The sequence below is a fragment of the Devosia indica genome (genome assembly GCF_003056405.1).
Taxonomy (GTDB): domain Bacteria; phylum Pseudomonadota; class Alphaproteobacteria; order Rhizobiales; family Devosiaceae; genus Devosia; species Devosia indica.
Genome location: NZ_PYVZ01000020.1, coordinates 1 through 95,271, shown reverse-complemented (window position 1 = coordinate 95,271; position 95,271 = coordinate 1). Strand labels below are relative to the sequence as shown.

Sequence of the window (95,271 nt, the reverse complement as noted above, 5' to 3'; positions counted from 1 at the left end):
CGGCGTCGATCCGCATGCCTGGCTGACCCGGACCCTGCAGCGCATCGCCGGCGGCTGGCCAAACGGCCAGATAGCTGACCTCATGCCTTGGAACTTCAGGCAGTAACGGCCTCGGCTACGCGCTTACACCTAACCTCCCCCTGATAGGGGGAGGGACCGATCCAGTGCGCTGCGCTGTTGGTGATACGCCACTTCTCCTCCCCCTATCAGGGGGAGGCCGGGTGGGGGTTGTTTTGGGTCGCGCGACAGGCAGTGCAGAGCCCTCGGGTCAAGCCCGAGGGTGACGACCTCGGATGGGACGAGCGCTGCGGCTCTCGCCCTCGTGGTTCGAGGCTTCGCACCTCACCATGAGGGCTGCAGGAGACAGTGGGCTAGGAAACTTCGCCTTCCAGCGTATCCAGTTCCATCTCCCGCAACCGCCTGACTTCGTCCCTGAGCCGCGCCGCCTTTTCAAACTCCAGGTTCGTGGCCGCCTCGCGCATTTCGCGTTCGAGGTCCTTGATGACAGTCGCGAGATTGTCGCCAGTAACCGTCTTTTCCTTGCCGTCCTTGCCTTTGCCTTTGCCGATGCTGACGGTGACGTGGTCTTTTTCGTAGACGCTGTCGACGATGTCGTTGATGCGGGCCTTGACGCTCTGGGGCGTGATGCCGTGTTCGGTGTTGTAGGCGATCTGTTTTTCGCGGCGGCGGTTGGTTTCGGCCAGGGCGCGTTCCATGGAGCCGGTGGTGCGGTCGGCATAGAGGATGACCTTGCCGTCGACGTTTCGCGCGGCGCGGCCGATGGTCTGGATCAGAGAGGTTTCGGAGCGGAGGAACCCTTCCTTGTCGGCGTCGAGAATGGCGACGAGGCCGCATTCGGGGATGTCGAGGCCTTCGCGGAGGAGGTTGATGCCCACCAGCACGTCGAAGGCGCCCAGGCGCAAATCGCGGATGATTTCAATGCGCTCGATGGTGTCGACGTCCGAATGCATGTAGCGCACGCGGATGCCCTGTTCGTGCATATATTCGGTGAGGTCCTCGGCCATCTTCTTGGTGAGGACGGTGCACAGGGTCCGGTAGCCGGCCTTGATGGTGGTGCGGATCTCGTCGATGACGTCGTCGACCTGATGGGTGGCCGGGCGGATTTCCACGGGGGGATCGATCAGCCCGGTGGGGCGGATGACCTGTTCGGCAAAGACGCCGCCGGTCTGGTCCATTTCCCAACTGCCGGGGGTGGCCGAGACATAGACCGATTGCGGGCGCATGGCGTTCCACTCCTCAAAGCGGAGGGGGCGGTTGTCCATGCAGCTCGGCAGGCGGAAGCCGTATTCGGCGAGCGTGGCCTTGCGGCGGAGGTCGCCGCGATACATGGCGCCGAGCTGGCCGATGGTGACGTGGCTTTCGTCGACAAAGACCAGGGCATTGTCGGGGAGATATTCGAACAGGGTCGGGGGCGGCTCGCCGGGCTTGCGGCCGGAGAAATAGCGCGAATAGTTCTCGATGCCGGCGCAGGAGCCGGTGGCTTCCATCATTTCCAGGTCAAACAGGGTGCGCTGTTCGAGGCGTTGGGCTTCCAGGAACCGGCCGGCACCGTTGAGCTCCTGCAGGCGCGCGGCCAGCTCGGAGCGGATCAGCTTGATCGCCTGGTTCATGGTGGTGCGCGGCGTCACGTGGTGCGAGTTGGCGTAGACGCGGATGAAGGTGAGGTCGGCGGATTTCTTGCCGGTGAGGGGATCGAATTCGGTGATCGACTCGATCTCGTTGCCGAACAGGGTGACGCGCCAGGCGGCGGCCTCATAGTGGGCCGGGAAGATTTCGACGGTATCGCCGCGCACCCGGAAGGTGCCGCGGACAAAGCCGGTGTCGCCGCGCTTGTATTGCAGGGCAACGAGCTTGGCGAGGAGCTGGCGCTGGTCGATCTGCTGGCCCTTCTGCACGTCGATGGTCATGGCGGTGTAGTCTTCCACCGAGCCGATGCCGTAAATGCAGGAGACCGAGGCGACGATGATGACGTCGTTGCGTTCGAGGATCGCGCGCGTGGCCGAGTGGCGCATGCGGTCGATCTGCTCGTTGATGGTGGATTCCTTCTCGATATAGGTATCGGTGCGCGGGACGTAGGCCTCGGGCTGGTAGTAGTCGTAGTAGGAGACGAAATATTCGACCGCATTGTCGGGGAAGAAGCCCTTGAACTCGGAATAGAGCTGGGCGGCGAGGGTCTTGTTGGGCGCCAGGATCAATGCCGGGCGCTGGGTGCGGGCGATGACCTGGGCGGCAGTGTAGGTCTTGCCCGAGCCGGTGACGCCGAGCAGGACCTGGTCGGTTTCGCCGTTCTCAATGCCTTCCACCAATTCGGCAATGGCGGTGGGCTGGTCGCCGGCGGGCTCATATTCGGTGTTGAGGCGGAAGGGGCGGCTCTCGGCGGATTTGGCGGGGTGCTCGGGGCGGTGCGGCACCCAGGGGGCGGAGCCTTCCACCTCCTTGCGGCCATGCAGGATGATCTGTTCGAGCGCCTTGACGGTGGCGGTGACGCCGACAGTGGAGGCGTTTTCGAGGGATTCGTTCTTGCGAGCCTTGTTCTTTTTCACCGAGGCATCAAGCGCTTCGCGGAGCTTGGCCTGGGTTTCGGGATCGGCGGCGGCGGTGCGGGAGATCTCGCGGGCGGTGAGCTGCCGGTCACCGCTGGTCGCGCTACGCGACGACGATGGCACATGGCCGAAGCCGGCCTGCGGGGCTTCCCCCATGCCATCGAAATCGACGCGGTCGACCGAATTGATCTTGGTCTTGCCGGACTTTTTCGCCATGCCGGTGGCCGTGTCGTGGCTCGACTTGGTGGTGCGGCGCTTTTCGAGGGCGGATTTGGGCTCTTTCGCGGCTTTTTCGGCAGCCTCGGCGCGGTCGAGGGCGCGCTTGTTCTTCATGCGCTCGGCATAAAGCGGCTTGGATGCCTGAATGTCCTCGGCCTTCTCGATCTCGGCGAAGAAGTCATCGATGGAGAATTCGGCTTTTCCCGGACGTGTGGATTTGGGGGCCATGGCGCTGATCTCGGGGGCTGGGGAAGCGACTCAGATGGGAAACGAGGCGCGCAGATGCAATGTTCCGTCGCACATTAGCAAAGCCTGAACGGAGAGGGAACGGGGGCTGCTGACAGCGGGCGTCAGCAATGGGTGATCAGCGGCCGGGGCACCCAGATGGCGCTGGCCGCATCGCCAAAGGGGTGAGCGGCGCCGTCGATAACCGTGGTGGCGACCCAGGCGCAGACAACGGCGTCCAGCGTGTCCTCGAATGCCTTGAGGGCGCGCAAGGGCGCGTCGACCGGCGGCAGCGGCAGGTGTTCGGCGCTGCCTTTGAGCACGGTTTCGAGGGCCGCAACGATGGCGGACCATTGCGCAAGGAGAGCCTGGCGGCGCTCGGCTGCCGAATGCAGCGGCCAGTATTTGCCGCGATTGTGCACCTTGTAGGGCAGGCGGCGCGCGGCGCCGGTCAGTTCAATCAATGCCGGGTGCGGATAGACCTCGATAGTGCCGGGGCCGGTGACCGGGTTGTCGCAGAGCAGGGGAAAGCCGGCGCGGGTGAGGGCCGTGAGCATGTCGACGGCCAGGGGACCGGGCCGCAATGCGCTGGGGCTGTGCGTTCCGGCGGCCCTGGCGCCATAGACGGCGGAAATGGCGTTATCGCTGACCCGGCGGGCGGTGATCAGCTCGCCCATGATCGGCATGTCGAGCGCCACCAGGCCAGGCGGCGTGCCAGCGAGGCGGGTCGTGTCCTGGAGCAGGCGTTCGGCATCGAACTTATCGGTCGGATCACTCCCCGCCAGGGCATGAAAGGCAGCATAGGCGGGGGCCGCCGCGACCAGATGCCAGCCATCGCCGCAATCTGCAGCGACGGCAACACCGCTGGGATTGCGGATAGTCCAGGCGGCGTCAATACCAAGAACGGAGCGCATGGCATTGACTATGGCGCAGGCCGGCTGCGGCGTCACCGTGTCTTGTGTCGGGAGATGGCTTGCCGCACGTGGCCAGGGCTGTTGTGCGGGTGGTTCAGTTCAACGGCCGGGTTTGGTTGCGAACCAGATGAGATGCCGTCCGCCCTTGCCATTGCTGCGTTCGCGCACGGGGATTTCCTCGATGGTCATGCCGGACTGGCGGAGGCGCTTGGTGAAGGGAGCGTCGGTATAGGCGGACCAGACGGCCAGATGACCGCCAGGGGTCAGGGCGGCCTTGGCCGCGCCCAGTCCGGAGGCGCTGTAGAGACGGTCGTTTTCGGGGCGGAACAGGCCATCGGGGCCATTGTCGACGTCGAGCAGGATGGCGTCGAAGGGTTTGCCTGAGGTGATGGCGGTGGCCACGTCGCCCTGGTGGATGGTCACCCGCGGATCATCAAGACTGGTACCATGGATCGGTGCAAGCGGGCCACGGGCCCAGGCGATGACGGCGGGGACCAGTTCGGCAATAACGATCTGACAATCGGGGCCGAAGGCGGAGAGGGCGGCGCGGAGCGTAAAGCCCATGCCCAGCCCGCCAATGAGAATGCGGGCCTTGGGCCGCTTGCCGATGCGGGCGGCCGAATGGGTGGCCAATTGTTCCTCAGAGCCACTCATGCGGCTGTTCATCAGGCCGATATTGTTCGACATGATGGAGAACTCGGTGCCGCGCTGCATAAGCTTGAGCACGCCGCCGCCGGGCATGATGGTCTCGTCGAGTTTCTGCCAGGGGATCATTGGGGGTCCTGTGGGCGATGGCGTGGCAGTGCCGTAGCGGAAGCGCGCGGAACCAGCAAGGGCCAGCGGTGTTTCGCCGGCCCTTACCGTGGCTGCCGAGTCCGGGAACAAACTAGCAGGCGGGAATTGGGTTGCTCGCCCAGGCCGCGGCCATCGTTGCGACTGCGGGCAGATGCGAGGTGCCGGCCGGATCTGCGAGGCCGTGGTCGAGCGCCGGAAACTCCCAGTAGGTCAAGTGACAGAGACCCTCTTCGGCAAAGGTCTTGAGGGTGGGGCGAGACGCGACTTCGGGGGCCGAGGTGTCGCGACCGCCCTGGATCAGCAGGAAGGGTGTTGCGTTGGATCGCATATGGTCCAGCGGGCGCAGATCGAGGCTATCGGCCCAAAAGCGATAGGTGGAGCCGCCATGCAGCTCGGTGCTTTCCGGGCTGGCGCGGGCGGCATCGAAGCCGGCACGGACGGGGCCCTGAGCTTCTTCCGGCACGGTGGAGAGGACCATGTCGCCAAAGGTTTCTCCGGTAGCGGTGGAGAGTAGAATGGCGGCGGTGACGGGCAGACGTTCGGCCAGAAGGGCCATAGCCAGGCCACCTTCGGAGCCACCGAACAGCACGATCTTGTCGGTGGACACTTGCGGGTCGGCGGTAAGGGCCGCCAGGACGATCTGGTAGTCGGCGACGCGCTGGCTGACGGTGTAGTTGTCGAGGTACTGGGCTGGACAGCCGGTAATCGGATCGGTGATTTCGACATCCGGCGCAATGCCGACCTTTTCGACGATCAGGGCGGCGTAGGTGGGAAAGGCCGCGCGGACGGTGGCCAGATTGACGCTTTCGGCGGCGCGGGCGCAGCCGGAACCCTGGCTGAGCACTACAAGGCCGGTGACCGGGCCTTCGGGCTGATCCAGCGTATAGTGGATGGGCGTGCCGTCTGACCTTGGGATTTCAGAATAGTCGATGGCGTAGGCTTGCGGCAGGGCGAGCAGAGTCAGCGCGGCGAGCGCGTTGTATCGGTTAAGCATTGATTGTTTCCGTTAGCGGCGAATGGAGGTTGGGAGCAGGACGAGCGTGCCTATTACCAGCAAGGGCAGCAGCGCCGGGAACCCGATGGCGACACTGATTTCACCAGGCTGATCGGGCAGGGAGGGCAGCACATTGATGGTGATCATGGCGGCCAGGACAGCGCTCGCAAGAGCGCCGGCGACAGGCCATGACTGCGACGCGCGGCGCCGGTGCGAGAAGGTGAACAGCGCTATGGCGAGGACGATCGGGGCGGTGTAGGTGAGGAGCCTCAAGCCATGGCCAAGATCGATGATAACCGCGCGAAGCGGCGTTTCGGTCGCCGCGAGAAGCACGCCTAATCCGACCGCCACCAGGATCAACTGGCAAAGCAGGGGAAGCGCGAGATAGAAGAGCGCCGGCCAGCGGGCCGCCAGGCTTCTGAAGCGGCGATCGGCCAGCATCGGCAGCAAGAGAGCGTCGTTGCTCCCCAAGCGGCGATCCGCTTCCGCCCAGGCCAGATGTGGTTCTGCGCCTTTTGCGATCAAATGCGCCACGATGTCGTCCCGATGCTCTGTCAATTCGCGCAGGTAGCGATGGACATGGGCCGGTGACAGGCCTGCCTTGAGCAGATCTTCGCGCATGACTTCCAGACGATCAGGCATGGCGGGGCGTCTCAACGATCGTTGCGATGGTGCTGTGGACACGCTGCCAATGGGCCAGCAAGGCGTCGAACCGGTCTTTGCCGGTGGGGGTGACCGAATAGTACACGCGGCTTCGGCCATTGACGGTCTGCCGCCGGGTGGACAATGCACCGTCGCGCTCAAGGGCGTGCAGGACGGGGTAAATGACGCCTTCGGCAAAGGTCAGTTTGTCGTTGCTGGCGGCGCGGATGGCTTCGACCAGTTCGTAGCCGTACATTTCCCTATCGCGCAGCAAGCGCAGGACAAGCAATTCGGGCACGCCATTGAGAAACTGAGAAGTGGTGGTGGGCATTGATTCATTACCTATTGTCTCTAGGTATGATGCCTAGAGGCAATAGGTAATGCAAGTGGTTTGCGTAGCCTTGTCGAATTTCTCGCGTCACCTTCGTCGCCGACATTGGGACAGCAGGACGCTGTTGGTGTGTCGAGGAGTACGAAACATGAGAATTGCGGGTTGGGTCTTGAGTGCCCTGATCGGGCTGTTCCTGGCGATTGCGTCGGCGGCGCCGAAGTTGCTGGGGCTGGAAGCGGCGCTGGAGCCCATGCAGGTGGTGGGTTGGCCGGTGAAATACCTGGTACTGATCGGGGCGATCGAGGTGGGGTGCGCGGTGTTGTTTCTCACACCGCGCACCGCTTTGCTCGGGGCCGTGCTGACGACCGGACTGCTGGGGGCGGCGCTGGCGGCGAATCTGCGGGTCGACAATCCGCTGTTCAGCCACACCTTGTTCTCGATTTATCTCGGGGTGGCGGTGTGGGTGGCGCTATGGCTGCGCGAAGACAAGGTGCGGGCGGTGTTTCCATTCGTACGGTAGCCAGGAGAACCGGCGCCACCACCTCAGGGTCGCGCCGGCCTTGGTTGCGATTGGCGATCAGAAGACCTGATAGCTTGATACCGTGTTGTTGTAGCTGCCCATCAGGGGCTTGTCGGCACCATAGGTGGTGCAGGCGCCGGCATACCAATTGTTCTTGCATACGGTGACCTTGGCGCCGCCCTGCAGACGGATGGAGGAGATGGAATTGTTCCATCCGCCTGGCAGGTGCGGGTCGTCAGTACCGACGGCAACGCAGAACTGGGCGCCGGTAAAGTTGTTGCCCTTGAAGAAGCACGCCTTGGCCGGGGCGGGCGGCGCGGGCGGAGGCGGCGGGGCATCGCCGATGCCAAAGGAAAAGCTGGGGCCACCCGGGCCGACGGTGACGCCGAAATTGAACGGAATGTCCTCCTCGGCTTCCCCGCCACCACCACCGCCACCGCCTTCAGCAGGTGCGAGGTAGTTCTTGGAGACCCAGCCATCGGTGCCCGAGGCGCGGTCGACAAAGCACCAGGACCCCTGGCACTGCTTGACGTCGACATATTCGCCGGCGGGCAGGACGCCGACCTTGGCATAGCCGGTGCCGGGGCCGGTGCGGACATTGACATTGCCGGTGGCGACACCGGGGGCGGCCGAAGCGGCCAGGGTGGTCAGGAGAGTGATGGCAGCCAGGCTGGCGCCGAAGAGCTTGCGATTGCTGGACATGGGATTTCCCTCATCTGTTGCGGTGCGGAGGCGCTTTTGCGGTCCGCTTTGTGAGGGGATTAGGCGCTATTCGCGCTGAACCGGCGCTGAATGCGGCGTTTAGGCAGCAAGGGCGGGACGCCCGGATTCCAGGCGATACCATGCGCTGAACCTGAACGGGCCCGGACAATGCGGTGTGTACTTGTACCGTGTTCCGCCCGCAATCTGCGGGAGGAACTCATTCGGTCTGAGGCGCCGAAGGGGCCCGATGGTCAGTACATGCGGATTGAGGAGAGATTGTCGCGCAGATATAGGTGAAGCACGGGCTGGCTCTCGGCGATGCGTTCGCAATAGGACTGGAAGAAGCGGTCGCGGCAGATGGCGGCGCTGGTTGGTGTCGTCACCTGGATCGAGGAAATGGCGTTGTCCCAGCCCCAGGTGGCCAGATCCTGGAAGACGTCGCCAGAATCGGCGCAGAACGAGCGGCCCGTGTAATGCGTGCCTTCGAAGAAGCACATTTCGCCACCGGCCAGGTCGGGCCAGTTATTGTCGGGGTCCAGGATCGGCCAGTGCGGATCCTTGCCGAAGTCGATAGCGGCCTTGCCGGTCCAGCCGCGGCCACCGGGGCCGTCGACATTGCACCAGAGCTTCTGGCAGCGGAGGATCTTGATGGCCTGTTCGCCGGCAATCTCGCCGGTGATGGCGTAGGCATCCCCCGGGCCGGCGCGCAGGATCAGAGCGGTACGGCTCCAGCCATGGCTGCCCGAGGCAGTGGCGGCAAATGCAGGAAGGCTGGGGAGAAGCGAGACGGCGAGGGCGAGTGCGAGGGCGAAAAGCGAGCGCATGGCGGTTTCCATCTGTGTGTGCGGCAGGAGGTTAACCTGCCTTGGCAGATGTTGCAAAGCAAAGCGTCGCCCAGTTTCCGGGCGGCGCGAAAAACACCAGACGAGTGGTCCTAGCGGACGCGAACCGAGGCGATGTAGTCGTCGTAGTCTCCCAGCGACGAGGCGCCGGTGGTGTAGGTGCGGCAGAAGCGGAAGTTCTCCTGCGAACAAACCTGAACGGTCAGGCCGGCCGGATTGTCAAAGGAGGAGATGCGGTCGGTCCAGTCGCGCAGATCCCGGACGGATTCGCCTTCTTCCATGCAGAAGCTGTCACCACGGAAGCGGGTGCGGTCATAGAAGCAGACTTCGTCATAGACGGGCTGGATGACTGGCGGGCGCGGGGGACGGGGCTGAGGATTGTTGCCATTGCCCACGCCAATGCTGATCTGCGGGCCATCGGGGCCACCAATGGTGAAACCGAAGGATATGCCGGGATTGGACGGATTGACCGGGCGGCCGCCGGCGCTGAGATAGTTTGCCGAGACCCAACCATCGGGACCGGGCTTGACCACATAGCACCAGGACGACTGGCAGCGCTGCACATCAACCTGTTCGCCGCGGCGCAAGGTGTCGACCACGGCATAGCCGGTGCCTGGACCAGAGCGCACATTGACATTGCTGGTGGCGGTGCCGGGCGCGGCTTGTGCTGCGGGCAGGAAGACCACCACGGCAGCGGCGGCCACGGCGATGCCGGTGGCCAGATTCAGAAGATTTCTGCGGGTCTGACGATGCATGATATGCTCCCTCCGGCTCGATCTTTCCGGCCCCGGACATCCGGGGCGACGCACTTCGGCGATCGCGCCATTTGTTTATGACTTCAGAAACGAAGTCTTAGCGCAAAGAGTTCCGGCCTTGTCGGGGAGAGCATTCGAATGGTGAATAGTCCCGGGCCGGGTCGCTGCGCCGGGGTGAGTAATGCAAATGCTGTCTGAACGCAGTCTGAACGGGGTTGGGCCGGGTTACTGCGGCGGGATCGGGCGCTTCTGGCCGTTTTCGTCCAGGGAGACATAGACGAAGCGTGCCTCGGTGACCTTGGTGCGCTCGTCGAGCCGGTTGCGGCGCACCCAGGCCTCAAGGCCCACCGTGATCGAGGTATTGCCGATGCGTTCGATATCGGCATAAACGCAGAGCACGTCGCCGACCTTGACCGGGGCAATGAAGGTCATGGCTTCCACCGCCACGGTGACCACGCGACCCTTGACCCGTTCGACGGCGGCGATGGCGCCGGCAATATCCATCTGGCTCATTACCCAGCCACCAAAAATGTCGCCGGCCGGATTGGTATCGGCCGGCATGGCCAGGGTACGGATGATGAGAGCGCCGGTGGGTTCAGTTGCGTCGGACTGCATGTCTATCGTCCTTGTTCTGGGCCTTTCACAGGCCAGCGGCCAAAGGCCTCTTCCCAGTGCTTGCGGCAAAGCGAGACGTAGTCGGCCTTCTCCGGGGCAATGGTATTGCCGTCGGTTTGTACACGTCCATTGGCATCTCGCCGAACCACCATGGTGGCTTTTGACCCGCACCAGCAGATTGTCCGAATCTCGCGAAGCGTATCGGCGATGGCCAGCAGTTCCACGGAACCCGGGAAGGGACGGCCCAGAAAGTCTGTACGCAGGCCATAGCACATGACCGGGATGTCCAGGCGATCCGCGACACGCGCCAATTGCCAGACATGCTCGTGGGTCAGGCATTGTACCTCGTCGAGGAAAACGCAGTCGACCTTGGATTCGAGGGCATAATCGTGGATGCGCACATATAGATCGACGTCGTCGTCGTAGAGTTCTGCGGGTTCGGAAATCCCCAGTCGCGAGCTGATAATGCCGGGTTTTCCGCCGGCATAGGCCGCGCAGGTGAACAACAGGACGCGCATGCCGCTCTCGCGGTAGTTATGGGCTGCCTGCAGCAGCAAGGTGGACTTGCCGGCATTCATTGCCGCATAGGAAAAATAGAGCTTGGCCATGGTCGCGCCTGAAACGGGGCTTTTGTTGTGGCGCAGGGACGAGCCAGGTGCGAGGCAAAATGCGGCGCGGTCCACAAAAAAAGGCCGCCCTGAGGCGGCCAGGACCGATCTTGTCGGTCGGGAAGGCCGGGGGTTGGCGGTCCGGGCCCTCCGATGCCGGCGCGGCGTTGGGGACGCGGGGCCGGCAATCCTGGCCAATGGGGGGAGCCGGGATAGGCGGACCCTATTAAGCCAAGATGACAGGGCAGTGACGACACTATTGCAGTGCCTGATTTATTGTCTTGCCCCGGCTTGTTCAGCTTGGGTTCAGGTGGTGGAGACAAGATTTGAAAGCACAGAACTTGCAGAGGATTACCATGCCGAGATTTTCCCGTTTGATCGCCGCCCTTGTTTTGTCCTGTGCGGCGGCCATGCCGGCAGTGGCCTCGCCCGCCGGCGTGTGGGAGCTGGAAACGCGCGACACCCGGTTTGCGCTGGACCTGTGCGGTGACGGCACGCAGCTTTGTGGCGAGTTGGTCTGGCTGTCCGACGCCGACTACAACGATCAGTACAAGCCCTATCTCAATCGGCCCATGGCGCAGGCGCTGGCGCCCACCGGACCGGGAAAATGGAAAGGGACGTTGCATCTGTTCGGTCACCGGATGAGCGGGACGATCACCCAGCATAGCGAGAACCATATGACGCTGTCCGGCTGTGCCTTCCTGGTGGTCTGCAAGACCTATCAGATGTACCGGCACACGCCGTGATGCGGGCGGTCCTGGCCCTGATGTCCGGGCTGGTGGCGGTGGCGCCGGCCTTTGCCTCGCCGGTCGGGGTGTGGGAAATCGAAACGCGGGATTCGCGCTATGACGTGAGCCTGTGTGGCGACGGCACCCAGCTTTGCGCCGAGCTGATCTGGCTGGGCAATGGCGCAGACAGCGCGGAAAACCTGCCCTATCTTAACACCTTGCTGATCGACCATGCGGTGCAGACCCGGCCGGGCGAGTGGAAGGGCGAACTGCACATTTACGGGCAGAGCGCGGCCGGCACAATCACCCAGGTCAGTGCCGACCAGATCACGCTGACGGGCTGCGTGGCGCTGGTGATTTGCAGGAGCTACCAAATGTTCCGTTATGGCGGGTAAGGACCGCTAGTTCACGGTTCGCGGCACATGCACCTTGCGGCGGGCCCAGAGCGGCGGAATGGCTTCGACGAGCAGGATGGCCGCAAAGATCAGCGTCGCGCCGGCGTAACCGATCAGCGGCAGGCGCTCGCCCAGCACCACGGCGGCCCCCAGGGCCGCGAACAGGCTTTCTGCCGAGAGGATAATGGCGGCGTTGGCCGCCGGCACGTGCTGCTGGCCGACAGCCTGCAGGGTGAAGCCGACAGCCGTGGAGAGAACTGCGGCATAGGCGATTTCTACCCAGCCGGCAGAAATGGCTGCCAGGGTCGGGGCTTCGGTCGGCAGGGCAATGGCGCTGGCCGCGATCCCGGCGAACAGGAAGCTTACCGAAGACACAAAGATGGGCAGGCCAGTCATTTTTGCGACATGGCCGAGCAGCAGCACATGCAGGGCCCAGAACACGGCACTGCCGATGATGATCCAGTCGCCGAAGTTGAAACTGTCGAGGCCCCCGCCATTGAGGAAATAGATGCCGACCAGAGCCAGTGGCACGCCGGCAAAGACGATCGGGTGGGGGCGCATCCTGAACAGTGCGAAGCCGAGCAGCGGCACAAAGAAGACGTAGAGGCCGGTGAGGAAGCCGCCATTGGTGGCGGTGGTGGTGAGCAGGCCAACCTGCTGCATCCATGAGCCGAGGAAGAACACCGTGCTCATGGCCATGATGAAGAACCAGTGGGTACCAGTGAGCCTGACGGCCTTGCGCCGCAGTTCATGCAGGGCCAGCGGCAGGATGAGCAGGCCGCCGATGAGAAAGCGGACGCCGGCAAAGGTCAGCGGCCCCATGGCGTCCATCGCGGATTTCTGCGCGATGAAGGCAAAGCCCCAGAACATGGTGCAGAGCAGAAGCAGGAGGGAGGCGAGGGGACGGGACATTGGGGGTAACTCGAATTTTCTAGAAAGTACCCCTCATCCGCCCTTCGGGCACCTTCTCCCACAAGGGGAGAAGGGAAGGGAGGCGCATCGGATTTTACAATTCGGCGTCGAGCGCTGTGATGAGTTGCTGGATTTCGTCAGGGGTCGTGTAGTGCACGAAAGAGAGGCGGAGGACGCCGTGATTGTGCGGGTCGATGCCCAATGCTTCGAGGAGGCGCACGGCGTAGAAATTGCCGCCCGAGGCCATGACGCCGTGGCGGGCGAGGCGTCGGGCGATGTCGATGCCCGGTTCTTTTGCCAGCACGGCAATGGTGGGCGCGCGGGTGGTGGCGTCGGCGGGTCCGATGAGGCGGAGGTCATTGCGGCTGCGCAGATAGTCGAGCAGGGGGGCGGCCAGCGCCACTTCCTGGGCGCGCATGGCGGCATGGGCGCGGCGGAATGGCTCGGCGCCCTCGATCGAGGCGGGCGCCAGCGCGGCGATTTGTTCGAGATAGTCGACAATGCCGGCAGTGGCGGCGATCTGGGCGTGGTCGGGGCCGGCCGGGGTCAGGCGGTAGCGCAGCTTGGTGTCGTTGAAGAAATGCCCCTGATTGGGGAGAGCGCGGGCCAGGTCGGGCCGGATGGCCATGACGCCCTGGTGCGGGCCATAGGTCTTGTAGGCGGAAAAGAAATAGATGTCGGCGCCCAGCTCAGCAAGATCGGGCAGGCCATGAGGCGCGTAGCTGACGCCGTCTATAGCCACGACGGCGCCAACGGCATGGGCCCGGGCGGCAATCTCGGCTACCGGGTTGATGTCCCCGACAATGTTTGAGCAATGCGGCGCCGCGACGAGCCTGACCTTGTCGTCGAGCAGGGCGTCGAGGCTATCGAGCGAGAGGCGGGCGGTTTCTATATCGACCTGCCATTCGCGCACTTCGATGCCGCGCTCGGCCAGGCGGCGCCAATTGCCGGTATTGGCCTCGTGGTCCTGATTGGTGACGATGATGGCGTCACCGGGCTTCAGCCAATCGGCGAAGGCCTTGCCCAGCACATAGGTATTAGCGGAGCTTGAGGGGCCAATATGGATCCAGTCGGTGGAAACATTGAGGGCCTGGGCGAGACGTTCATAGGCGCGGTCCATGGCCTGACCGGCGGCCTCGGAGGCGGCATAGACACCATAAGGCTGCACCTTGGTGGCGCGGTAATAGTGGTCCAGAATGTCGAGCGTCGCCTGGGCGGTGTAGGATCCCCCCGCATTCTCGAAAAAGGCCTGGCCGTTGAGGCTCGGCTCGGCAAAGGCCGGGAACAGGGCGCGAATGCGCGCCGGGTCGAGAGGAAGAATGGTCATGGTTTGCCCGCAACAGATTACGATCACACTGGTAATCGAGCCGTCGGCAAAAGCAAACCCCGGCTGTTGAGAGCCGGGGTCGGCGGCGCCTGCCAAGGTCTGGGGGCGAGAGGCAGACACCGCTGGGGCGACCTGCCGACGAAGGAGCGCGGCAGCTCGGGTCTGGAGGTCTGGTGTCCGGCCGGCCTTAGCGGTTGCCCGGCCCCATGGGGCGCTGGCCGCCATGCTGGCCAGGGCCGCCGTGCTGCTTGCCCATGCCGGCCATGCGGTCGCCGCGCTGGGGGACAAGGTCGGCCTTCTGTTCGTCGGTCAGGCTATCGAAAAAAGCGGTGAAGGCGGGCTGCACGGCTTCGAGAGCATCAAGGCGGGCCGTCTCCATGGCGATACGGTTGTTGAAACGCTCGGAAATGTCCGGGCGCTCGGCGGTTTCGCCTTCGGCCGGCGGGTTCGGGCGCAGGCCGTCGGTTGCGGCTTCGAAGGTTGCCGCGGCGGCCAGTGCATCGGTCTTGAGCGCTTCGAGCAGGACGGTCTGCTCATCGGTCAGCTCGATGGCGTGGCTGAGGCGCACAATGGCAATCTCGATGGCTTCGGCGCCGCGCTCGATGTTGAGCAGGCCACCTGCACCGCCGCCCTGGCGCATGCCCGGGCCGTTGCGGAAGCCGCGTTCAGCGCCTGCGAGGGGCTCTGCGGGCTGGGACTGGGGGGCGGCCGGTGCGGTGGTAGCCTGGGCCGCCGCGGGGGCAATAGCGCCCAGACCGATGGCGGTGGTCATCAGGGCCACGATGGCGGTGGTGGAAAACGTCTTCATGGTCGTTCATCCTTTGCATGGGATATCGCCGGTAACCGGCACAGGTGAGACCATAGGGAGGGCCATCTCTTCACGACCTTGCGGATGGATGAAGAGTTGGAGAGGTTGGTAAGGTGGAGGGGCTGGCTTGATTGAGTATGTCACCAATCCGTTTCCGGATGCGGGGGCGCTGGATGATTTCTGGCGCCGTGCCTGGGGCGGGCCGCAGCCAGCCAATTATGGCCAGGTTCTTGGCCGAAGCCTGGCTCATCTGGGAGCCATGGACGGGGACCGGATGATCGGCTTTGTCAACATCGCCTGGGATGGCGGGGTGCATGCCTTCATTCTCGATACGGCAGTCGATGCGGCCTATCGGCGGCGCGGCACTGCGAGCGAGCTGGTGCGGCGCGCCGCAGAGCTGGCGCGGGAGCGCGGCGCCACATGGTTGCATGTGGACTTCGAGCCGCATCTGGAGGGGTTTTACCGCGCGTGCGGCTTTGGGCCGACGGCGGCCGGGCTGATGCGGCTGTCGCCCTGATCTCAGCTCGAGATATATTCGCGCAGAGCTTCGGCCTCATGCTCGACTTCGGCGATCTTGAGCTTGACCACATCGCCGATGGAAATAATGCCCACCAGCTTGCCGTTCTCGGCAATCGGCATGTGGCGGATGCGCCGCTTGGTCATGGACTCCATGACATCGTCGATGGTGGTGGTGCGCTCGGCGGTAACAACGCCCTTGGTCATGCAATCGGCAATGGAAAGCTTGAGGGCACCGGTCGGGTTCTTGCCAAGCTGGCGGACGATATCACGTTCGGAAAGAATGCCGACAATGTGCTGCTTGTCGTCGGTGATGACGACGGCGCCGATATTATGGGTGTTGAGCAGGGTGACGGCGTCGGCCAACGTGCCGGTCTTGGGCAGGGTGTGGACCACGACGCCCTTGGTCTGCAGGATGGTATCGACATGCATAGGTCAGTCCTCCTGTGAGAGACCATGAGTTTGAACCTGCCCCGGGCGCTCGGCAATAGGCCGAAAGTCAAAAAAAATGGCCGGCGTAGGGCCAGCCAGTTGGTCGTCAGGGGGAAACATTGTCAGGGGCTCGTCGCGCCTTTGTCCGCGGCCGACCAATCGGGTCGACGTCTTGGGCGGGCAGGGGCTTGAACCGGCAGGGGCGCGCGCCAGGCAAAGCGCGCAACCTCGAAAAGCAGGGCCAGGACCAAAAGCGTGAGCGGCACCATGAACACCGCAATCTGGGTATCCGGCTGGGCGGCGAAACTGGCCGCCTGGGCGGGGGTGACACCAATCATCAGTGCCGCTGCGCTCAGGGCGGTGCCAATGGCGCCAAAAACAGCCACGAGCCTGAAACTTTTGCGCCTGGGGGACGTAGATATGTGCATGGGATCGACGTCTTGTCCTCGCTTCCGATGCTGACAGAAAAGCACCGAAAAGCGGTTCGACTATGAACCAATGGGGGTCGGCTCGGGACCATTTGAGGGCAGAACTGTGGCGGGCTGGGCCTGTCCGAAATGGGAGAGAGACGATGCGTGTTCTCTGGGTTCTTGTCTTGAGTGTTTTTCTGATGATGCCGGGCACGGCGCAGGATGCGATGGAGCAACCCTGGCGCGACAGCGTGACCGGCCAGATCGAGGCGCTGCGCAGTGCCGATGGCGAAACGGCGCTGTCCTTCGCCGGGGCGGCCTTTCGTGCCAGTTATCAAAGCAATCCGCAGCGCTTTGCCGAAGACGTGGCGCGGTCGGGCTATGGTCCGATCGGAGAATCACGCTCGCACAGCTTCGGGACCTTCCGCGAACTTTCTCCCGGCGTAGTGCTGCAGGAGGTCGAGCTTATCGATGCCGATGGCCGGGTCTGGGAAGCGGTCTATCAGCTTGCCGATGAGCGCGACGAGGGCTGGCGTGTGCAGGGCGTGGTGCTGCGCAGCACCCCAGGGCTCGGCATCTAGCAAATAGGCAGCATAGGGCTTTTCGCGCCCTGGGGCTTGCACTAAACCCATTGCCGTCCAGCAAGGGAGGCGATGATGGGTTTTCTGTCCGAGGCTTTGGGGCGCGTGGCGCCGTCCGCGACCGTGGCGATCAGCCAGAAGGCGCGGGTGATGGCGGCCGAGGGCAAGGATATCATCGCGCTGTCGGCCGGTGAGCCGGACTTCAACACGCCCGAACATGTGCGCGAGGCGGCCAAGCGCGCGATGGACGAGGGCAAGACGCGCTATACCAATGTGGATGGCATTGCCGAGCTCAAGGAAGCGGTGGCAGCCAAGTTCCGCCGCGACAACGGGCTGGACGTCACGGCAGCGGATTGCTTCGTCGGTTCGGGCGGCAAGCAGATCATCTTCAATGCGCTGATGGCGACGCTCAATCCGGGCGACGAGGTGGTGGTGCCGGTGCCCTATTGGGTGAGCTATCCCGAAATCGTGCGGCTATGCGGCGCCGAGCCGGTGTTCGCCGTGGCCGATGCCTCGACGGGGTTCAAGCTGACGCCCGAAGCGCTGGAAGCGGCGATTTCGGAAAAGACCAAGTGGCTGATCCTCAATACGCCGTCCAATCCGACGGGGGCGGCCTATTCGGCCGAGGAATTGAAGGGGCTGGCGGCTGTGCTGATGCGGCATCCGCATGTGCACATCCTGACCGACGACATCTATGAAGTGCTGGTCTATGACGGCAAGACCTTCGCCACCATCGCCCAGGTGGAGCCGGAATTGCAGGCCAGGACCCTGACGATGAACGGGGTGAGCAAGTCGCACGCCATGACCGGTTGGCGCATCGGCTATTGCACGGGACCGAAGCCCTTGCTGGCGGCAATGACCAAGCTGCAGAGCCAGTCGACCACCAATGCCAGCTCGATCTCGCAATGGGCGGCAGTGGAAGCGCTGAACGGGCCACAGGGATTTCTGGCCGAATGGCGCGACGTATTCCAGGCTCGGCGCGACATGGTGGTGGCCGGGCTCAATGCCAATACCGGGCTCGACTGCCTGACGCCGGAGGGGGCGTTCTATGTGTTTCCGTCGTGCCAGAGGCTGCTGGGCAAGACCAGTGCGGGCGGCGCGAAGCTGGTGACCGACGAGGATTTCGTCATGGCGCTGCTGGAGGAAACCGGGGTGGCGCTGGTGCATGGCACGGCGTTCGGCCTGCCGGGGCACTTCCGGCTCAGCTATGCGGCGAGCAATGCGGAGCTGGAAGAGGCGGTGAAGCGCATCCAGGGGTTCTGTGCGGGGATCCGTTGAGCGGTCCCGAACTGCCGGATTGATCTTACTGACCGCCTAACAGGGCCGCGAGACTGTCGCCGCCGGCACTGCCGCTGGTGGCCTGGCCGAACATTTCCATCAGCTTGGAGGTGCTTGCATAGCTTTCCATGGCGGCCTGGTAGAGCTGGTCGGACCAACCCACGGCCTGGCGCTCTTCGGGGCTGAGAGAGGAATAGGCGGAGATGATGTTCTGGCTGAAGGCGGTGGGGTCGCCCGACTTGTTGGCGGACTGGAAGCCGGCGAGCAGGGTGGCGCCGCTCTTGGCCTGCAGCACCGACTGGGCCGCCCGGACTTCCTCTCCGGTGAAATTGCCTTCGCTATCGAGCACCATTGCTGACAGGGCGCGGCTGGAGAAGCCGGAAATGTCGATATAGGTGCCGACGGTGGTGGCGCGATTGAAGGTGGGCACGCGCCCATTGGCCACGGCCTCGGCATACATCTTGTCGAGCGTGGTACGGGCATTGCTGGCCAGGTCTGTCATTGAGGGCGGCTCGGCGGTGTCGCCGGCCTCGCTCAGGACCCGGTAGAGCGCCACCGGGTCGCTGGGACCGGCATCCGGCAGTTCGGCTGGGTTGTCCTTGAGTTGTTTCAAGCCCTCGGTGACGGCAGCGCGGCCGGCCTGCCAGTCGGCGCTGGCGCGCTCTTCGGTCCCCAGGGAATCCAGATAGGCCGCGGCGGCCTTGTAGAGACCGGTGAAGTCGCCGGTGACGTTGGTGATAGCAGCAGGGCCGGCCAGTGCAGCCTCGAAGCGGCGCTGCATTTCCAGGCTCGCAGCCTCCCGCTCATCGGCGGTGAAGCTGTCATCGCTGGACATGGCGTAGAGTTCGCGCTGGTCGAGACTGGACAGGTCCAGGGCCAGTTGGCCTCCGCTGAGCGGGCTGGTGCGGCCGGCGTCTTCGAGCAATCGGGTTAGCTTGCTGCGCGCGTCGACCAGAACGGTCGCCAGATCGCGTTCTGCCAAGGCGGCCCGGGCGGCATCGGAGAGGGTGACATCGGTGGCCGCGGGATTGGCAGCGCCGATTGACGTTGTCGCCGTCGCCGCCTTGGCGGTGCTCACAGTGCTATTGGCCGTGCCATAGCCCTGATAGGCGGCGTAGGCGGATGTCGAGGTGATGGCAACCATGGCTGTCTCCCGGTCTTCGGGTGCGGGGTTGCAAATGGCGTGCCGGAGAAAGGCCATTGTTTTCAATGGACTTTTTGGAACTGTGGGTGTCAGGGGAAAAATGTGCCGGGCAGGAAGTGCCGTTGGCTCGAAGGTCCTGCGGAACAAAAAGGCCCCGCCCGAGGGGATGGGCGGGGCCGTTCGGTCTTTGGCCGGAGCCGCTGACCTTGGAGGAGGCGGGTTCACCACGAAGCCCGCCGTTGATCGCAATATCCGATATGGGCGGCTGCGGCACAAACGCACAATCGGAAGTGCTGCCATGCAGATTCGCATGGAGATGGATGGCTGGCCGGACGGAGCAATGGCGCAAAAAAGAGGCTCCAACCGAAGTTGGAGCCTGATGATAGGGCCGAAGCCAAATCGCAAGTGATGGCCCGGATGCAAGGGAGGAGGATTTGCACCAGACCGGTGGACCGTCGCCGCGGGAGGAGGATGCGGTTTCGATCCGGTGTCGCAAGAAGCGGGTCCGAGGGAGGAGGATACGGAGCGGCTTCACCAGCGACAAAGCCAATATAGGTTTTGACCTTTTGGTCAGCAATGCATTTGGTGACATAACAGCCATGCATTAGGCACAGCGACAATCTGTCCAACAAATAGGCAGATTGACAGCTTGGTGACAGGTTGCGTGGGTGCAGAAAAAAAGGCCCCATCCGAAGACGGGGCCTGATGATAGGGCCGAAGCCAAATCGAAAGTGGGGCAGAGAGCAAGGGAGGAGGAGTATGCCGCTCTGCCATGGACCTTGGATCAAGGGAGGAGGAAATGATCCTTAGTCCGGTATCGCGATGCGGGGTCCGAAGGGAGGAGGAGATCGGAGCGCGCCTCAGCGATGGCTCCTATATGAACTCTACTGATCTGATAGACAATCCCGAAACTGACATGTCAGCCATGCGTTTTTGCGAGGGATCGATATGCATCAGAACAAAAAAGAAAGGCCCCGCTCGAGGGGAGAGCAGGGCCCTAAGGAGGACAGGTCAGGAACCTGTCAGGAGGGAACGCAGCGGGCGCAAGGGAGGGAGGAGAAACACCCGCTGTGATGACTGGGCATATAGGGGTGCCGGCGCGGCGCGCCAATCCACCAATGGTTATGCCAGCCATGCAAATCTTGCATAAGGTTGGAAAAAAGCCAATAAAATCAACGGTCGGGGGCGGGGGTGCGGCCGCCTGTCGCGGCCGGGAGCGTGATTTTCAGACTGAAATTCGGGCGCCATGCCGGAATTTGGAGCAGCTGCTGAACTTTTTTTAGGCGTAGAATCGAGCCGGCAGGGGCCTGGACTTACGATTCCCGGCGGCTGGTTTCGCTGGATTCGAAGCGGTTGATGGCCTGTTGCAGTTCGCCCAGATGGCCGATGCGGGCGTAGCGCGGCTCATTGGCGGGCTCGTCAGCGTGCTCGTAGGACCAGGTCAGGTCATGCGGGACATAGGCGGCGAAAGCGCCGGCCGCCAAAGCGGGCAGAATGTCGGATTTGAGCGAATTGCCGGCCATGATGGTGTGTTGGGCACCTTCAGTGTGGCGCTCGAATATGCGGCGATAGACCGGCTCGGTCTTGTCGGAGACCACTTCGACAGCCGCGAAGTATTCGGCGAGACCGGATGCGGCGAGCTTGCGCTCCTGGTCGAGCAGATCGCCCTTGGTGATCAGGATCAGGCGATATTTGTGCTGCAGGTGCTCAAGGGCCGCATCGACATAGGGCAGGGTTTCGAGCGGGTAATCGAGAAGCTCGCGGCCAGCGGCGAGGATTTCGGCAATGACGGTGCCGGGAACGCGGTGCTCGGTGATTTCAAGCGCCGTTTCGAGCATGGAGAGCGTGAAGCTCTTGGCGCCGAAGCCGTAGAATTGCAGGTTGCGGGCGGTTGCCGAAATGAGGCGCTCGGTGAGGTCCGGCGCGTCGGTGTAGTCGCGCAGCAGATCGGCAAAGCGCTGCTCGGTCAGGCGGAAGAACTGCTCATTCTGCCAGAGAGTGTCATCGGCATCGAGGGCGATGGTGGTGATGCGGGGCATGGGCAGTCCTCGAAAGGCTTTCGGAGTGAGTACCCCCACCCAGCTCTGCTACGACCCTTTGGGTCTAGCGACGCTACCCTCCCCACAGGGGGGAGGGAGGCGATGAACAGTGGCGGCTCGGTCCTGCGCCTCCCCCTTGATGGGGAGGGAATGAGGGTGTGGTGTCCCCCGCGCCCGGGATTGACGTTGGTCTAGAACGACCACTCGCGGGCCTTGGACACCAGGAAGTCGCGGAAGACGCCGACGCGCTTGGAGTTCTTGAGAGCCGGCGGATAGACGAAATAGGCCTCATAGGCCGGCAATTCGATCTCGGGCAGGATCTGGACCAGGCCATCTTCCTTTTCCGTGACATAGTCGGGTAGCATGGCGATGCCGATGCCGGCGCGGCAGGCCTGCATCATGCCGTAAATGGCATTGACGCGCAGCGCGGCGCGGCGCGGGCTTGAATCGGCGCGACCCATGCGCTCGAGATAGTTGATATCGCCCAGATAGGAGGGCACCGGCTCACCGAAGCTGATGATCCGGTGGTCATCCAGATCCTCGGACTTATGCGGCATGCCGTGTTCGTCGATATAGGTGTTGGCGGCGTAGAAGTGATTGTGCACCGTGAACAGCTTGCGCTGGATCATCTCGGACTGGTTGGGGCGGTGCAGGCGGATGGCCACGTCGGCCTCGCGCATGGCCAGATCCAGTTCGGCGTCATTGAGGCGGATTTCGAGCTGGATCAGCGGATAGAGTTTTAGGAATTCGTCGAGCCGCGAGGAGAGCCAGGTGGAACCGATACCCACGGTGGTGGTGACGATCAGCGGGCCGGTGGGGACGTCCTGGCTTTCGGACATCTGGGTTTCGACCTGCTGCAATTCCCAATGCATGCGATGGGCGGTGCGGAAAAGTTGCTCGCCCACTTCGGTGAGCACCAGACCGCGGGCGTGGCGGATGAACAGCTTGAGGCCCAGGTCGTCTTCAAGCGCGGAAATCTGCCGGCTGACGGCCGACTGGCTCATGCCCAGCTTTTCGGCGGCATGGGTGAAACTGCCCGACTCGGCGGCGGTGTGGAAAATCCGTAGCTTGTCCCAGTCGAGCATGTTGGCGACGCTTTCTTTTGTGTGTTCTCAGCCAGGTCGGACCGCGACCCTCACCAGCGGCGAGGGAGGCGCAAAAATTGTGACAGCAGCGTGACTTATGCGCGAGGTTTGCACCACTATTCCGCTGCCTCGGCCAGTTCATGCGCCGCCAGGTACCGCTCGGCATCGAGCGCAGCCATGCAGCCCATGCCGGCGGCGGTGACGGCCTGGCGATAGACATCGTCGGTGACATCGCCCGCGGCAAAGACGCCGGGCACATTGGTTTCGGTGGTGCCTGGCTTTACCTGCAGATAGCCGCCGGGCTTCATATCGAGCTTGCCGGCGAAAATAGCGGTGGCGGGGGCGTGGCCGATGGCGACAAAGACACCATCAATCGGCTGTTCATAGGTTTCGCCGGTGGTGGTGTTGCGCAGGGTGACCGCATTGACCGAGGGAGGCATGGGCGTGCCACCGACTTCGGCGACCTCGGTGTTCCAGCGCACTTCGATCTTGGGGTTCTTGAACAGGCGGTCCTGCAGGATGCGTTCGGCGCGGAATTCGTCGCGGCGATGCACGACGATGACCTTTTCGGCGAAATTGGTGAGGAACAAGGCCTCTTCAACGGCGGTATTGCCGCCGCCGACGACCAGCACCTGCTTGCCGCGATAGAAAAAGCCATCGCAGGTGGCGCAGGCGGAGACGCCAAAGCCCTGGAACTGCTGTTCGGAGGGCAGGCCGAGCCATTTGGCCTGGGCGCCTGTGGCAATGATCAGGCTATCGGCGGTATAGGTGTCGCCACTATCGCCGTGCAGCACAAAGGGACGCTTGTCCAGGTCGACGGAGGTGATGATGTCATTGACCATGCGAGTGCCGACATGTTCGGCCTGCGCCTTCATCTGGTCCATCAGCCAGGGGCCCTGGATGACATCGGCAAAGCCGGGATAATTCTCTACATCGGTGGTGATGGTGAGCTGGCCGCCTGGTTGCAGGCCCTGGATCATCACGGGTTCGAGCATGGCACGGGCCGCATAGATCGCGGCAGAATAGCCGGCCGGGCCGGAGCCAATGATGATGACTTTCGCGTGCATCGCGACGCCTCTCCAATAGGTCAGGAAAACTCCCTCGCCCTTACTTAAGAGGCGAAGGCAGATGGTTTCAAGGCAAACTCACTCCCGCAGGCGAGATGCCCGCGGGAGTGGACAGGAAAGACACAGGAATTTCGGCTGGTGCCTAAAGTTTAGGCGCTAGATATAGCGGATCTTGACGATCTCATAGCTCTTAGAGCCGCCCGGGGCGGCAACCTCGAACGAATCGCCCTCTTCCTTGCCAATCATGGCGCGGGAGAGGGGCGAGGAAATCGAGATGCGTCCGGCCGAGGCGTCGGCCTCGGGATCGCCCACGACCTGATAGGTCTTTTCTTCCTCGGTGTCCTCGTCAATGAAGGTGACCGTCGCGCCGAACTTGACGGTGGCGCCGCTCAGCTTGGTGACATCGATGATGTCGGCCAGCGCCAGGAGCGTCTCGAGCTCCTTGATGCGGCCTTCATTGAGGCTCTGCTGCTCCTTGGCAGCAGAATATTCTGCGTTTTCAGACAGATCGCCGTGGGCGCGGGCTTCAGCAATGGCGTCGATGATACGACGGCGTTCATTGCTGGTGCGGTGCTCGAACTCAGCAGAAAGGGCCTTGTGGCCCTGAACCGTCATCGGAACCTTGTCCATAATCGTGCTGCCTCCAATCGGCTCGGCATAACAAATGCCGCCGCGTGACCGGATTCCCGGTCCGCGACAGGCTATCAATTGATGTTGGCCCTGCCCGGGGCGTTGTGGCCACCCGGCATGGTCTCCCCCTGCCAAACTCCGTTCGGCCAATGCTTCACGACAAGTTTAAGTGGGAGATCACACCAGCTTGCCCAACCGCCGCGTTCCGGTCAAGCCAGTGTGCTCCAAGCAGATAGTGCGTGTGCACAAGCTGGCAAGGGCTGTGACCAAAGAAAGCCGGCCTGGTGCATTTGGGGCAGTGCGCCGTGTCCAAGGCAGTGATGCCTTCGGGCGCGGACCAATCAATTTTGATGCAAGGAGATCGTTTATGCGGGACCGGATCAGACTTCTCTTAGGCGTAGTGCTGGCCAGCGTGGTCGCCGGAGTGCCGGTGATGGCGCAGGAAACCAGCCAGAGCAGCGCCGGGACGCTGACGGCCACAACGATTGCCGACGGGCTCGAACATCCCTGGGCGCTGTCCGTGCTGCCCGATGGGCGCTTTCTGGTGACCGAGCGGCCGGGGCGGTTGCGGGTGATTGCCGATGGGGTGGCTGGTGAACCCATTGCGGGCGTGCCCGAGGTGGTGGCGCGCGGGCAGGGCGGATTGCTCGACGTGACGCTGGCCCCTGATTTCGCCGAAACCGGACAGCTTTTTCTCAGCTATGCCGAGCCGGGCGAGGGCGGCACCGGTACGGCGGTGATGTCGGCGCGGCTGGAGCTGGAAGGCAATAGCGGCCGTCTGGTCGACCAGACCGTGATCTTCCGGATGAATAATTTCGACGGCTCGACGCGGCATTTCGGTTCGCGCATCGTTGTTGGCAATGACGGGAACCTGTTTGTGACGCTGGGCGAGCGTGGCAGTGAAAACCGTGCGCAAGACCCGGCAGACCTGGCCGGCGGGGTGGTGCGCATCGCCCCGGACGGGTCGGTGCCTGAGGATAACCCGCAGATTGATGGCTGGGCGCCGGAATTCTGGAGCATCGGGCACCGCAATCCGCAGGGCGCGACGCTGCGCGAGAGCGATGGTGCGCTGTTCGCTGTCGAGCATGGTGCGCGTGGGGGTGACGAGGTCAATCTGGTCGAGGCCGGCAAGAATTATGGCTGGCCGGAAATCGCCTATGGCACCAATTATGACGGCAGCCCGATCGGCGTGGGCGAGACGCAGCCGGGGCTGGAGCAGCCATTGCATTACTGGGACCCTTCGATTTCGCCATCGGGGCTGGACTTCTATGAAGGGTCGCTGTTCCCGGAGTGGGAAGGCGATCTGCTGCTCGGTGGATTGAGCGGGACCGTATTGGTGCGCCTCGACATGGATGGCGATGCCGTGGTGGACGAGGAGCGGCTGTTCGACGGTGTGCTGGGGCGCATTCGGGATGTGAAAGCTGGGCCGGATGGTGCGCTTTACCTGATTACCGATGCGGGCAATGGGCGGTTGGTCCGGGTGGCCCCGGAAGGGTCATAGACAAAAAAAGGGCGCGCCCGGTTTCGGACGCGCCCCAATTCCGTCCCTGATCCGAGGATCAGGAGGGCGTCAGATTGTCGGCGGCGGATTTGCCGGTCCGCTTGTCCTTGACGATCTCGTAGCTCACCTTCTGGCCTTCATCCAGGCCATTCAGGCCCGAGCGCTGAACAGCGGAAATATGGACAAAGACGTCCGCCCCGCCTTCATCGGGCTGAATGAAGCCATAACCTTTTTGGCCGTTGAACCATTTAACGGTGCCAGTTGCCATGTTGCGCGTTCCCTCGTGCATTCGCTGCTGGTGCGGTCCCGGCCGTGCACCCGGCCAGAACCTAGTTGATATCGAAATATCGGAAGATGACGTCAGCAATTGCGAATGGAATTCGCGTCTTCAGATCAGTCGGCCGCAATATTCGATGGTGCGAAGCCTAGCCTGAAATTCGGGAGGCATCAATATGCCGTGTGGCCAAGCGAAAACGCCCGGCAGAACGGCAGGTTCTGTCAGGAAATCAACGGTTTGGTCTCAAAAATATCCGGCATCTGGATGATGGCCGGACAGGCTGGCGCACGCTGCGCCGCCACCAATTGGCAAGGGCGACTGGGGTCGATCACCATTGGTTGGACGCTATTCTAGTCGAGTCGTGGCGATTGGAAAGTGAACATTTGGTCACAGCAGACCAGGGCCGGCACGCATCCGGTGTCAAATCGCTTGCCTTTGGCCGCGCTTTGCGGCAAATCCCGCGCGCCGCGCCAGATGGGGCCGGTTTTCTCGAAAGCATTTCGTCTTGACCAAGGCGTTCTTTTCTTCCGGCGATGTGATCGCCGACCGGCGCGCGGATTATGCCCGCATGCTGGACGAGCAGGGTGACTGCGCGGCGGCGGCTGAACTGATGGATCAGGCGCTGGAAATGGTGCCGGACTGGGCCGCCGGGTGGGATCTGGCAGGCATTTTTCACGAGAAGTCGGGCAATGTTGCAAAGGCCATAGCGGCCTGGCGTCGGCTGGAGGCGCTGGACGATGCCGGCGTGTTCGGCGCGCGGCTCAAGCTGGCTGCGCATGACGCCGGCCCGGCGGGCGAGGGGACGGCGGTCGGCTATGTCGAGGCGCTGTTTGACCAATATGCGCCGCAGTTCGAAGAATCGCTGGTGGGCAGACTGGGCTATCGCGTGCCGGACCTGCTCGATGCGCTGGTGGCCGAGGAAATGGCGCGGCTGGGGCTTTCCAGCTTTGAGCGGGCGCTGGATCTGGGCTGTGGCACCGGGCTGATGGGCGAGCGGCTGCGGGGAAAGGTCGGGCATATCGAGGGGGTGGACATTTCCGCAGCGATGATTGCCGAGACCGCGCGCAAGGGAATTTATGACAGTCTTGCCAAGGCCGAACTGGTGGCGACGCTCAATGCGCGCCGGGCCGATGTGGACCTGGTCACGGCGGCGGATGTGCTGATTTATTGCGGGGCTTTGCAGCCGGTGCTTTCAGCGCTGATGCCGGCCATGCGCCCGGGCGGGCTGGTAGCTTTCTCGCTGGAGGCGCATGAGGGCGAAGAGGCCCTGTTTCTGCGGCCCAGCCTGCGCTATGCGCATGGCGTTCAGGCGACGCGCGATGCGCTGGTCGTCGCCGGGCTTGAGGTGCTGCGCTTCGAAACCGCGGTGCTGCGGTTCGATCGCGGGGCGCCGATTACCGGCATTCTGGTGGTGGCACGCAAGCCTGCCGTGGATCTGACGGCGGCCAATGATGAAGCCGAGGGCGGCGACGTCGCGGCCTAGCTTTTTGTCCTCGGGCTTGGCAGAAGGGCACTCCTAAAAGGAGCCTGCCATGAATGCCATTCGTCACGACTTCCGATCCGACACGGTCACCAGGCCCAGTGCCGGGATGCGAGCGGCCATGGCCGCCGCCGAGGTGGGCGATGACGTGTTCGGCGACGATCCGACAGTCAATCTGCTCGAACAGCGCATGGCCGGGATGCTGGGCAAGAATGCGGCACTGTTCGTGCCCTCGGGGACGATGTCGAACCTGCTGGCGCTGATGAGCCATTGCGGCCGGGGCGATGAATTCATCGCCGGGCAGAATGCGCATTGCTACAAATATGAGGCGGGCGGGGCGGCCGTTCTGGGCTCGATACAGCCGCAGCCGATTGCGCATCAGGCCGATGGCACCATGGCGCTGGGCGAGATCGAGGCCGCCATCAAGAGCGGCGACAACCATTTTGCCACGACGCGGGTGATTGCACTGGAAAACACGTTTGGTGGTCGCGTGCTGCCGGTGGACTATATGACGGCCGTAGCGGAAATCGCGGCGCGGCATGGGCTGGGCCTGCATCTGGATGGCGCGCGGGCGTTCAATGCGTGCGTGGCGCTCGATCTTGATATCAAGGATTTCGTGGCGCCGTTCGACACGGTTTCGATCTGCCTGTCGAAGGGATTGGGCACGCCGGTCGGGTCGGTGCTGGTCGGGCGGCAGGATCTGATCGAGACAGCGCGACGCCATCGCAAGATGCTGGGCGGCGGGCTGCGGCAGTCGGGCATCCTGGCGGCAGCGGGGCTCTATGCCCTGGAACACAATGTTGGCCGGCTGGCCGAGGACCACCGGCGGGCCAAAGCGCTGGCCGAGGGGCTGGCGCGGCATGAGGCACTGCGGGTCACCATGCCCGACACCAATATATTGTGGGTCGATATGGCGGCCGATCTGGGCGAGCGCTTCACCGCCTATCTGGGTGAGCATGGCGTCGGCGTTACGGGCCGCTATGGCCAGCAGCGCTGGGTGACACATCTTGACGTTGCTGATGAGGATGTCACCCAGGCGCTGGCATTGGTGGACCGGTTTTTCGCAGGCTAAAAGGGACCGCGTCTAGCGCGGTGTGGCGGCGCCGAACCAATAGGTCGCGCCGGGCAGCTCAAGCCGACGGAAGGCCATGGCCGACAGGGAATCGTCCATGAGCTGGGTTTCCTGCCAGACCGCGTCGATGGCCGCTTCCTGCCCCAGATTGCGGTCGATGCCGATGAAGCGCCAGGGGTGGAAATAGTCAGCCGATTCCGGGCGCTCTCCGCCGGTCCATTGATAGGCGCCTGATTCCACATTGGCCGACCAGCTTATGACTGCCAGTTCGGCGGCGGCATGGGCGGGCGTGGCGATCAGCCCATCGCTTTCGGAGTATTGGCGCGGCCAATGGGGGGCAGACATGTCGGTTTCTGCCCAGTCGGCGATGGCGTCGAAGGGATAATCGAGGTCCATGCAGGGCCGGCCCGTACAGTCCTGATCGTAAGCGATATCGGGGTCGATGACGGTTCGGGCTGCATCGACCAGAACGGCGGTGTTGCCCATGAGCGGCATGAAGACAAAGCGCCAGCCGAGATGCTCGCCCTCGCCAAATTCCGAAGCGTCTGCCGTGTTGTCCGCGCCATAGGCCTCAATTGCCATGTCGCGGATTGCCGGCCCCATATTGTAGTGGCGAAGCTCGATGAAGCTGAGCCTGCCGTGCTGTTCGTCGTACAATTCGCCATAGGCAAGGGCAGTCCGGGTCCGCTCGGACGGGATAGCGCCAGTGGCAATCAGCAGGGCCTTCTCGATGGGCCCGACTGCGCCGCCGGGGCTGATGGTGGTGGTGTCGAGCCAATAGTCCTGCAAGGACTGTTCCAGTGCCTCGATATCAACCCGCTCATAGCCGGGCGGGGCAAGGAACTGATCGATCGCGGTTTCGAGGTCGTTGGCGGTAGCGATGCCGGTGCTGGCGAGCAGCAGGGCAGTGGTGGCAAGTGTGCGGATCATGGCGTCCCCCTCAGTGGTGATGCGGCTTGGTAGCAGGACCAGTCTGAACGGCAGATGAGCGGAGGGGGAAGAGGTGCGGTGGTGCGCCGGGCGGATTTCGTGTCCGCCCGGCGCCGTAGCGTTAGTTTTTCTGCCAGAAGGCGTAGAGGCCCGCGATGTCCGCGGAGGTCAGCAAGGGTATTGCTGCGCTCAGGCGTTCGATCGGCCAGTCCCACCAAGCCGATTCGAGCAGCATGGCAATCTCGGCGTCGCCAAACCGTTTGCGGATCGGCTTGGCAGGATTGCCGCCGACAATGGCGTATGGTTCGACGTCCTTGGTCACCAGGGCTCGGGTGCCGATGACGGCGCCGTGGCCGATGGTGACGCCGGGCATGATGATGGCTTCCGAACCGATCCAGACATCACTGCCGATGATGGTGTCACCAGCGGGCCGAAAGGCATTGTTCGCCGAGGCGAATTCTGGCGCGTCGGGGACGAACGCGAAGGGAAAGGTCGAGACCCAATCGTTCCGATGACCCTGATTGCCGGCCATAATGAAGGCGGCGCCCGAGCCGATGGAGCAAAAGGCGCCGACGATCAACCGGTCGACGCCGGGCTCGGTCATCAGGTAGCGGGCGCAGTCGTCAAAGGAATGGCCGTGATAGTAGCCCGAGTAGTAGCTGTATCGGCCCACCACGATATTGGGATTGGTGACCTGGCGGTCGAGCGGAATACCCAGAAAAGGGCTATCAAAATAGTTGGACATGATTGTTCCATGAAGTGGCGCCCATTGCGGGCGGAAATGCACAGAGCCGAATGCGCAGCAGCCATCGCCGGCGCGGCGGCCGGTGTAAGGGCGCTTCCTCCCGCTTGATTTGCGGGCAGAAGCGCTATGCGCTGGTTCGGTCTGCGGACTTCATGGTGGAGTGGTTTTAGGTGAGCTGATTGGGCGTGTCGAGCCTTTGGGCACACCCCACCCAGCTTTGCTGCGGCCCTTCGGGCCCAGCGACGTCTCCTCCCCCTGAAGAAGGGGAGGAGACAGGTCGAGGGTCGGCTCTAGGCCGCGAAATAGTCCTGCAGGGCGCGGACCTGGAGGCTGCCCTGCTTGAGGGCGATGATCCCTTCGACGGCCGCGAGGGCGCCGTCGATAGTGGTGTAGTAGGGGATCTTGGACAGGAGTGCGGTGCGGCGGATGTCGCGGCTGTCGGAGATCGATTTGAGACCATCGGTGGTGTTGATGACCAGCTGCACGCCGCCATTTTTCATCGAGTCGACGATGTGCGGACGGCCCTCGAGCACCTTGTTGATCTTGGTGGCCGCGACGTTGTTATCGACCAGATAGCGCTGAGTGCCGCCGGTGGCGAGGATTTCGAAACCGGCTTCGACGAGATGGCGGGCCATATCGACAATATCGGGCTTGTCGCTGTCGCGCACCGAGATGAACGCCTTGCCCGAGGTCGGAACCTTCTGGCCGGCGCCCATCTGCGACTTCGCGAAGGCCATGGCGAAATCGGTGTCGAGGCCAATGACTTCGCCGGTCGACTTCATTTCCGGGCCGAGTACGGTGTCGACGCCGGGGAAGCGGTTGAACGGGAAGACGGCTTCCTTGACGGCGATGTGCTTGAGTTGCTTTTCCACCAGATTGAAGCTGGCCAGGCTCTCGCCGGCCATGACGCGGCTGGCGATCTTGGCGATGGGTTCGCCGATGACCTTGGCCACGAAAGGCACGGTGCGCGAGGCGCGCGGATTGACCTCGATGAGGTAGATCGTGTCGTCCTTATAGGCGAACTGCACGTTCATCAGGCCACCGACCTTGAGGGCGAAGGCCAGTTCACGGGTCTGGCGCTTGAGCTCGTCGATGATGGCGGGCGGCAGGGTGCGCGGGGGCAGGGAACAGGCCGAGTCACCTGAGTGAATGCCGGCTTCCTCGATATGCTCCATGATGCCGGCCACGAACACGTCCTTGCCATCGCACAGGCAATCGACGTCGATTTCGGTGGCGCCGGAGAGATAGGCGTCGAACAGCAGCGGGTTGTCCGACAGGACCGAGTTGATCTGGCCGGTCTTGTCGTTGGGATAGCGCTGGAGAATATCGGGCGGGACGAGGCCGGTCAGCGTGTCCTGCACATAACGCTCGAATTCGCTGGCGGAATGAACGATGGCCATGGCGCGGCCGCCCAGCACGTAGGACGGGCGGATGACCAGCGGGTAGCCGAGGCGCTCGGCGACGAGACGGGCCTGTTCGAGTGAGTAGGCAATACCGTTCTTGGGCTGGGTCAGTTCGAGCTTGTTCAGGAGCTTCATGAACAAGTCGCGGTCCTCGGCCAGGTCGATGGCTTCGGGCTGGGTGCCCAGAATCGGCACGCCGGCCTTGGCCACAGCCTCGGCCAGGTTCAGCGGGGTCTGGCCACCGAACTGCACGATGACACCATGCAACGTCCCGTTCTGCTTTTCGGTGAGCAGGATTTCGATGACGTCTTCCTCGGTCAGCGGCTCGAAATAGAGGCGGTCCGAGGTGTCGTAGTCGGTCGAGACGGTTTCGGGATTGCAGTTGACCATGATGGTCTCATAGCCGGCCTCGGCCAGCGCGAAGGCGGCGTGGCAGCAGCAATAGTCGAACTCGATGCCCTGGCCGATACGGTTAGGGCCGCCGCCGAGAATGACGACCTTCTTGCGGTCGGTGGGGCGGGACTCGTCCGCAACCTTGCCGGCAAAGGGCGTTTCATAGGTCGAATACATATAGGCGGTCGGAGAAGCGAATTCGGCTGCGGAGGTGTCGATGCGCTTGTAGGCCGGGCGTACATCGAGGCTGTGGCGAAGCTTACGCACGTCGGAGACCTTGAGATTGGCCAACTGTGCCAGGCGCGCGTCCGAGAAGCCCATGGATTTGAGCATGCGCAGGCTGGCTGCGTCCTGGGGCAGGCCGAATTCCTTGACCTTGGCTTCCATGTCGACGATGCCGCGCATCTGCTCGATGAACCAGGGGTCGATCTTGCAGGCGTCGTAAATGTCTTCGTTGGAGACGCCCAGGCGCATGGCCTCGGCCACGTGCAGCAGGCGTTGCGGTGTGCCGGTGCCCAGGGCCGCCTTGATGGCGTTCTTGTCCTCGCCTTCGCCCAGGCCGGGAATGCCGACTTCGTTCAGTCCGGTGAGGCCGGTTTCGAGGCTGCGCAGGGCCTTTTGCAGCGATTCCTGGAAGGTGCGGCCAATGGCCATGGCTTCGCCCACCGACTTCATGGAAGTGGTCAGGCGATTGTCCGAGCCGGGGAATTTTTCAAAGGCAAAGCGCGGGATCTTGGTGACGACATAATCGATGGTCGGCTCGAAGCTGGCCGGGGTGGCGCCGCCGGTGATGTCGTTTTCGAGTTCATCGAGGGTGTAGCCGACGGCAAGACGTGCGGCGACCTTGGCGATGGGGAAGCCGGTGGCCTTGGAGGCCAGCGCCGAGGAGCGCGAGACGCGCGGGTTCATCTCGATAACGACCATGCGGCCGTCCTTGGGGTTGATGCCGAACTGGACGTTGGAGCCGCCGGTTTCCACCCCGATCTCGCGCAGCACTGCCAAAGAGGCGTCGCGCATGATCTGGTATTCCTTGTCGGTCAGCGTCAGGGCCGGAGCGACGGTGATGGAGTCGCCGGTATGGACGCCCATCGGGTCGATATTCTCGATCGAGCAGACGATGATGCAGTTGTCCTTTTTGTCACGGACAACCTCCATCTCGTATTCCTTCCAGCCGAGCACGCTTTCCTCGACCAGCACTTCATTGGTGGGCGAGGCGTCGATGCCGCTTTCGCAGATGGCGAGGTATTCCTCGCGGTTATAGGCGATGCCGCCGCCGGTGCCGCCCAGGGTGAAACTTGGGCGAATGATGGCGGGCAGGCCGATCACTTCGAGCGCCTGCAGGGCTTCGATGGTGTTGTGGGCAAGCATGGAGCGCGGGGTTTCGAGCCCGATCTTCTTCATGGCATCGCGGAACAGCTCGCGATCTTCGGCCTTGTCGATGGCCTCGGCAGTGGCGCCGATCATCTCGACATTGTATTTTTCGAGCACGCCCATCTTGCGCAGCGAGAGGGCACAGTTGAGCGCGGTCTGGCCGCCCATGGTGGGGAGCAGCGCGTCGGGGCGCTCCTTCTCGATGATCTTGGCGACGACCTCGGGGGTGATCGGCTCCATATAGGTGGCGTCGGCCAGGTCCGGATCGGTCATGATCGTCGCCGGATTGGAGTTCACCAGAATGATCCGGTACCCCTCTTCCCTGAGTGCCTTGCAGGCCTGGGTGCCCGAATAGTCGAACTCGCAGGCCTGCCCGATAATGATCGGGCCCGCACCGATGATGAGGATCGATTTGATGTCGGTACGCTTTGGCATTCGGGGCTCGCTCTGGCTCGTTCAACTTGACTGCCGGACGAGGGAGAGAATCGCCCGGACACACCCGTCCGCACGAAACCCGCGCTGCAGTTGAGCACTGCGCCGCAGGGGAAAAGACCGAACATGGTGGTTAAGCGGGCGGTTTAGCGGAAGAGGAGGGGAAAGGGAAGGGGGTGGGCGGACCTCACTCAAGATAGTGGCGAGGAGGCAGCATAGATCGTCCACCACGCTTAAAATCTTTGAGCACAGATACGTAGGCAGGTGACTGGGGCAGGGGGCCTTCATTTAGTCGAATGAACTGAAAACAGTGTGGAACACGATTGATCATCAGTTGGCTTAACTTCAGCCAGCCTTCGCGAGTAAAGTTCCCGGCCAGGGACCGTCGCATTGCGTTGACGAGTATGTCGACCGCTTCAAGTCCGAACTCGCTCTCATCCGAGAATCGAAAACTCTCATCCATCAAGAGACGAAGGTCAAAAAACTCGCCTGGGGTTGAAGTGGGAGCGAACTGTCGCTTCCAATCGCTCACAGTCGTTCTGAACCGAGCGAGGCCACTATAGTCACCTCCCTCTACCTGCATGAAAGGCGCCCGGAATGTGTGCGACGCCAGCATAGGTAGTGTGGCTGTGCGCCACCAGTCTTCCCACGGGGTAATTTTGCTCCCATTGTGCTTCGCGTCAACGATCCAGTGGTAGTTTTTTAGTTCCGCCGGACTTCTAAAAGCGTAGTACGTCTGCGCGTTATTAATTGTGTGATATACTAGATTTTCCATCGCGACCGCTTGCACATATAGTTGAATCGGCATCCGCTCTAAGTCGCTACGCAGGTTCCATACCGTGTGCTTGAAGTCTGGGTGGTGTTCATCAGTCAGATGGGCGGTGATTGCGACGGCCTGTCTAGCGCGATGGGCTTCAAGTTGTTCGAGGGAATGCATCGCGAGGTCGATCAAGACGACCTCGAAGATGCCTCCAATCTTGCGCAGCACTTCCACAACTTCGCCAACTTCTTTTTCGCCCAGCAATCGCCCTTTCACCTGACCATCGGATTTAGGCAGCGTACGTCGGATACGCCCATACAGTTTCTCGAATCCACGCATACTATGATCGGGAATTGTCAGGCTACCGACCGCTGAAATGCTTGCTGGTTTCGTGGAAAGCGCAAACGTGCCCGACTCGTCGATGAATATGTGCATGCAGTAAAGTACCGCACAAAGGCAGTAGGGTGGAACTTCCCCGTCCTGACATTCGGGATGCCCTAGAGAGGCAGCGCCAGCGGCATGGCTTGGACACTTCTCGCGAGGCAGGTCGTGTGCGAAACACCCCCACCTAGCTCTGCTACGGCCCTTTGGGCCTAGCGTCGCTACCTCCCCCTGTTCAGGGGGAGGTGAAGAGGGGGATTCGTCTTGTCTCTATGTCGCCCCGCACACTGGTCGTCACCCTCGGGCTTGACCCGAGGGCTCTGTACTTCAGATGGCATCTAGGGGGCCGCAATCATGGACGCCCAAATGATGTTGTTGGCGCGTGCGCTGACGCGCCAAGTGAAGAGCCCTCGGGTCAAGCCCGAGGGTGACGCGCAGTGGGGTGGTAGATGTGGTGGCCATTCCACTCACCCAATCCCGACAATCTCCACCTCTGCCTCGCCCAACACCGCCACGTCACCCACGCCCTTACCCATCAGCGCCCGCGCCAGGGGCGAGGCGAAGGAGAGCGTGCCGGATTTGGGGTCGGCTTCGTCTTCGCCGACGATGGTGTAGGTCTGGGTGCGGCCGTCGTCGCGTTCGATGGTGACGCGGGAGCCGAAGGCGACGATGTCGTTGCTTTCAGGCGGCGGCACGAGTTGGGCGGTGCGGAGGCGTTCGTTGAGGTAACGCAGGTCGCGGTATGGATTGGCGGAATGGCGGCGGCGTTCGTTGATGTCTTCGATGGCGAGGGCGGTTTCATAGGCGGCACTGGCCTTGGCCAGTTGACGCTGCAGTTCGGCCAGCCCATTGGCGGTCACGAGATTGGGGCCCGGGGGAACGGGTTTTTCCGGCAGCATGGTTTCGGCGGCCGTCTCGGCGCTGTCTTCCTTGGTAAAGGCTACGCTCACTGAACACTCTCCTGCTGACGACGACATGAAGGCCGCTGCCCGACGCAGCCTGGCTTTGCCAATATGTAGGCATGCTCGTGGCGAAGTGAAACGGCCAGTGAGGCAGCCCCGACTATGGCGCGGGCCGGCGCAATATCTTTTCCATCTTCTTTCCCTTCGCCAGTTCGTCCACCAGCTTGTCGAGATAGCGCAGTTCGCGCATCAGGGGGTCTTCGATGGTTTCAACGCGGATGCCGCAGACGACGCCGGTGATGAGGGCGCGGTTGGGGTTGAGCTCTGGGGCGTTGGCGAAGAAGTCTTCGAAGGTGGTCTTGCTGGCCAGTTCGGCTTCGAGCGAGGCCTGATCGTGGCCGGTGAGCCAGCGGAAGATTTCATCGACCTCGGCCTTGGAGCGCCCCTTCTTCTCCGCCTTGGCGATATAGAGCGGATAGACGCTGGCGACGCTGGTGGAAAAGATGCGGTGTCCGGCCATGGCTGTGTCCAGATCGATTGGTGCCGATGGGCCGAAGCTAGCATGGATGGAGGCACAAAAAAGCCCGGTCAATGACCGGGCTTTTGAGAGGGCGGCTGGCCGCCTAGTTCACGCGGCTCGACCAATCATCGACTTCCTTGCGGACCTCGTCCTTGGTCTTGCCGTAGCGCTCCTGAAGCTTGCCTTCGAGCTGCTCGCGGTTGCCGTTGATCTGGGCGATATCGTCATCGGTCAGCTTGCCCCACTGTTCCTTGGCCTTGCCCGTGAACTGCTTCCAACTGCCTTCAATGCGATTCCAGTCCATTTTCATCTCCTTGGTGGTGTGAGAGATAAACGTCTGACGCCCGTGACCGTTCCCACAAAGCGATCGGTTCAGGCTGCAGAACGGCGGCGACGGGCGCCGAAGCGATCGAGCAGAAGCCCGATTAGCACCGCGAGCAGGATGGCCAGAGCCATGCCCAGCAGCGGCTGGTCGTGGAACCATTGTCCGGCGAGATAGCCCATGGTGACGTTATAGGCGGCCCAGACCACACCGGCGATGAAGCAGAATGGAGCGAAGCGTGCATAGGCAAAGCCGGTGCTGCCGGCGGTGAGATTGACGGCCAGGCGGGCAAAGGGAATGAAGCGGGCAGTGAGCACCACCATGCCGGCACGCGGCCCCAGGCGCCGGCTGGCCCAGCGCAGCAGGCGGGCCAGGGGGCGAAAGCGGGTGGCTTGAAGGCGGCGAACGCCGACAAGACGGCCCAGTGCATAGGTCAGGCTGTCGCCCAGCATGGCGCCGAGCGAGGCGGTCAGCAGCAACAGGATAATGTCCGGGACAGCATTGGAAGCGGCAAGCGCCGCCAGGCCGACCACGACCACTTCACTAGGAAAGACAGGAAAGACCCCGTCGAGCACGACCAGCAACAGGGCGACCAGATAGACCCAGGGGGAGGTTGCAAGGGGCAGGACGATATCGTTGAGAATGTCCATGTCGGTCCGGCAGTTGAGACGGCCGGCAGGATAGCGGCAGGCGGCAACGGGCGTGTGACAGGACGCAGGCGGGCCATCTCTGGCAACGGGACGTCATCAACTCAGGCTTCGGGCTCGTTCCCGCCGCTCGAGCCACTCGCCGCCAAAAGGCCCAAGAGCGGCCATAGGTCCGCCCTGTTCTTGGCCTCACATTGCCGTGATCCAAATCGGATCGGAGACGAACACAGAGGTTGAAATGAAGAATCTGCGACTTGCCGCGATTGCCGTTGCAACCGGCCTGATACTTGCTGCCTGCGGTGACGCCCCACCACCAGCCGATGCGGCCGGCTCAACGACAGAGGCGCCCGCAACCGATGCCCCCGCCAGCCAATAGGCGTCCAATCCATCAGTAGGAGCCCCGGTTCATGCCGGGGCTTTTTTCATGCAGCGCGCGATAAGGAATTCCGTTGCAGCGCGGACAGGATGGCGTTGACCGCATAGGGTTTGGGGATGAACACGGCCCCGGGCGGCAGATCGGCAGGCATGGGCCGCACGCCGCCGGAGACGACGATGATGGGCAGACCAGGCCGGCCCTGAGCGGCGAGGCGTGCCAAGGCAAGGCCATCGGGGCCGTCGCCGAGTTCGATATCGGTAATCAGAGCGTCGATGCGGGCGTCGAGCAGGCGCGCAGCCGTTCGGGCGCTGCCGGCCGTCAGGACGTCGTGGCCGCATTGGGTCAATTGATCGGCCAGATCGAGCAGCAGGAGCGGCTGATCTTCAACGGCCAGAATGCGCAAAGCGTTGGACATTTGGTTGGCCTCCATACGCGGTTACGGGGAAAGCTTGGAAGAGGAAGCGCTGGCGTGGCGGATCGTTGCATGCGGAGGACGCATGGCTGATCACATGGTTAGGATTTGGTTCAAATTGGATGGATCGGCGGGGGGCGGCCGACACCGGATCTGGGTATTGCCTTAAGGATTTTGCCATAGGCTGGGCGGCACGAAAGGGGAGTGCCGTGGCCGAACGCGAAGTGGTGTATCTGTCCGAAGTGGTGGGGGCGCTCAGCTTTGCGCTCGACATTACCGAGGGACAACCCGTTGGACACAGCCTGCGGTGCTGCTGGATCGGCATGCATCTGGGCATGAGGTTGGGACTGAGCCAGGCCGAGCTTTCGGATCTCTACTATACGCTGCTGCTCAAGGATATCGGATGCAGCTCCAATGCCGCGCGGATCTGCCAGCTCTATCTGGCCGACGATCTGAGCTTCAAAAGCAATTACAAGGTGGTCGACACCAAGCTGCCCGAGATCCTGCGTTTTCTGATTGCCAATACCGGCCGCCGGTCGGGCTTTGTTGAGCGGCTGCAGACGCTGGTGCATATTGCGCGCAATGGCGGGGAAATCTCCAAGGAACTGATCGAGACGCGATGCCAGCGGGGTGCGGTGATCGCCCGGTCCATGCGGTTTTCCGAAGCCGTGGCGCAGGGCATTCTCGATCTCGACGAGCATTGGGACGGAAGCGGGCAGCCAGTGGAGCTGGAAGGCGAAGCAATTTCGCTGTTTGCGCGCATTGCGCTGCTGGCGCAGGTGGTGGACGTATTCTTCATGCGCGGCGGAGCCAAGGCGGCACTGGCCGAGGTAACCGAGCGGTCCGGGCGCTGGTTCGATCCGCAACTGGTGGCCCTGCTGGCCGGGATGATAGACGATGCCGGGTTCTGGCAGGCCATGCTGAGCAATGACCTGCATGAGCGCGTGATGGGGCTGGAGCCGCGGGCGCTGACGCGGGCGGTGGATGAGGACTATCTGGACGATATCGCGGCCGGCTTTGCGCAGGTGGTCGACGCCAAAAGTCCGTTTACGGCCGGTCACAGCGACCGGGTGGCGCTGTTCACCGACCTGATTGCCGAGGAAATGGGCTATGCGCCCGAGCGGCGGCGCTGGCTCAAGCGCGCGGCCCTGCTGCACGATATCGGCAAGCTGGGCGTCTCCAACAGCGTGCTCGACAAGAACGGCAAGCCGGATGATGACGAGTGGGCCGAAATCAAACGGCACCCGGAGCTGGGGCGGGTGATCCTGTCCAAGATCGCAGCATTTCAGGACATGGCGCGGATTGCCGGGGACCACCACGAAAAGCTCAATGGCCGGGGCTATCCGCATGGCATCAAGGCGGACGCAATCGACCTCGATACGCGGATTGTCACCGTGGCCGATATTTTCGACGCGCTGACGGCAGACCGGCCTTATCGCAAGGCGATGCCGGTGTCTGCGGCGTTCGAAATCATGGAAAAGGAAGTCGGGTCGGGGCTCGACCCGGATGTGTTTGCCGCTCTGCGGCGTGGCTTTATGCGGCTTGAAGACGTGGCGGGTTCAGAGGGGGAACGCGCGGCTTAGGGGGAGGAACGCCCCACCTAGCCTCCCCCTGATAGGGGAGGGGCGCTACGCGTTCGTCTGAAAACCTAAAGCCTGGACCGATAGAGCCCGACGCGGATGCCGCCGTGCAGGACTGGTGGCAGTGGCGGTTCGAAGCCGAGGCCGGTCGACTGAGCCAGTTGCCGGTCTGCCGTGATGATGCCGACGCGCCAGCCGGAGAAGCGCGTTTTGAGAACTGTGCCCAGGGTACGGTGCAGACCGATGAGTGGGCCCTTTTCGCCCACGCGGGTACCATAGGGTGGATTGACGATCACAAGGCCCGGCGCGCCTTCGGGCGGGGTCAGGTCTTCGATGGATTGCTGGGCAAAGCCGGTGCAGTCCGAAACGCCTGCGCGGGTGGCGTTTTCCGATGCCATGCGGATGGCGCCGGGATCGCGGTCGAAGCCAAGAAAGCGCATTGTTGTCGGGGCTGGGGCGGCAGGTTCGCGGAGTTCTGCCCAGGCCTTGGCGTTGAAACAGGGAAGCTGCTCGAAGGCGAAGGTTCGCGTGCGGCCAGGATGCAGGCCGAGGGCGATTTCGGCGGCCTCGATGACGAAGGTGCCCGAGCCGCACATGGGGTCGAGCACTGGTTCGGTGCCGGTATAGCCACATTGGGTCAGGAACATCGCCGCCATAGTTTCGCGCATCGGGGCCTTGGCAACGCCTTCCTTGAAGCCGCGCTTGTGCAGGGACTCGCCGGATGTGTCGATGCTGATGGTGACCAGATCGTCCTCGATGCGGACCATGATGCGGAGCACGGCATCCTCGGCGATGGGCGCGCCCAGTTCCTCACTGATGGCGGTGGCGACACGCTGGGCAGCAGCACCGGCGTGATAGATGCGCGAGCGCTTGCAACTGGCCTCGACGTGGACGGGCACGTCGGGACGGAGGAGTTCGGCCCAGGGCAGCTTTCGCGCGCGCTTGTCGAGCTGGGCCAGATGCAGGGCGCGGAAGGAGGCGATGCGCGCCAGGACGCGGGTGGCGCCGCGCAGCACCAGATTGGCACGCCAGACATCGGGCCAGGTGCCGGGAAAAGTGACACCGCCATCGGTGATTGTCGCAAGGCTGAAGCCGGCGGCGCGCGCTTCATCGGCCAGCGGGGCTTCAAGGCCGGGGGTGGCGACCAGAAAGATATCGAAAGGGGGCGTGTTCATGGGCGAGCAGTAGCCCCGGGCGCGGGGGCTGGCAAGTTTGCTGATAGGAAGGGTTACGCTCGGCGTGATCTGTGCTTATATCGGCGAAAGGCGATGAATCATTCGCCGTGATTTCAGGACACTGTCGAAAGAGCTGCTGCGATGACCGAATATGTGCCGCCCAAAGTCTGGACCTGGGACAAGGAAAACGGGGGTGCCTTTGCCAGCACCAATAGGCCGATCGCCGGGCCAACCCATGATCAGGAGTTGCCGCGAGGCGAGCATCCCATCCAGCTCTACTCATTGGCAACCCCCAATGGGCAGAAGGTCACCATCATGCTCGAGGAGCTGCTGGCGGCCGGGCATGACGCCGAATATGACGCGTATCTGATCAATATTGGCAAGGGAGACCAGTTCGGGTCGGGCTTTGTATCGGTGAACCCGAATTCGAAGATCCCCGCGATGATGGATTACGGCCCGAAAGAGCCGGTCCGGCTGTTCGAGAGCGGGTCAATGATGGTCTATCTGGCGGAGAAATTCGACGCGTTCCTGTCCAAGGATGCGGCCAAGCGGGCCGAGACGATGAACTGGCTGTTCTGGCAGATGGGCAGCGCGCCTTTTGTCGGCGGTGGCTTCGGGCATTTCTATGCCTATGCGCCCGTCAAGCTGGAATATCCGATCAATCGCTATGCGATGGAGACCAAGCGTCAGCTCGATGTGCTGGACCGCGAACTGGCGAACAAGGAATTCATTGCAGGCAGTGACTATTCCATCGCCGATATGGCGATCTTCCCCTGGTATGGCGGAATGGTGCTGGGCCGGGCCTATAATGCGGCCGAATTCCTCGATGTCGGTACCTATAAAAACGTCATTCGCTGGGCCGAGCAGATCGATGCGCGTGAACCGGTCAAGCGCGGGCGCACTGTCAACGCTGCGGGTGGTCCGGAAGACGAGCACCTTTACGAGCGTCATTCGGCGGCCGATGTCGACAAGGTGGTGGCGCTGCGCAAGGAGCGCGGGACAGTCTAGGGCGCACGCGACAAGCCATTTAGCAACAGCACTGGAAGGGCCGTTTCTGCCATGGGGAACGGCCCTTTTTCGTGGCGTTGTCGAAATTCGACCTATTGGATCGTCGCATGGTCAGAACCTGATTGGAGGACGGCAATGCGGTTTATGGCTCTTGTCTATATCGAGCCCGGTGCGATGGACGGGATGAGTGCGGATGATTTCCAGCGTCTGGACGACGCCACTATCGAGCATGACCATAAATTGCGGGCCAGCGGCCATCTGATCTATGCGTCGCCGCTGGCCGACGCCAATGCGGGGCGGGTGCTGCGCTTCGAGAATGGCGAGTTGATCCATCTCGATGGCCCCTATGCGGAGGCCAAGGAGGTTGTCGCCGGCTTCGTATTGCTTGAGGCGGAGAGCCTAGATGCGCTGACGCCATTGTTTGCCGACGATCCGATCCTTCAATACGGGCGGATGGAAATCCGGCCGCTGGTGGAGGATAGCCACAGCCAAACGGGCCAGAGGCGGCCCGAAATTGCGCCGGGGGGAGGCTGATCGCGATCATCGGGGGAGGGGACATACACCCCCTGTTAAGCCTGAGCGGACCATTATGTGAGCCACGGAAGCGGCGTTTCCTGCTTCTCATGCCCGTTTTGTATCCGCGTTTCGAGTAAGCCCAATGCGTCTGATTATCGGTATCGTCGTCGTCTTTGCCTGCGTGTTTGGTGGCTATTCGGCGATGGGTGGCCATGTTGAGGTGCTTTGGCAACCCTTTGAATTCGTGATCATTCTGGGTGCGGCGATCGGTGCTTTCATCATCGCCAATGGCGCACCGGTGCTCAAGGCGGTGCCCTCGATGTTCGGGACTTTGTTCAAGGGACCGAAATACAACAAGGCCGCCTATGTCGAGCTGCTGGGCCTGCAGTTCTCGATGTACAAGCTGATCCAGCAGAAGGGGATTCTGGGGATCGAGCCGCATATCGAAGACCCGCATAATTCCACCCTGTTCAACGCCTTCCCGACATTTGCCAAGAACCACCACGCGGTGGAGTTCGTGTGCGACTACATGCGCATGGTGACCATGGGGTCCAACAATGTGCATGAAATGGATGCGCTGATGGACGAGGAGCTGGAAACGCACCACCAGGAGCAGGAACGGATCGTGTCTGCCATGCAGGCGGTCGCGGACGGCACGCCGGCGCTGGGCATCGTGGCGGCGGTGCTGGGCGTGATCAAGACCATGGGCGCGATCTCGGAGCCACCTGAAGTGCTGGGGCATCTGATCGGCGGCGCACTGGTCGGCACGTTCTTCGGCGTGTTCGTCGCCTATGGCTTTTTCGGGCCGATGGCGCAGTCGCTCAAGAGCACGTTTGAGGCCGAGTCCAAATATTTCCTCTCGCTCAAGGTGGGCCTGCTGGCCCATATCGGCGGCCAGCCGCCGGTGATGGCGATTGAATTCGCGCGCAAGGCACTGATGAGCGAGGTTCGCCCGAGCTTTGCCGAAGTGGAAGCTGCGACCGCCGCCCTGCCGGCCACCACCTGATAGCCAGAACAGGGGTCAGCCAGAATGGCGAATTACGATCAGCCGATCATCATCAAGAAGATCAAGAAGAAAGGGCACGCCCACCATGGCGGTGCCTGGAAGATCGCCTATGCCGACTTTGTGACGGCGATGATGGCGTTCTTCCTGTTGATGTGGCTGATCAGCATGACGACGCCCGAGCAGAAGGAGGGGCTGGCCAACTACTTCGCGCCGGCATCCCTGAGCACCACGACCAGTGGCGCTGGCGGCGTCATGGGCGGCAATGCGATGGACAATTCGGGCAATCAGATGTCAGGCTCCTCGGCCGACGTGATCGAGGATCGCCCTGCCTCGCCGCAGAGCTCGGACCAGGGCACGACGGATACCCATATCGGCGGAGCCGCGCGCCAGCAAGGCAGCGAGCAACGCGCCAGCAGCGACAGTGAATTCAACCTGCAATCGCTCGAAGCGCAGGCCTTCCACAGTGCGGCGGCGAGCATCAAGCAGGCCTGGCAGTCACTGCCCGAGGTAACGCCGTTCATGGACAATCTGCTTGTCGAGCAGACCGAGGAAGGGCTGGATATCCAGATCGTGGACCAGCAGGGCCGACCGATGTTTCCAGAGGGGTCGAAATATCCGCTGGAGCCGACGCGTGCAGCGATCGCCGCGATTGGCCCGATCCTGCAGCAGCTCAATGCGCAGGTGACGATATCGGGTCACACAGCGGCGGGCGGGCGCTACGACAATCCCCGCTATGGTCCGTGGGAGTTGTCGGCGGATCGCGCCAATGTGGTGCGCTCGATCCTGGGCGAATTCGGCATGAGCGATGATCGCTTCAAGGCGGTGACCGGGCGGGCGACGGGCGAGCCGTTCTTCCCCAATGACCCCTATATGGCTGCCAATGAGCGGGTGCGGATTACCGTGGTGCATACACCGCCACCAGTGCCGGCTGGATTGGAATTCTGACAAGTCGGCAGTATTGCGCAGGAACGCATTAACCCTCGCCAATGAAGTGAGCGGGGTTCCGGGGGCGGCGAGACCCGAATTAAGCCTCGATTAAGCAGGTAAAGCGCGAAGTTGTTTCCAATGCGCGGGCAGTAGTCCGCCTTGGAGGTAGAAACCCATGCGTATCGCTCGTTCAGTGCTTGCAGCTCTTACTCTGATGTCCTTCAGCTCGGTCGCGCTGGCCGATGAATGGATTGCCGAACGCCTGCGGGGCACTGTCATGCAGTTCGAGCGCAATACCTGGGTGGCTCTTGAGCGGGGCGATGTGGTGCCCGATGGCGGCAAGGTGCGCACGGCCTCAAATGGGCGGCTGGAGCTGGTGCGCGGCCAGGAGAGCATTGCACTGGGTCCGAACACCCAGATAGCCGTTCGGGATGCGGCGGGCCAGAAGATGACCAGCGTCATTCAGAGCAGCGGCGTTGTGACCATTGAAGCCGAGAAACGCAATGTGCAGCATTTCTCCGTGCAGACGCCGGTGCTGGCCGCCGTGGTCAAGGGTACACAGTTCACAGTCACCTACAGCAATGGACAGGCCCGGGTGGATGTCGGGAGCGGCGTGGTGCAGGTGCAGGACAACGTGCATGACATGGTGGTCGATGTGACCCGCGGGCAGTCGGCCGCTGCCAGCCAAGCGTCGCCCCTGGATATCAGCGGGCCGGGGGCGGACAAGGCCGTTTTCCTTATCGATGGCGAGCCGGTGCCTGCTGCGGCCCGGGCCGCAGTGCTGGACGGTAACCTGCCTGCCGAAGCGGCACTCGAAGCGGTCAGGACTGGTGGCGTTCCCAATATCAATGCGCGTGTAAATGCCGGTGGTCAGGGCAATGGGGTGAGTGCGAACGTTCGCCTCGGGCAGGGAAACAACGGCAATGGCAACGGCAATGGCCGGAACGGCGTGACCGCGTCGGCCGACGTTGGCAATGGTAGCGCAAATGCCGCGGTTGGTGCTGGCAATGCCAATGCCAGCGCCTCCGTTGGCGGCGGCAATGGTGTTTCCGTCAATGTCGGTGTTGGCAATAGCGGCAATGCCCAAGGTCAGGGTGGCGACGGCAACAACGGCAATGGCAATGGTGGGAGCGCCAGCGTTGATGTCGACCTGGGCATTGTCGATGTCGAGGTGAGCGTCGGTGGCGGCAATGGGCTGGGTCTGGGGCTGGGCCTATTGGGCAATTAGGCCCGGAGGGTTCCGGGCCGGGGCCGCAAGGATTGCGTGCATGTCGGTGTCTGAAATCGGGCGGCTGAAATAATAGCCCTGGCCGTAATTGCAACCGAGTGCGCCCAACAGGCAGGCCGTCGCCTCATCCTCGACGCCTTCGGCAATGGTGAGCTTGTCCATCCTGGCCGCAAGGTCGACGATGGCCGCCAGCAGATTGCGGTCTGAAGCGGACGTGCGGTCGCGCACGAAGCTTTGGTCGATCTTGACCAGGTCGAAGGGCAGGTCGCGGAAATAGCTGAGCGACGAATAGCCGGTGCCGAAATCGTCGATGGCGAGGCGTACGCCCAGATCGCGCAATTGCCACATCACCGCGTGGACGCGACCGGGATCTGTGACCCGGCTGCTCTCGGTAATTTCCAGTTCGAGACGTGAGGCCGGCAGGCCCGAACTGCGCAGGGCGTTCGCCACGGTTGCGGCCAGATCGACATGCTGGAACTGGATCGGCGATACGTTGACGGCCACCGTAATCGGGCTTGGCCACGCGGCTGCCTGCTGGCAGGCCTCGAAGAGGATCCAACGCCCCAGCTCGACGATGAGGCCGGTTTCCTCGGCAAGCGGAATGAACTCGGCGGGAGAGACCGGGCCCAATTCGGGGTGGTCCCAACGCATCAGGGCTTCGGCGCCGATGATGTTGCGAGATTTGAGATCGACCTGGGGCTGGAAGTTCAATCGAAGCTGATTGCGGCCCAGAGCCCGGCGCAGATCGCGATCAAGCCGGCGGTGACGGTCCAGGATCGACTGGTCCGCAGGGCTGAAGCTTCGGGTTTGAAGCCGATCGGCACGGGCCTGGATCAACGCGATCTCTGCCTGATTGAGCAGTTCGGCGCGTGTGTGCGCGCCGCTGGCATACCCGACGACGACTTCGATATGCAGGTGGTGGCCGTCAGCATGATATTCGCCCGAAAGGCTCGTTCTGAGCTGGGTGGCTGTGCGGGCCAATCCGTCCGCATCGCCATCATCGCCGCGCAGCAAGGCGAATGTCGCGGGGGCGGTGCGCGCAACCTCGGTGAACCCGGCATGCCCCAAGCGGTGGGCAAACTGGTACAGCACAGCTTCGACCACATCGTGGCCCAGCGTGACCCGCAGTTCGTCAGTGGCCTGAACCTGCAGCAGCAGAAGCACTTGCGGCACCAGCGTGCGGGGCAGTTCCATCAATCCCTGCTGGGAGAGCAGGCCGGTCGCCGCGTCGTGGGTGGCCAGAAAACGCAAACGGTCCTGCGCGGCACGGCGGGCAAGGAGATGATTGTAGCCATTGTCTGCCAGGGCCAGGCCAAACAGGATGACCAGGCCAACATGCAGGCTGGCGGTGCTGACCAGCAGGTTGAGTTGGGCGTAGGCTAAGAGCGCCATGGCCTCGCCGAGAAAAGACGTCATTGCCAGGGTGGCGAAAATGGTCGGCACATTGGCCCGGCGTGGGCGGAAGAGCAGCAGAAGCGCGAGGGCGGAGACAATCAGAACGCCGGGCAGGTGACCCCAATTGGTCAGGATCCGCCCAGTCTTTAGGGTCTCCAGAGCCAAAGCCTGAAGGACCGGCCCTGGTATCACGCCATAGCGAGGAACAGTGAAGAAGTCGCGCAACTCGATGGCGCTGGCCCCGACGATGACCTGCTTGCCCGCGAGCAGGGCCGGGTCTACGCGACCGTAGAGAACATCTGTGAAGCTCAGGCGCGGCAGATCGGCCAGGTTCAGGCTGAAGTCGATCTCGAGGATTTCAGGCAAGGCGGACTGATTGCGGGCAAGCTGAACCGCCAGAGCGGGAATAGTGCCATGTTCATCCGTGGCGGAAACGGGCAGGCTGCGTGCCGTTGCAGTCAGCGGGTCCAACAGCACATTGACCAGAACCGAGCCGGCACTGGCTGCGAATTCAGGCAGGGGTCGGGAAAAATGGAATTGGCCATCAGCCCCCGTCTGGGCAAATGCCGCGAGCCATGCATAGCCGCCTGCCCGTTCCAGGGCCGCAGTGAACTGGGCGTCGTCGAAGGGATCGCGGCTGCTTGAAAAGTCGATGTCGAAGACCACTTCGTCAGCGCCTGCGGCCATGAGACGGTCTAGCAGGGCGGCGTGCAGGCTGCGCGGCCAGGGCCAGATGCCCATTTCCGCCAGACTTTGGCTGTCGATCTCAACGACGACGGTCGTCTCGCTCACCGGTCGGGACGTGGCGGCCAATCGCCAATCGTCCAGGCGGCGGTCGAGCGAGGCCAGCATGCCGGACTGGGTCAAACCCAGCAGCACCAGTATTGCCACAATGGCAGCGGTCCATCTCAGCAGGTGCCGCAACAACAATCTCCCCGGCCAGAGCGTATATTAGCGTGACCGCCCCTCACATCCGGTTAAGACCGGATATTTCGTGCATTCATGCTGGAACGGAGCAAGAGCGGCGACGTTTGCAAGATGAACCAGACAAAAGGCAAAGATATCCAATGCTGCAACTCTTGCTCATTCTCGTCGTCGTCGCGCTTGTTGCCGGCATGTTGGGGTTTTCCGGACTGGCCGGGGCGGCGGCAACCCTCGCCAAGATCGTTGCCGGCATCATGCTCATCGGCATCGTCATCATCCTGATCATGGCGATGATGGGCCTGGCGATCCTGTTCTAGGTCCTCGAAGCCGATTGTTCTCCGTCGCAGGCAGCGTTAGTTTTTGATCTTGCGCTGCCTGTTCGGAAGGGGAGGACGATGTGCAAGCAAGAGGTGGATGCCTGGTTTGCCGAGTATGACTCGCCGCAGAAGACGCTGATGCAGGCGGTTCGCGCCGTAATGCTGGGTGCCGATGCGCGGCTGGGCGAAACCATCAAATGGAAGACGCCGACCTTTGTCTGCAATGGCAATCTGGCCAGCTTCAATCCCCGCTCCAAGAAACATGTCAGCCTTCTGGTGCACAATGGCGCGCGTATTCCGGGACAGTTTCCAAGTCTGGAGGGGACGGGCGAGGAAGCGCGAACCATGAAGGTGCATGACGCCGCAGACCTTGCTGGCAAGCAGGTGGAATTGGAGGGGTTGGTGCGTGCGTGGTGCGACTGGAAATCACCAGTTTTGCGTTAAGCGTCAAATATTACGCCTTTCACATAGTGCAAATGTGCTATGTAATTTGGTATTCTTCGCAAGCATTATTGATCGGGTCAGGCCCGAGACAGCATGTGCTAGTCGCAACCAGGAGGGGGGATGGCTGCCGACAATGATGATCTGGTGGATCAGATCTACCAGGCGATGCACGGCACATTATCCTGGCAGAACTGGATCGATGGGCTGAATGCCCGGTTCGATGGGGTGAAGTTTGCACTTTGGGGGCATGACCTGAAGGCAAACAGCCATCTTGGCATGGTCCATAGCGGCTATGACAAGGACTATATGCAGCAATGGATCGATTATTATTCCAGGGTAAACGCCTGGGCACCGGGTCTTGCGCAGGCACCGGTCGGGGTGGCGCAAACGGCAGAGCAATTGCTGGACCGACAGTCGCTCCTGACGACCGAATACTACCATGACTGGGTGCGTCCACAGGAAGACATCGCGACCGGGGTCGGCATCACCTTCTTTTCCGATGCCAACCGCTTCTTCGGCCTGACCGCAAATGTGCGCCTCAAGGATGAGGAGCAGCGCAATCCGGAGTTGAAGACGATGATGACGCGCATTGCCCCGCATCTGTCGCGCGCTTTCGATGCGGCCAGACGCATGCCCAAGCCAGGCAATGCGGAGGACCTCGAGAATTTGTCGCACGGCTACCGATCGCTGCGGTGGCGCTCAATTCGAAGGGCCATCTGTGCTACATGAACGCACTGGCGCAGCAGTTCATCGATGACTGGGCCGAACCGCAGATCAGCAGCAATGGGGCGCTGGTCTTTGCTGACCCGCAGGCCGAAGACCTGCTTGCAAAGGGTATTCAGGCAATTGCCTTTGGCACCATGCGCCTGCTGCCACATCGCGTATCGCTCAAACTGGGAAAGGGCAGTGCGAGCTGGCGCATGAGCCTGGTGCCCAGCCCTCTGGCGGCCGGTGAAAAGCGCTTTGCCCTGGATGACCAGATGCGTCCCGTGGCCTTCCTGTTCATGGAAGCAAGCGCAGGGCAAATCAAACAAAGACTGGCTGACGAACTCGGCAAGCGGTTTGGCCTGTCCCCGGCGGAAACCGCTCTGGCGCTTGCGCTTTATGGCGGAGAGACGCTTGGCGTGATCGCCGCGCGCAAGGGCCTGAGTGTGCATACGGTCCGCAACCAGCTCCGGACCACTTTTGCCAAGACCCACACGCACCGGCAACATCAGCTAGTGCGGCTGATATCGGACCTGCTCGGCGAAAAGCACGATTGAGATCCGGCGCACGGACTAGCCCTGACGGGGCGCCAGGAGGCGGGCAATTGCCAGAACCAGCAAGGCCAGAATTGCCGGGCCGATGGCAAGGGACAGGCCTGCGGCCCAGAGCGCGCCAGTACCAGCCCAGAGGATGGATGAAAAGGCCTCGCAGAGGGTTGCCGCCCGCGAGGCGACCTGACGACGGCGGAACATTGAACGCTTGGCGGTGACGCGAAACCAGAGCTGAATGGTGGTTGACGCGGCTGCTGCTGCGGCAGCGCAAGCTGCGGTGACGAGCGCCATGGGCCAGGCGGCAAGGCCGATCATGAGCAGAAGCGGCGCCATGACCAGGGCAATGATGGTCAGCACGGCCTCGATCTTGGCGCGCAATATCGTGGACGGAGTAAGGGGCGCGGTTGCGACCAGATCATGTGCGTCCTCGCCTGAGATGGCGAGCCAGGCAAGGCCACCGGCCAGTTGGCCGCAGGCCATGACCAGCACCGGCACAATGACAATGAAAGTGCCATCGCCGGATGATGCGCCGTAATTGATCCAGAGCAGCAGGGCGGGTGGCACCAGATAGAGCAATTGCATCAGGGTTTGCGAGAGTAGCCAGGGGTCGCGCTGGAGCAGCAGGAATTCCTTGCGGCGCAGGGCCTGGCGCTGGCTGGCCGGGCGGAAGGCCCGTTTTTGCGGTCGGCGCTGGCCGCGGACATGATTGAGCCCGGCGGCGGCGGTGGCCAGGCGGCCATAGCTGGGGGCGATGAGGGCCGCTGTTGCCGCAAATGCAATGAGTGACAAGGCTATCATCAGTAGGGCCGGCATGGGTTCGCCCAAAGCCGCGCGCGCGGGGAGCCAGAGCAGGCTGTCGGAAGCCGGCGCGGCGGCGACGATGGCATCGGACTGGAAGAAAGCGAGCCGCGAAAAGCCTTCGTGGGAGAGAATGGCGGCGGCCTGGATACCGATGACAAAGCCGGCGCCGACAATACCGGCCACGATCTGGGCAATCAGGCGCGTACGGCGGGGGCCGGTGAGGCGGAATAGCAGGCGAGTGACAGCCATGGCGATGGCGACAGAGAGTGCAGCCAGGGCAATGATGACCAGGAAGGCTGAGAACCAGCGCAGACCGTCTTGCAGAACGAGGGCCATGACCAGGGGGCTGACGAGAACAAGCCCGAGGGCGGTCGTTGAGACAAAGACCGTGCCGGCGCGGACGGCAAATAGCCGGGCACTTGAGGCCGGCGAAGACAGGATCAGGTCGAGATCGGACCGTCCATAATAGACCCTGGTGACCGCTTCGAGCGCCTGGGACAGGGTGACCGTCCAGAACAGCAGGCCCATGCCTGAGATCATCACCAGCGCCTGCTTGTCGATGACTATGCCCGCCTCGACCCAGGGCCGGACCGCGAACCAGGCGATGAGAAGCATGATACCGAAGACCGTGCCGCCTCCTGCGGCCCAGCCAAAGAGGCGGACGCGTCGGCCGCCGGTCATAATGGCCAGCGTGTCACGCCAGGCGAGGCGAAATTCATGTGCTGCGAGCCAGGGCAGCGATGCGGGGGCGAAGGTCACGCGGCGTCCTGTTTTGACAGGCCGTTTTCGGCCGCGCCCTGGGCAACCAGATCGAGAAAGATTTCCTCGAGCGTAGTTTCGCGGCCGATGCGGGTCCGCAACTCCTCGAGCGTACCTTCGGCGATCAGGCGGCCTTCGGCAATGACACCAATACGTTCGGCCATGCGCTCGGCGACTTCGAGAATATGGGTGGTCATGATGACGGTGACGCCTGCTGCCGTCTTGCTGCGCAGGACATCCTTGACCTGGCGGGCGGAACCTGCGTCCAGGCCGGTCAGCGGCTCGTCGAGAATGATGAGATCGGGGTCATGCACGAGGGCACCTGCCAGGGCGACCTTTTGCAGCATGCCCTTGGAGAAGCCGCCGCACAGTTCATTGGCATGGGGCGAGAGACCGAGCCAGTCGATCAGGTCGTGTGCCGATTGGCGGGCGCGGGCCGGACCGACCTGCCAGAGCCCGGCGACGAAATCGAGATATTCGAGCGGGGTGAGGCGGTCATAGACCATGGGCTCATCGGACACCCAGGCCATGCGGCGCTTGGCGGAGACCGGATCGGCCAGGGCGTCAATACCCAGGATTGAAATCGATCCGCTATCGGGTTTGAGCAGGCCTGCCACCATGCGCAGGATGGTGGTCTTGCCGGCGCCATTGGGGCCGAGCAGGGCGTAGAATTCGCCGGCTCCGACCGTCAGATCGACACCCTTTACGACCGGGCGGTCGAAGGCTTTGGTGAGGCCGGAAATGGAAAGGGCGGCGGGCATGGCGGCTCCTGTTGGTCTGGAAACGCTAGCCTGGCCGCCCTTTCGGTCAAGTGAATGGCAATCGTTAACGGATTGAATCAGGCGACAGTGAGGGTCACGTCGACATTGCCGCGCGTGGCATTGGAATAGGGGCAGATCTGGTGGGCTTTTTCCACCAGCGCTTCGGCCTCAGCCTTCTCGAAGCCGGGAACGGTAATCTTGAGTTCTACGGCGATGGCAAAGCCGGGGCCCTTGGCGTTTTCGCCGAAGGAGACGGCAGCGTCGATGGTGGTTTCGTCGGGAATCTTGACCTTCTCGCCGCGGGCCACAGCCTTGAGGGCGCCCAGGAAGCAGGCAGAATAGCCGGCGGCAAAAAGCTGCTCGGGATTGGTGCCGGGACCATCATTGCCGCCCATTGCCTTGGGCGTGTCGAGCGTGACTTCCAGGCGACCGTCATCGGTCTTGCTGGTGCCGCCGGCGCGGCCGCCGGTGGTGTGGGCGTGGGCAGTATAGACGGCTGACTTGATGCTCATGGGTCTTGCTCCTTGGTTGGGTGAAGGATATATAGCGCACAATTAAATTGTGTGCAATAGAATTTTGTGTGCTAGTTTTGTGACCGAACGAGAGAGGTTGCCATGGCTGACCAGCCGATGCCGCATATAGACCAGATGCTGTGCTTTGCCGTCTATGCGGCGGGGCACGCCTTCACGCGGTTCTACAAGCCGCGGCTCGATGCGCTGGACCTGACCTATCCGCAATATCTGGTGTTCCTGGTGCTCTGGGAGCGGGACGATATTACGGTCAAAGCGCTGGGGGATAAATTGTTCCTTGATTCAGGAACAATCACGCCGTTGATCAAGCGGCTTGAGGCACGTGGCCTGGTGCAGCGGCGGCGGGACGAGGATGATGAACGGCAGGTCCGCATTCGCCTGACGTCCGAGGGTAGGGCGCTGGAAGCCAAAGCCCTGGCCATTCCCCTGGCGGTGGTGGAGGGAACCGGGTTGTCGCTGGAAGGCGCCGAGGCGCTGCGGCGGGAATTGCTGGCGCTGCGGGCGCGGCTGGATGGGGTGGAGGAGCGGTAACGCCGCCATTACCGCAGCCCAACTGCATCAACCTGGCCCGAGCGGCAATCGGAATCGGCCGGGTCGGCCGCCTGTAGTAAGGCACCGAAATCATCGGGGCCGGTGATTTCGCCGGTCAGGTTGATCTGCAATTCGGTGATGAGTGTGCGATTGCCGTCGCGGACGCAGCTCATGGCAACGCGTTCGCCGCTTCCCGTACCAAACGAGGCATCAAAGGCATCGCGAATTTGGTCCAGGGTGATGCGCTTGCCGATATTGCTGGCGAAGAGCGCGGCGACCTGGGAGGTGTTGAGCGCCAGCATCAGGTCCAGCGAGTCGCCAAAATAGTCGCGCTGGTCGGTGCCGTAGCAGGTGCCGTGCTTAGTCCATTCGTGGCGATCAAGGCCGGACTGGCTGCCGGGCATGACTTCATCCAGATCGCGCCGCTGGGCGATGGTGAGGTCGAGCATTGGCAGGTCGCGCCAGCGGCCATCGCGGCTGGCCCAGATGTCACGCTCGGGGACGCCGCAATACTCCTTGCTGCGCGGCTGTGGCCAGAGGCCATGCAGTGTGAAATGGGTGGCTTCGAAACTGTTCTCGCGCTGGTTGCGGCATTCGGTGGCGCGGGACGCGGTTTCGCAGAAGGCGGGCTGCCAATTGACGGCAAGCACGTATTGCGTGCCGCGATAGCCGGAGGACGATGGTGGTGTTGACGCCTGTGGCAGAGGAATATCGGTGGTGCCGCAACCGACTTCCACCCATCGGCGATTGGGCTGGGCCTCGGGCATGACGAGCAGGAGATGGGTGGCTGGCCTGGTGTTGGCGGCGACGAGTTCGTAGGTGGCGCCGGGACGGATACTGATGTCGCCCGGATTGGTCTGTCGACTGATCGACTGGTAGGCGGGGCAGGTTTCTTGCGCGGTGAATGTGCCGGAAAGGGCGACTTCGGCCCTTGCAGGAAGGACCAGCAGCGTCAGGGCCAGGACGAGAAAATTGCGCAGCATGTGGCCTCCCGAAATGAATGAGGGAGCCATAAAGGCTCCCCCACAGGATTGCAAAAACGGGACCGCTCAGAGTGTGATGCGGTAGATGCCAAATCCGGCTTCGTCGGTTTCCCCTGTCGCCTCGATGCTGACGGCGGTGACATCGGCCACCTTGTCGGCAGCTTTCGGGCCGGTGGCAAAGAGCACGGTGGTGTCGCCAATCGGGGCGAGCGACCAGTTGCTGTCGGCCTTGGGGTTGATGGTGCCGTTTTCGATGATGAAGCGGACGATGATGTCGCGATTGGTATCGGGACCGATGAAGATGATGTTCTCGGCACCGGTGCCCGGGAAGGAGCCGCCACCGCCGGCACGATAGTTGTTCGAGGCGATGACGAACCTGGCTTCCGGATCGATCGGTGCCCCGTCAAACATCAGGTCGACAATACGATTGGCGTCGGGGTTGATCTCTTCCTTGCCGTCCGAAGAGTATTTGGAGGGCTGGGTGAGGTCGATCTTGTAGGTGACGCCGTCGATGACGTCGAAATTATAGGACGGAAACTCGGGATTGATGAGTTCGGCGTCTGTGGCGCCCGCCTCGACCTGGTTGAAGATGCCGGCCGAGCGTTCAAGCCAGTTCTTCACATCGGCACCGGTGACGACCAGGGCCTGGATGGTGTTGGGGTAAAGATAGAGGTCGGCCACGTTCTTGATGGCGACCGGACCGACAGGGACGTCGGTGTAGTATTCCGGGCCGCCACGGCCACCGGCCTTGAAGGGGGCAGCGGCCGAAAGGATCGGCAGGCCTTCCCATTCAGTGCCCTTCATCATCTGCTCGATATACCAGGACTGAGCCTGGGAGACGATCTGCACGGAGGGATCGTCGGCAACGAGCGCGAAATAAGAGTGCAGCGGGGCGGCGGTTTCACCGACCGGGCGACGGATATAGTCGAGCGTTTCCTGGTGCTCGGCAGCGACGGATTCCGCGACGACGGGCAGAGATTCGACGGTGGGCACATTGGCATTGTCGATGCGCTCGACGATAGGACGGGCCTCGGAGGTGTGCGAGACAACGGCCCATTTGCCATCGGCATCGACTTCGAGCAGCAGGTCGATCAGGCCCATATGCGAGCCCCAGAAGCCGGGCATGACGGCCGGCGTGCCATTGAGAGTGCCGGCTTCGATATCGGCGCCGGGAACGTCGGCATAGTTCGGGCCGGGGAAAACCAGGTGATGGTGACCGGTCAGAACGGCATCAATGCCGTCGACAGCGCCCAGATGGAGCGAGGCATTTTCCATGCCCGGGACATATTCGCTGCCATCGATGCCGGAGTGGGAGAGGGCAACGACGATGTCGGCGCCTTCTTCGCGCATTCTGGGCACCCAGGCCTGGGCTGCCTCGACGATGTCACGCACCACGACCTTGCCGGTGAGGTGGGTGGCATCCCAGGTGAGGATCTGCGGGGGCAGGAAGCCGATGACTCCGATCCTGATGGTATGGGTCGCGCCCGAACCGTCGGTCAGCTCTTTTTCGAAGATGCGGTAGGGGTCGAGATAGGTGTCGTCCTCGAGCGGATTGTCGCCCAGCTCGGTACCGCGTACCAGATTGGCCGAGACCAGGGGGAAGTTGGCGCCTTCAAGGGCGCGGTCGAGAAATTCGAGGCCGTAGTTGAACTCGTGGTTGCCCAGGGTGGCGGCGTCGTAGCCCAGCGTATTGAGCGCAGCGACGGCGGGGTGGATGTCCCCCTGGTTGAGGCCCTTTTCATAGGCCATGTAGTCGCCCATCGGGTTGCCCTGAATCAGGTCGCCATTGTCGAACAGCACGGCATTGCCGGCCTCGGCGCGGATCTGTTCGATGATGGCTGCGGTGCGCGCCAGACCCATGGTGTCGTTGGGGGCGTCGGCATAATAGTCGTAGGGCAGGATGGCGACGTGAATATCGGTCGTCTCGATGATGCGCAGATGCGCCTGGTTGGCCTGGGCCATGGCCGCGAAAGGGTGCATGGCGACCATGGCGCCCACACTGGCCGATCCGGCCAGGAAGCTGCGCCGGGATATGGCTGGGAAGAAGTTCATTTGATCGTCTCCAATGAAGTGCCGCTCTGCCGGGGGCGTGCTCCCGGGCTGCCGGTTTTCGACCGGCTTGTGGCGCTTCCCCGTCCACGGGGAGCAGACCGCTCATGCCCTGCGCAAATGACGCGCGCATGACGGCTGGATAGAGACGCTATGAAGTTTTTACCGGTTGGTCAATTTATGACAGTTTGATTACAGTGGACGTGACGGAATGCCGGTCGGCCTGTTCGACCTCCGGTTCTGAAATGGACGTGTCCCGAGGCGCGTGCGTCTCAGTAAAACTAAATAATAGAGACGTCGCCGACTCGGAACGCCGGGTTTCTACTGCTGTTCGTGGCCCCTATTGATCGCTCGTCGCAAGGTGGCCCGACTAGCAGGCGAGCCCTGGAGCGAATCCAGTCTCACCGGCTCCTCCCGCAACTGTTCGCTGCAGTCCGCCCATCGCGGGAGAGATGGGAAGAGTATGGGGGAGGATTTTGGGGCGGGGATTACTTTTGGATTGGAACGTATTTTGATGGGGATAGCCCCATCCAGCCTCCCACCGGAGGAGGGGAGGGTCCATCGAGCCAGTTGCGCTCATGCCATTCGCGCGTAGCGCTCATGGCCTTCTCGTCTCAAATCGCTCCACTGGAGCGATTTGCCCTAACGGGACGGTTTCGAAGCCCCGCCCGCGGGGGAGGAAGATCAGTGCCTTACTGAACCAGTTTCGGATCCACCAGCGCGCCCTTGTGGCCGATGACGATGCCGGCGGTGCCGTGGGCCGCCTCGGCGGCTTCGCGCAAGCTCTTGCCGGTGAGGCGGGCCGAGAGATAGGCGCCGTTGAAGCTGTCGCCGGCGCCGGTGGCGTCAACGACATTGGAGTTGGCGGGCGGAGCGATGCGGACACGCTCATGGGCGGTGGCGATGAGGGCTTCCCTGCTGCCGTCCTTGACCACGACCTCCTCGACGCCGAGTTCGAGATAACGGTCAGCGGTGTCGTCGATGGTCTTGTCGCCAAAGAGCGGGGCCTCGTCGGTATGGGTGGGCAGGACGATATCGCAGAGGCTGGCGGCGGCGGTGAGGACGCCGGCCATGACGCGGGGGGAGGACCAGAGGGCGGGGCGCAGGTTGGTGTCGAAGGCGATCTTTGCGCCATTGTCGCGGGCCTTGACGATGGCGCCGAGGAGGCGGCCGCGGGCGCGGGGGGCGAGAATGGCCAGGGTAATGCCGGAGAAATAGACCAATTCGGCGCCTTCCACGGCATTAGCAAGCGCAGACTTGTCGTCGGCCAGAAGCTTGGCAGCGGAGGTGTCGCGCCAATAGGTGAAGTGGCGGTCGCCCTTTTCCTGGTGGATCATGTAGAGGCCAGGACGGCGATCATGAATGGTCTGGATGTGGCCGGTGCCGATGCCGTTGTCGTCGAGGAAGGCGCGGATGTCGGCCGAGTAGCGGTCCTGGCCCAATGCGGTGACATAGTCCACCGACCAGTTCTTATCGAGCAGGGCGCGCAGGTACCAGGCGGTGTTGAGCGTGTCGCCGGCATAGCCGAGGCGATAGGTGCGGTCTTCGCCGCCGCTCATCTCGATCATGCATTCCCCGATTGAGACGATGCGCCTGGTCACGAATGTCCTCCTGAACTTCAAGCGGGTTATGCCGGTGCGGGCTTGCTCCGGCAAGGGGTTCCAACTAAAGAGGCTCTATCCTGCTCAAAACTTCCATACAAGATGGAAGCCGCATGCCTCGAGGAGATTTTCCGTGTCCAGCCCGCGCCTCAGTTCAGCCAGCCTTGCCACACTCGCCAAGGGGATAAACGTGCCCGGCTATGACCGCGCCAAGGTGACGCCAGGGATCGTGCATCTGGGGATTGGTGCGTTTCACCGGGCGCATATGGCGGTCTATGTCGACGATCTGCTGGGCAAGGATCCGAGCTGGGGCATTGTCGGCGCGAGCCTGAGGCGGCCGGACACCAAGGAGGCGCTGGAGCCGCAAGACGGGCTCTATACGATTGCCGTGCGCGATGCCAAGGGCACGCATCCGCGCGTGATCGGTTCGATCCTTTCGGTGATGGACGCGAACACACAACGCGAGGAATTGCTGACGCTGATGGCTGACCCATCGATCCGCATCGTGTCGCTGACGGTGACGGAAAAGGGCTATTGCCATGACCCGGCAACCGGGGAGCTGGACCAGAAGCATGCCGACATCGTGCATGACCTCAGCAACCCGACCGCGCCGAAATCGGCGCCGGGCATGCTGGTGGAGGCACTGGCGCGGCGCAAGGCGTCGGGTGTGGCCCCCTTCACGGTGATGAGTTGCGATAATCTGCCGAGCAATGGCGAAACGGCCAAGCGGATCGTGACGGCATTTGCGGCGCTGCGCGATGCCGAACTGGGCGAATGGGTGAAATCTGTTGCCTTCCCCTCGACCATGGTGGACCGCATCGTGCCTTCAACGACCGACGCGGACCGGGACGAAGTTGCCGGATTGATCGGGGCGAAGGATGCCTGGCCGATCATGACCGAGCCGTTCACCCAATGGGTGATCGAGGATCATTTTCCCTCGGGCCGACCGGCCTTTGAGACCGTCGGGGCGCAATTGGTCGAGGATGTGGAGCCGTTCGAGTTGATGAAGCTCAGGATGCTCAATGGTTCTCATTCGACCATGGCCTATGCGGGCTATCTGGGCGGCTATGAATACATTGCCGAGGTGATGGGCGATCCGGCCTATGTGAAGCTGATCCACGGGTTGATGACCGAGGAGGCGATGCCGACGCTGGATATGCCGGGCGTCGATCTGGGCGCCTATCGCGACCAGTTGCTGGAGCGGTTCCGCAATCCGGCGCTGAAGCACCGGACCTGGCAGATCGCCATGGATGGCAGCCAGAAACTGCCGCAGCGCCTGCTGGGCACGATCCGCGACCGCCTGAAGGCCGGGCGGGGTTTCGAGCGGCTGGCGCTCGGGGTGGCGGCATGGATGCGTTACGTCACCGGCGTCGCCGAGGATGGCAGCGAGATCGATGTGCGCGATCCACTGGCGCTCAAGATGCATGCGATTGCGGCCGATGCGGGGGATGACGCTGAGGCACTGTTCGATGGGCTGGTGGGGCTCAGAGAAGTGTTCGGGGCCGACCTGGCGGGGCATGCGGATTTCCGCGCTGTGGTCGTGGGGCATCTGGAAAGCCTGTTCGACGAGGGTGCGCGGACGACAGTGAAGAAGGTGGCGGGGTGACCCCCTCCTAGCTTTGCTATGGCCCTTTGGGCCAAGCGCCGCCGTTAGCCATTCGCGCATAGCGCTCATGGCCTTCTCACCTCCGAGTGCGCCACCGGCGCACACGCCCCTACGGGACGGATCGAAGCCCCTGGTAGGGGGCGGTGAGGCTCTGCGTTCATTCAAGCCGCCTGCGTGGAACCGGTTCCCCCGTGCGATGCTTACTGCTAGCGTCATCAAAATCTTGAAAGGCGTCGGGCGATGAAGTGGCGGGGTCGGGAGCGCAGCTCCAATATCGAGGATCGGCGCGGACAGCGCAGCGGCGGCCTTGGTGGGCTGGGCGGCTTGGGGCGCAGCGGGGGCATTCGCATTCCCACGGGGCGTGGGTCGCGTGGCGGGATTTCGGGGCTGATCGGGATCGTGGTGGTGCTGGGGATCATCTGGTTTGCCACGGGTCAGAATCCGCTCGACATGCTGACCGGCGGGTCGAGCATGGGGCCGGCGTCCAGTGCGACGTCGCGGCAGCTTCCGGCGGAGGGACAGGACGAGCTGGCCGACTTCGTCGGCGTGGTGGTCAAGGAAACCGAGGATTTGTGGAATGAACAGTTCGCGGCCATCGGGGAAGACTATCCCGAGCCGGTCGTGGTGCTGTTTACTGACGCGGTCAATACAGCCTGCGGGGCGGCGGACAGCTCGGTTGGGCCGTTCTACTGTCCGGGGGACAGCAAGGTCTATATCGACCTTTCCTTCTATGACCAGTTGCACCGCCAGTTCGGGGCGCCGGGCGATTTCGCCCAGGCCTATGTGCTGGCCCATGAAGTGGGACACCACATCCAGAACCTGACCGGGGTATTGCCCGAACTCAACCGGGCACGGCAGTCGATGAGCCAGGAGGAGTCCAATGCCTGGTCAGTGCGGGTGGAATTGCAGGCTGACTGCTATGCTGGCGTCTGGGCCAATTACGCCGGGCAGGAAAACCTGCTCGATAGCGGTGATATCGAGGAAGCGCTGAACGCGGCCAACCAGATCGGCGATGATACGCTGCAAAAGCGCATGCAGGGATTTGCCGTGCCCAAGACCTTCAACCACGGCACGTCGGCGCAGCGGCAGGAGTGGTTTGCGCGGGGCTATCAGTCCGGCAATCCGGGGGATTGCGACACGTTCTCGGGGAATGTGTAGCCGGTCGGATCAGAGCCCGAAGGCGTGGCGCGCCAGCATGGCGGCGGCCCAGCCGGCGGCGAGCATGATGAGTCCAGGATAGCGCAGGCTGACCAGCGCCGCAGCAATCAGGGCCAGGCGCACATCCCAGCCATTGGTGAAGAAGGCCGGTGCCCAGAGGGTGGTCAGCACGGCCGCCGGGACGGCATTGAGCGCCTGTTCGAGCCGGGGCGGCAGGGTGCGCATGCGGGTGATGAGCACATAGCCGCCGACGCGGGTTGCGTAGGTGGCGAGCGCGGCGGCCAGGATCAGCCAGAGCGTGGAGAGATCGTCCATCAGGAGGTGGCCTCTTCGCTGACTTGTGTTGCGACCGGCTGGGCTGGCAGGGGCAGGAGGGCAGCAACCAGGACGCCGCAAATGGCGCCGATGCTCACATGCCAGGGCGAGCCGACAAGGTAATAGCCGGCGACCGAGCCAGCCATGCTGGCCGCGACGACCGGATAGAACCCAGGCTTGCGTCGAAAACCCAGGACCAGCCCCAGAAAATAGACGGGCAGCAGCACATCGATGGCCCAGACCCTGGGATCGCCCAGCATGGAGCCGAACCAGGCGCCGAGTGTCGAAAAGAACAGCCAGGGGAAATAGATGACCAGGGCGAAGGCCATATACCAGGTAAAGGTCAGCGCTCTGCCCTGTTCGGCGCGGCGGATTGCTTCGGCAAATTGCGGGTCGATGAGGAAGAAGAAGGCAATGGCCTTCTGCAGGAAGCTATAGCCGCGGATATGCCGGGCGATAGCTGCCGAATAGAGAATATGCCGGAAATTGACGGCGAAGATGGAGAGCACGATGAGCCAGGGGGCGACGTGCTGGCCGAACAGCTCGATGCCGACAAGCTGGCTGGCACCGGCATAGATGGTGGCGCTCATCAGGGCCGCATCGAGAACGGTCAGGCCATTGTCGACCGCGACGGCGCCGAACAGGACCGCAAAGGGGGAGGCGGACAGCGCGATGATGGCGCCGCCCTTGAGGCCTTCAACAATATCTTTGTTCATGGACGTGCTGCGGGACAGACTCGTGGAGAGACCTCGAGTGGATCAGGCCGCAGCGCCCGGCGCAACATATTCCGCCTTTTCGGGCAGGCCCTTCTGCTTGCGGACCTGGTTGAGGAAGCGCGTAAACAGATAGTGGCTGTCCTTGGGGCCGGGGCTGGCTTCGGGGTGGTACTGCACCGAGAAGATCGGCTTGCCATCCACGGCCAGGCCCGCATTGGAGCCGTCGAACAGGGAAACATGGGTCTGGGTGACGCCGGCGGGCAGGCTGTCGGCATCCACGGCGAAACCGTGGTTCATCGAGGTGATCTCGACCTTGCCGGTGGTCAGGTCCTTGACCGGGTGATTGGCGCCATGATGGCCCTGATGCATCTTGGAGGTCTTGCCGCCCAGGGCCAGACCCATGAGCTGGTGGCCAAGGCAGATGCCGAACATGGGCTTGCCGGTTTCCATCAGCTTCTGGATGGTGGGGACGGCATATTTGCCGGTCTCGGCCGGATCGCCGGGGCCATTGGAGAGGAAGACCGCATCGGGATTGTGGGCAAGAATGTCGGCCGCGCTTGCGGTGGCAGGCACGACGGTGACCTTGGCACCCTGATCGGCGAGACAGCGCAGGATGTTGCGCTTGGCGCCGTAATCGATGGCCACGACGCGGAATTCGGGATTTTCAAGCGTGCCGTAGCCGACATTCCACTGCCAGCCGGTCTGGTCCCAGTGATAGGTCTGGGCGGTGGTGACTTCCTTGGCGAGGTCGAGACCTTCGAGACCGGGGAAGGCCTTGAGTTCGGCGGCAATCGAGCCTTCGTCGAACTGGCCGGTCGGCTCATGGGCAATGACGCCATTGGGCATGCCCTTTTCGCGGATCAGGGCAGTCAGGGCGCGGGTGTCGATACCGGCGATGCCGATAATGTTGCGCTTCTTGAGCCAGGCGTCGAGCTTTTCGGCAGCGCGGTAGTTGGACGGGTTGGTGATGTCCGCCTTGAGCACGACGCCGCGCACGCCCGAAAGAGCGGCCATGTTCACCGTCTCGATATCTTCGTCATTGGTGCCGACATTGCCGATATGGGGGAAGGTGAAGGTGATGATCTGGCCGGCATAGGATGGGTCGGTGAGGACCTCCTGATAACCGGTCATGGCGGTGTTGAAACACACTTCACCGGCCGCATGGCCGACAGCGCCGAGGCCGAAACCTTCCAAGCGGGTGCCGTCTGCCAGAATCAGAACTGCGGTCGCGGGGGTCTGCTGCCAGCCGGTCACTTTGGATCTCCAAGCTCGGTTTATCGGGGCGCGCGGCATGAGTGGTGGCGGGGAGGCCTGCCCACAGCCGCGGCAATGATGTCGGTTGAGGCCTCCTCTTAGAAGGCCATGGCAGACAGCGCAAGTGGCGAAGGCTGCGTTTGTTGCCTATATGGGAGCGACAAATTGCATGGCAAGGAGCCAGACGACACATGCGCGAAGACATCAGCGAAGGGCTCAAACTGGCGCTCAAGGCCCGGGATCAGCGGCGCACAGCGACATTGCGTTCGATCAATTCGGCGATCAAGGACCGCGATATTGCCAATCGCGGCGAGGGCAAGGGCCCGGCCACCAATGACGAGATTCTGGCCATGATCCAGAAAATGGTGAAGCAGCGCGAAGAGAGCTTTGCCATTTATGCGCAGGCCGGGCGCAGCGATCTGGCCACGGTGGAAAAGGAAGAGATCGACATTCTCAACGAGTTCCTGCCCAAGGCTCTGAGCGACGAGGACGTTGCCGCCGCCATCACCGCTGCCATTGCGGCGACCGGCGCCGAGGGCCCCAAGGACATGGGCAAGGTCATTGCCCAGCTCAAGGCGGACTATCCGGGACGTATCGATTTCGGCAAGGCGAGTGGCTTGGTGCGGGCAGCGCTGAGCGCCTGACCCGGATCAGGCCACCAGGCGGAACGGGGCGATGTGCACCTGGTTGCGGCCGGCCTGCTTGGCCTTGTAGAGCGCGGCGTCGGCGCGGCTGAGGACCGAGGAGAAGGTTTCGTCCTTGCCAGCGGTCGCCAGACCCGCGCTGACAGTGGCGGTTTTCTTTTCACTGCCAATCGGCAAAGCCAGATCGTCGAAGGCCCGCCTGATCCTCTCGGCCACCTGGCCGGCAGAATCGCGGTCGCGGCCGGGCAGGATGGCGCAGAATTCTTCGCCGCCGAGGCGGGCGATGATGTCGCTATGGCGCAATTCATCGCGCAGGATATCGGCAAAGCGCATGAGCACCATATCACCATGGGCGTGGCCGAGATGGTCGTTGATCTGCTTGAAGTGATCGAGATCGAACATGATGACGGCCAGCCCGGTTGCCGGTGCGTCTTCACTGAAGCGCCGGAACAAGGCACGCCGATTGAGCACGCCGGTCAGGGCGTCCGTGTTCGCCTCCATGCGATGCCGCCGGGCGGCGCGGGCATGGTGCAGGGTGAGAGTGATCGCGCCAATGCCGGTCAGGCCCACCAGGGACATGATGGAGTTGATGTCTTCGGCCAGATTATCGGGCGGGGCGTCGAGAACCCATTGTCCTTCTACAAGCAGCACAATTGCGCAGGCGAGGAATGAAGCCGCGACCAGGCCATAGATGATGGCATTGGCCGCCATGGCCGTCCGGGCATCTTCGCGGCCACGCCAGAACTCGACGCCGCACAGTGCCAGGATGATCGCAGCACAGAGGTTGAGCATGAGCGTGCCGAGCCCGGACAGGCCCAGCAAGAGCGGGATGGCGGTCGTAATGATCGCCGCTGCGCCGACGAACAGGGCGGGACGTGCCGGCTTGTGATTGAACAGGCGTGACCCGGAATAGACATAGGCAATGCCGGCCAGGAGGGTGGGAAAGGGAATGAGCAGGCTCAACACCGAATAGGTGTCGCCGCGCACGCCAAGTGCGCCCAGGGCCAGTACAACAAGGCCAATGCCGGTGGCGCCATGGATGAGGTAGATTTCGGCCCGTGAATTCAGCCAGCCGATGACCAGCGCCAGCACCAAGGCGGCGCCTGAAAAGGCAATGCCGATCAGCAATGTGGCGTTGTCGATCATCTTGGTTCACCAGACAGGCCAAGTCTGGCCCGCAAAGACGTCCTCTTAGCGCGGAATCCCGCAATGGAAGGTTACGGATTGCGGGATAGTGCTGGTCTGGTGAGCGAAAGCTTAACGCATTGTTTCTATTGCGCGGGAACGCCTTCCGGGAGCGGCGGGACGGTGCTGCTGCGGCGCTCCAGAATGGCCGAGAGGGCAGCAATCACCACGGCGAAGGCAAGTGAGACGGCGCCGATCAGCGGCAGGGATTGATAGCCCAGCCCCGCTTCGATCAGTGCTGCGCCCAGGACGGCGCCGATGGCGATACCGATATTGAACCCGGCGGGGATCAGCGCTGATGTCAGGTTCGGGCCGTCAGCGGCCCAGATCAGCATGCGTGACTGCAACGGCGATCCAAAGGCGAAGGTGGCGCCGCCCCAGAGAATGACCCCAACCGACATTGGGATGGCATAGGGCGCGGCGAAGTAGAGGCCGATAAAAAGGAATGTCTGCGTGATCAAAATAAAAAGCAGGGAGGGCAGGAGCCGCCAGTCGGCCAACCGGCCTCCGATGAACACGCCAATGGTCGCGCCGGTGCCGTAAAGCAGCAGAATGACGGGAACCGCCTCGACGCCCAGATTGGTGACTGTCAGCAGCAGCGGGGCGATATAGGTAAAGAGACTGTATTGCCCGATCATCACCAGGATGGCGATGAGAAAACCAAGGAAGACCTGCTGGCGACCAAGGGCGGCGAATTCGCGCCGAAAGCTGCCCTGGGCCGCGCCTGAACCGGCCCGGGCGGGGAGCACGGCGGCAATGACCAGGGTTGCTGCGAGGCCGAGCAGGCCTACGGCCCAGAAGGTGGCGCGCCAACCCAGCATCGTCCCGATCGCCGTGCCGCCCGGCACGCCCAGAACGTTGGATACGGTGAGGCCCGAGAGGATCAGCGCCATGGCAAAGCCACGCCGCTCTGGCGGCACAATGCTGGTGGCCAGAACAAAGGCGATGCCGAAATAGGCGCCGTGAAGCACCGACACGAAAATGCGGGCAATAAGCAGCAGCTCGAAATTGGGCGCGATAGCGCAGAGCGCCTGGCCCATGGTGAAGCCGAGGCCAAGCAGGATGACGAGCAGCTTGCGGTTCATCTTCTTGGACAGGACGGCCAGGGCCGGGCCACCAATGGCAATGCCGATAGCGTAGCCGGAGACCAAATAGCCAGCCACGGGAATGGATACGCCGAGCCCCAGGGCGACGTCGGGCAGCACCCCGGCAATGACGAATTCGGCTGTGCCGAAGGCAAAGGCCGCCAGAAACAGGGCAAGCAGGGGCAGGGTCATGGTCAGGGCCGCAGCGGGAGGAGGGTATGGCGCCACATTCCACGGACCAGAAACAGGCGCAATACACAATTTGGCCTGACTGCTGTAGAAAATCTATAGTCGGCAAAAGCTTGGGCGACTCTGCAAGTAGGGCTAATCTGCGGCTTGTGAATGGGATGCGGCTTGCCGCAAGGAGGGTGAAATGCCTGTTTCGTCTGAGACCAGAAAACGGTTTGCATTGGCAACGGCATTGCGTGGCCTACTGATGCTGGTGGCAGGACTCTATGCGGTGATCTGGCCGCTGGAGGCGCTTGCGGTGCTGCTGGTGTTCGGCGGCATCTTGCTGTTGATCGACGGCGCGCTGGGGCTTTGGAGCCTGACCTTTGGTGGTGGCAAGAGCGGGAATTACTGGTTCGACGTGGTGGCCAATGCCGCCTCGCTGGTGCTGGGCGTGGTGATCCTGATCAGTCCATTGCTGGCCACCATTTTCACCGTGACCTTCATTTCCACCCTGGTGGGACTGGCGGCGATTGTCGTCGGCGTGATGCAGATCGTGGTGATCGTGCGGGAGCGCGAGAGCTATGCGCGGATCTGGCCGGTGGTGCTGTCGGGCGCATCCTATGTGCTGCTGGGGCTGGTCCTGCTGCTGTTCCCGCTGCTCAGCGCATGGGTGGGGATGATCATCGGCGGCATCCTGCTGATCATCTTTGCCATCGGCCTGTTCGGCTGGGCCTGGCGACTGTACCAGGCGAGCAAGGCGTGATTGGCACGCTGGTTCAGCGGTAGTCGATGGTGATGCCTGCCACTGCCTCGTCCTGACGCAGCACTTCACCGGTCTGGGGCAGGGTGATCTCGATCTGGCCCTCGGCAGTCCAGCGCGGGGTGAGTTCGGTGGCCTCGGCGACCGACACAAAGCTGGCCGCGTCGAACGGCACCGCTTCACCCGGCGGGACGAGGGCCGCCTGGATATTGGGCGGCGTCTCGCCGCAGGCCCGGGAGAAGGTGACCAGATCATACTCGCCATCGGGAGCGGTGAGGCGCTGGGCCTCGGTGACGACACAGGCCGGCACCATGTCGTTGACCACCCAAAGCGTCATGCCAATAGCCAGCGCCGGCCCTGCAGTGAGGGCGATCAGGACGGCGACGGGCATCTTGGCTTTGGGCATGGCTGTGGAAAACTCTCTGCTGATGACTTGGGCGCTGTGAGCGCCTAGATAACACATATGCGCTTTACCGATACGTTCCTGGACGAAATCCGCCAGCGCCTGCCGATTACGCAGGTGGTGGGCGAACACGTGCTTTGGGACAAGCGCAAGAGTCAGCCGGGCAAAGGTGATATGTGGGCCTGCTGCCCGTTTCACGCCGAGAAAAGCCCGAGCTTTCATGCCGATGACCGGCGCGGCATCTATCACTGCTTTGGCTGCGGGGCCACGGGCGACCATTTCCGTTTTCTGACCGAAAAGGCCGGGATGAGCTTTCCCGAGGCGGTGGAAAAACTGGCCGGCATGGCGGGCGTGCAGATGCCGGCGCGGGACGAGCGCACCGAAAAGCGTGAAGCGGCGCAGCGTGGGCTGGCCGACGTGATGGAACTGGCGACGAAATATTTCGAAGCGGCGCTGTCGCACAATATCGGGGCGCAGGCGCGGGGCTATCTGTTTGAACGCGGAGTGACGCCGGCCAGCCAGGCCCGGTTCAGGATCGGCTTTGCGCCGGACAGCCGCAACGGGCTCAAGGAGCACCTGGCGGCCAATGGCGTATCGGGACAGGCGATGATCGATGCCGGGCTGGTGACCAGCCGCGACGATGATCCGCTGACCTATGACCGGTTCCGCAACCGGGTGATGTTCCCGATCACCGATTTCCGTGGCCGGGTGATTGCCTTTGGCGGGCGGGCGATGAGCCCCGACGTGCCGGCGAAATATCTTAACTCGCCGGAAACACAGCTCTTTTCCAAGCGGCAGACGCTCTACAATGGCCAGTCGGCGCGTACGGCTGCGCGGGACGGGGCAAGCGTCATTGTCGTAGAGGGCTATCTCGATGTCATTGCGGCGGTGGCGGCCGGTTTTGAGGGGACGGTGGCGCCGCTGGGTACGGCGCTGACCGAGGAGCATATCCAACTGCTCTGGCGGATGAGCGACACGCCGATCCTGTGTTTTGACGGCGACAAGGCCGGCCTCAAGGCCGCCGAGCGGGCCGCGGACCTGATCCTGCCGCATCTCAAGCCGGGCAAGAGCGTCAAGATTGCCACCCTGCCGGAGGGGCAGGATCCGGACGACCTGATCAAGGCGCAGGGGCGGGGTGCCTTTGCCGAAGTGATCGAGAAGGCGCGCAGCCTTTCGGACATGGTGTGGAGTTTTGAGACCGGCGGGCTGGTGCCAGAGGCGCCCGAAGAGCGCGCTGCGCTCCAGGCGCGTTTGCGCGAGCGGGCCAATGGCATTCAGGATTCCACAGTGCGCTTCCACTATGCGCAGGCCTTTGACGAGAAGCTGAAGGCGTTCTTTGCGCCGCTGCGCCAGGGTGGCGGGCGCGAAAACTGGCGGGGTGGCGGCAAGCCGGCCTATGGGCAGAGCGGGGCCTATGGTTATCCGGGTCGCGGCACACCGCGCCTGGTGGTTTCGGACACGCTGCGCAATTCGCGCCTGCTCAGGACAGGAACGGTAGCGGATGCCAGCCCGCGTGAGGCAACGATCATTCTGACACTGGTCAATCACCCGGCGCTTGTCGAGGACCAGTTCGAGGCGCTGGCGGCCCTTGATTGCGAAACGCCGGTGGCGCAGAAGGTGCTGGGTGATATCCTGGCGCTGGTGGTCCGGCATCACGATATCTCGGCCGATGACTTGCGCGCGGCGCTTGGGGTGCGCGGACATGGTCCGGCGCTGCAGCGAATGACCGAATCACTGACGCGGCAAGGTGTGTGGCAAGTGAGCGCAGAGACGGCCCTGGTGGACGCCGAGACCGGATTAAGTCACGCGCTGGCCTTGCATAACAAGAAAGTTCAGCTAAATAGGGAACTGAAGGCAGCCGAAGCCGCGCTGGGCGAAGACCCGAGCGAAGAAACCTTTGAAAGGCTGCGGGACATCAAGAACCAGATTACCACTGTCGATGGCACAGAGGCATTGATCGAAGGATTTGGTTCGCTATCGGGACGCGCAACTCGCAGTTTTTGAGGGGAAACCCGAGAGACTGGCGACGCTGCGCGATTTTGCGTTGTGGCGAATCACTGCCACAATCCCCGAAAGCGAGCCATGTCACACGAGCGTGTTAACGCTCCGGTGATGGAACCTTTACCTTGTCTTGAGTTGTCACCACCTAAGACACAGCCGGGACCACTCGCCCGTGGGTCCCGAGGAGTACCAGATGGCCACCAAGGCAGCGAACAAAGCCTCGAAGGAAACCGAAAAGCCGGAAAGCGGCGCCCCGGAATCCTCCAACGATTCTCCCTTGATCGATCAGAATGATGCAGCCGTCAAAAAGCTGATCAAGGTCGCCAAGAAGCGTGGCTACGTCACCTATGAAGAACTGAACGCCGTCTTGCCTTCTGACGAGGTCAGTTCCGAGCAGATCGAAGACTTCATGTCGATGTTCTCCGAAATGGGCATCAACGTGGTCGACGAGGACGAGGTCGAAGAGACCGAAGTCGAAAAGGACGAGGACGATAGCGGCACCGAAGTCGCCACCTCGACAGGCACGGCAGTTGCCAACACGTCCAATGCCAAGTCCGGTTCTGACCGCACAGACGATCCCGTGCGCATGTATCTGCGCGAAATGGGCTCGGTGGAACTGCTCAGCCGCGAAGGCGAAATCGCTATCGCCAAGCGCATCGAGGCCGGCCGCGAAACCATGATCGAGGGGCTTTGCGAAAGCCCGCTGACCTTCCAGGCCATCATCATCTGGCGCGAACAGCTCGGTCAGGGCGAGATCCTGCTGCGCGACATCATCGACCTGGAAGCCACCTATGCCGGACCCGACGCCAAGCAGGCGGCGCCCGAGGTGCAGGTTGCGCCCAAGCCGGAACCTGAACCGGTCAAGGAAAAGCCGAAAGCCGCGCCCAAGCGCGCGTCCGGCAGCGATGACGATTACGTGCCCGAGGAACCAGAGGCTCCGCAGGACCCGCAGGACGACGACGACGACGAATTCGACAACGCCCTGTCGCTCTCGGCCATGGAAGCCGAGCTCAAGCCGCAGGTGGTGGAGACGTTCGATCGCATCGCCGATGCCTATGGGCAGATGCGCGAAATGCAGGACCGGCACGCCGAAGACCGCACGGCGGCCATTTCGGATGCCGAAAACAGCCGGCTTAGCGCCCTTCGCGCCAAGGTGATTGCCGATGTGAAGTCGCTATCGCTCAACAATGGCCGTATCGAAAGCCTGGTCGAGCAGCTCTACGACATCAACAAGCGTCTGGTGCGTCTTGAAGGCCGCCTGCTGCGCCTGGCCGAAAGTTATGGCGTCAAGCGCGAGTCCTTCCTCGAGAACTATTATGGCCGCGAACTGGACCCGAGCTGGGAATGGTCGCTGGAGACTTTCGAAGGCAAGGGCTGGGCCGAGTTCGCGCGTCGCGAAACCGATACCATTGCCGATATTCGCAATGACATTGCGACGCTGGCCACCGAGGCCGGGCTCGATATCGGTGAATATCGCCGCATCGTGCACAAGGTGCAGAAAGGCGAACGTGAAGCTGCCATCGCCAAGAAGGAAATGGTGGAGGCCAACCTTCGCCTGGTGATCTCGATTGCCAAGAAGTACACGAATCGCGGCCTGCAGTTCCTGGATCTGATCCAGGAGGGCAATATCGGCCTGATGAAGGCCGTGGACAAATTCGAGTATCGCCGGGGCTACAAGTTCTCGACCTATGCCACCTGGTGGATCCGCCAGGCAATCACCCGTTCGATTGCCGATCAGGCGCGCACTATTCGTATCCCGGTGCACATGATCGAGACGATCAACAAGATCGTCCGGACCAGCCGCCAGATGCTGCATGAGATCGGCCGTGAGCCGACGCCGGAAGAGCTCAGCGAAAAGCTGCAGATGCCTCTGGACAAGGTGCGCAAGGTCCTCAAGATCGCCAAGGAGCCGATTTCGCTCGAAACCCCGATTGGTGATGAGGAAGATTCGAACCTGGGCGATTTCATCCAGGACGCGAATGCTGTGCAGCCGATCGATGCGGCGATCCAGTCGAACCTGCGCGAAACCACGACCCGCGTGCTGGCCTCGTTGACGCCGCGTGAAGAGCGTGTGCTGCGCATGCGCTTTGGTATCGGCATGAACACCGACCATACGCTTGAAGAAGTGGGCCAGCAGTTCTCGGTGACCCGCGAACGTATTCGCCAGATCGAGGCCAAGGCGCTGCGCAAGCTCAAGCACCCGAGCCGGAGCCGGAAGTTGCGGAGCTTCCTGGACAATTAGGAAGGTCGCATGATGCCGGAGATCGCAAGGTTTTACGGCATCACGATCTTCATGTATTTTTTCGATCATAATCCGCCGCATCTGCACGCGCGTTATGGTCGGGCGAAAGCAATGTTTCGTCTGAGCGACGCGCAGTTGCTTCGAGGAGAGCTACCGCCAGTTGCCACCAAACTTGTAACCGAGTGGATGCTACAGCATAGGGATGATCTGGAGGCGAACTGGATGTTGGCGGCTGCCGGAGTTCAACCCGAAAAGATTGTAGGGCCAGATGGACGAGAGTGAATTTCCATGGGTTGACGTTCTGAAAGTGCGTGGATTGCCTAACCACGTGATCTGGGCGCGATTTTCTGACGGATGCGAAGGCACGCTCGATCTTAGCGATTATGTCCAGTCAGGTGGGCCGATGGTGGCGCCTTTGAAGGACCAAGCGTTTTTTGAGCGAGTTTTCGTAGAGGAGGGAGTGCCTGTCTGGCCCAATCACTTCGATATGGACTCGACCAATCTCTATATACAGATGCGAAGTGCTGGGACATTGAAGGATCGGCCCGTCGCTGCGGAGTGAGCACAGTTGCCAGGATCGAACCCACCAACCGCCCTCAAACTCACTTCGCTGCGTACCGCCATTCCGTTCAAGCTGGTGGTGACGTTTTCGGACGGCACGTTCGGCACGTTCAACGCGGCCCCGATGCTTGCCGAGCGGGGTGAAGGCACCGAGGCGTTGCGCGACCGGCGCTATTTCGCCAGGGTCGATCTGGTGAATGGCAAGCCGATCTGGCCGAACTATTTTGACATCTCGCCGCTTTGGTTGCAGGAGGAGATGGACAAGCGCGGTGAGCTGCAAAGACCCCGGCCAGTGCGCAGAACAGGACAGATAGGAGGCCCGTAATGTCGTTCTTCAAAAAGCTCTTCGGCGGTGGCGCCGCCTCGGAACCGGAAGGCGACAAGGTTCTGGGCGAAGAGGGTTACAAGGGTTATCAGATTAAGGCCATCGAGATGAAGGCTGGCAGCGAGCTGCAGCTTGCGGGCCTGATCGAGAAGCAGGTTGGAGATGAACTCAAGACCTATCGCTTTATCCGCGCCGACAAGATGAGTTCGCGCGAAGATCTGGTGGCCTTGGCGCTGAGCAAGGGACGCCAGATCATCGACGAGCAGGGCGACCAGATTTACCGCTAAGACGCGCCACCACAAAGTCACTGACGACCGCGAGCCATGCCGGCTCGCGGTTTCTGTTTTGAAAGGAAGCCAGAATGGCCAGGAAACCGACCGCCCGCACGGAATTCGTGATGTTCGATATCGTTTATGAGGACGGCTCGCAGCGGTCCAACCGCAAGGTGGATGCGAGCCTGCTTGGAGGCCTCGATGGCGATGAGCCGGCGCGTGCCGCGATCATGGAGCAGGACAGGGTGATCTCGGAAAAGTCCGGCATGCCGCCGCTGGAAATCAAGTCGATCAAGCGCAGCGGCAAATAGTCAGGCGGCCGGGCCCGGACGGCGTGCGGCGCGCAGCTTGCCGCTGCTGCCCCCGCCGCAGAAGAAACGGTCTGCGCCATCGGATTCCAGCCCCGATACACCCGTGCCCTCGGGCATTTCGACCAGTTCAATAACATTGCCGGAAGCAGGATCGATGTGGCGGAGATCGCTACGCTCGTTCTGCCACGTACCGTGCCAGAGCTCGCCATCCACCCAGGTCACCCCGGTCACGAAGCGGTTGGATTCGATGCTGCGCAGGATGTCGCCGGTTTGCGGGTCGATCTGATGGATGCGCCGGGCGCGAAACTCGCCTACCCAGAGCGAGCCTTCGGCCCAGGCGAGACCCGATGCGCCATCGCCGGGCGTGGGGATGGAGCTCAATATGGCGCCTGTAGCAGGATCGAGGCGGTTGATCCTGTCCTCGGCAATCTGGAACAGGTGCGTCCCGTCAAAAGCGGTGCCCGCATAGGCTGGTGTGGCAAGCGTTCGGATTTGCGCGCCGTTTGCAGGGTTGATGGCATTGAGCTGTTCGCCCGAGGCGAACCAGACATATTGGCCGTCATAGGTGACACCATGAACATCCGTCACGCCGGGGAAAGGGCCATATTCTTCGATGATCTGGGCCTGGCTGGTCTTCATTGGATGCTCCCTGGAAACGATGAACTGGCACTAGCCTAACGTCCGGGCAGCGGGCCTGGGAGTAACAGTATTGTCGGGAAGCCCAATAGAGGCCTGGTGATCCAGCGTTGGGCCGGGCCTTTGCCGAAGCTTTGAACGCGGCCGGCAGCCGATAACGCCTCCAGGGCACGTTGCACGGTCCTTGGGCTGGTGCCGGCGACCAGCGCCAGTGCCGAACTCGACCAGGCTTCCCCGTCGGCCATCAGGGCCAGAAGGACCGCATGGCGAGTTTCATCAGGCGGGGCCAGAACGACGACGTCTCGGCTCGGCGGGGTGAGCAGCCGATAGCCAAGCGAGGTGGACTCGATCTCCGCCAGGCCGCCGATCAGTGTCCGAAGCCGGCCAATCTCGACGCGCAGGCGGGCGCGATGCGAATCATCAGTGAATTTGGCGCCGAATCCTTCGGCGAGGAGGGTGGCGCGGCTGACTTCTGTGGGCCATCGCGTGGCCAGGCTGCGCAGTAGCGCGAACAATACCGGACGGCTGGCCAAGGGCACGGTAACACCGGCCTGGCGCAGGAGATTGCGGCAGGCATCAACCACCAGGGCCTCCGAACCGAAAATGGCCTCAACGCTGTCGATCGACACCAGTGCGCTGGCCCCATTGCGCGTCAGGCGGACCGACTGGGCATCCAGGTTCTGGCGAAAGCTCTCAATCTCGGCGGAAAGGGCGGCAATGCCGGACAGCGCAGCGCTGTCGGCTGCGTCGGCGAGCGCCTGGCGCGCCCTGGCGATGCGCATGTGGCGCGCGGCGATGTCGGCGATGAGGAGCTGGCGCCCGGCGACGAGACTGGGCTTGGCTCGTGGAGCGCTGGATTCGTCGAGCAGGGCCTGAGCCGCATCGGCGCGGCCGAGCAGCAACAGGCGTCTCGCCTCGAGATGGGTGGCATGGGCGGCGTTGGCCAGGTCGCCATGGGTTGCCAAATCCGTCCGAACCTGGGCCAGCTTGAGCGCAGGCGCATTGAGATCGCGCGATACCAGGGCGATTTCGGCCTCGGCCAGGCGGCAACGCGCCCGTGCCGCTACTTCCTTTGGTCCAAACTTGCGGGCCGCCATCTTCAGCAGCGTACGGGCGCGCTCAAGATCACCCAATTGCGCCATGGCAATGCCCCGCAGGGCGAGTGCCGCAGGATCTTCACGCAGGGCCACACGCTTGAGAGCGCCGAGGATGTCGCCATGCGCCAGCGCATGCCCCGCAGCGGTGATTACGGCGTCCATGCCAATCCCGACACAAGTGTCACTCCCGCCATGGTGCCGGCACCCCCTAGTTTGCCCTCGAGCCGCCCAGGGCGGCCAGCTTCATCGCTTAGATATGCAGGAGAGTAGCAATGCACGATATCCTACACAAAATTGGCGCCAAGTCGTCGAGCCCGCAGGATGCCTTTCTGGCCCTGACCCAGCTTGAGGGGCTGGGCGCATGGTGGACCAATGACGTGAAGCGGGACGATGCTGCGGGCAAGCTGATCCGGTTCACCTTTGGCGAAACAGGCTTCTTTGTGATGAAGGTGCTGGAGCAGGTTCCCGGCAAGCGCGTCGAATGGCAGGTGATGAATGGGCCGGAAGACTGGATCGGCACACGCATCAGCTTCGATATCAGCCAGGCGGACGACTACACGCTGGTGATGTTCAGGCATTCCGGCTGGTCCGAGCCGAGCGAATCCATGCACCATTGCAGTACCAAATGGGCGATGTTCCTGATGAGCCTGAAATCGTTGCTGGAAACGGGGCAGGGCTCGCCGCATCCTAAAGACGTCAGTATCGATAACTGGAACTGATCGGCACCATGCATACGGGCTGCGCAGATTTTTTCCGCGCAGCCCGCCAATTTCACACGTTGCTGGTATTGGGCGTATAGGCCCAAGGCGATGGTGGCGTGGCGGCAGGCTGAGGGGCCCTCTCATCGGCCTGGCGGTGAATTTCGGTTACCAGGGCCGGGTCAAGCTTGAGCTTGATGGCCAGTGCCTCAAGATAAGCCTGCTCGGCCGCCGTATCGGCGCTGATGGCGACAAGCGAGGCAGCGTAGATTTCGGCGGCGTGTTCGGGCGTATCGGCGCGGGCGACAACGGCATTGATGTCGAGCGGGGTCGAGAGCTCGTCGAAGACCCAGGCCTTTTCCTCAGCGGATAGCGGCATGGTCTTGAGCTTTTCGAAGATTGCTTCCTTTTCCTCAGCGTCGATGCGGCCATCGGCCTTGGCGGCGGCAATCATGGCGCGCACCAGGGTCTTGCCCAGTTCTTCCTGCGCTGCCGTGTCGGTCGGGGCGGGGATGAAGGCGTCTTCGCGCGGAGGCTGGGTGCCGGCGGGTGCGGACTGGCCCTGCTGATGGTTCTGCCAGGCCTTGTAGGCGAGACCGCCGACGGCGGCGATGGCGCCCACCTTTACCGCATTGCCCAGGAGCTTTCCGGGCTTGCCACCAGACAGGAGCATGCCCGCAGCAAGGCCGGCCGCGCCGGTCATGGCGGTGCGTTGGGTGTTCTGGTCGGTCTGTAAGGACTTCAGGATCTGGTCGATATTGAACATGGGTGCTCCCTTGTTGGCGTTGCGCCCTAAATGGGGGCCTGGCGCGCTGGCTGCAAGCTTTGTTGCCCAGATGTAATACGCACAAAGAAAGACCCCGGTGGGGTGCCGGGGTCTTTTGCGGTCCTGGAGGGAGGGGCCAGGCCCGGTTCAGGTGTTACTGGGTGGGCTCGGCCGGCGGTGCGACCTCGGCGTCGGTGGCCGGAGCCGTTTCGGCCGGAGCGGCAGGCTCGGCAACCGGAGCGGTCTCAGTCATCGGGGCCGTTTCCGCGGCGGGGGCTTCCGTCGACGGAGCGGGGGCGGTTTCAACGGCGGGGGCCTCGGTCATCGGGGCCGGAGCCATGGCCGGGTCGGTCATCGGGGCCTCGGTGGCCGGGACGCCGTTCACATCAACGGTCGTCGCAGGACCGGAGTTGGCCGAGAAGACGAGATAGCCAATGGCCAGCAGGGCCAGGGCAACGATGATACCGACGAACCAGCCGGTACCATTGCTCTCGCGGGTGTAGACGGTACGGTTGCCGTCACGGGTGTAAACAGTATCGCGTTCGGGGGTAGCCATCATTTGCTCCTATGTTTCAACGCTGGCTAATAAACGCGGCCCTGAATGGAGAGTTCCCAGAATTGTGAAGAGGGTGCTCTTTACTAGGATTTGGCAAGTAATCCCTTTTGATTCAATGTGTTATTGATCTGGTTGGGCATGAGTCCGCCGTGACTCATTGTGGCTTTTTCAAGAATTCGTCATTGGCTGATAGGCCAAAAGAAAGGCCGGGCACGAGGCCCGGCCTTTCATTGTGTTTTGTGGCTACAATCAGCGTGCGGCGACGGTGATCAGCGGCGTGATCCGGCGGATGGTGACGCGACGGTTTTCACGTTCGGCCGCCTCGGTGCGGATCTTGAGATAGCGTTCGCCATAGCCCTGGGTCGCCAGGTTTTCGGGCGGCACGCCATAGAAATCGGTCAGCACGCGGGCAACGGTGGCCGCCCGCAGGTCCGACAGGCGCAGGTTTGCGATATCCGAACCGATGGCGTCGGTGTGACCCTCGATCAGGAAGGTCTCGTTCGGATTGCGCTCAAGCAGGGACAACATGGCATTGGCCACGCCGGACAATGCCTGCACCTGGCTCCGCTCGATCGTGGCGGCGCCGGTATCGAAGGTCAGATTACCCACTTCGAGACGACGGACGCTGTCGCGCAGGCGAGCCGAACGCTTCACCTCATCGATGGAATAGAGGCGGGCGACCTGCTCGACCGGCGGCTGGCTGAAGAAAACTTCCAGTTCTTCCTCGTCAGCATAGCGGGAGTCGAGCACATATTCGCGCACCGGAATGTTGAGGCGAAGCGGGGGCAGGTTTTCTGCCGGATCGCGCCAATGTTCGAGGTCGTCGTAATAGTCGTCATCGAAATAGGCCAAGACATATTCGCGGCCATCCGGGGTGATGCGCGAGCGGCGCAGGATGTCGCCATTGCGATTGCGCACGGTGATAATCTGGGTGCCATCAGGACGGGTAATCACTTCGCGAACGCGGTCATTGCTCAGGCGCTCATAGTAGATCTCGTCTTCCTGCGGATCATAGAAGCGATCCGTGTCGAGACCGACCGAGTTGACGATGAGCTGGGTGCCAACCTGCAGGATCAACTGGGCAAAGGCGTCGCCACCACCGGTCTGGACCTCAGGCGATTCCACCACGGTCACCGGGGTCTGCTGCGATCCGGTGGCGACCGTATTGTTGTCGCCGGTCACATTGGTCGTGATGTTGGTAATGTAATTGTTCACAACCGTCTGGTTGACGGTAGTATTTTCCTCAGCGGTGACGGCCTCACCTTCTTCTGCGTTCACTGCGGCGATGGGCTCGGCGGCAAGCGCACGCGTTTCCTCGGACTCGGCTTCCTCGTCATTGGCGGGGGCTGGAGCGGCTGGTTCCTCGGCAGGTGCTTCAGCCTGTGCTTCTGCCTCGGCGTCCGCATTGGTTTCAGCCTCGGCATTGCCCTCGCCTTCAATCGGCTGGGCACTTTCCGAAGGAGCGGCTTCTTGATCCTTGGCGCTATCGAGTACCGGGGCGATCTGATCTTCGGTCACGCCTTCGGGCAGATCTTCGACCATCTCGGCAGGCTCGCCCTCGGATGTGGTTTCTTCCACAGGTTCGGGCTGCTCGTCGCCCGGGGCGGCAGGCTGCTCTTCGGTGGGGACCGCTTCGGGAAGCGGGGCGAGCTCCAGGCCGAATTCGGCGAGGCAGGCGTCGATATCGCCATAGCCCAGCACGCCGCAGATCGCGGTGATCTCGGCCAGGGCCGCATCAATGCGGGACTGCGCTTCAGTGGCGTCAGCGCCGGCCGCCAGATCGGCGACAGCAGCATTATGGGCGTCGACCTGAGCGCTCAATTGCGCTTCGATGCTGGCCTCTTCTTCGACAGCGGCGTCTTCAACGGGCTGCTCTTCGGCCGGGGGCGCGTCTTCAACGACAGGGGTTTCTTCCGCCGGTGCTTCTTCCGTCACGGGTTCTTCGGCGACGGGTTCTTCGGCCGCAGGCTCTTCCTGAGCCGGGGCAGGTTCGGCAGCCGGTTCCTCGGCGGCAGGCTGTTCAGCGACGGGTTCTTCGACGACCGGTTCTTCAGCAACCGGCTCTTCGACTACGGGTTCCTCAACGGCAGGCTCCTCAGCCACAGGTTCTTCGGCAGGCGGCTGTTCGGGCGCGGGCTCTTCGGCAGCGGGCTCCTCAACAGGGGCGGCCTCCTCAACAGGTGCCGGTTCCTCGGCGACAGGTTCTTCAGCGGGGGCTTCTTCTTCAACCACGGGTTCTTCGGCAGCCGGTTGCGCGCCGCCTGCTTCAATCGCGGCGATACATTCTTCCAGGCTTGCGTAACCGCCAACGATGCACAGCTCAGTCAGAGCGGTCTGCGCTGCTTCCAGGGCAGCAGCGTCGCCGGAGGCCTGGGCTTCAATATAGGCCTGGTAGGCCGTCTGCAATTCGGCGTCCTGGGCATGGGCCGAGATGGGCGCAAAGGCCAAAAGGCCGATGCTGGTTCCGGCAAGGAGCCAGTTTTTGAGGCGCATTGTTCTTATCCTTTTGTGTTTCAAACACTTCCTGTCGAGCATCGTGGGGCGTACCTGAACGCTGTATGAACAGGTCTGATTGATCACAGATGTGTCCGACAGGCCCCGCAATGGCCAGAACGCGGGGCTGTGCCATGGGTTCCGCCGTGGACGTTATCGCAGAAGGATAGGTGCATTGCGGCCTCAATGCGGCATGGCGGACGGCCTGCTGGACGGTTCGAGCCGGTACTGGCCTTCCGGACCGCATGCCCCCGTGCTAGGCCACGAGGATGCAGCAGGCCATCGATAGCCACATTGTCGAGACGCGGGGGCAGGGGCTCTTTGAAGTAACCCGCACCCTGCGCAGTTTTGTTGCCAATACCCGGATCGAGACCGGGCTGGTGACGGCCTATGTGCGGCACACGTCCTGCTCGCTGCTGATTCAGGAGAATGCCGATCCGGATGTGCAGACCGACATGACGGGTTTTTTCGGCCGACTGGTGCCCGAGGGCATGGACTGGCTGGTGCACACCACCGAAGGCCCGGACGACATGCCCGCCCATATCAAGGCCGCGCTGACCCAGACCTCGATCGGCATTCCGGTCAGCGGCGGGCGGCCGGTGCTGGGGACCTGGCAGGGACTTTATCTTTTTGAACACCGGCGGCGCCCGCATCGGCGCGAGCTGGTGTTTCATATCATCGGGGAATGAATATGGATTGGGGCGCTCTGGCCGGTTACTGGCCCTTCGTCGTGGGGCTGATGGTGACCGGGGTGATCTCTGGGATCGCCGCGGGATTGCTGGGCATTGGCGGCGGTGCGGTGATTGTCCCAGCGCTGAGCAATGCCCTGCTGCTGATGGGCTTTGACGCCGAGGTGGTGCAGCATGTGGCCGTGGGCACTTCGCTGGCCATCATCATTCCGACCGGGATCATGAGCGCGCGGGCGCACCACAAGCGCGGGGCGCTCGATCTCGACGTGCTCAAGCTCTGGGCGCCGTTCATCGTCCTGGGCACCTTTGTCGGCGGGCTGATGGCGGGGCTCTATTCGGGTGATGTGCTGCGCATCGTGTTTGCTGTCATGGCCTTCGTGATCGCGGCCAATATCATTTTCGCCTTCCAGACGAAGCTGATGGGGCATCTGAAGGGATCAAGCATCACGCATCGCATTTCGGCGCTGGTGGTGGGCTATGTGTCGTCCCTGATGGGGATTGGCGGCGGCTCGCTGACCGTGCCGACCCTGGTGGCCTTCGGGGAGACCATGCACAAGGCGGTTGGCACGTCGGCGGCCATTGGCGTGGCGATTGCCGTTTCAGGCACGGCCGGATTTCTGATCTCGGGCTGGGGTGTGGACGGACTGCCGCCGCTCAGCATCGGCTACGTAAACTTGCTTGCGCTGGCGCTGGTCGGCGTGCTCGCCGCCTTCTGCGCGCCCTGGGGCGCCGCCCTGGCGCATCGGCTGGACCAGAAGACGCTGAAATACGTGTTTGCCCTGTTCCTGGTGGCGGTGGGGCTGAACATGTTGTGGGAAGTGGTGATGGGGTAGGGACGCCATTCGCGCTGCCACTCGACCGTAGATCTTGTGGCCTTCTCACCCTGAAAATGGCTCCACCGGAGCATGCCATTCGAGCAGCCACTCGACCGTAGGTCTCGTGGCCTTCTTACCTAAAATCCCTCCATCGGAGGGATTTTGCGCGGTGCGCCGGTTCGAAGTCTCATGGCCTCCAAACCTAAAATCGCTCCACTGGAGCGATTTTGCGGCAAAGCCGCCTAGCCACTCAGGCATAGCCTTCGTGGCCTCCTTGTCTCGTCTGGCTCCACCGGAGCATGCCATTCGAGCGTAGCTCTCATGGCCCCCAAACCTAAAATCGCTCCACTGGAGCGATTTTGCGGCAAAGCCGCCCGGTTTGGGGTTGGTGGGGACGGAGTGACTACGGTGGAACCGTCCCCACCGCCCAAGCCCCCTCAAAGAGGGGATCCGGGAACTCAAGGGCAAGCCGGAGACCCGGACCCGCCCATGAAAATGGACAACGCGCGTTTGGCCGTTCGGGTTTGGCCAAAACATGGCGGCGCTGCCAGTTGTGCACCGATTACTCGGCGCTGTTGTTCAAATCCCACGTCACATTGACCGTGATGGCAAAGCTCATTTCGCCTGCCTCAACGGGGACGGGAGCAGACCCCGCCATCTCGGCCCGGGCATACATGGGGTAGGGCTGGGGCGCATTGAAGTCCTGACGCTCGGAAATCTGTTCCAGATCGCCCAGTGTTGCATCGGCGACACCGGCATAGAGTTCGGCCTTGTCGCGGGCGTCGGCAAAAGCCAGCTTGCGCGCCTCATCGAGCAGTTCGGAAGGATCCGCCACCGAGAAGCTGACACCGTTGACCGTGTTGGCACCCACGGTCACCGAGCGGTCGAGAATGCTCCCCAGTTCTTCGAGATCGCGCACGACCACGGTGACCGAATTGGACACCTGGTAACCATTGATCTTGGGCGGCATGGTATAGCCCAGCTCATCGCGGGCGTCGGAATAGACATAGTTCGGATTGACCGAGAAGCCGGAGGTCTGGATATCCCGCGCTTCGATGCCGGCTTCCTTGAGAGCGGCGATGAGCTCGCTCATGGCCGCCGTATTGGCGTCGAGCGCCTCGCGGGCGGTGGCGCCCTGGGTGGTGACGCCGGAATTGATTGTGGCCATGTCCGGTGCGGCGCGTACTTCGCCGCGTCCCTCAATGGCGATTGTGCCTGCATAGGCGGGCAGGGCGGTTGCGATCAGGGCGAAAGGCACGAGGACGCTCAGGGCACGCATGGAAAACTCCTTGAATCTATGCTGGGCCGAGATGTCCCGACCCAATGCGTCAGTATTGCGGCGCAGATGAACCGGAGTTGAACGGAAAACCCGCCATTGCCTTGCAATTAAGTATGACTTATGCCGTTCTGCACTTGCCCCGCGGCGATCCCATGGGCTAGTCACGTGGCTAACATGTCAGGGGGCGTGAATGAGCGTGAACGGTATTCCCAATGGTGTTCTGGTCGGCCGGGCCAGAATTGACGGGTTCGAATATCCCCGGATCGTGACGGTGCGGGACGGCCAGTTGGTCGATATCACCGCACGGGGCATGGCCACTGTGCGTGATATTGCCGAAAGCGGGCGGGCCGCCGAGCATGTTAAAACCGCTCCTGGTCGCGTGGTTGGCGATATTGAAGCGGTGATGGCCAATGCAATCGCCGGCAGGCCGGACCGGCCGCAATTGCTGACGCCGGTTGATCTGCAGGCACTCAAGGCCTCCGGCGTGACCTTCGTGGTGTCGCTGCTCGAGCGCGTGATCGAAGAACAGGCGCGGGGCGACAATTCGCGGGCCGATGCGCTGCGGACCGAAATCCTGGATCTGATCGGCACCGACCTCAGCCAATTGGTGCCCGGCTCTGATGCGGCCATGAAGGTCAAGGCGGCGCTGATCGAAAAGGGCGTCTGGAGCCAGTATCTGGAAGTGGGCATCGGACCGGACGCCGAAATTTTTACCAAGGGCCAGCCGATGAGTTCGGTGGGCCATGGTGCCGAAGTCGGGCTGCACCCGATTTCGAACTGGAACAATCCCGAGCCGGAAGTGGCGCTGCTGGTGACCAGCAAGGGCGACATCATCGGTGCGACGCTGGGCAATGACGTCAATCTACGCGATGTCGAGGGCCGTTCGGCGCTGCTGCTGGGCAAGGCCAAGGACAATAATGCATCAGCTTCGCTGGGACCGTTCGTGCGGCTGTTTGACGGTGATTTTTCGCTTGAGACCATCAAGCAGGCGGAAATTGCGCTGCGGGTCGAGGGCACGGATGGCTTCGTGCTCGAAGGCCAGTCCAACATGGCGCAGATTTCGCGTACGCCGGAATCGCTGGTCGCCGCAACCGTGGGCGCGCATCATCAATATCCCGATGGGCTCGTGCTCTACCTCGGCACCATGTTTGCCCCGGTCAAGGATCGCGACGGCGAAGGCAAGGGCTTTACCCACAAGCTGGGCGACGTCGTCTCCATTTCGACACCCAGCCTTGGTACCCTGACCAATCGGGTCAACCTGTCCACCAAATGTCCGCCCTGGACCTATGGCACCAGCCATTTGCTGCGCGACCTCGCGCAGGCCAACCTTCTCTAATTTCACGCTTCTTCTCCCCGAGCGTATTAACCGAAAGGCCTCACGATGACCGAACTGCACAAGAACCTGATCGACGGCGAATGGGTCGGCTCGGATGGCGTCGAGAACATCAACCCGTCCAATCTCAAGGAAGTTGTGGGTGTTTATGCCCGCGCCACGGCCGAGGAAACCAAGCAGGCGATTGCCGCTGCCAAGGCTGCATTTCCCGCCTGGTCACGTTCGGGAATTCTCGAGCGCCATGCGATCCTGCGCAAGACTGCTGATGAAATCACCGCACGCAAGCAGGAGCTGGGCGAGCTGCTCAGCCGCGAAGAGGGCAAGACCCTGCCCGAGGGCATTGGCGAGGTGACCCGCGCTGCGCAGATCTTCGATTTCTTCGCCGGTGAAGTGCTGCGCCTGGCCGGCGAAGTGCTGCCCTCCGTGCGGCCCGGCGTGGGCGTGGAAATCACGCGCGAGCCGATCGGGGTGATCGGCATCATCACGCCATGGAATTTCCCGATCGCCATTCCGGCCTGGAAGATTGCGCCAGCCCTTGCCTATGGAAATACGGTCGTGGTCAAGCCGGCCGATCTGGTGCCGGGCTCGACCTGGGCGATCGTGGACATTCTGGTGCGCGCCGGCCTGCCCAAGGGGGTTCTGAACCTGGTCATGGGCAAGGGGTCGGTTGTCGGCCAGACCATGCTGGACAGCCCTGATGTCAGCGCCGTCAGCTTTACCGGCTCGGTGGGCACTGGCAAGCGCGTGGCGGCGGCCTCGATCGAGCATGGCCGCAAGTTCCAGCTTGAAATGGGCGGCAAGAACCCGACCATCGTGCTGGACGATGCCGACCTCAAGGTGGCCGTGGAAACCGTGGCGCAATCGGCCTTCTTCTCCACCGGCCAGCGTTGCACAGCGTCGAGCCGGGTGATCGTCACAGAGGGCATTCACGACAAATTCGTCGATGCGCTGTGTGAGCGGACCAAGAATCTGCGCGTGGGCGATGCGCTGGCCAAAGACACCGAAATCGGTCCGGTGGTCGATCCCAGCCAGCTCAAGCAGGACATGGACTATATCGAGATCGGGCGGAATGAGGGCGCCGAACTGCGTGCTGGCGGCAATCGTGTCAATGCGCCCACCGAAGGCCACTTCCTGCAGCCGGCGCTGTTTGTCGGGGCGACCAACCAGATGCGTATTGCCCGTGAGGAGATCTTCGGGCCGGTCGCTGCGGTCATCAAGGTCAAGGACTATGAGGAAGCGCTGGCCACTGCCAATGACACCGAATTTGGTCTCAGCGCCGGTATCGTCACGACTTCGCTGAAATATGCCACGCACTTCAAGCGCAATGCGGAAGCCGGCATGGTGATGGTCAACGTGCCGACGGCGGGCGTCGATTTTCACGTTCCCTTCGGCGGGCGCAAGGGGTCGTCCTACGGCCCGCGCGAGCAGGGCAAATACGCCGCCGAGTTCTTCACCGTGGTGAAGACCGCCTACACTGCTGCTGGCTGATTGCATCGGACACAGGAAACCAGAACGGGGCCCTCGCGGCCCCGTTTGTCGTCTTGTTGAAGCTTTTGGCTTCAGGCGTTGGCGGCGAAGCGCTCGTCGAAGGCGTAGCCGGCGCCGCGGACCGTGCGGATGGGGTCCGCTTCGCGGCCGCGATTGATGGCGCGGCGAAGCCGCCCAATATGGACGTCGACGGTGCGTTCGTCGACATAGACATCATTGCCCCAGACGCCGTCGAGAAGCTGTTCGCGCGAATAGACGCGGCCGGGATGGCGCATGAGATATTCGAGCAGGCGGTATTCCGTGGGGCCAAGATGAACGTCGCGGCTGGCACGGCGCACGCGGTGGGTGGTGCGATCAAGTTCGAGATCGCCGACCTTCAGCGCTGTGGTGACCAGATTGGGGTTGGCGCGGCGCAAGAGGGCATGAATGCGCGCCACCAGTTCGGGCACCGAGAAGGGTTTGACCACATAATCATCAGCACCGGTCGAGAGTCCGCGGACGCGTTCTTCTTCCTCGCCGCGCGCGGTGAGCATGATGATCGGGATGCGAGAGGTTTCGTCGCGGGCGCGCAGGCGCCGACACAGTTCGATGCCGGAAATCTCAGGCAGCATCCAGTCGAGCAGGATCAGGTCGGGCAGTTTTTCGGCAAGGGCTTGCTGCGCCTCGTCGCCACTTTCGGCGGTGACCACGCGGAAGCCTTCGGCCTCCAGATTGTAGCGCAACAGAATGGCGATATCGCCTTCATCTTCGACAACAAGTATCGTCGCGGGCATGGACGTGCTCCATCGGTCGGCACCCGAGAACGGGGCCGGGCATTGAGTTCGGATATGGTGGTTGTCCCACCTTCCCGCCATTCGACCGCCGGTCTCATGGCCTTGTTGGCTTGAAAGGCTCCAGCGGAGCCTTTCATCTGCTGTGCAGACCGCCTGCTAAGCCTTGATCTGCTGGCGCTGCAGGTCCTGGACGTCGCTGGTGAGTTGCTTGCCAGTGGCCAGATAATAGGCCCGCTCGGCGATATTGGTGGCGTGGTCACCGACGCGTTCCAGGCTCTTGGCGCAGAACAGCAAATGGGTGCAGGCTGTGATGTTGCGCGGATCTTCGAGCATATAGGTCAGCAGTTCGCGGAACAGGGAGGTGTACATGGCGTCCACCTCGTCATCGCGATTGCAGACCTCGATGGAGGCGGCTTCCTCGCGATTGCCGTATGCATCCAGCGCATCTTTGACCTGCCGCATCACCAGTGCCGTCATGTTCTTGACGCCATTGTAGAAGGTTGGCTGCAGATTGAGCCCTTCGAGCTTGAGCGAGCGGCGGGCCAATTGCTTGGCCATGTCGCCAATGCGTTCAAGGTCCGAAGCGACGTGGATTGCGGTGATGATGGCGCGAAGATCGCTGGCCATGGGCTGGCGACGGGCAATCATCGAGACGGCCATGTCATCGATTTCGCGCTGCATGTCGTCGATGCGCTGATCGGCAATGATGGTCAGGTCGGCCAGTTCGCGATCCAGCTTGAGCAGGGCGCGGGTGCCATTCTCGATGGCCACTTCGACCTGGCCGCCCATTTCCGCGATGGCCTGGGCGAGCGAGAGCAGTTCTTCATTGTAAGACGTAACGATGTGGTCGGTGCCGGTATTGGGCATGGTTTATCCTCTTCCCGCGGCCTTTAGCCAATACGGCCCATGATGTAGTCCTGGGTCTGCTTGTTCACCGGATTGGTGAAGATGTCTTCGGTGTCGCCATGCTCGATCAGGTTGCCGAGGTGGAAGAAGGCGGTTTTCTGGCTGACGCGGGCGGCCTGCTGCATCGAGTGGGTGACGATCACGATGGTGTAGTTCTCGCGCAGTTCGTCGATCAGTTCTTCGATGATGGCGGTGGCGATAGGGTCAAGGGCCGAGCAGGGCTCGTCCATCAGGATGACTTCGGGGCCAACGGCAATGGCGCGGGCGATGCAGAGGCGCTGCTGCTGGCCGCCGGAGAGGCCTGTGCCGGGTTCGGAGAGGCGATCCTTTACTTCTTCGAACAGGCCCGCCTTGCGGAGAGAGGATACGACGATCTCATCGAGATCGGCCTTGGACTTGGCGAGGCCGTGAATGCGCGGGCCATAGGCCACATTGTCATAGATCGACTTGGGGAAGGGGTTCGGCTTCTGGAACACCATGCCGACGCGCGCGCGCAACTCGACAACGTCCAGGTCTGGCGAGTAGATATCCTCCCCGTCCAGCTCGATCTTGCCGCCAACCTTGGCGCCTTCAATGGTGTCGTTCATGCGGTTGATGCAGCGCAGGAAGGTCGACTTGCCGCAGCCCGAGGGACCGATGAAGGAGGTGACGGCGCGATCGGGAATGTCGATGGAGATACCATGCAGCGCCTGCTTCTCACCATAATGGACGGTGACGTCACGTGCGGAGAGGCGGATGGGATGATCCATCAGTTCAGCGGGTTTCATGGTCTGATCCAGAGTCTTTGAGGTCACTTTAACCTTGCCGGCGAGAACGTCCATTTTGGTGTCTCCTTAAGCGCGCTTTTCGAGGCGCGAGCGCAGGAAGATGGCGATGGCATTGAGCAGGAGCATCAATCCGAGCAGAACGATGATGGCTGCAGACGTCCGCGCCTCGAAGAAGTTGCGGTTTTCGTTACCCTGCCAGAGATAGATCTGCACCGGAAGGGCGGTGGCCGAGTCCAGCGGACCGGCCGGAATATTGGCAATGAAGGCGCTCATGCCGATCAGCAGCAGCGGAGCCGTTTCACCCAGCGCCTGTGCGACGCCGATGATCGTCGCCGTCAGCACGCCCGGATAGGTCATGGGCAGGACGTGGTGGAACACGGTCTGGTTGCGCGAGGCACCAAGCCCGAGGGCGGCCTGGCGCAGCGATGGTGGAACTGCACGCAGCGCAGCGCGGGTGGCGATGATGATTGTTGGCAGCGTCATCAGCGTCAGCACCAGGCCACCAACCAGAGGCGCTGAGCGCGGCAGGCCGAAATAGTTGATGAACACGGCGGCGCCGAGCAGGCCGAAGACGATGGACGGCACGGCCGCCAGATTGTTGATGTTGACCTCGATCAGGTCGGTCAGGCGGTTCTTGGGCGCGAATTCCTCAAGATAGACCGCACTTGCGACGCCAATTGGCACGGCCAGCACGATCACCACGATCATCATGTAGAGCGAGCCCATGAAGGCGCCGGCCAGACCTGCGGTGGCGGGGGCCGAACGGCTGTCGACATTGGTGAAGATGTGCCAGGCGAAATCGAAGCTGATGGTGCCGTTTTCTTCGAACTGGTCGGCCAGTGTCCGGGTCGTGGCTGCAAGTTGCTGACGCTCATCGGGCTGGGAGCGGTCGATGGTGCCCTTGAGCCAGTTGTCGGTATTGGCCGAGGCAAGAATGGAGACCGGCATGGTCTGGCCCAGCACGTCCGGATTGGCGAAATACATGTCGCGTAGTTGGAAGCGGGCGGAGGATGTGACCAGTTCGAGCAGGTCGCGGGTTTCAATTTCGAAATCCGGCGCTTCGGCCCGCAGTGCAGTCTCGACAATGCGGTTCCAGTTCGACAGCGTCACGGCGCGCTGCCACTCATTCACCGCCTGCTGGTGGTCGGCGGGCGACGGGAAGTCGGCGAGCACCGGGCGTGGGCCGCCTTCGATCAGTTCGGGGTCGAAGAAGGCTTCGACGTGAACGGTGGACTGCCAGAAGGATGGCAGGCCCTTGGACAGGATCATGCCGAACAGAATGGCGACGAAACCAAGCGCGGCGGCAATGGAGAGAATGCCGGCCCAGCGGAACAATATCTCGTTGCGGTGGCGACGGCTCAGGCTCTTGCGGACCCGTTCGCGATTTTGCGCGCCTGCGGCGGCGCCAGGGAGCACGGTATCGGTCATGGCTATTCGTATTGCTCCCTGAATTTGCGGACGATGTAGAGCGCCAGGACGTTGAGCAGCAATGTCATGGCGAAAAGGGTGAGGCCAAGGGCGAAGGCGACCAGCGATTGCGGGCTGGTGAAATCGGCGTCACCGGTGAGCTGGTTGACGATGCTGACGGTCACGGTGGAGGTCGGCTCGGCCGGGTTGGCGCGCAGCACAGGGCTGTTGCCGGCGGCCAGCACCACGATCATTGTTTCGCCGATGGCGCGACTGACGGCGAGCAGCACAGCGCCGACCACGCCGGGCAGGGCGGCAGGCAGCAGCACCTTGCGGATGGTCTCTGACTGGGTGGCACCCAGGCCGAGCGATCCGTCGCGCATGGTGCGCGGCACCTGGCCCAGAATGTCGTCGCTGAGCGAGGAAATGAAGGGGATAATCATGATGCCCATCACCACGCCGGCGGTGAGGGCGCTGGTGGCGCGGATGTCGATGCCGATGGCTTCGCCCAGGCCGGACAGGAACGGGCCGACTGTGACCAGGGCGAAGAAGCCATAGACGATGGTGGGAATGCCGGCGAGAATTTCGATGATCGGCTTAACGACGCTGCGCACGCGCTCATGGGCATATTGAGACAGATAGATTGCTGACATCAGCCCGATAGGAACAGCGACCAGCATGGCGATGATACTGATCATCACCGTGCCCCAGAGCAGCGGCAGCAGACCATATTCGCCGGCCGATCCGGTGCCGGCGCTCTGGAAGCGCGGGTTCCAGGTGGTGCCGAAGAAGAAGTCCAGCGGATTGATGAAACTGAAGAAGCGCAGCGCGTCGGCGAGGAGGGATAGCACGATGCCCAACGTGGTCAGGATCGCCACGGTAGAACAGGCGATCAGCGCCAGGCGGACGAAAATTTCCACTTCGGTGCGTGCGCGCAGACGCGGCGCGATGCGGCGCTGGGCCCAGAACAGGCCGCCTGCGCCCAGGGCGGCAGCGGCGGCAATCACACCAAGAAAGGAGAGTTGCTGGAACGAGGCATAGGCGCTCGCGGCGGCCGTTTCCGCGGCGGTCGGTTCGCCAATGACGCCATAGCCGGAGGCAATCGCCTGCACGCGGGCAATGGCGGACTGCACGGCAAACGGCTCCTGCTGCGCGACCTCTGCGGGCAGTTGCGCCAGTATGAAGCTATTGGTGACCGACTGGCTGAACAGCGCCCACAGGCCAATAATGACGATGGCGGGGAGGACGGCGAACAGTGCGGCCAGGACGCCATGATAAATCGGGCGGGAATGGAGGCGGGTGTCCTTGCCGTCGGCAAGTTTGCGGCTACGCGACCAGCCCACCTGATAGGAAACCGTGAGTAGAACCAGCAGAAGGGCTGCGATAACGAGGGCGTTCACGGCGAAGCGATCCTTCCTGGCGGGCCAGCCCAAAGGGCCTGGCGCTTGTCATGCAAGAGACAGGAGAACCCCGGCAGAGCCGGGATTCTCCAAGGTGTAACAGGACCGCTTACGGCTGGTACTGTTCGGCGTTGTTGAAGGCTTCGAGCTGGGCAGCGAGGAATTCGCTGGAGGCCGGAACCAGACCAGCAGCTTCCAGAGTGCCACCGGCACCGGCCATCTGCTCGGACAGGAAGAAGGCAACGAAGTCTTCCAGGCCCGGGATCACGCCGATATGGGCACCCTTGACGTAGAACTGGAGCGGACGCGAGACCGGATAGTCACCCGAGGCAATGGTTTCCAGGCTCGGCTCGACGCCGGAGACAGTGGCAACCTTGAGGGTGTCGCGGTTCTGGTCGTAGAAGGAGAGACCGAACACGCCGATGGCTTCGGGGTTCGACTGCAGGCGAGCCAGGGTTTCGGTGTAGTCGCCGGCGATTTCCACCACGACGTCCTGACGCGGGGTCAGGCAAGCAGCTTCCATGGCGTCTTCGTCCATTTCGGGCAGTTCGGCAGCTTCACAGCCGACTTCCAGAACGCGGACGTCGAACACTTCGCGGGTGCCGTGATTGGTGCCCGGGATAGCAACGAAGATGGCCTGGTCGGGCAGCGAAGCGTCGATCTCGGACCAGTTGGTGTAGGGATTGTCGACCATTTCGCCGTCAACAGGAACCTGAGCAGCGATGGCCTTGTAGAGGTGAACGGGCTCGAGAGCGAAGTCACCCTGTTCGATGCCGGTGGCGAAGACGATGCCGTCAAAGCCGAACACGACTTCGCGGACGTCGGTCACGCCATTAGCCTGGCAGTTTTCCAGCTCGCTGGCGCTCATCTTGGAAGAGGAGTTGCCGATATCGAGAGTGGCTTCACCCACGCCTTCGCAGAGCTGACGCTTGCCGCCGCCCGAACCGCCACCAGCAACGTTGGGTGCGTTGTAGTCAGGGAAGGCGTTGGCGAATTCTTCGGCGACGATCGAGGAGAACGGCAGCACAGTCGAGGAGCCGGCGATCTGGATGGTGTCGCGCGACTGGGCGTAGGCAGCATTGGTGCCGAACGCTGCGAGAGCGATAACGGCGGCACTGGCGTAGAGTGCGGTCTTCATGGAATGTCCCTTCCGGAATTCGTTTGCAAACATGGCCAGCCATTCGTTGGGCCGCCCTGTGACGCGGCAGACCATAGGAGTGCGCAGCGACAGTTTTATTGCAGTTCAATGACTGGTTTGTGACAATTTAATCTGTTGAAAATAAAGGTGAAAATCAGCAGTGAGAAAAAAGCACCTGTCTCTTGCCGATTGGTGCGGAGAAGGCGTCAACGGTTGTTAACCACGCCTTTTCCGGGCCTTTGCAGGTCAAACTAGCGGCGCTGTGTGACAGTTTCCGGACATTGTTTCGGGCTGTGCAAAACCCTAGCGCAGCAGTGGACGGACCTCGGCCTGGACCTTGCGCATCAGGGGCAGGAAATGGGCGATCATGCGCGAGGTCGGTGCGCGGGCGACATGGGCGCCGATATTGATGGCAGCCACGACCTGGCCGATGGCGTTGTGCAACGGCACGGCGATTGAACACAGGCCCAGTTCGAGTTCCTGGTCGATAACGGCGAAGCCCTGGGCGGCGATCACGGCCAGTTCCGTGGTGATGGTGGCCGGGTCGGCCTTGGTGCGCGCGGTATAGGCGACAAGATCGGAGCGATCGAGAATCGCCTGGGCCTCTTCGGGCGGCAACGCGGCCAACAGGGTCCGGCCCATGGAGGTACAATAGGCGGGCAGGCGCGCGCCCGCGCCCAGATTGATCGACATGACGCGACGGGTGGAGGCTCGTGCGATATAGAGAATGTCGGTGCCTTCCAGCACCGCTGCCGAGGTGCTCTCGCCGGTGGCGCGGGAGAGCTCTTCGAGGAAAGGCTGGATCAGCCGGGGCAGGGGCGTGGCGGCGAGATAGGAATGGCCCAGATTGAGCACGCGCGGCGTCAACTGGAAAAACTTGCCGTCATAGGTGGCGTAGCCCAGGTGGACCAAAGTAAGCAGGCAGCGCCGTGCGGTGGCGCGTTCAAGGCCGGTGCGCTCGGCCACATCGGTGATTGACATGCGGGCATGGTCCTCATCGAAGCACTCGATCACCGAAAGCCCGCGCATCAGGCCATGAATGATATCCCCGTCCCGCATGGGCGCTGTCCGTCATCTGTTCGGGTGGCGCACAAACTAGCCGAGCGAGAGCATGAGGGGAAGTGGCTATGGGCTTGTGTGCATAGGCTGCACAAACAGAGTTTGACAGCGGCCGCGACCCTGATATGACGCGGGCAAGGGCCTATAGCTCAATGGTTAGAGCCGACCGCTCATAACGGTCTGGTTCCAGGTTCGAGTCCTGGTGGGCCCACCACCGCTCTTTTATGCTATTGATATTCAACCGCTTTTAGACGTTTTCCCCGCACCGGGCTCTTGGGTGAGGGGCGTCATGTCCTTGAATCGTTCTTCAAGCCGCGCCGAAGCGGCTATCGACAGGCGCCTCCTGTCGGCCTTGCGCGTATAAACTTCGGCCTGCTGTGGATTGCTCCACCCGAACCTGGCCATGAGCTCGTGTGTCGTCGCGCCGCCATTTGCGGCTTCCGTGGCAGAGTATTTGCGAAGGCCATGAGCAGCCTTCCCGGTTTCGAGCCCGGCATCTCGGCAACGCGCGCCGAACCAATTCCCAAAACTCTCTTTCGACTTGAACGGGCGACCGTCGTCCTTCGTCATGAAGGCCATGCCCCCAGTCGGCGTCTTGGCTATCGTGTCCAGCAGGAACTGCGGTGCGGTGACGGTGATCATGTGGTGCGGCGGCTTGGCCGCCCGGATGGCAATAAGTCCGTCCTTGAGGTGCTGCGGGCCCAGCCTGTGCACGTCGCTGCGGCGAAGGCCTGACACCAGATAGAGCGCCAGAGCCAGCCTAGGCTTGGTGCCAACTGGCCACCTTTTGCAGAATGCCTCTATGTCTGAATCGTCCCAAGCCTTGAAGCCGTCGGTCTTGTAGGTGAAGCCATTGATCTCGGCCGTGGGGTCGACATCGACGTATTCCATCGTGATCGCCCAGCGGAACAGTCCTCTCATGGCCTTGAGGAAGTTGTTGGCCAGAGCAGGTGTTTTGGCGCGGTCATCCATGGCCTTCTGCATGGTCCGGCGCGTGATGCCCCGATAGGGCGGGTTCTTGCCCCGCTCGATGGCATCGGAAAAGAGCAGGCTTTGCTGCTTGCGGGTGGCATCGGAGAAGTTGGCCCACTTGCCGCTCTCCATATACCTCTCTACGAGCCAGCGGAGCGTGTCAGACGGCGTTCGCGCTATCCGGTGGTCTCTGTTGGCCTTGCCGGCCAATGCCGCCTCATAGGCTTCCTTGAACTCCGCCGACTGCAGATCGTCTGGCAGCCGCACTCGCGGCCCCTTGCCGCGCCGGAAATAGAACCGGACGCGACCGTGCCGGGACCTGTCGCGGGTGACAAAGGGCGGGAGCTTGCGCGGCATTTCATCCATCAGAGGGTGTCCACCTCCTGAACCGGCTCACTGCCTGCGCCGCGGTCAAGGCCGCCTGTCGGCTTATCCCTGCTTTCCTCTGTAATCACAGTGACGGTCGCGCCGTCGAACTGGATGCCATAGATGGGCAGGCCACAGGCCTTTGCGGCCTTGACCATGCGCGTCACCTCATCATGGCGGATGCGAGCAGCCAGGCGGCTCATTGCGGGACCTCCTTGACTGCATTGATGCAGGAAGCGACGTTGCCTCCATGACCCCCGAAGAAGCCGATCAGCGCATCATCCTCTCCCGCCAGACACTGCACCGATACAGGGCAATGATGGACAGCGGGGTAATCCCACATGCAGACACGCTTGCCCTGTGGAGCCGAGAGATTGATCAACTGCTGATCATTGCCACTGATCATCCGGAGAAGGCCGAAAAGATCGCTGCACTTTTGGAGCGGTGGCGGGATCTGATTGGGAAGGTCAGGACAGTGCATTGAGGTCATGTCCGTTCTCTCTTTCGCAGATCGTTTCTGCTTTGGATTTTCTGGCCGGTCGGCCAGTCATTCCGTGAATTGATCTTGGTCCGCTGCTCTGGCGGCTTGCGCGGCTTCGCGGCACGCTCACTGGCGGGCCTTTCGGGGTCGAGCGGGACAATGACCAGCCCAGCCACGATCAGCCGCACATAGGTCTCTGTGACGCCGCCAAGGACGCCTTCGAAGAACTCGCCATCGGTCATCTGCGGCGCGGTGAAGTGCCCGCCATCGATGTAGCGGTGGCACCAGAAGCACGCATGCCCGCCCAGCACGTCATGGGCTTTCATGCCCATGCCCTTGCCGAACCGACCGCCGTTGAGATGGGCCCAGACGGTCGTTTCCGTGCCGCCGTTGCAGATGCCGGGGAAGCGGAAGGCGCATGTCTGGCCCTTGGCGCTGCGCAGTATCTTTTGGCTGCGGATCATCATTTCGTGCCCGACAGTTGATCAATGTTCCTGCGCTGGACCGTGAAGGTGTAGGCCGCGACCCATGGATTGGCCTCCCATGCGCCGGGCCCGTTGATGCTATTCCAAAGCGTGCGGTAGCTCTGACGCGGGTCAACCAAGAAGTCGCAAGGCTTGTCGCCCTCGCTGTAGTCGACCCAGCCCTCGAACCCATTGCCGCGAATGCCTTCTGCGATGGCATCTGCCGCGCTGCAATCTTGCAAGCGCTCAACCCGCACATCGGTGACGGTGAGTGTCAGGCGGGAGGCCCAGCGCGGCATGTGAATAGATGGGACAGCGTTGCGTTCGCGGGTCCATTCCGACAACGGCCAGAGTTTGGCGCCGTCGGCCGCATAGGTCGGATAGCGGACACCCTGATCAGTGCTCTCGATCTTGAGGCTTTCTCGGACCCAGAGGCGGTCGCCCTCGTCAATCCTGAGCAGGAGGGGTTCCGAATGATCGAGACTGTTGAACCGCCATCCATGGAAGGCGTCATAGGCAACGTGGGTCGCCCACTCGGGCATTTTGATTGTGCGCCGCGTCTGGGTCTTGCTGCCATTGAGCAGGGCGCGGACCATGGCGCCGGAGAATAGAATGGGCCTGTCAGCCATGTGCGTGCCTCCTGAGCATGGAGTGAACCGCTGCCTGCTTTGCGGCTATATCGGCCCGTGTCGGCGCATGGCGCTTGCGATCTCGCTCTAGCTGCTCATGGGCAAGCCTAAGCTGCGGGTTGACGCTGATTGTTGAATGTCACTGAGATCTGACCCTCTAGGGGCAGAAGTTTTCACTGAGAAATGACCCATGTTTTGATCGTCCCCTGGCTGTTGGTCGGGGGATCCAGGAGTGATCGACATGGCGTTATTGAGCG

Annotated in this window: 100 protein-coding genes and 1 tRNA gene; 39 read left to right on the top strand and 62 right to left on the bottom strand. The window is 62.5% G+C overall.

Annotation, left to right across the window (positions count from 1 at the left end; genetic code table 11):
* Positions 1 to 106: transposase domain-containing protein (locus DDE76_RS17260; RefSeq protein WP_157955875.1), on the top strand; the 106-nt coding region annotated here is incomplete at its 5' end.
* A 265-nt stretch (positions 107 to 371) separates the two neighbouring features.
* On the opposite strand, the gene uvrB is transcribed toward DDE76_RS17260, so the two are convergent.
* The 6 genes from uvrB to DDE76_RS17230 form a co-directional block, all read right to left on the bottom strand.
* Positions 372 to 2,780 carry an excinuclease ABC subunit UvrB gene (gene uvrB, locus DDE76_RS17255; protein ID WP_425430644.1) on the bottom strand — a complete coding sequence of 803 codons (2,409 nt, stop codon included), beginning with the start codon at positions 2,778 to 2,780 and terminating at the stop codon, positions 372 to 374.
* A gap of 353 nt (positions 2,781 to 3,133) precedes the next feature.
* Positions 3,134 to 3,958, bottom strand: coding sequence for a DUF429 domain-containing protein (locus tag DDE76_RS17250; RefSeq protein ID WP_104893660.1), 825 nt, complete (start codon positions 3,956 to 3,958; stop codon positions 3,134 to 3,136).
* Between the two features lie 63 nt (positions 3,959 to 4,021).
* Positions 4,022 to 4,696 carry a spermidine synthase gene (locus DDE76_RS17245; RefSeq protein WP_104893661.1) on the bottom strand — a complete coding sequence of 225 codons (675 nt, stop codon included), beginning with the start codon at positions 4,694 to 4,696 and terminating at the stop codon, positions 4,022 to 4,024.
* Between the two features lie 112 nt (positions 4,697 to 4,808).
* Positions 4,809 to 5,711, bottom strand: coding sequence for an alpha/beta hydrolase family protein (locus DDE76_RS17240; RefSeq protein WP_104893662.1), 903 nt, complete (start codon positions 5,709 to 5,711; stop codon positions 4,809 to 4,811).
* 12 nt (positions 5,712 to 5,723) lie between these two features.
* Positions 5,724 to 6,353, bottom strand: a complete 630-nt coding sequence (locus tag DDE76_RS17235) for a hypothetical protein (protein ID WP_104893663.1) — start codon at positions 6,351 to 6,353, stop codon at positions 5,724 to 5,726.
* On the bottom strand, positions 6,346 to 6,684 hold the full coding sequence (locus DDE76_RS17230) for a PadR family transcriptional regulator (protein WP_104893664.1): 339 nt from the start codon (positions 6,682 to 6,684) through the stop codon (positions 6,346 to 6,348). The genes DDE76_RS17235 and DDE76_RS17230 overlap by 8 nt, the downstream gene beginning before the upstream one ends.
* Positions 6,685 to 6,832: 148 nt before the next feature.
* Between DDE76_RS17230 and DDE76_RS17225 the strand changes: the two genes are divergently transcribed.
* Positions 6,833 to 7,204, top strand: coding sequence for a DoxX family protein (locus DDE76_RS17225; protein ID WP_104893665.1), 372 nt, complete (start codon positions 6,833 to 6,835; stop codon positions 7,202 to 7,204).
* 57 nt (positions 7,205 to 7,261) lie between these two features.
* Here DDE76_RS17225 and DDE76_RS17220 read toward each other — a convergent pair whose 3' ends face one another.
* The 5 genes from DDE76_RS17220 to DDE76_RS17200 form a co-directional block, all read right to left on the bottom strand.
* Positions 7,262 to 7,906, bottom strand: coding sequence for an SH3 domain-containing protein (locus DDE76_RS17220; protein ID WP_104893666.1), 645 nt, complete (start codon positions 7,904 to 7,906; stop codon positions 7,262 to 7,264).
* 251 nt (positions 7,907 to 8,157) lie between these two features.
* The gene (locus DDE76_RS17215) at positions 8,158 to 8,730 is read right to left on the bottom strand and encodes a peptidase inhibitor family I36 protein (RefSeq protein WP_157955874.1); all 573 of its coding nucleotides are present in this window, start codon (positions 8,728 to 8,730) and stop codon (positions 8,158 to 8,160) included.
* A gap of 110 nt (positions 8,731 to 8,840) precedes the next feature.
* Positions 8,841 to 9,503 (bottom strand): SH3 domain-containing protein, encoded by a 663-nt coding sequence (locus tag DDE76_RS17210; RefSeq protein WP_104893668.1) that lies wholly within the window; start codon positions 9,501 to 9,503, stop codon positions 8,841 to 8,843.
* A 225-nt stretch (positions 9,504 to 9,728) separates the two neighbouring features.
* The gene (locus tag DDE76_RS17205) at positions 9,729 to 10,118 is read right to left on the bottom strand and encodes an acyl-CoA thioesterase (protein WP_104893669.1); all 390 of its coding nucleotides are present in this window, start codon (positions 10,116 to 10,118) and stop codon (positions 9,729 to 9,731) included.
* A 2-nt stretch (positions 10,119 to 10,120) separates the two neighbouring features.
* Entirely contained in the window at positions 10,121 to 10,726 is a 606-nt protein-coding gene (locus tag DDE76_RS17200) for a thymidine kinase (RefSeq protein WP_104893670.1), read from the bottom strand.
* A gap of 356 nt (positions 10,727 to 11,082) precedes the next feature.
* Between DDE76_RS17200 and DDE76_RS17195 the strand changes: the two genes are divergently transcribed.
* Together DDE76_RS17195 and DDE76_RS17190 are read left to right on the top strand one after the other, a co-directional pair.
* Positions 11,083 to 11,472, top strand: a complete 390-nt coding sequence (locus DDE76_RS17195) for a DUF2147 domain-containing protein (protein WP_108463712.1) — start codon at positions 11,083 to 11,085, stop codon at positions 11,470 to 11,472.
* Entirely contained in the window at positions 11,469 to 11,849 is a 381-nt protein-coding gene (locus tag DDE76_RS17190) for a DUF2147 domain-containing protein (protein WP_157955873.1), read from the top strand. Before DDE76_RS17195 ends, DDE76_RS17190 begins: the two co-directional genes overlap by 4 nt.
* A 6-nt stretch (positions 11,850 to 11,855) precedes the next feature.
* Here DDE76_RS17190 and DDE76_RS17185 read toward each other — a convergent pair whose 3' ends face one another.
* The 3 genes from DDE76_RS17185 to DDE76_RS17175 all read right to left on the bottom strand — a co-directional run bounded on the left by DDE76_RS17185 (position 11,856) and on the right by DDE76_RS17175 (position 14,896).
* Positions 11,856 to 12,761 (bottom strand): DMT family transporter, encoded by a 906-nt coding sequence (locus DDE76_RS17185; RefSeq protein ID WP_104893673.1) that lies wholly within the window; start codon positions 12,759 to 12,761, stop codon positions 11,856 to 11,858.
* A 94-nt stretch (positions 12,762 to 12,855) separates the two neighbouring features.
* A complete protein-coding gene (locus DDE76_RS17180; RefSeq protein WP_104893674.1) occupies positions 12,856 to 14,088 on the bottom strand; it encodes an aminotransferase class V-fold PLP-dependent enzyme in 1,233 nt (410 codons plus the stop codon).
* A 187-nt stretch (positions 14,089 to 14,275) separates the two neighbouring features.
* Positions 14,276 to 14,896, bottom strand: coding sequence for a Spy/CpxP family protein refolding chaperone (locus DDE76_RS17175; RefSeq protein WP_104893675.1), 621 nt, complete (start codon positions 14,894 to 14,896; stop codon positions 14,276 to 14,278).
* 127 nt (positions 14,897 to 15,023) lie between these two features.
* On the opposite strand from DDE76_RS17175, the gene DDE76_RS17170 reads away from it, so the two are divergent.
* A complete protein-coding gene (locus DDE76_RS17170; protein WP_104893676.1) occupies positions 15,024 to 15,413 on the top strand; it encodes a GNAT family N-acetyltransferase in 390 nt (129 codons plus the stop codon).
* A 2-nt stretch (positions 15,414 to 15,415) separates the two neighbouring features.
* Here DDE76_RS17170 and DDE76_RS17165 read toward each other — a convergent pair whose 3' ends face one another.
* Both DDE76_RS17165 and DDE76_RS17160 read right to left on the bottom strand, forming a co-directional pair.
* Positions 15,416 to 15,844, bottom strand: a complete 429-nt coding sequence (locus DDE76_RS17165; RefSeq protein ID WP_104893677.1) for a CBS domain-containing protein — start codon at positions 15,842 to 15,844, stop codon at positions 15,416 to 15,418.
* A 122-nt stretch (positions 15,845 to 15,966) separates the two neighbouring features.
* A complete protein-coding gene (locus DDE76_RS17160; protein WP_104893678.1) occupies positions 15,967 to 16,230 on the bottom strand; it encodes a hypothetical protein in 264 nt (87 codons plus the stop codon).
* A gap of 185 nt (positions 16,231 to 16,415) precedes the next feature.
* Here DDE76_RS17160 and DDE76_RS17155 point away from each other — a divergent pair, with 185 nt between their 5' ends.
* Positions 16,416 to 16,835: a DUF4864 domain-containing protein gene (locus DDE76_RS17155; RefSeq protein WP_157955872.1), complete on the top strand. Its 420-nt coding sequence runs from the start codon at positions 16,416 to 16,418 to the stop codon at positions 16,833 to 16,835.
* A gap of 75 nt (positions 16,836 to 16,910) precedes the next feature.
* A complete protein-coding gene (locus tag DDE76_RS17150) occupies positions 16,911 to 18,113 on the top strand; it encodes a pyridoxal phosphate-dependent aminotransferase (protein ID WP_104894957.1) in 1,203 nt (400 codons plus the stop codon).
* A 25-nt stretch (positions 18,114 to 18,138) separates the two neighbouring features.
* Here DDE76_RS17150 and DDE76_RS17145 read toward each other — a convergent pair whose 3' ends face one another.
* From DDE76_RS17145 to greA (DDE76_RS17120), 5 genes are all read right to left on the bottom strand, one after another.
* Positions 18,139 to 19,257 carry a hypothetical protein gene (locus DDE76_RS17145; protein ID WP_157955871.1) on the bottom strand — a complete coding sequence of 373 codons (1,119 nt, stop codon included), beginning with the start codon at positions 19,255 to 19,257 and terminating at the stop codon, positions 18,139 to 18,141.
* 1,313 nt (positions 19,258 to 20,570) lie between these two features.
* The gene (locus tag DDE76_RS17135; RefSeq protein WP_104893682.1) at positions 20,571 to 21,296 is read right to left on the bottom strand and encodes an HAD family hydrolase; all 726 of its coding nucleotides are present in this window, start codon (positions 21,294 to 21,296) and stop codon (positions 20,571 to 20,573) included.
* A gap of 191 nt (positions 21,297 to 21,487) precedes the next feature.
* The gene (locus tag DDE76_RS17130) at positions 21,488 to 22,381 is read right to left on the bottom strand and encodes a LysR family transcriptional regulator (protein ID WP_104893683.1); all 894 of its coding nucleotides are present in this window, start codon (positions 22,379 to 22,381) and stop codon (positions 21,488 to 21,490) included.
* 116 nt (positions 22,382 to 22,497) lie between these two features.
* Positions 22,498 to 23,448 (bottom strand): thioredoxin-disulfide reductase, encoded by a 951-nt coding sequence (gene trxB / locus DDE76_RS17125; RefSeq protein ID WP_104893684.1) that lies wholly within the window; start codon positions 23,446 to 23,448, stop codon positions 22,498 to 22,500.
* A 156-nt stretch (positions 23,449 to 23,604) separates the two neighbouring features.
* On the bottom strand, positions 23,605 to 24,078 hold the full coding sequence (gene greA, locus DDE76_RS17120; RefSeq protein ID WP_104893685.1) for a transcription elongation factor GreA: 474 nt from the start codon (positions 24,076 to 24,078) through the stop codon (positions 23,605 to 23,607).
* 367 nt (positions 24,079 to 24,445) lie between these two features.
* Between greA (DDE76_RS17120) and DDE76_RS17115 the strand changes: the two genes are divergently transcribed.
* A complete protein-coding gene (locus tag DDE76_RS17115) occupies positions 24,446 to 25,579 on the top strand; it encodes a PQQ-dependent sugar dehydrogenase (RefSeq protein WP_104893686.1) in 1,134 nt (377 codons plus the stop codon).
* Between the two features lie 58 nt (positions 25,580 to 25,637).
* On the opposite strand, the gene DDE76_RS17110 is transcribed toward DDE76_RS17115, so the two are convergent.
* A complete protein-coding gene (locus tag DDE76_RS17110) occupies positions 25,638 to 25,847 on the bottom strand; it encodes a cold-shock protein (protein WP_104893687.1) in 210 nt (69 codons plus the stop codon).
* A 514-nt stretch (positions 25,848 to 26,361) separates the two neighbouring features.
* On the opposite strand from DDE76_RS17110, the gene DDE76_RS17100 reads away from it, so the two are divergent.
* Together DDE76_RS17100 and ltaE are read left to right on the top strand one after the other, a co-directional pair.
* The gene (locus tag DDE76_RS17100; protein ID WP_245892034.1) at positions 26,362 to 27,339 is read left to right on the top strand and encodes a class I SAM-dependent methyltransferase; all 978 of its coding nucleotides are present in this window, start codon (positions 26,362 to 26,364) and stop codon (positions 27,337 to 27,339) included.
* Between the two features lie 49 nt (positions 27,340 to 27,388).
* A complete protein-coding gene (gene ltaE, locus DDE76_RS17095) occupies positions 27,389 to 28,408 on the top strand; it encodes a low-specificity L-threonine aldolase (RefSeq protein WP_104893689.1) in 1,020 nt (339 codons plus the stop codon).
* A gap of 12 nt (positions 28,409 to 28,420) precedes the next feature.
* Here the strand turns inward: ltaE and DDE76_RS17090 are convergent, their stop codons facing one another.
* The 9 genes from DDE76_RS17090 to DDE76_RS17050 all read right to left on the bottom strand — a co-directional run bounded on the left by DDE76_RS17090 (position 28,421) and on the right by DDE76_RS17050 (position 38,005).
* Complete coding sequence (locus DDE76_RS17090; protein ID WP_104893690.1) at positions 28,421 to 29,338, bottom strand: hypothetical protein; 918 nt, start codon at positions 29,336 to 29,338, stop codon at positions 28,421 to 28,423.
* Between the two features lie 121 nt (positions 29,339 to 29,459).
* Entirely contained in the window at positions 29,460 to 30,083 is a 624-nt protein-coding gene (gene catB, locus DDE76_RS17085; RefSeq protein ID WP_104893691.1) for a type B chloramphenicol O-acetyltransferase, read from the bottom strand.
* A 290-nt stretch (positions 30,084 to 30,373) separates the two neighbouring features.
* Positions 30,374 to 33,685: a carbamoyl-phosphate synthase large subunit gene (gene carB, locus DDE76_RS17080; protein ID WP_104893692.1), complete on the bottom strand. Its 3,312-nt coding sequence runs from the start codon at positions 33,683 to 33,685 to the stop codon at positions 30,374 to 30,376.
* Positions 33,686 to 33,869: 184 nt separating this feature from the next.
* On the bottom strand, positions 33,870 to 34,877 hold the full coding sequence (locus DDE76_RS17075) for a hypothetical protein (protein WP_104893693.1): 1,008 nt from the start codon (positions 34,875 to 34,877) through the stop codon (positions 33,870 to 33,872).
* 413 nt (positions 34,878 to 35,290) lie between these two features.
* Positions 35,291 to 35,773, bottom strand: a complete 483-nt coding sequence (gene greA, locus DDE76_RS17070) for a transcription elongation factor GreA (RefSeq protein WP_104893694.1) — start codon at positions 35,771 to 35,773, stop codon at positions 35,291 to 35,293.
* Positions 35,774 to 35,885: 112 nt separating this feature from the next.
* On the bottom strand, positions 35,886 to 36,245 hold the full coding sequence (locus DDE76_RS17065; protein WP_104893695.1) for a DUF2200 domain-containing protein: 360 nt from the start codon (positions 36,243 to 36,245) through the stop codon (positions 35,886 to 35,888).
* Between the two features lie 103 nt (positions 36,246 to 36,348).
* Positions 36,349 to 36,549, bottom strand: a complete 201-nt coding sequence (locus tag DDE76_RS17060; RefSeq protein WP_104893696.1) for a CsbD family protein — start codon at positions 36,547 to 36,549, stop codon at positions 36,349 to 36,351.
* A 68-nt stretch (positions 36,550 to 36,617) separates the two neighbouring features.
* Positions 36,618 to 37,217: a DedA family protein gene (locus tag DDE76_RS17055; protein ID WP_104893697.1), complete on the bottom strand. Its 600-nt coding sequence runs from the start codon at positions 37,215 to 37,217 to the stop codon at positions 36,618 to 36,620.
* Positions 37,218 to 37,636: 419 nt separating this feature from the next.
* Entirely contained in the window at positions 37,637 to 38,005 is a 369-nt protein-coding gene (locus tag DDE76_RS17050) for a response regulator (RefSeq protein ID WP_245892032.1), read from the bottom strand.
* A gap of 206 nt (positions 38,006 to 38,211) precedes the next feature.
* Here DDE76_RS17050 and DDE76_RS17045 point away from each other — a divergent pair, with 206 nt between their 5' ends.
* Positions 38,212 to 39,585, top strand: coding sequence for an HD-GYP domain-containing protein (locus DDE76_RS17045; protein WP_245892031.1), 1,374 nt, complete (start codon positions 38,212 to 38,214; stop codon positions 39,583 to 39,585).
* Positions 39,586 to 39,650: 65 nt separating this feature from the next.
* On the opposite strand, the gene DDE76_RS17040 is transcribed toward DDE76_RS17045, so the two are convergent.
* The gene (locus tag DDE76_RS17040; protein WP_104893700.1) at positions 39,651 to 40,757 is read right to left on the bottom strand and encodes a THUMP domain-containing class I SAM-dependent RNA methyltransferase; all 1,107 of its coding nucleotides are present in this window, start codon (positions 40,755 to 40,757) and stop codon (positions 39,651 to 39,653) included.
* A 141-nt stretch (positions 40,758 to 40,898) separates the two neighbouring features.
* On the opposite strand from DDE76_RS17040, the gene yghU reads away from it, so the two are divergent.
* From yghU to DDE76_RS17015, 5 genes are all read left to right on the top strand, one after another.
* A complete protein-coding gene (gene yghU, locus DDE76_RS17035; RefSeq protein ID WP_104893701.1) occupies positions 40,899 to 41,765 on the top strand; it encodes a glutathione-dependent disulfide-bond oxidoreductase in 867 nt (288 codons plus the stop codon).
* A 135-nt stretch (positions 41,766 to 41,900) separates the two neighbouring features.
* Positions 41,901 to 42,299 carry a YciI family protein gene (locus DDE76_RS17030; protein WP_157955870.1) on the top strand — a complete coding sequence of 133 codons (399 nt, stop codon included), beginning with the start codon at positions 41,901 to 41,903 and terminating at the stop codon, positions 42,297 to 42,299.
* A gap of 124 nt (positions 42,300 to 42,423) precedes the next feature.
* Positions 42,424 to 43,287 (top strand): flagellar motor stator protein MotA, encoded by an 864-nt coding sequence (gene motA, locus DDE76_RS17025; protein ID WP_104893703.1) that lies wholly within the window; start codon positions 42,424 to 42,426, stop codon positions 43,285 to 43,287.
* Positions 43,288 to 43,311: 24 nt separating this feature from the next.
* Entirely contained in the window at positions 43,312 to 44,232 is a 921-nt protein-coding gene (locus DDE76_RS17020; protein WP_104893704.1) for a flagellar motor protein MotB, read from the top strand.
* Positions 44,233 to 44,389: 157 nt separating this feature from the next.
* The gene (locus DDE76_RS17015; RefSeq protein ID WP_104893705.1) at positions 44,390 to 45,442 is read left to right on the top strand and encodes a FecR domain-containing protein; all 1,053 of its coding nucleotides are present in this window, start codon (positions 44,390 to 44,392) and stop codon (positions 45,440 to 45,442) included.
* On the opposite strand, the gene DDE76_RS17010 is transcribed toward DDE76_RS17015, so the two are convergent.
* A complete protein-coding gene (locus DDE76_RS17010; RefSeq protein WP_104893706.1) occupies positions 45,428 to 47,761 on the bottom strand; it encodes a putative bifunctional diguanylate cyclase/phosphodiesterase in 2,334 nt (777 codons plus the stop codon). The two genes, DDE76_RS17015 and DDE76_RS17010, sit on opposite strands and share 15 nt — an antisense overlap.
* 143 nt (positions 47,762 to 47,904) lie before the next feature.
* Between DDE76_RS17010 and DDE76_RS17005 the strand changes: the two genes are divergently transcribed.
* From DDE76_RS17005 to DDE76_RS16990, 4 genes are all read left to right on the top strand, one after another.
* Complete coding sequence (locus DDE76_RS17005; RefSeq protein ID WP_104893707.1) at positions 47,905 to 48,078, top strand: DUF1328 family protein; 174 nt, start codon at positions 47,905 to 47,907, stop codon at positions 48,076 to 48,078.
* 78 nt (positions 48,079 to 48,156) lie between these two features.
* Positions 48,157 to 48,522, top strand: a complete 366-nt coding sequence (locus DDE76_RS17000; RefSeq protein ID WP_104893708.1) for a DUF1801 domain-containing protein — start codon at positions 48,157 to 48,159, stop codon at positions 48,520 to 48,522.
* A gap of 120 nt (positions 48,523 to 48,642) precedes the next feature.
* A complete protein-coding gene (locus DDE76_RS16995) occupies positions 48,643 to 49,251 on the top strand; it encodes a hypothetical protein (protein WP_104893709.1) in 609 nt (202 codons plus the stop codon).
* Positions 49,248 to 49,784: a helix-turn-helix transcriptional regulator gene (locus DDE76_RS16990; protein WP_104893710.1), complete on the top strand. Its 537-nt coding sequence runs from the start codon at positions 49,248 to 49,250 to the stop codon at positions 49,782 to 49,784. The genes DDE76_RS16995 and DDE76_RS16990 overlap by 4 nt, the downstream gene beginning before the upstream one ends.
* 15 nt (positions 49,785 to 49,799) lie before the next feature.
* On the opposite strand, the gene DDE76_RS16985 is transcribed toward DDE76_RS16990, so the two are convergent.
* From DDE76_RS16985 to DDE76_RS16975, 3 genes are all read right to left on the bottom strand, one after another.
* Positions 49,800 to 51,338 carry a permease gene (locus DDE76_RS16985; protein ID WP_104893711.1) on the bottom strand — a complete coding sequence of 513 codons (1,539 nt, stop codon included), beginning with the start codon at positions 51,336 to 51,338 and terminating at the stop codon, positions 49,800 to 49,802.
* A complete protein-coding gene (locus tag DDE76_RS16980) occupies positions 51,335 to 52,099 on the bottom strand; it encodes an ABC transporter ATP-binding protein (protein WP_104893712.1) in 765 nt (254 codons plus the stop codon). Before DDE76_RS16980 ends, DDE76_RS16985 begins: the two co-directional genes overlap by 4 nt.
* 77 nt (positions 52,100 to 52,176) lie before the next feature.
* Positions 52,177 to 52,611, bottom strand: a complete 435-nt coding sequence (locus DDE76_RS16975; protein ID WP_104893713.1) for an organic hydroperoxide resistance protein — start codon at positions 52,609 to 52,611, stop codon at positions 52,177 to 52,179.
* A gap of 102 nt (positions 52,612 to 52,713) precedes the next feature.
* On the opposite strand from DDE76_RS16975, the gene DDE76_RS16970 reads away from it, so the two are divergent.
* On the top strand, positions 52,714 to 53,160 hold the full coding sequence (locus DDE76_RS16970; protein ID WP_104893714.1) for a MarR family winged helix-turn-helix transcriptional regulator: 447 nt from the start codon (positions 52,714 to 52,716) through the stop codon (positions 53,158 to 53,160).
* Positions 53,161 to 53,168: 8 nt separating this feature from the next.
* Here the strand turns inward: DDE76_RS16970 and DDE76_RS16965 are convergent, their stop codons facing one another.
* The 3 genes from DDE76_RS16965 to DDE76_RS16955 form a co-directional block, all read right to left on the bottom strand.
* Complete coding sequence (locus DDE76_RS16965; RefSeq protein WP_104893715.1) at positions 53,169 to 54,143, bottom strand: ribonuclease T2 family protein; 975 nt, start codon at positions 54,141 to 54,143, stop codon at positions 53,169 to 53,171.
* 66 nt (positions 54,144 to 54,209) lie between these two features.
* Positions 54,210 to 56,195, bottom strand: coding sequence for a bifunctional 2',3'-cyclic-nucleotide 2'-phosphodiesterase/3'-nucleotidase (locus DDE76_RS16960; protein ID WP_104893716.1), 1,986 nt, complete (start codon positions 56,193 to 56,195; stop codon positions 54,210 to 54,212).
* A gap of 689 nt (positions 56,196 to 56,884) precedes the next feature.
* The gene (locus DDE76_RS16955; protein ID WP_104893717.1) at positions 56,885 to 57,793 is read right to left on the bottom strand and encodes a sugar kinase; all 909 of its coding nucleotides are present in this window, start codon (positions 57,791 to 57,793) and stop codon (positions 56,885 to 56,887) included.
* Positions 57,794 to 57,926: 133 nt separating this feature from the next.
* Here DDE76_RS16955 and DDE76_RS16950 point away from each other — a divergent pair, with 133 nt between their 5' ends.
* A complete protein-coding gene (locus DDE76_RS16950; RefSeq protein ID WP_425430643.1) occupies positions 57,927 to 59,399 on the top strand; it encodes a mannitol dehydrogenase family protein in 1,473 nt (490 codons plus the stop codon).
* 240 nt (positions 59,400 to 59,639) lie between these two features.
* The gene (ypfJ, locus tag DDE76_RS16945) at positions 59,640 to 60,557 is read left to right on the top strand and encodes a KPN_02809 family neutral zinc metallopeptidase (protein WP_104893718.1); all 918 of its coding nucleotides are present in this window, start codon (positions 59,640 to 59,642) and stop codon (positions 60,555 to 60,557) included.
* Between the two features lie 9 nt (positions 60,558 to 60,566).
* Here ypfJ and DDE76_RS16940 read toward each other — a convergent pair whose 3' ends face one another.
* From DDE76_RS16940 to carA, 3 genes are read right to left on the bottom strand one after another with little or no spacing between them, the layout of a single operon-like run.
* Positions 60,567 to 60,872 carry an AzlD family protein gene (locus DDE76_RS16940; RefSeq protein WP_104893719.1) on the bottom strand — a complete coding sequence of 102 codons (306 nt, stop codon included), beginning with the start codon at positions 60,870 to 60,872 and terminating at the stop codon, positions 60,567 to 60,569.
* Positions 60,872 to 61,588 carry an AzlC family ABC transporter permease gene (locus DDE76_RS16935; RefSeq protein ID WP_104893720.1) on the bottom strand — a complete coding sequence of 239 codons (717 nt, stop codon included), beginning with the start codon at positions 61,586 to 61,588 and terminating at the stop codon, positions 60,872 to 60,874. The genes DDE76_RS16940 and DDE76_RS16935 overlap by 1 nt, the downstream gene beginning before the upstream one ends.
* 42 nt (positions 61,589 to 61,630) lie before the next feature.
* A complete protein-coding gene (gene carA, locus DDE76_RS16930; RefSeq protein WP_245892030.1) occupies positions 61,631 to 62,842 on the bottom strand; it encodes a glutamine-hydrolyzing carbamoyl-phosphate synthase small subunit in 1,212 nt (403 codons plus the stop codon).
* Positions 62,843 to 63,033: 191 nt separating this feature from the next.
* On the opposite strand from carA, the gene DDE76_RS16925 reads away from it, so the two are divergent.
* Positions 63,034 to 63,486 (top strand): GatB/YqeY domain-containing protein, encoded by a 453-nt coding sequence (locus tag DDE76_RS16925; protein ID WP_104893722.1) that lies wholly within the window; start codon positions 63,034 to 63,036, stop codon positions 63,484 to 63,486.
* Between the two features lie 6 nt (positions 63,487 to 63,492).
* On the opposite strand, the gene DDE76_RS16920 is transcribed toward DDE76_RS16925, so the two are convergent.
* Together DDE76_RS16920 and DDE76_RS16915 are read right to left on the bottom strand one after the other, a co-directional pair.
* Positions 63,493 to 64,632: a GGDEF domain-containing protein gene (locus tag DDE76_RS16920; protein ID WP_104893723.1), complete on the bottom strand. Its 1,140-nt coding sequence runs from the start codon at positions 64,630 to 64,632 to the stop codon at positions 63,493 to 63,495.
* A gap of 125 nt (positions 64,633 to 64,757) precedes the next feature.
* The gene (locus DDE76_RS16915; RefSeq protein WP_104893724.1) at positions 64,758 to 65,948 is read right to left on the bottom strand and encodes an MFS transporter; all 1,191 of its coding nucleotides are present in this window, start codon (positions 65,946 to 65,948) and stop codon (positions 64,758 to 64,760) included.
* 181 nt (positions 65,949 to 66,129) lie between these two features.
* Here DDE76_RS16915 and DDE76_RS16910 point away from each other — a divergent pair, with 181 nt between their 5' ends.
* A complete protein-coding gene (locus tag DDE76_RS16910; RefSeq protein WP_104893725.1) occupies positions 66,130 to 66,690 on the top strand; it encodes a DUF308 domain-containing protein in 561 nt (186 codons plus the stop codon).
* Between the two features lie 13 nt (positions 66,691 to 66,703).
* On the opposite strand, the gene DDE76_RS16905 is transcribed toward DDE76_RS16910, so the two are convergent.
* On the bottom strand, positions 66,704 to 67,093 hold the full coding sequence (locus tag DDE76_RS16905) for a hypothetical protein (RefSeq protein ID WP_104893726.1): 390 nt from the start codon (positions 67,091 to 67,093) through the stop codon (positions 66,704 to 66,706).
* A gap of 57 nt (positions 67,094 to 67,150) precedes the next feature.
* On the opposite strand from DDE76_RS16905, the gene dnaG reads away from it, so the two are divergent.
* The 7 genes from dnaG to DDE76_RS16870 all read left to right on the top strand — a co-directional run bounded on the left by dnaG (position 67,151) and on the right by DDE76_RS16870 (position 72,802).
* Positions 67,151 to 69,094 carry a DNA primase gene (dnaG, locus tag DDE76_RS16900; protein ID WP_104893727.1) on the top strand — a complete coding sequence of 648 codons (1,944 nt, stop codon included), beginning with the start codon at positions 67,151 to 67,153 and terminating at the stop codon, positions 69,092 to 69,094.
* Positions 69,095 to 69,284: 190 nt separating this feature from the next.
* Complete coding sequence (gene rpoD, locus DDE76_RS16895; RefSeq protein ID WP_104894960.1) at positions 69,285 to 71,333, top strand: RNA polymerase sigma factor RpoD; 2,049 nt, start codon at positions 69,285 to 69,287, stop codon at positions 71,331 to 71,333.
* 9 nt (positions 71,334 to 71,342) lie between these two features.
* Complete coding sequence (locus tag DDE76_RS16890; RefSeq protein WP_198650939.1) at positions 71,343 to 71,615, top strand: DUF4160 domain-containing protein; 273 nt, start codon at positions 71,343 to 71,345, stop codon at positions 71,613 to 71,615.
* The gene (locus DDE76_RS20160; RefSeq protein ID WP_104893728.1) at positions 71,602 to 71,895 is read left to right on the top strand and encodes a DUF2442 domain-containing protein; all 294 of its coding nucleotides are present in this window, start codon (positions 71,602 to 71,604) and stop codon (positions 71,893 to 71,895) included. The genes DDE76_RS16890 and DDE76_RS20160 overlap by 14 nt, the downstream gene beginning before the upstream one ends.
* 6 nt (positions 71,896 to 71,901) lie before the next feature.
* Positions 71,902 to 72,219, top strand: a complete 318-nt coding sequence (locus DDE76_RS16880; protein WP_104893729.1) for a DUF2442 domain-containing protein — start codon at positions 71,902 to 71,904, stop codon at positions 72,217 to 72,219.
* Positions 72,219 to 72,506, top strand: coding sequence for an HlyU family transcriptional regulator (locus DDE76_RS16875; protein WP_104893730.1), 288 nt, complete (start codon positions 72,219 to 72,221; stop codon positions 72,504 to 72,506). Before DDE76_RS16880 ends, DDE76_RS16875 begins: the two co-directional genes overlap by 1 nt.
* A gap of 74 nt (positions 72,507 to 72,580) precedes the next feature.
* Entirely contained in the window at positions 72,581 to 72,802 is a 222-nt protein-coding gene (locus tag DDE76_RS16870; RefSeq protein WP_104893731.1) for a hypothetical protein, read from the top strand.
* Here the strand turns inward: DDE76_RS16870 and DDE76_RS16865 are convergent, their stop codons facing one another.
* Entirely contained in the window at positions 72,803 to 73,441 is a 639-nt protein-coding gene (locus DDE76_RS16865) for a Vgb family protein (protein ID WP_104893732.1), read from the bottom strand.
* Positions 73,442 to 73,476: 35 nt separating this feature from the next.
* On the bottom strand, positions 73,477 to 74,697 hold the full coding sequence (locus DDE76_RS16860; protein ID WP_104893733.1) for a helix-turn-helix domain-containing protein: 1,221 nt from the start codon (positions 74,695 to 74,697) through the stop codon (positions 73,477 to 73,479).
* 110 nt (positions 74,698 to 74,807) lie between these two features.
* Here DDE76_RS16860 and DDE76_RS16855 point away from each other — a divergent pair, with 110 nt between their 5' ends.
* Positions 74,808 to 75,254 carry an SRPBCC family protein gene (locus DDE76_RS16855; protein WP_104893734.1) on the top strand — a complete coding sequence of 149 codons (447 nt, stop codon included), beginning with the start codon at positions 74,808 to 74,810 and terminating at the stop codon, positions 75,252 to 75,254.
* Between the two features lie 52 nt (positions 75,255 to 75,306).
* On the opposite strand, the gene DDE76_RS16850 is transcribed toward DDE76_RS16855, so the two are convergent.
* The 3 genes from DDE76_RS16850 to DDE76_RS19640 form a co-directional block, all read right to left on the bottom strand.
* Positions 75,307 to 75,999, bottom strand: coding sequence for a tellurite resistance TerB family protein (locus DDE76_RS16850; RefSeq protein ID WP_104893735.1), 693 nt, complete (start codon positions 75,997 to 75,999; stop codon positions 75,307 to 75,309).
* A gap of 154 nt (positions 76,000 to 76,153) precedes the next feature.
* Positions 76,154 to 76,555 (bottom strand): hypothetical protein, encoded by a 402-nt coding sequence (locus tag DDE76_RS16845; protein WP_198650938.1) that lies wholly within the window; start codon positions 76,553 to 76,555, stop codon positions 76,154 to 76,156.
* Positions 76,556 to 76,804: 249 nt separating this feature from the next.
* Positions 76,805 to 79,048, bottom strand: a complete 2,244-nt coding sequence (locus DDE76_RS19640; RefSeq protein ID WP_104893736.1) for an OmpA family protein — start codon at positions 79,046 to 79,048, stop codon at positions 76,805 to 76,807.
* 269 nt (positions 79,049 to 79,317) lie between these two features.
* Between DDE76_RS19640 and DDE76_RS16835 the strand changes: the two genes are divergently transcribed.
* Entirely contained in the window at positions 79,318 to 79,737 is a 420-nt protein-coding gene (locus DDE76_RS16835) for a secondary thiamine-phosphate synthase enzyme YjbQ (protein ID WP_104893737.1), read from the top strand.
* A 2-nt stretch (positions 79,738 to 79,739) separates the two neighbouring features.
* The gene (locus tag DDE76_RS16830) at positions 79,740 to 80,570 is read left to right on the top strand and encodes a sulfite exporter TauE/SafE family protein (RefSeq protein WP_245892029.1); all 831 of its coding nucleotides are present in this window, start codon (positions 79,740 to 79,742) and stop codon (positions 80,568 to 80,570) included.
* A 544-nt stretch (positions 80,571 to 81,114) separates the two neighbouring features.
* On the opposite strand, the gene DDE76_RS16825 is transcribed toward DDE76_RS16830, so the two are convergent.
* Positions 81,115 to 81,831, bottom strand: a complete 717-nt coding sequence (locus DDE76_RS16825; RefSeq protein ID WP_104893739.1) for an SIMPL domain-containing protein — start codon at positions 81,829 to 81,831, stop codon at positions 81,115 to 81,117.
* A gap of 190 nt (positions 81,832 to 82,021) precedes the next feature.
* Between DDE76_RS16825 and DDE76_RS16820 the strand changes: the two genes are divergently transcribed.
* Positions 82,022 to 83,167, top strand: coding sequence for a fumarylacetoacetate hydrolase family protein (locus tag DDE76_RS16820; protein WP_104893740.1), 1,146 nt, complete (start codon positions 82,022 to 82,024; stop codon positions 83,165 to 83,167).
* A gap of 45 nt (positions 83,168 to 83,212) precedes the next feature.
* Positions 83,213 to 84,652 (top strand): aldehyde dehydrogenase family protein, encoded by a 1,440-nt coding sequence (locus DDE76_RS16815; RefSeq protein WP_104893741.1) that lies wholly within the window; start codon positions 83,213 to 83,215, stop codon positions 84,650 to 84,652.
* Between the two features lie 71 nt (positions 84,653 to 84,723).
* Here the strand turns inward: DDE76_RS16815 and phoB are convergent, their stop codons facing one another.
* From phoB to DDE76_RS16780, 7 genes are all read right to left on the bottom strand, one after another.
* Positions 84,724 to 85,425, bottom strand: coding sequence for a phosphate regulon transcriptional regulator PhoB (phoB, locus tag DDE76_RS16810; protein ID WP_104893742.1), 702 nt, complete (start codon positions 85,423 to 85,425; stop codon positions 84,724 to 84,726).
* Positions 85,426 to 85,581: 156 nt separating this feature from the next.
* Positions 85,582 to 86,292, bottom strand: coding sequence for a phosphate signaling complex protein PhoU (gene phoU, locus DDE76_RS16805; protein WP_104893743.1), 711 nt, complete (start codon positions 86,290 to 86,292; stop codon positions 85,582 to 85,584).
* 23 nt (positions 86,293 to 86,315) lie between these two features.
* Positions 86,316 to 87,098 (bottom strand): phosphate ABC transporter ATP-binding protein PstB, encoded by a 783-nt coding sequence (gene pstB / locus DDE76_RS16800; protein WP_245892036.1) that lies wholly within the window; start codon positions 87,096 to 87,098, stop codon positions 86,316 to 86,318.
* Positions 87,099 to 87,164: 66 nt separating this feature from the next.
* Entirely contained in the window at positions 87,165 to 88,526 is a 1,362-nt protein-coding gene (pstA, locus tag DDE76_RS16795; RefSeq protein ID WP_104893745.1) for a phosphate ABC transporter permease PstA, read from the bottom strand.
* Positions 88,527 to 88,528: 2 nt separating this feature from the next.
* The gene (gene pstC, locus DDE76_RS16790; protein ID WP_104894963.1) at positions 88,529 to 89,905 is read right to left on the bottom strand and encodes a phosphate ABC transporter permease subunit PstC; all 1,377 of its coding nucleotides are present in this window, start codon (positions 89,903 to 89,905) and stop codon (positions 88,529 to 88,531) included.
* Between the two features lie 109 nt (positions 89,906 to 90,014).
* Positions 90,015 to 91,043, bottom strand: coding sequence for a PstS family phosphate ABC transporter substrate-binding protein (locus tag DDE76_RS16785; protein ID WP_104894964.1), 1,029 nt, complete (start codon positions 91,041 to 91,043; stop codon positions 90,015 to 90,017).
* A 303-nt stretch (positions 91,044 to 91,346) separates the two neighbouring features.
* Positions 91,347 to 92,102, bottom strand: coding sequence for an IclR family transcriptional regulator (locus DDE76_RS16780; protein ID WP_104893746.1), 756 nt, complete (start codon positions 92,100 to 92,102; stop codon positions 91,347 to 91,349).
* A 138-nt stretch (positions 92,103 to 92,240) separates the two neighbouring features.
* On the opposite strand from DDE76_RS16780, the gene DDE76_RS16775 reads away from it, so the two are divergent.
* Positions 92,241 to 92,316: transfer RNA gene (locus tag DDE76_RS16775), tRNA-Ile, on the top strand.
* A 23-nt stretch (positions 92,317 to 92,339) separates the two neighbouring features.
* Here the strand turns inward: DDE76_RS16775 and DDE76_RS16770 are convergent.
* Positions 92,340 to 93,440, bottom strand: a complete 1,101-nt coding sequence (locus tag DDE76_RS16770; protein WP_104893747.1) for a tyrosine-type recombinase/integrase — start codon at positions 93,438 to 93,440, stop codon at positions 92,340 to 92,342.
* On the bottom strand, positions 93,440 to 93,643 hold the full coding sequence (locus tag DDE76_RS16765; protein WP_104893748.1) for a hypothetical protein: 204 nt from the start codon (positions 93,641 to 93,643) through the stop codon (positions 93,440 to 93,442). The genes DDE76_RS16770 and DDE76_RS16765 overlap by 1 nt, the downstream gene beginning before the upstream one ends.
* Before the next feature lie 47 nt (positions 93,644 to 93,690).
* Here DDE76_RS16765 and DDE76_RS16760 point away from each other — a divergent pair, with 47 nt between their 5' ends.
* Positions 93,691 to 93,924 (top strand): hypothetical protein, encoded by a 234-nt coding sequence (locus DDE76_RS16760; RefSeq protein WP_104893749.1) that lies wholly within the window; start codon positions 93,691 to 93,693, stop codon positions 93,922 to 93,924.
* Positions 93,925 to 93,926: 2 nt separating this feature from the next.
* Here DDE76_RS16760 and DDE76_RS16755 read toward each other — a convergent pair whose 3' ends face one another.
* Positions 93,927 to 94,385: a nuclease domain-containing protein gene (locus tag DDE76_RS16755; RefSeq protein WP_157955868.1), complete on the bottom strand. Its 459-nt coding sequence runs from the start codon at positions 94,383 to 94,385 to the stop codon at positions 93,927 to 93,929.
* Positions 94,385 to 95,014, bottom strand: coding sequence for a hypothetical protein (locus DDE76_RS16750; protein WP_104893751.1), 630 nt, complete (start codon positions 95,012 to 95,014; stop codon positions 94,385 to 94,387). Before DDE76_RS16750 ends, DDE76_RS16755 begins: the two co-directional genes overlap by 1 nt.
* Positions 95,015 to 95,271 lie beyond the last annotated feature (257 nt).

Bases quoted from the DNA above. Each gene is read 5' to 3' on its own strand.
- uvrB (WP_425430644.1), bottom strand. From the start codon at position 2,780: ATGGCGAAAAAGTCCGGCAAGACCAAGATCAATTCGGTCGACCGCGTC.
- DDE76_RS17245 (WP_104893661.1), bottom strand. From the start codon at position 4,696: ATGATCCCCTGGCAGAAACTCGACGAGACCATCATGCCCGGCGGCGGC.
- DDE76_RS17240 (WP_104893662.1), bottom strand. From the start codon at position 5,711: ATGCTTAACCGATACAACGCGCTCGCCGCGCTGACTCTGCTCGCCCTG.
- DDE76_RS17235 (WP_104893663.1), bottom strand. From the start codon at position 6,353: ATGCCTGATCGTCTGGAAGTCATGCGCGAAGATCTGCTCAAGGCAGGC.
- DDE76_RS17230 (WP_104893664.1), bottom strand. From the start codon at position 6,684: ATGCCCACCACCACTTCTCAGTTTCTCAATGGCGTGCCCGAATTGCTT.
- DDE76_RS17225 (WP_104893665.1), top strand. From the start codon at position 6,833: ATGAGAATTGCGGGTTGGGTCTTGAGTGCCCTGATCGGGCTGTTCCTG.
- DDE76_RS17220 (WP_104893666.1), bottom strand. From the start codon at position 7,906: ATGTCCAGCAATCGCAAGCTCTTCGGCGCCAGCCTGGCTGCCATCACT.
- DDE76_RS17215 (WP_157955874.1), bottom strand. From the start codon at position 8,730: ATGCGCTCGCTTTTCGCCCTCGCACTCGCCCTCGCCGTCTCGCTTCTC.
- DDE76_RS17210 (WP_104893668.1), bottom strand. From the start codon at position 9,503: ATGCATCGTCAGACCCGCAGAAATCTTCTGAATCTGGCCACCGGCATC.
- DDE76_RS17205 (WP_104893669.1), bottom strand. From the start codon at position 10,118: ATGCAGTCCGACGCAACTGAACCCACCGGCGCTCTCATCATCCGTACC.
- DDE76_RS17200 (WP_104893670.1), bottom strand. From the start codon at position 10,726: ATGGCCAAGCTCTATTTTTCCTATGCGGCAATGAATGCCGGCAAGTCC.
- DDE76_RS17195 (WP_108463712.1), top strand. From the start codon at position 11,083: ATGCCGAGATTTTCCCGTTTGATCGCCGCCCTTGTTTTGTCCTGTGCG.
- DDE76_RS17185 (WP_104893673.1), bottom strand. From the start codon at position 12,761: ATGTCCCGTCCCCTCGCCTCCCTCCTGCTTCTGCTCTGCACCATGTTC.
- DDE76_RS17180 (WP_104893674.1), bottom strand. From the start codon at position 14,088: ATGACCATTCTTCCTCTCGACCCGGCGCGCATTCGCGCCCTGTTCCCG.
- DDE76_RS17175 (WP_104893675.1), bottom strand. From the start codon at position 14,896: ATGAAGACGTTTTCCACCACCGCCATCGTGGCCCTGATGACCACCGCC.
- DDE76_RS17165 (WP_104893677.1), bottom strand. From the start codon at position 15,844: ATGCATGTCGATACCATCCTGCAGACCAAGGGCGTCGTGGTCCACACC.
- DDE76_RS17155 (WP_157955872.1), top strand. From the start codon at position 16,416: ATGCGTGTTCTCTGGGTTCTTGTCTTGAGTGTTTTTCTGATGATGCCG.
- DDE76_RS17150 (WP_104894957.1), top strand. From the start codon at position 16,911: ATGGGTTTTCTGTCCGAGGCTTTGGGGCGCGTGGCGCCGTCCGCGACC.
- DDE76_RS17145 (WP_157955871.1), bottom strand. From the start codon at position 19,257: ATGGTTGCCATCACCTCGACATCCGCCTACGCCGCCTATCAGGGCTAT.
- DDE76_RS17135 (WP_104893682.1), bottom strand. From the start codon at position 21,296: ATGCCCCGCATCACCACCATCGCCCTCGATGCCGATGACACTCTCTGG.
- DDE76_RS17130 (WP_104893683.1), bottom strand. From the start codon at position 22,381: ATGCTCGACTGGGACAAGCTACGGATTTTCCACACCGCCGCCGAGTCG.
- trxB (WP_104893684.1), bottom strand. From the start codon at position 23,448: ATGCACGCGAAAGTCATCATCATTGGCTCCGGCCCGGCCGGCTATTCT.
- greA (WP_104893685.1), bottom strand. From the start codon at position 24,078: ATGGACAAGGTTCCGATGACGGTTCAGGGCCACAAGGCCCTTTCTGCT.
- DDE76_RS17115 (WP_104893686.1), top strand. From the start codon at position 24,446: ATGCGGGACCGGATCAGACTTCTCTTAGGCGTAGTGCTGGCCAGCGTG.
- DDE76_RS17110 (WP_104893687.1), bottom strand. From the start codon at position 25,847: ATGGCAACTGGCACCGTTAAATGGTTCAACGGCCAAAAAGGTTATGGC.
- ltaE (WP_104893689.1), top strand. From the start codon at position 27,389: ATGAATGCCATTCGTCACGACTTCCGATCCGACACGGTCACCAGGCCC.
- DDE76_RS17090 (WP_104893690.1), bottom strand. From the start codon at position 29,338: ATGATCCGCACACTTGCCACCACTGCCCTGCTGCTCGCCAGCACCGGC.
- catB (WP_104893691.1), bottom strand. From the start codon at position 30,083: ATGTCCAACTATTTTGATAGCCCTTTTCTGGGTATTCCGCTCGACCGC.
- carB (WP_104893692.1), bottom strand. From the start codon at position 33,685: ATGCCAAAGCGTACCGACATCAAATCGATCCTCATCATCGGTGCGGGC.
- DDE76_RS17075 (WP_104893693.1), bottom strand. From the start codon at position 34,877: ATGCACATATTCATCGACGAGTCGGGCACGTTTGCGCTTTCCACGAAA.
- DDE76_RS17065 (WP_104893695.1), bottom strand. From the start codon at position 36,245: ATGGCCGGACACCGCATCTTTTCCACCAGCGTCGCCAGCGTCTATCCG.
- DDE76_RS17060 (WP_104893696.1), bottom strand. From the start codon at position 36,549: ATGGACTGGAATCGCATTGAAGGCAGTTGGAAGCAGTTCACGGGCAAG.
- DDE76_RS17055 (WP_104893697.1), bottom strand. From the start codon at position 37,217: ATGGACATTCTCAACGATATCGTCCTGCCCCTTGCAACCTCCCCCTGG.
- DDE76_RS17050 (WP_245892032.1), bottom strand. From the start codon at position 38,005: ATGTCCAACGCTTTGCGCATTCTGGCCGTTGAAGATCAGCCGCTCCTG.
- DDE76_RS17040 (WP_104893700.1), bottom strand. From the start codon at position 40,757: ATGAACACGCCCCCTTTCGATATCTTTCTGGTCGCCACCCCCGGCCTT.
- yghU (WP_104893701.1), top strand. From the start codon at position 40,899: ATGACCGAATATGTGCCGCCCAAAGTCTGGACCTGGGACAAGGAAAAC.
- DDE76_RS17030 (WP_157955870.1), top strand. From the start codon at position 41,901: ATGCGGTTTATGGCTCTTGTCTATATCGAGCCCGGTGCGATGGACGGG.
- motA (WP_104893703.1), top strand. From the start codon at position 42,424: ATGCGTCTGATTATCGGTATCGTCGTCGTCTTTGCCTGCGTGTTTGGT.
- DDE76_RS17020 (WP_104893704.1), top strand. From the start codon at position 43,312: ATGGCGAATTACGATCAGCCGATCATCATCAAGAAGATCAAGAAGAAA.
- DDE76_RS17015 (WP_104893705.1), top strand. From the start codon at position 44,390: ATGCGTATCGCTCGTTCAGTGCTTGCAGCTCTTACTCTGATGTCCTTC.
- DDE76_RS17005 (WP_104893707.1), top strand. From the start codon at position 47,905: ATGCTGCAACTCTTGCTCATTCTCGTCGTCGTCGCGCTTGTTGCCGGC.
- DDE76_RS17000 (WP_104893708.1), top strand. From the start codon at position 48,157: ATGTGCAAGCAAGAGGTGGATGCCTGGTTTGCCGAGTATGACTCGCCG.
- DDE76_RS16995 (WP_104893709.1), top strand. From the start codon at position 48,643: ATGGCTGCCGACAATGATGATCTGGTGGATCAGATCTACCAGGCGATG.
- DDE76_RS16990 (WP_104893710.1), top strand. From the start codon at position 49,248: ATGAACGCACTGGCGCAGCAGTTCATCGATGACTGGGCCGAACCGCAG.
- DDE76_RS16980 (WP_104893712.1), bottom strand. From the start codon at position 52,099: ATGCCCGCCGCCCTTTCCATTTCCGGCCTCACCAAAGCCTTCGACCGC.
- DDE76_RS16975 (WP_104893713.1), bottom strand. From the start codon at position 52,611: ATGAGCATCAAGTCAGCCGTCTATACTGCCCACGCCCACACCACCGGC.
- DDE76_RS16970 (WP_104893714.1), top strand. From the start codon at position 52,714: ATGGCTGACCAGCCGATGCCGCATATAGACCAGATGCTGTGCTTTGCC.
- DDE76_RS16965 (WP_104893715.1), bottom strand. From the start codon at position 54,143: ATGCTGCGCAATTTTCTCGTCCTGGCCCTGACGCTGCTGGTCCTTCCT.
- DDE76_RS16960 (WP_104893716.1), bottom strand. From the start codon at position 56,195: ATGAACTTCTTCCCAGCCATATCCCGGCGCAGCTTCCTGGCCGGATCG.
- ypfJ (WP_104893718.1), top strand. From the start codon at position 59,640: ATGAAGTGGCGGGGTCGGGAGCGCAGCTCCAATATCGAGGATCGGCGC.
- DDE76_RS16940 (WP_104893719.1), bottom strand. From the start codon at position 60,872: ATGGACGATCTCTCCACGCTCTGGCTGATCCTGGCCGCCGCGCTCGCC.
- DDE76_RS16935 (WP_104893720.1), bottom strand. From the start codon at position 61,588: ATGAACAAAGATATTGTTGAAGGCCTCAAGGGCGGCGCCATCATCGCG.
- DDE76_RS16925 (WP_104893722.1), top strand. From the start codon at position 63,034: ATGCGCGAAGACATCAGCGAAGGGCTCAAACTGGCGCTCAAGGCCCGG.
- DDE76_RS16920 (WP_104893723.1), bottom strand. From the start codon at position 64,632: ATGATCGACAACGCCACATTGCTGATCGGCATTGCCTTTTCAGGCGCC.
- DDE76_RS16915 (WP_104893724.1), bottom strand. From the start codon at position 65,948: ATGACCCTGCCCCTGCTTGCCCTGTTTCTGGCGGCCTTTGCCTTCGGC.
- DDE76_RS16910 (WP_104893725.1), top strand. From the start codon at position 66,130: ATGCCTGTTTCGTCTGAGACCAGAAAACGGTTTGCATTGGCAACGGCA.
- DDE76_RS16905 (WP_104893726.1), bottom strand. From the start codon at position 67,093: ATGCCCAAAGCCAAGATGCCCGTCGCCGTCCTGATCGCCCTCACTGCA.
- dnaG (WP_104893727.1), top strand. From the start codon at position 67,151: ATGCGCTTTACCGATACGTTCCTGGACGAAATCCGCCAGCGCCTGCCG.
- rpoD (WP_104894960.1), top strand. From the start codon at position 69,285: ATGGCCACCAAGGCAGCGAACAAAGCCTCGAAGGAAACCGAAAAGCCG.
- DDE76_RS16890 (WP_198650939.1), top strand. From the start codon at position 71,343: ATGATGCCGGAGATCGCAAGGTTTTACGGCATCACGATCTTCATGTAT.
- DDE76_RS20160 (WP_104893728.1), top strand. From the start codon at position 71,602: ATGGACGAGAGTGAATTTCCATGGGTTGACGTTCTGAAAGTGCGTGGA.
- DDE76_RS16875 (WP_104893730.1), top strand. From the start codon at position 72,219: ATGTCGTTCTTCAAAAAGCTCTTCGGCGGTGGCGCCGCCTCGGAACCG.
- DDE76_RS16870 (WP_104893731.1), top strand. From the start codon at position 72,581: ATGGCCAGGAAACCGACCGCCCGCACGGAATTCGTGATGTTCGATATC.
- DDE76_RS16865 (WP_104893732.1), bottom strand. From the start codon at position 73,441: ATGAAGACCAGCCAGGCCCAGATCATCGAAGAATATGGCCCTTTCCCC.
- DDE76_RS16860 (WP_104893733.1), bottom strand. From the start codon at position 74,697: ATGGACGCCGTAATCACCGCTGCGGGGCATGCGCTGGCGCATGGCGAC.
- DDE76_RS16855 (WP_104893734.1), top strand. From the start codon at position 74,808: ATGCACGATATCCTACACAAAATTGGCGCCAAGTCGTCGAGCCCGCAG.
- DDE76_RS16850 (WP_104893735.1), bottom strand. From the start codon at position 75,999: ATGTTCAATATCGACCAGATCCTGAAGTCCTTACAGACCGACCAGAAC.
- DDE76_RS16845 (WP_198650938.1), bottom strand. From the start codon at position 76,555: ATGGCTACCCCCGAACGCGATACTGTTTACACCCGTGACGGCAACCGT.
- DDE76_RS19640 (WP_104893736.1), bottom strand. From the start codon at position 79,048: ATGCGCCTCAAAAACTGGCTCCTTGCCGGAACCAGCATCGGCCTTTTG.
- DDE76_RS16835 (WP_104893737.1), top strand. From the start codon at position 79,318: ATGCAGCAGGCCATCGATAGCCACATTGTCGAGACGCGGGGGCAGGGG.
- DDE76_RS16830 (WP_245892029.1), top strand. From the start codon at position 79,740: ATGGATTGGGGCGCTCTGGCCGGTTACTGGCCCTTCGTCGTGGGGCTG.
- DDE76_RS16825 (WP_104893739.1), bottom strand. From the start codon at position 81,831: ATGCGTGCCCTGAGCGTCCTCGTGCCTTTCGCCCTGATCGCAACCGCC.
- DDE76_RS16820 (WP_104893740.1), top strand. From the start codon at position 82,022: ATGAGCGTGAACGGTATTCCCAATGGTGTTCTGGTCGGCCGGGCCAGA.
- DDE76_RS16815 (WP_104893741.1), top strand. From the start codon at position 83,213: ATGACCGAACTGCACAAGAACCTGATCGACGGCGAATGGGTCGGCTCG.
- phoB (WP_104893742.1), bottom strand. From the start codon at position 85,425: ATGCCCGCGACGATACTTGTTGTCGAAGATGAAGGCGATATCGCCATT.
- phoU (WP_104893743.1), bottom strand. From the start codon at position 86,292: ATGCCCAATACCGGCACCGACCACATCGTTACGTCTTACAATGAAGAA.
- pstB (WP_245892036.1), bottom strand. From the start codon at position 87,098: ATGAAACCCGCTGAACTGATGGATCATCCCATCCGCCTCTCCGCACGT.
- pstA (WP_104893745.1), bottom strand. From the start codon at position 88,526: ATGACCGATACCGTGCTCCCTGGCGCCGCCGCAGGCGCGCAAAATCGC.
- DDE76_RS16785 (WP_104894964.1), bottom strand. From the start codon at position 91,043: ATGAAGACCGCACTCTACGCCAGTGCCGCCGTTATCGCTCTCGCAGCG.
- DDE76_RS16780 (WP_104893746.1), bottom strand. From the start codon at position 92,102: ATGCGGGACGGGGATATCATTCATGGCCTGATGCGCGGGCTTTCGGTG.
- DDE76_RS16770 (WP_104893747.1), bottom strand. From the start codon at position 93,440: ATGGATGAAATGCCGCGCAAGCTCCCGCCCTTTGTCACCCGCGACAGG.
- DDE76_RS16765 (WP_104893748.1), bottom strand. From the start codon at position 93,643: ATGAGCCGCCTGGCTGCTCGCATCCGCCATGATGAGGTGACGCGCATG.
- DDE76_RS16760 (WP_104893749.1), top strand. From the start codon at position 93,691: ATGACCCCCGAAGAAGCCGATCAGCGCATCATCCTCTCCCGCCAGACA.
- DDE76_RS16755 (WP_157955868.1), bottom strand. From the start codon at position 94,385: ATGATCCGCAGCCAAAAGATACTGCGCAGCGCCAAGGGCCAGACATGC.
- DDE76_RS16750 (WP_104893751.1), bottom strand. From the start codon at position 95,014: ATGGCTGACAGGCCCATTCTATTCTCCGGCGCCATGGTCCGCGCCCTG.